104 protein-coding genes, 1 tRNA gene, 1 other RNA gene and 1 pseudogene (1 of these 107 cut by a window edge) are annotated in these 111,085 nt (G+C 65.6%); 62 read left to right on the top strand and 45 right to left on the bottom strand.

Features of this window, described 5'->3' with window-relative positions; all coding sequences use genetic code 11:
- The 5 genes from ftsZ to Q8M85_RS05460 all read left to right on the top strand — a co-directional run.
- A protein-coding gene (gene ftsZ / locus Q8M85_RS05480) for a cell division protein FtsZ (RefSeq protein ID WP_305541312.1) crosses the window boundary here: on the top strand, positions 1–618 show its final stretch. The gene continues 1,044 nt to the left of window position 1, outside the view; the window shows 618 of its 1,662 coding nt (coding positions 1,045–1,662); its start codon lies off the left edge, out of view; its stop codon occupies positions 616–618.
- A 193-nt stretch (positions 619–811) separates the two neighbouring features.
- Positions 812–1,732 (top strand): UDP-3-O-acyl-N-acetylglucosamine deacetylase, encoded by a 921-nt coding sequence (gene lpxC / locus Q8M85_RS05475; RefSeq protein ID WP_305541309.1) that lies wholly within the window; start codon positions 812–814, stop codon positions 1,730–1,732.
- Between the two features lie 139 nt (positions 1,733–1,871).
- On the top strand, positions 1,872–2,714 hold the full coding sequence (locus tag Q8M85_RS05470; RefSeq protein WP_305541306.1) for an outer membrane protein assembly factor BamD: 843 nt from the start codon (positions 1,872–1,874) through the stop codon (positions 2,712–2,714).
- A 39-nt stretch (positions 2,715–2,753) separates the two neighbouring features.
- Complete coding sequence (gene recN, locus Q8M85_RS05465) at positions 2,754–4,397, top strand: DNA repair protein RecN (protein WP_305541303.1); 1,644 nt, start codon at positions 2,754–2,756, stop codon at positions 4,395–4,397.
- Between the two features lie 130 nt (positions 4,398–4,527).
- Positions 4,528–4,689 carry a hypothetical protein gene (locus Q8M85_RS05460; protein ID WP_305541300.1) on the top strand — a complete coding sequence of 54 codons (162 nt, stop codon included), beginning with the start codon at positions 4,528–4,530 and terminating at the stop codon, positions 4,687–4,689.
- On the opposite strand, the gene Q8M85_RS05455 is transcribed toward Q8M85_RS05460, so the two are convergent.
- Positions 4,690–6,066 carry an FAD-binding oxidoreductase gene (locus Q8M85_RS05455; RefSeq protein ID WP_305541297.1) on the bottom strand — a complete coding sequence of 459 codons (1,377 nt, stop codon included), beginning with the start codon at positions 6,064–6,066 and terminating at the stop codon, positions 4,690–4,692.
- A 97-nt stretch (positions 6,067–6,163) separates the two neighbouring features.
- Here Q8M85_RS05455 and purQ point away from each other — a divergent pair, with 97 nt between their 5' ends.
- The 5 genes from purQ to Q8M85_RS05430 all read left to right on the top strand — a co-directional run bounded on the left by purQ (position 6,164) and on the right by Q8M85_RS05430 (position 13,653).
- Positions 6,164–6,832 (top strand): phosphoribosylformylglycinamidine synthase subunit PurQ, encoded by a 669-nt coding sequence (gene purQ, locus Q8M85_RS05450; protein WP_305541296.1) that lies wholly within the window; start codon positions 6,164–6,166, stop codon positions 6,830–6,832.
- A gap of 46 nt (positions 6,833–6,878) precedes the next feature.
- Positions 6,879–8,639, top strand: a complete 1,761-nt coding sequence (locus Q8M85_RS05445; RefSeq protein ID WP_305541294.1) for an ATP-binding protein — start codon at positions 6,879–6,881, stop codon at positions 8,637–8,639.
- A gap of 10 nt (positions 8,640–8,649) precedes the next feature.
- A complete protein-coding gene (locus tag Q8M85_RS05440) occupies positions 8,650–9,978 on the top strand; it encodes a sigma-54 dependent transcriptional regulator (RefSeq protein WP_305541292.1) in 1,329 nt (442 codons plus the stop codon).
- 248 nt (positions 9,979–10,226) lie between these two features.
- Entirely contained in the window at positions 10,227–10,487 is a 261-nt protein-coding gene (locus tag Q8M85_RS05435; RefSeq protein WP_305541289.1) for a hypothetical protein, read from the top strand.
- Between the two features lie 490 nt (positions 10,488–10,977).
- Positions 10,978–13,653, top strand: a complete 2,676-nt coding sequence (locus tag Q8M85_RS05430; protein WP_305541286.1) for a ribonuclease E/G — start codon at positions 10,978–10,980, stop codon at positions 13,651–13,653.
- A 49-nt stretch (positions 13,654–13,702) separates the two neighbouring features.
- On the opposite strand, the gene Q8M85_RS05425 is transcribed toward Q8M85_RS05430, so the two are convergent.
- Positions 13,703–13,933 carry a sulfurtransferase TusA family protein gene (locus Q8M85_RS05425; protein ID WP_305541284.1) on the bottom strand — a complete coding sequence of 77 codons (231 nt, stop codon included), beginning with the start codon at positions 13,931–13,933 and terminating at the stop codon, positions 13,703–13,705.
- Between the two features lie 122 nt (positions 13,934–14,055).
- On the opposite strand from Q8M85_RS05425, the gene Q8M85_RS05420 reads away from it, so the two are divergent.
- The 3 genes from Q8M85_RS05420 to Q8M85_RS05410 are packed head-to-tail and all read left to right on the top strand — an operon-like array spanning position 14,056 to position 17,423.
- The gene (locus Q8M85_RS05420; RefSeq protein WP_305541282.1) at positions 14,056–14,814 is read left to right on the top strand and encodes a cytochrome c biogenesis CcdA family protein; all 759 of its coding nucleotides are present in this window, start codon (positions 14,056–14,058) and stop codon (positions 14,812–14,814) included.
- A gap of 51 nt (positions 14,815–14,865) precedes the next feature.
- Complete coding sequence (locus Q8M85_RS05415; RefSeq protein ID WP_305541279.1) at positions 14,866–16,080, top strand: hypothetical protein; 1,215 nt, start codon at positions 14,866–14,868, stop codon at positions 16,078–16,080.
- The gene (locus Q8M85_RS05410; RefSeq protein ID WP_305541275.1) at positions 16,077–17,423 is read left to right on the top strand and encodes a cytochrome P450; all 1,347 of its coding nucleotides are present in this window, start codon (positions 16,077–16,079) and stop codon (positions 17,421–17,423) included. Before Q8M85_RS05415 ends, Q8M85_RS05410 begins: the two co-directional genes overlap by 4 nt.
- A gap of 6 nt (positions 17,424–17,429) precedes the next feature.
- Here Q8M85_RS05410 and purS read toward each other — a convergent pair whose 3' ends face one another.
- Both purS and Q8M85_RS05400 read right to left on the bottom strand, forming a co-directional pair.
- Positions 17,430–17,669: a phosphoribosylformylglycinamidine synthase subunit PurS gene (gene purS, locus Q8M85_RS05405; protein WP_305541271.1), complete on the bottom strand. Its 240-nt coding sequence runs from the start codon at positions 17,667–17,669 to the stop codon at positions 17,430–17,432.
- Positions 17,670–17,730: 61 nt separating this feature from the next.
- Positions 17,731–18,483, bottom strand: a complete 753-nt coding sequence (locus Q8M85_RS05400; RefSeq protein WP_305541268.1) for a phosphoribosylaminoimidazolesuccinocarboxamide synthase — start codon at positions 18,481–18,483, stop codon at positions 17,731–17,733.
- 176 nt (positions 18,484–18,659) lie between these two features.
- Between Q8M85_RS05400 and Q8M85_RS05395 the strand changes: the two genes are divergently transcribed.
- Together Q8M85_RS05395 and bmt are read left to right on the top strand one after the other, a co-directional pair.
- Positions 18,660–18,974 (top strand): DUF1476 domain-containing protein, encoded by a 315-nt coding sequence (locus Q8M85_RS05395; RefSeq protein WP_305541265.1) that lies wholly within the window; start codon positions 18,660–18,662, stop codon positions 18,972–18,974.
- Positions 18,975–19,248: 274 nt separating this feature from the next.
- Positions 19,249–20,262, top strand: coding sequence for a betaine--homocysteine S-methyltransferase (gene bmt, locus Q8M85_RS05390; protein ID WP_305541262.1), 1,014 nt, complete (start codon positions 19,249–19,251; stop codon positions 20,260–20,262).
- 80 nt (positions 20,263–20,342) lie between these two features.
- Here bmt and Q8M85_RS05385 read toward each other — a convergent pair whose 3' ends face one another.
- Both Q8M85_RS05385 and Q8M85_RS05380 read right to left on the bottom strand, forming a co-directional pair.
- Positions 20,343–21,428 carry a PA0069 family radical SAM protein gene (locus Q8M85_RS05385; protein ID WP_305541259.1) on the bottom strand — a complete coding sequence of 362 codons (1,086 nt, stop codon included), beginning with the start codon at positions 21,426–21,428 and terminating at the stop codon, positions 20,343–20,345.
- Between the two features lie 70 nt (positions 21,429–21,498).
- Positions 21,499–22,011, bottom strand: a complete 513-nt coding sequence (locus tag Q8M85_RS05380) for a hypothetical protein (RefSeq protein WP_305541256.1) — start codon at positions 22,009–22,011, stop codon at positions 21,499–21,501.
- Between the two features lie 169 nt (positions 22,012–22,180).
- Between Q8M85_RS05380 and Q8M85_RS05375 the strand changes: the two genes are divergently transcribed.
- The 3 genes from Q8M85_RS05375 (at position 22,181) to Q8M85_RS05365 (ending at position 23,756) form a co-directional block, all read left to right on the top strand.
- Positions 22,181–22,879 (top strand): B12-binding domain-containing protein, encoded by a 699-nt coding sequence (locus Q8M85_RS05375; protein WP_305541253.1) that lies wholly within the window; start codon positions 22,181–22,183, stop codon positions 22,877–22,879.
- Positions 22,880–22,955: 76 nt separating this feature from the next.
- Positions 22,956–23,114 carry a hypothetical protein gene (locus tag Q8M85_RS05370; RefSeq protein WP_305541250.1) on the top strand — a complete coding sequence of 53 codons (159 nt, stop codon included), beginning with the start codon at positions 22,956–22,958 and terminating at the stop codon, positions 23,112–23,114.
- 9 nt (positions 23,115–23,123) lie between these two features.
- Positions 23,124–23,756, top strand: coding sequence for a DUF1638 domain-containing protein (locus Q8M85_RS05365; protein ID WP_371135206.1), 633 nt, complete (start codon positions 23,124–23,126; stop codon positions 23,754–23,756).
- Here the strand turns inward: Q8M85_RS05365 and Q8M85_RS05360 are convergent.
- From Q8M85_RS05360 to Q8M85_RS05305, 12 genes are all read right to left on the bottom strand, one after another.
- On the bottom strand, positions 23,753–24,790 hold the full coding sequence (locus Q8M85_RS05360) for a zinc-dependent alcohol dehydrogenase family protein (protein WP_305541248.1): 1,038 nt from the start codon (positions 24,788–24,790) through the stop codon (positions 23,753–23,755). The two genes, Q8M85_RS05365 and Q8M85_RS05360, sit on opposite strands and share 4 nt — an antisense overlap.
- On the bottom strand, positions 24,790–25,008 hold the full coding sequence (locus Q8M85_RS05355) for a ribbon-helix-helix domain-containing protein (protein WP_305541246.1): 219 nt from the start codon (positions 25,006–25,008) through the stop codon (positions 24,790–24,792). The genes Q8M85_RS05360 and Q8M85_RS05355 overlap by 1 nt, the downstream gene beginning before the upstream one ends.
- A gap of 91 nt (positions 25,009–25,099) precedes the next feature.
- Positions 25,100–25,294: an N-(5'-phosphoribosyl)anthranilate isomerase gene (locus tag Q8M85_RS05350; RefSeq protein WP_305541243.1), complete on the bottom strand. Its 195-nt coding sequence runs from the start codon at positions 25,292–25,294 to the stop codon at positions 25,100–25,102.
- 81 nt (positions 25,295–25,375) lie between these two features.
- Positions 25,376–25,555 carry a DUF4169 family protein gene (locus tag Q8M85_RS05345; RefSeq protein WP_305541240.1) on the bottom strand — a complete coding sequence of 60 codons (180 nt, stop codon included), beginning with the start codon at positions 25,553–25,555 and terminating at the stop codon, positions 25,376–25,378.
- On the bottom strand, positions 25,555–26,949 hold the full coding sequence (gene fumC, locus Q8M85_RS05340; RefSeq protein WP_305541238.1) for a class II fumarate hydratase: 1,395 nt from the start codon (positions 26,947–26,949) through the stop codon (positions 25,555–25,557). Before fumC ends, Q8M85_RS05345 begins: the two co-directional genes overlap by 1 nt.
- Positions 26,950–27,030: 81 nt before the next feature.
- A complete protein-coding gene (locus tag Q8M85_RS05335) occupies positions 27,031–27,582 on the bottom strand; it encodes a class I SAM-dependent methyltransferase (protein ID WP_305541236.1) in 552 nt (183 codons plus the stop codon).
- A complete protein-coding gene (locus Q8M85_RS05330; protein ID WP_305541233.1) occupies positions 27,582–28,040 on the bottom strand; it encodes an SspB family protein in 459 nt (152 codons plus the stop codon). Before Q8M85_RS05330 ends, Q8M85_RS05335 begins: the two co-directional genes overlap by 1 nt.
- 121 nt (positions 28,041–28,161) lie before the next feature.
- Positions 28,162–28,812: a DUF1194 domain-containing protein gene (locus tag Q8M85_RS05325; protein ID WP_305541230.1), complete on the bottom strand. Its 651-nt coding sequence runs from the start codon at positions 28,810–28,812 to the stop codon at positions 28,162–28,164.
- Positions 28,813–28,927: 115 nt separating this feature from the next.
- Positions 28,928–29,282, bottom strand: a transfer-messenger RNA (tmRNA) gene (gene ssrA, locus Q8M85_RS05320).
- 143 nt (positions 29,283–29,425) lie between these two features.
- A complete protein-coding gene (locus Q8M85_RS05315) occupies positions 29,426–31,000 on the bottom strand; it encodes a cation:proton antiporter family protein (RefSeq protein WP_305541228.1) in 1,575 nt (524 codons plus the stop codon).
- Positions 31,001–31,186: 186 nt separating this feature from the next.
- Positions 31,187–33,070 (bottom strand): hypothetical protein, encoded by a 1,884-nt coding sequence (locus tag Q8M85_RS05310; RefSeq protein WP_305541225.1) that lies wholly within the window; start codon positions 33,068–33,070, stop codon positions 31,187–31,189.
- 426 nt (positions 33,071–33,496) lie between these two features.
- Positions 33,497–34,543, bottom strand: coding sequence for a PotD/PotF family extracellular solute-binding protein (locus Q8M85_RS05305; protein ID WP_305541222.1), 1,047 nt, complete (start codon positions 34,541–34,543; stop codon positions 33,497–33,499).
- A 411-nt stretch (positions 34,544–34,954) separates the two neighbouring features.
- On the opposite strand from Q8M85_RS05305, the gene Q8M85_RS05300 reads away from it, so the two are divergent.
- The 5 genes from Q8M85_RS05300 (at position 34,955) to Q8M85_RS05280 (ending at position 40,386) form a co-directional block, all read left to right on the top strand.
- Positions 34,955–36,211, top strand: coding sequence for an aminotransferase class V-fold PLP-dependent enzyme (locus Q8M85_RS05300; RefSeq protein ID WP_305541220.1), 1,257 nt, complete (start codon positions 34,955–34,957; stop codon positions 36,209–36,211).
- A gap of 183 nt (positions 36,212–36,394) precedes the next feature.
- Positions 36,395–37,807 (top strand): deoxyribodipyrimidine photo-lyase, encoded by a 1,413-nt coding sequence (locus tag Q8M85_RS05295; RefSeq protein WP_305541218.1) that lies wholly within the window; start codon positions 36,395–36,397, stop codon positions 37,805–37,807.
- A 55-nt stretch (positions 37,808–37,862) separates the two neighbouring features.
- A complete protein-coding gene (locus tag Q8M85_RS05290) occupies positions 37,863–39,122 on the top strand; it encodes a cyclopropane-fatty-acyl-phospholipid synthase family protein (RefSeq protein ID WP_305542972.1) in 1,260 nt (419 codons plus the stop codon).
- Positions 39,101–39,541, top strand: coding sequence for a TrgA family protein (locus tag Q8M85_RS05285; RefSeq protein ID WP_305541216.1), 441 nt, complete (start codon positions 39,101–39,103; stop codon positions 39,539–39,541). Before Q8M85_RS05290 ends, Q8M85_RS05285 begins: the two co-directional genes overlap by 22 nt.
- Entirely contained in the window at positions 39,538–40,386 is an 849-nt protein-coding gene (locus Q8M85_RS05280) for an NUDIX domain-containing protein (protein ID WP_305541215.1), read from the top strand. Before Q8M85_RS05285 ends, Q8M85_RS05280 begins: the two co-directional genes overlap by 4 nt.
- A 66-nt stretch (positions 40,387–40,452) precedes the next feature.
- On the opposite strand, the gene Q8M85_RS05275 is transcribed toward Q8M85_RS05280, so the two are convergent.
- Genes Q8M85_RS05275 through Q8M85_RS05265 form a run of 3 tightly spaced genes read right to left on the bottom strand, consistent with a single transcriptional unit; the run spans position 40,453 to position 43,730 of the window.
- Positions 40,453–41,613 (bottom strand): Gfo/Idh/MocA family protein, encoded by a 1,161-nt coding sequence (locus Q8M85_RS05275; RefSeq protein ID WP_305541212.1) that lies wholly within the window; start codon positions 41,611–41,613, stop codon positions 40,453–40,455.
- A gap of 3 nt (positions 41,614–41,616) precedes the next feature.
- Positions 41,617–42,672, bottom strand: a complete 1,056-nt coding sequence (locus Q8M85_RS05270; protein WP_305541209.1) for a sugar phosphate isomerase/epimerase — start codon at positions 42,670–42,672, stop codon at positions 41,617–41,619.
- Entirely contained in the window at positions 42,669–43,730 is a 1,062-nt protein-coding gene (locus tag Q8M85_RS05265; RefSeq protein WP_305541206.1) for a LacI family transcriptional regulator, read from the bottom strand. Before Q8M85_RS05265 ends, Q8M85_RS05270 begins: the two co-directional genes overlap by 4 nt.
- 322 nt (positions 43,731–44,052) lie before the next feature.
- On the opposite strand from Q8M85_RS05265, the gene Q8M85_RS05260 reads away from it, so the two are divergent.
- The 16 genes from Q8M85_RS05260 to Q8M85_RS05185 all read left to right on the top strand — a co-directional run bounded on the left by Q8M85_RS05260 (position 44,053) and on the right by Q8M85_RS05185 (position 63,104).
- On the top strand, positions 44,053–45,276 hold the full coding sequence (locus tag Q8M85_RS05260; RefSeq protein ID WP_305541203.1) for an ABC transporter substrate-binding protein: 1,224 nt from the start codon (positions 44,053–44,055) through the stop codon (positions 45,274–45,276).
- A gap of 79 nt (positions 45,277–45,355) precedes the next feature.
- Positions 45,356–46,288 carry a carbohydrate ABC transporter permease gene (locus Q8M85_RS05255; RefSeq protein WP_371135205.1) on the top strand — a complete coding sequence of 311 codons (933 nt, stop codon included), beginning with the start codon at positions 45,356–45,358 and terminating at the stop codon, positions 46,286–46,288.
- Positions 46,281–47,204: a carbohydrate ABC transporter permease gene (locus Q8M85_RS05250; protein ID WP_305541200.1), complete on the top strand. Its 924-nt coding sequence runs from the start codon at positions 46,281–46,283 to the stop codon at positions 47,202–47,204. Before Q8M85_RS05255 ends, Q8M85_RS05250 begins: the two co-directional genes overlap by 8 nt.
- Before the next feature lie 3 nt (positions 47,205–47,207).
- Positions 47,208–48,287 carry an ABC transporter ATP-binding protein gene (locus Q8M85_RS05245; RefSeq protein WP_305541197.1) on the top strand — a complete coding sequence of 360 codons (1,080 nt, stop codon included), beginning with the start codon at positions 47,208–47,210 and terminating at the stop codon, positions 48,285–48,287.
- Positions 48,288–48,290: 3 nt separating this feature from the next.
- Positions 48,291–50,663, top strand: a complete 2,373-nt coding sequence (locus Q8M85_RS05240) for a glycoside hydrolase family 2 protein (RefSeq protein ID WP_305541194.1) — start codon at positions 48,291–48,293, stop codon at positions 50,661–50,663.
- A 14-nt stretch (positions 50,664–50,677) separates the two neighbouring features.
- On the top strand, positions 50,678–51,427 hold the full coding sequence (locus tag Q8M85_RS05235) for a sugar phosphate isomerase/epimerase (protein ID WP_305541191.1): 750 nt from the start codon (positions 50,678–50,680) through the stop codon (positions 51,425–51,427).
- Positions 51,428–51,439: 12 nt separating this feature from the next.
- Entirely contained in the window at positions 51,440–52,570 is a 1,131-nt protein-coding gene (locus tag Q8M85_RS05230) for a Gfo/Idh/MocA family protein (RefSeq protein ID WP_305541189.1), read from the top strand.
- A gap of 98 nt (positions 52,571–52,668) precedes the next feature.
- Complete coding sequence (locus tag Q8M85_RS05225; RefSeq protein ID WP_305541186.1) at positions 52,669–54,243, top strand: glycoside hydrolase family 43 protein; 1,575 nt, start codon at positions 52,669–52,671, stop codon at positions 54,241–54,243.
- Positions 54,244–54,324: 81 nt separating this feature from the next.
- On the top strand, positions 54,325–54,981 hold the full coding sequence (locus Q8M85_RS05220) for a GntR family transcriptional regulator (RefSeq protein WP_305541183.1): 657 nt from the start codon (positions 54,325–54,327) through the stop codon (positions 54,979–54,981).
- Between the two features lie 227 nt (positions 54,982–55,208).
- Positions 55,209–56,600, top strand: a complete 1,392-nt coding sequence (locus Q8M85_RS05215; protein WP_305541180.1) for an aspartate aminotransferase family protein — start codon at positions 55,209–55,211, stop codon at positions 56,598–56,600.
- Between the two features lie 253 nt (positions 56,601–56,853).
- Complete coding sequence (locus Q8M85_RS05210; RefSeq protein WP_305541177.1) at positions 56,854–57,858, top strand: efflux RND transporter periplasmic adaptor subunit; 1,005 nt, start codon at positions 56,854–56,856, stop codon at positions 57,856–57,858.
- A complete protein-coding gene (locus Q8M85_RS05205) occupies positions 57,851–61,069 on the top strand; it encodes an efflux RND transporter permease subunit (RefSeq protein ID WP_305541174.1) in 3,219 nt (1,072 codons plus the stop codon). Before Q8M85_RS05210 ends, Q8M85_RS05205 begins: the two co-directional genes overlap by 8 nt.
- A gap of 18 nt (positions 61,070–61,087) precedes the next feature.
- Entirely contained in the window at positions 61,088–62,371 is a 1,284-nt protein-coding gene (locus Q8M85_RS05200) for an NAD(P)/FAD-dependent oxidoreductase (protein ID WP_305541171.1), read from the top strand.
- A gap of 4 nt (positions 62,372–62,375) precedes the next feature.
- Positions 62,376–62,579: a DUF2892 domain-containing protein gene (locus tag Q8M85_RS05195; protein WP_305541168.1), complete on the top strand. Its 204-nt coding sequence runs from the start codon at positions 62,376–62,378 to the stop codon at positions 62,577–62,579.
- Positions 62,580–62,616: 37 nt separating this feature from the next.
- Positions 62,617–62,931: a helix-turn-helix transcriptional regulator gene (locus Q8M85_RS05190; protein ID WP_305541165.1), complete on the top strand. Its 315-nt coding sequence runs from the start codon at positions 62,617–62,619 to the stop codon at positions 62,929–62,931.
- A 17-nt stretch (positions 62,932–62,948) separates the two neighbouring features.
- A complete protein-coding gene (locus Q8M85_RS05185) occupies positions 62,949–63,104 on the top strand; it encodes a hypothetical protein (RefSeq protein ID WP_305541162.1) in 156 nt (51 codons plus the stop codon).
- Between the two features lie 22 nt (positions 63,105–63,126).
- Here the strand turns inward: Q8M85_RS05185 and Q8M85_RS05180 are convergent, their stop codons facing one another.
- Positions 63,127–63,873 (bottom strand): Crp/Fnr family transcriptional regulator, encoded by a 747-nt coding sequence (locus Q8M85_RS05180; RefSeq protein ID WP_305541160.1) that lies wholly within the window; start codon positions 63,871–63,873, stop codon positions 63,127–63,129.
- 152 nt (positions 63,874–64,025) lie between these two features.
- Here Q8M85_RS05180 and Q8M85_RS05175 point away from each other — a divergent pair, with 152 nt between their 5' ends.
- A complete protein-coding gene (locus tag Q8M85_RS05175) occupies positions 64,026–64,472 on the top strand; it encodes a hypothetical protein (protein WP_305541158.1) in 447 nt (148 codons plus the stop codon).
- A gap of 34 nt (positions 64,473–64,506) precedes the next feature.
- On the opposite strand, the gene Q8M85_RS05170 is transcribed toward Q8M85_RS05175, so the two are convergent.
- From Q8M85_RS05170 to Q8M85_RS05140, 7 genes are all read right to left on the bottom strand, one after another.
- A complete protein-coding gene (locus Q8M85_RS05170; protein WP_305541155.1) occupies positions 64,507–67,614 on the bottom strand; it encodes an efflux RND transporter permease subunit in 3,108 nt (1,035 codons plus the stop codon).
- 3 nt (positions 67,615–67,617) lie between these two features.
- The gene (locus Q8M85_RS05165) at positions 67,618–68,754 is read right to left on the bottom strand and encodes an efflux RND transporter periplasmic adaptor subunit (RefSeq protein WP_305541152.1); all 1,137 of its coding nucleotides are present in this window, start codon (positions 68,752–68,754) and stop codon (positions 67,618–67,620) included.
- A 249-nt stretch (positions 68,755–69,003) separates the two neighbouring features.
- Positions 69,004–69,936: an HAD-IIA family hydrolase gene (locus Q8M85_RS05160; protein ID WP_371135204.1), complete on the bottom strand. Its 933-nt coding sequence runs from the start codon at positions 69,934–69,936 to the stop codon at positions 69,004–69,006.
- Entirely contained in the window at positions 69,929–70,696 is a 768-nt protein-coding gene (locus Q8M85_RS05155; protein WP_305541149.1) for an SDR family NAD(P)-dependent oxidoreductase, read from the bottom strand. The genes Q8M85_RS05160 and Q8M85_RS05155 overlap by 8 nt, the downstream gene beginning before the upstream one ends.
- A 3-nt stretch (positions 70,697–70,699) precedes the next feature.
- The gene (locus tag Q8M85_RS05150) at positions 70,700–71,260 is read right to left on the bottom strand and encodes an SIS domain-containing protein (protein WP_305541147.1); all 561 of its coding nucleotides are present in this window, start codon (positions 71,258–71,260) and stop codon (positions 70,700–70,702) included.
- The gene (locus Q8M85_RS05145; protein WP_305541145.1) at positions 71,257–72,597 is read right to left on the bottom strand and encodes a sn-glycerol-1-phosphate dehydrogenase; all 1,341 of its coding nucleotides are present in this window, start codon (positions 72,595–72,597) and stop codon (positions 71,257–71,259) included. Before Q8M85_RS05145 ends, Q8M85_RS05150 begins: the two co-directional genes overlap by 4 nt.
- On the bottom strand, positions 72,594–73,655 hold the full coding sequence (locus tag Q8M85_RS05140; protein WP_305541142.1) for an ABC transporter ATP-binding protein: 1,062 nt from the start codon (positions 73,653–73,655) through the stop codon (positions 72,594–72,596). Before Q8M85_RS05140 ends, Q8M85_RS05145 begins: the two co-directional genes overlap by 4 nt.
- 140 nt (positions 73,656–73,795) lie before the next feature.
- Here Q8M85_RS05140 and Q8M85_RS05135 point away from each other — a divergent pair, with 140 nt between their 5' ends.
- The 5 genes from Q8M85_RS05135 (at position 73,796) to xylB (ending at position 79,484) form a co-directional block, all read left to right on the top strand.
- Positions 73,796–75,136 carry a sugar ABC transporter substrate-binding protein gene (locus Q8M85_RS05135; protein ID WP_305541139.1) on the top strand — a complete coding sequence of 447 codons (1,341 nt, stop codon included), beginning with the start codon at positions 73,796–73,798 and terminating at the stop codon, positions 75,134–75,136.
- Between the two features lie 104 nt (positions 75,137–75,240).
- Positions 75,241–76,119: a carbohydrate ABC transporter permease gene (locus tag Q8M85_RS05130; protein WP_305541136.1), complete on the top strand. Its 879-nt coding sequence runs from the start codon at positions 75,241–75,243 to the stop codon at positions 76,117–76,119.
- 116 nt (positions 76,120–76,235) lie between these two features.
- Positions 76,236–77,063, top strand: coding sequence for a carbohydrate ABC transporter permease (locus Q8M85_RS05125; RefSeq protein WP_305541133.1), 828 nt, complete (start codon positions 76,236–76,238; stop codon positions 77,061–77,063).
- Positions 77,064–77,070: 7 nt separating this feature from the next.
- A complete protein-coding gene (locus tag Q8M85_RS05120; protein WP_305541130.1) occupies positions 77,071–78,039 on the top strand; it encodes a sugar-binding transcriptional regulator in 969 nt (322 codons plus the stop codon).
- Positions 78,039–79,484, top strand: a complete 1,446-nt coding sequence (gene xylB, locus Q8M85_RS05115) for a xylulokinase (protein ID WP_305541126.1) — start codon at positions 78,039–78,041, stop codon at positions 79,482–79,484. The genes Q8M85_RS05120 and xylB overlap by 1 nt, the downstream gene beginning before the upstream one ends.
- 22 nt (positions 79,485–79,506) lie before the next feature.
- On the opposite strand, the gene Q8M85_RS05110 is transcribed toward xylB, so the two are convergent.
- Positions 79,507–81,888, bottom strand: a complete 2,382-nt coding sequence (locus Q8M85_RS05110) for a YbcC family protein (RefSeq protein ID WP_305541123.1) — start codon at positions 81,886–81,888, stop codon at positions 79,507–79,509.
- 31 nt (positions 81,889–81,919) lie between these two features.
- Positions 81,920–83,461, bottom strand: coding sequence for a proton-conducting transporter membrane subunit (locus Q8M85_RS05105; protein ID WP_371135203.1), 1,542 nt, complete (start codon positions 83,459–83,461; stop codon positions 81,920–81,922).
- Between the two features lie 100 nt (positions 83,462–83,561).
- On the opposite strand from Q8M85_RS05105, the gene Q8M85_RS05100 reads away from it, so the two are divergent.
- Positions 83,562–84,431 carry a LysR family transcriptional regulator gene (locus Q8M85_RS05100; protein WP_305541117.1) on the top strand — a complete coding sequence of 290 codons (870 nt, stop codon included), beginning with the start codon at positions 83,562–83,564 and terminating at the stop codon, positions 84,429–84,431.
- A gap of 326 nt (positions 84,432–84,757) precedes the next feature.
- Here Q8M85_RS05100 and Q8M85_RS05095 read toward each other — a convergent pair whose 3' ends face one another.
- From Q8M85_RS05095 to Q8M85_RS05080, 4 genes are all read right to left on the bottom strand, one after another.
- Positions 84,758–86,224, bottom strand: a complete 1,467-nt coding sequence (locus Q8M85_RS05095) for a hypothetical protein (protein WP_305541114.1) — start codon at positions 86,222–86,224, stop codon at positions 84,758–84,760.
- 45 nt (positions 86,225–86,269) lie between these two features.
- Entirely contained in the window at positions 86,270–86,827 is a 558-nt protein-coding gene (locus Q8M85_RS05090) for an ankyrin repeat domain-containing protein (RefSeq protein ID WP_305541110.1), read from the bottom strand.
- Positions 86,802–87,974 (bottom strand): hypothetical protein, encoded by a 1,173-nt coding sequence (locus Q8M85_RS05085; protein WP_305541108.1) that lies wholly within the window; start codon positions 87,972–87,974, stop codon positions 86,802–86,804. Before Q8M85_RS05085 ends, Q8M85_RS05090 begins: the two co-directional genes overlap by 26 nt.
- 893 nt (positions 87,975–88,867) lie before the next feature.
- Positions 88,868–88,957, bottom strand: a tRNA-Ser gene (locus Q8M85_RS05080).
- Positions 88,958–89,140: 183 nt separating this feature from the next.
- Between Q8M85_RS05080 and Q8M85_RS05075 the strand changes: the two genes are divergently transcribed.
- From Q8M85_RS05075 to Q8M85_RS05050, 6 genes and pseudogenes are all read left to right on the top strand, one after another.
- Positions 89,141–89,989, top strand: a complete 849-nt coding sequence (locus tag Q8M85_RS05075) for a DUF2059 domain-containing protein (protein WP_305541106.1) — start codon at positions 89,141–89,143, stop codon at positions 89,987–89,989.
- A gap of 188 nt (positions 89,990–90,177) precedes the next feature.
- Positions 90,178–90,615: pseudogene (gene rplU / locus Q8M85_RS05070) on the top strand (50S ribosomal protein L21); the annotation flags it as partial.
- A 15-nt stretch (positions 90,616–90,630) separates the two neighbouring features.
- Positions 90,631–90,900, top strand: a complete 270-nt coding sequence (gene rpmA / locus Q8M85_RS05065; RefSeq protein WP_305541103.1) for a 50S ribosomal protein L27 — start codon at positions 90,631–90,633, stop codon at positions 90,898–90,900.
- 195 nt (positions 90,901–91,095) lie between these two features.
- Entirely contained in the window at positions 91,096–91,635 is a 540-nt protein-coding gene (locus Q8M85_RS05060; RefSeq protein ID WP_305541100.1) for a GNAT family N-acetyltransferase, read from the top strand.
- Positions 91,635–91,895: a hypothetical protein gene (locus Q8M85_RS05055; protein ID WP_305541098.1), complete on the top strand. Its 261-nt coding sequence runs from the start codon at positions 91,635–91,637 to the stop codon at positions 91,893–91,895. Before Q8M85_RS05060 ends, Q8M85_RS05055 begins: the two co-directional genes overlap by 1 nt.
- A complete protein-coding gene (locus tag Q8M85_RS05050; RefSeq protein WP_305541096.1) occupies positions 91,859–92,134 on the top strand; it encodes a GNAT family N-acetyltransferase in 276 nt (91 codons plus the stop codon). The genes Q8M85_RS05055 and Q8M85_RS05050 overlap by 37 nt, the downstream gene beginning before the upstream one ends.
- A 68-nt stretch (positions 92,135–92,202) precedes the next feature.
- Here the strand turns inward: Q8M85_RS05050 and Q8M85_RS05045 are convergent, their stop codons facing one another.
- Positions 92,203–92,823 (bottom strand): thiamine phosphate synthase, encoded by a 621-nt coding sequence (locus tag Q8M85_RS05045; protein ID WP_305541094.1) that lies wholly within the window; start codon positions 92,821–92,823, stop codon positions 92,203–92,205.
- A gap of 32 nt (positions 92,824–92,855) precedes the next feature.
- Positions 92,856–93,203: a TfoX/Sxy family protein gene (locus Q8M85_RS05040; RefSeq protein WP_305541092.1), complete on the bottom strand. Its 348-nt coding sequence runs from the start codon at positions 93,201–93,203 to the stop codon at positions 92,856–92,858.
- 83 nt (positions 93,204–93,286) lie between these two features.
- On the opposite strand from Q8M85_RS05040, the gene Q8M85_RS05035 reads away from it, so the two are divergent.
- The 3 genes from Q8M85_RS05035 to Q8M85_RS05025 all read left to right on the top strand — a co-directional run bounded on the left by Q8M85_RS05035 (position 93,287) and on the right by Q8M85_RS05025 (position 95,914).
- Complete coding sequence (locus tag Q8M85_RS05035) at positions 93,287–94,024, top strand: RNA methyltransferase (protein ID WP_305541089.1); 738 nt, start codon at positions 93,287–93,289, stop codon at positions 94,022–94,024.
- A 216-nt stretch (positions 94,025–94,240) separates the two neighbouring features.
- Entirely contained in the window at positions 94,241–95,509 is a 1,269-nt protein-coding gene (locus Q8M85_RS05030; protein WP_305541086.1) for a lytic murein transglycosylase, read from the top strand.
- Between the two features lie 54 nt (positions 95,510–95,563).
- Positions 95,564–95,914 (top strand): DUF2200 domain-containing protein, encoded by a 351-nt coding sequence (locus tag Q8M85_RS05025; protein WP_305541083.1) that lies wholly within the window; start codon positions 95,564–95,566, stop codon positions 95,912–95,914.
- A gap of 33 nt (positions 95,915–95,947) precedes the next feature.
- On the opposite strand, the gene Q8M85_RS05020 is transcribed toward Q8M85_RS05025, so the two are convergent.
- From Q8M85_RS05020 to Q8M85_RS05010, 3 genes are all read right to left on the bottom strand, one after another.
- Positions 95,948–96,769, bottom strand: coding sequence for a 1-acyl-sn-glycerol-3-phosphate acyltransferase (locus tag Q8M85_RS05020; protein WP_305541081.1), 822 nt, complete (start codon positions 96,767–96,769; stop codon positions 95,948–95,950).
- The gene (locus Q8M85_RS05015; protein ID WP_305542965.1) at positions 96,766–97,545 is read right to left on the bottom strand and encodes a GNAT family N-acetyltransferase; all 780 of its coding nucleotides are present in this window, start codon (positions 97,543–97,545) and stop codon (positions 96,766–96,768) included. The genes Q8M85_RS05020 and Q8M85_RS05015 overlap by 4 nt, the downstream gene beginning before the upstream one ends.
- Positions 97,546–97,664: 119 nt before the next feature.
- On the bottom strand, positions 97,665–97,847 hold the full coding sequence (locus Q8M85_RS05010; protein ID WP_305541078.1) for a DUF3553 domain-containing protein: 183 nt from the start codon (positions 97,845–97,847) through the stop codon (positions 97,665–97,667).
- 26 nt (positions 97,848–97,873) lie between these two features.
- On the opposite strand from Q8M85_RS05010, the gene Q8M85_RS05005 reads away from it, so the two are divergent.
- Positions 97,874–98,470 carry a histidine phosphotransferase family protein gene (locus Q8M85_RS05005; protein WP_305541075.1) on the top strand — a complete coding sequence of 199 codons (597 nt, stop codon included), beginning with the start codon at positions 97,874–97,876 and terminating at the stop codon, positions 98,468–98,470.
- Here the strand turns inward: Q8M85_RS05005 and Q8M85_RS05000 are convergent.
- From Q8M85_RS05000 to obgE, 3 genes are all read right to left on the bottom strand, one after another.
- Positions 98,467–99,726, bottom strand: a complete 1,260-nt coding sequence (locus Q8M85_RS05000; RefSeq protein WP_305541072.1) for a glutamate-5-semialdehyde dehydrogenase — start codon at positions 99,724–99,726, stop codon at positions 98,467–98,469. The two genes, Q8M85_RS05005 and Q8M85_RS05000, sit on opposite strands and share 4 nt — an antisense overlap.
- Before the next feature lie 76 nt (positions 99,727–99,802).
- Positions 99,803–100,933, bottom strand: coding sequence for a glutamate 5-kinase (proB, locus tag Q8M85_RS04995; RefSeq protein ID WP_305541069.1), 1,131 nt, complete (start codon positions 100,931–100,933; stop codon positions 99,803–99,805).
- Positions 100,921–101,943 carry a GTPase ObgE gene (gene obgE / locus Q8M85_RS04990; RefSeq protein WP_305541066.1) on the bottom strand — a complete coding sequence of 341 codons (1,023 nt, stop codon included), beginning with the start codon at positions 101,941–101,943 and terminating at the stop codon, positions 100,921–100,923. Before obgE ends, proB begins: the two co-directional genes overlap by 13 nt.
- Before the next feature lie 233 nt (positions 101,944–102,176).
- On the opposite strand from obgE, the gene ctaA reads away from it, so the two are divergent.
- From ctaA to Q8M85_RS04975, 3 genes are all read left to right on the top strand, one after another.
- Entirely contained in the window at positions 102,177–103,346 is a 1,170-nt protein-coding gene (gene ctaA, locus Q8M85_RS04985; protein ID WP_305541063.1) for a heme A synthase, read from the top strand.
- The gene (locus Q8M85_RS04980) at positions 103,343–104,812 is read left to right on the top strand and encodes a carboxypeptidase M32 (RefSeq protein ID WP_305541061.1); all 1,470 of its coding nucleotides are present in this window, start codon (positions 103,343–103,345) and stop codon (positions 104,810–104,812) included. Before ctaA ends, Q8M85_RS04980 begins: the two co-directional genes overlap by 4 nt.
- Before the next feature lie 201 nt (positions 104,813–105,013).
- Positions 105,014–106,207, top strand: a complete 1,194-nt coding sequence (locus tag Q8M85_RS04975) for an MFS transporter (RefSeq protein WP_305541058.1) — start codon at positions 105,014–105,016, stop codon at positions 106,205–106,207.
- A 6-nt stretch (positions 106,208–106,213) separates the two neighbouring features.
- Here the strand turns inward: Q8M85_RS04975 and Q8M85_RS04970 are convergent, their stop codons facing one another.
- Positions 106,214–106,996 (bottom strand): enoyl-CoA hydratase, encoded by a 783-nt coding sequence (locus Q8M85_RS04970; protein WP_305541056.1) that lies wholly within the window; start codon positions 106,994–106,996, stop codon positions 106,214–106,216.
- Positions 106,997–107,063: 67 nt separating this feature from the next.
- On the opposite strand from Q8M85_RS04970, the gene Q8M85_RS04965 reads away from it, so the two are divergent.
- Positions 107,064–107,483, top strand: coding sequence for a PaaI family thioesterase (locus Q8M85_RS04965; RefSeq protein ID WP_305541053.1), 420 nt, complete (start codon positions 107,064–107,066; stop codon positions 107,481–107,483).
- Here Q8M85_RS04965 and Q8M85_RS04960 read toward each other — a convergent pair.
- Positions 107,480–107,860, bottom strand: coding sequence for a polymer-forming cytoskeletal protein (locus tag Q8M85_RS04960; protein ID WP_305541051.1), 381 nt, complete (start codon positions 107,858–107,860; stop codon positions 107,480–107,482). The two genes, Q8M85_RS04965 and Q8M85_RS04960, sit on opposite strands and share 4 nt — an antisense overlap.
- A 165-nt stretch (positions 107,861–108,025) precedes the next feature.
- Between Q8M85_RS04960 and Q8M85_RS04955 the strand changes: the two genes are divergently transcribed.
- Entirely contained in the window at positions 108,026–108,991 is a 966-nt protein-coding gene (locus Q8M85_RS04955) for an agmatinase (protein ID WP_305541049.1), read from the top strand.
- 57 nt (positions 108,992–109,048) lie between these two features.
- Positions 109,049–110,710: an amidohydrolase gene (locus tag Q8M85_RS04950; RefSeq protein ID WP_305541046.1), complete on the top strand. Its 1,662-nt coding sequence runs from the start codon at positions 109,049–109,051 to the stop codon at positions 110,708–110,710.
- Positions 110,711–111,085 lie beyond the last annotated feature (375 nt).

Here is a 111,085-nt window from a genome sequence, read left to right as displayed (position 1 = left end):
CGCGAAGCAGCGCGCGAAGCGGCCCGGACACCGGCCCCGGTCTACACCCCGGCTGCCGCCCCGATGATGGAAGATCGCGCGCCCTTCCAGGAAGAAGTCGAATCCCTGGCGGATGCCGCCTTTGACGCTGCCGCCTCGAAGGCCGACATGGAAGCCGACGAGTTCTCGATCGCCGACGACTTGCCGCCCCCGGCCTACCGCCCGCAGCCGGCTGCCCAGCCGACCCTGGTGCGGTCAACTCCGGCCGCGATCGAGGCGGATGCCTCGGAATTCGTGGCGCCACGTCCGCGCGCCGCTGGTCAGCCCTCGCCCGAGGCGCTTGCGCGGCTGCAAGCGGCGGTCAGCCGTCCGGGTGCCGCAGCTCCGGCGAAGCTTACACGTCCGGCACCAGCCCCGGTTGCGGCCCCCGCGTCGGCATCGGCTGCAGCGGCAGGCGCGAAGCCCCGCTTCGGGATCGGCTCGCTGATCAACCGGATGGCTGGCCATCTGGAGGCCAACCAGACCGCACCCGCGACCCGCGCCCAGCCACCGGTGACGGCCTACGATGACGACCATGACATGGGCTCGGACCAGGATCGGATCGAGATTCCTGCCTTCCTGCGCCGCCAGGCGAACTGAAAAGAACGCGGTATCAACCTTTCGGAAAGGCTCGGGCAACCGGGCCTTTTCTTTTTGTATCAATGCGTTGCGATCTGTTTCAAAGCTGACACATACCGTCACAAAGAGTGAGTTGAGCTTCAAACCCCTAACGAATAGCTAACATGCAATCGGAACGGGCGTGGAACCCGGTCCACATGAGGTTGAGCGAGACGTGCAGAACACTCTGAAATCCCCAGCCGCCTTCACTGGTGTCGGCCTGCATGGCGGCGCGACAGTGCGGATGGTTGTGCACCCGGCGCCTGCCGATCACGGGGTCTGGTTCTGCCGGACTGACGTGGCTGATCTGGATGCGCTGGTTCCGGCCCGCTGGGACGCGGTGACGCCCTCGCGGCTGTGCACGGTGATCGAGAATGGCGACGGCGTGTCGGTGTCCACCATCGAGCATATCATGGCCGCCCTTGCCGGTTTTGCCATCCACAATGCCCTGATCGAGATCGACGGGCCGGAAGTTCCAATTCTGGACGGCTCTGCTGTGCCCTTCATCGAAGGTTTTCTGGCCGTCGGCCTGGAAGAGCAGGAACTGCCGGTGCGTGCGGTCCGGGTGCTGAAGCCCGTCGAAGTCCGCGACGGAGATGCCGTGGCGCGGTTGGAACCGGCCGAGATGCTGGAGATCGATTTCCGCATCGACTTTGCCGACCAGGCGATCGGGGTGCAGTCGCGCCATCTTAACATGGCCAACGGCGCCTTCGTGCGCGAGTTGTCGGACAGCCGCACCTTCTGCCGCCAGGCGGATGTGGATGCGATGCGCGCAAAGGGTCTGGCATTGGGCGGCTCGCTTGAAAACGCGGTCGTCTTCGATGGCGACCAGGTGCTTTCGCCGGGTGGCCTGCGGCACGCCGATGAACCCGTGCGCCACAAGATGCTGGACGCGGTGGGCGACCTTGCCCTGGCCGGTGGCCCGCTTCTGGGCCGCTATGTTGGGGAACGGGCGGGCCATGCCCTGACGAACCGGCTGCTCCGCAGGCTTTTCGCCGATCCGACCGCCTTCGTGATCGTCGATTGCGGCCCGCGCACCCTGGGCAAACTGCCGGGTGTCGGTGTCCATGCCGGCGATCTTCCCGCGCGCGGCTAAGATCAGCCACCAGATCACAGGACCCTGAAAAGTCACGAAAGGCGTTTTGCGCCCCGGATTTTTCTGTGCTAGGACGGGCACAACGAGATGAGCCGAGGGTGGGGCAAACCGCCCGGGCTGCAGGTTGGATAGGCAAAGCATGTCAGGCAGACAGCCCGGCGCAGGGTTCCTCAAGGCGGCGCTTATGGCGTCGATGCTCGCCGGTTGTGCTGGCTCTGCGCCGAGCGAGCGGGCGCTGGACAGCTATACCGCCGAGGAAATCTACAAGAAGGGTGAGCTGGAGCTTGAGACCGGCAAGAAGCCCAAGGACGCGCTGGTCTATTTCCAGGAAGTCGAGCGGCTGTATCCCTACACCGAATTTGCAAAGCGCGCGCTGATCATGCAGGCCTTCACGCATCACAAGGCCAAGGAATATCCCGAGGCCCGTGATGCCGCGCAACGTTACCTGGACTTCTATCCGGGCGATGAGGATGCCCCCTATGCGCTCTACCTGATGGCGCTGTCCTACTACGATCAGATCGACGATGTGGGCCGCGACCAGGGCATCACTTTCCAGGCGCTTTCGGGCATGCGCGACGTGATCGAGACCTATCCTGACAGCGAATATGCACGGTCCGCGATCCTGAAGTTCGATCTAGCCTTCGACCAGCTGGCAGCGAAGGAGATGGAGGTCGGGCGCTATTACCTGAAGCGCGGGCATTATGCGGCGGCGATCAACCGCTTCCGCGTCGTGGTGGCGGATTTCCAGACCACCACCCACACCGCCGAGGCGCTGCACCGTCTGGTGGAGTCCTACCTGGCACTTGGTCTGACGGACGAGGCGCAGACGGCAGGCGCGATCCTTGGCTACAACTACCAGGCCTCGCCGTTCTACGACGACACGTTCCGCCTGCTGAAGGGCAAGGGCCTGTCGCCAGAAGCCAAGGGCGAAGGCTGGCTGCGCACGATCTACCGCCAGATGGTAAAGGGCGAGTGGCTGTAAGGATGGTGGGTGGTAGAACCCACCCTACGCGTGCGCCCTATGCTGCGTAGCCTGGATATCCGCGATGTGTTGATCATCGACCGGCTAAGCCTTGAGCTTGAGCCGGGCCTCAACGTGTTGACCGGCGAGACGGGGGCCGGGAAGTCTATTCTGCTGGATGCGCTTGGCTTCGTCCTGGGCTGGCGCGGTCGCGCTGAACTGGTGCGCCAGGGGGCGGCGCAGGGCGAGGTGACGGCGGTCTTCGACGTGGCCCCCGGTCACGCTGCGCGGACTGTGCTGCAGGAGGCGGGGATCGAGGCGGAGGACGAATTGATCCTGCGCCGGGTCAATGCGGCGGACGGGAGGAAGACGGCTTTCGTCAACGACCGTCGCGTCAGTGGCGAGGTATTGCGGGACCTGTCGGATACCCTGGTGGAGCTGCATGGGCAGCATGACGACCGGGGGCTCCTGAACCCTCGGGGGCATCGGGCGCTGCTGGATGTATTCGCGGGGCTGGACCTTGCCGGTTTGCGTGCGGCCTGGTCGGCGCAGCGCGAGGCGCGCGCGCGCCTGGCCGAGGCGGAAGGGGCTCTGGCGCGGGCGGCGGCCGAGGAAGAGTTCCTGCGTCACGCGGTTGCCGAACTCGACAAGCTGAACCCCTTGCCGGGCGAGGACGAGGCGCTGGATGCGCGGCGTCGGCTGATGCAGGGGGCCGGGCGCATCCGCGAGGATGTGGCGAAGGCGCTGATGGCGCTGTCGGACGAGGGTGCCGAGGGCCGGATGCGCGATGCACTGCGCTGGCTGGATGGCGCGGCCGAGAAGGCCGAGGGGCGGCTGGACGCGCCGATGGAGGCATTGAACCGCGCGCTGATCGAGTTGGGCGAGGCGGAAGCCGGGGTGGAACGTGCGCTGGAGGCGCTGGACTTCGATCCCGGAGAATTGGACCGGGTCGAGGAGCGGCTTTTCGCGATTCGGGCGCTGGCGCGGAAGCATGGAGTGCTGGCCGACGACCTGGGCGGGTTCGCGGACGGGTTACGCGCACGGCTGGCGGCGATCGACGGGGGGGCTGTCGGGCTCGCCAAGCTGGGCAAGACGGTCGCCGAGGCCGAAATAGCCTTTGCCGCCGAGGCAGCGCGGGTGACCAAGGCACGGGTCGCCGCGGCCAAGCGGCTGGATGCGGCGATGGCGGCAGAACTTGCGCCGTTGAAGATGGAGCGCGCAGTCTTTGCGACCGAGGTAAGCGCAGGCGAACCGGGACCCGAGGGTTTGGACGTGGTGACCTTCACCGTTGCGACCAACCCTGGTGCACCTTCGGGGCCTTTGAACCGGATCGCCTCGGGTGGGGAACTCAGCCGGTTTCTCTTGGCGCTGAAGGTTTGCCTGACGGGGGACAGCCCCGGCCTGACCTTGATCTTCGACGAGATCGACCGCGGCGTCGGTGGGGCGACGGCGGACGCGGTGGGGCGACGGCTGAAGGCCCTGGCCGAGGGCGCTCAGGTGCTGGTCGTGACCCATTCGCCGCAGGTTGCGGCCTTCGGCGCACGGCACTGGCGGGTGGAAAAGCGGGTGGCAAAGGGGCAGACGCTGTCCACGGTCACTGGCCTTGGGGCTGAAGAGCGCGTTGAAGAGATCGCCCGGATGCTCGCGGGCGATACGGTGACCGAGGCCGCACGTGCGGCGGCGCGGGCCTTGCTGCAGGGCTGACCACACTGCCCAAAGCTACGGCAAAAGTGTGGCGACCTATGCATTCAGCGCATGGCGGCACTTCAGCCTTGCCTCTACAATGCTGCACTGCAGCGCCCTATCTTCCCATCAAGAAGAAAGGACAATCATCATGTTCAACCTGTTCAAATCCTTGATCAACGGCACGGCCTTCCCCCGCATCGCGGATCTGGAGCGTGCCTATCTGAACGCATCGGCTTCGCGGTTCGACCTGGAGCGCCGTCAGCGCGAAGTTGAGAACGGCCTTTTTCGTCGGTCGAGCTTTGACGTCTGATCAACCCTGACCTGGGACCAGTTTTCCCGGGTTCATCAGGCCAAGCGGGTCAAGTGTTGCCTTGACTGCGCCCATGACCTGCCAGCCTGCGCCATGCTCGGCCGCCATCAGGCCAAGCTTTCCGAACCCCACCCCATGCTCGCCCGTGATGGTCCCGCCCAACCGCAAGGATCGCTGTGCCATCTCCTGCGCCAAGGCCTTGGCAATCGCGATTTCATCGGGACGCGACGGGTCGACTAGCAGGATTGCGTGGAAATTGCCGTCGCCCACATGACCCAGGATCGGCCCCGGAATGCCCGAGGCCGCGATGTCGGCGCGCGTTTCCTCGACCGCTTGCGCCAGCTTTGAAATCGGCACGCAGACATCCGTCACCACCGCCTTCGCACCGGGCCGTGAGGCAAGGATCGCCCGATAGGCGGCATGGCGGGCGGCCCAGAGGCGGGTGCGGTCCTCTTGCCGTTCGGCCCAGTCCAGACCCCTTGCGCCGAAGTCATCAGCCAAGGCACGGAACCGGCTGACGTCTTCGGCAAGGCCCTGAGGGTGGCCGTGGAATTCGACCAGAAGCTGCGGGGCAGGCAGAAGGGTCAAGCGGGAATAGGCGTTGCAGGCGGCCACGGTGTCCTGGTCCAGAAACTCGATCCGAGCGGGGGTCAGGCCCATCTGCATCGTCGCGATGACGCAGTCGACGGCTGCCGCGACAGAGGGGAAGGCGGCGACGGCGGTCATCACCGCTTCGGGCTGGCCGTGCAGCTTCAGCGTCAGTTCGGTGATGAGGCCCAACGTGCCCTCGGACCCGACGAAAAGCGCCGTCAGGTCATAGCCAGCCGCCGATTTCGGCGCCGCGGTGCCAGTGCGGATCACCTGACCGCCCGCAAGCACCACCTCCAGCCCCCGGACATTGTCGCGCATCGTGCCGTAGCGGACCGCCGTGGTGCCCGAGGCGCGCGTAGCGGCCATCCCGCCGAGCGAGGCATTGGCACCAGGATCGACAGGGAACATCAGGCCCGTCGTTCGCAGCGCCTGGTTGAGAGCCTCACGCGTGATGCCGGGCTGGACGCGGACGAGACGGTCGCTGGGCCGGATCTCCACGACGGCGGCCATCTCGCGGAAGTCGACCACGACGCCGCCCGTTAGGGCGAGGGCGTGTCCCTCCAGTGAGGTGCCTGCCCCCCAACCGATCAGGGGGACCCGATGCGCGGCGGACCAGACGGCCAGGGCCGCGACTTCGGCTGTCGTGCGGGGGAAGACGATCGCATCTGGCAGGCCGCCCGAGACCAGACTTTCGCTTTGCGAATGTTCGGACAGGGCGGCGGCGGCGACCGAGGCCCGGTCGCCGAAAATCGCGCGGAGGGCGGTGAGAGCGGAATCGGTGAGCATCCGGGCAGCGTAACGCCTGCGGGGCGTGGTGCAAGCACTGGCCCTTCCTCTCGCTTTCGGCTATCAGCCGCGCATCCAGTCCAAGGGAGTCGCCCCGATGAAAGCCGCTGTCGTCACCTTCCCGGGTTCGAACTGCGACCGCGACCTGGCCGTCGCCTTTGAAGGCGCGGGGTTCCAGGTCGAACGGGTCTGGCACAAGGACAGCACATTGCCAGCGGGCGTGGACGTCGTAGGCGTCCCCGGAGGGTTCAGCTTCGGCGACTATCTGCGCTGTGGCGCCATCGCGGCGCAATCGCCGATCAGCAGCGCGATCCGCGCCCATGCGGATAAGGGCGGCTATGTCCTGGGCATCTGCAACGGTTTTCAGGTCATCACCGAGATGGGCCTCTTGCCTGGGGTCCTGATGCGCAACGCGACGCTGAGATTCGTCTGTCGCACGGTGACGCTGAAGGTGGCCACGACGCAATCCGACTTCACGAGCGCCTATCGGTCCGGGCAAGAGATCCACATCCCGATCGCCCACCATGACGGCAACTACACCATCGACGCCGCTGGGCTGGCGCGGTTGAAGGCGGAAGATCGCATCGCCTTCACCTATGCCCAGAACCCCAATGGCAGCATGGCCGACATCGCGGGCGTGCTGTCGGAAAACCGCCGTGTTCTCGGGATGATGCCGCATCCAGAGCGCGCGACCGAGGCGGCGCTGGGCTCGCAGGACGGCAAGGGTCTCTTCGCCTCGCTGATGCGCGGGATGGCGCTGGCCTGAACCCCTTCGGCTTGAGGCCACCCCGGCGCGGGCCTAGTCTCCGGCCATGACCGCCAGCGACCTCAGCGAAGCTTCCGCAACGACACCGGGCCTGCCCTGGCGCGCCAAGCTTGCCGTGGTGCTGCTGGTGATTCTGGCGGTCGTCGTGGTGCTGGTGTCGAACCGCCTTCTGACGGATCGCTACACCGCAGACACCCGCAGCAGGGCCGAAGTGCGGCTGGCGCTGTACACCGGCAACTTGATGGCGGAACTGCAGCGGACCTCGGTGGTGCCTTTGCTTCTGGCCGGCGACCCCGGCCTGATCACGGCACTGAAGGACGGCAACTTCTCCAGCACCTCGGCCAAGCTCATCTCGCTGCAAAGCCAGCTGGGCGTGGCCTCGATACGGCTGGTCGATGCCGACGGCCGCGTCGTCGGTGCGACGAACCGCAACGTGTTGGGGACCAGCCACCGCAACGAGACCTACTTTGTCGACGCACAGCGCGCAAAAGAGACTGTTTTCACGCCGGTCAAGCGGGACGCGGGTGGCTTCGACTTCGTGTATTCCCGCGCAGTGCTGGCCGAGTCCAAGGTCATGGGCGTCATCATCGTCTCGGTCGATCTGATGAAGTATGAACGCGCCTGGGCCGGGTTGCAGGACGCGATCATGGTGACCGACAGCGCGGGGATCGTCATGCTCTCGACCGAGCCGCGCTGGCGCGGTTTGCCGCGAGATGAAGCGCTGGCCCTGCGCGATCCCCCCTCGGCGATTTCGCGGGCGTTGCAAGCCACGACCGAATGGGCGCAAGAGCCGCCCGATGCCTATGTCCGGGGCGAGGCCGTGATGCGGACCGAGGCGCGTATTCCCTTCCGCGGCTGGAAGATCGCGACCTTCACCGCCTATGGCTCGGTCCGCGAGCAGGTGAACGGAATTCTCGCACTGGAGATCATGGGGTTCGCGATCCTGATGGCTTTCACCTTCTATCTTCTGTCCCGCAGGGCCTGGTCGCGGTCGGTCTCGTTCCAGCGGGAATCGGCGGAACTGCGGCTCTTGAACGCGCGACTGCAACGGGCGATTGCGGAACGCGAGAAGGTGAAGAAAGACCTTGAAGTTGCCGAGCTGACGCTGGCCCAATCGTCGAAACTGGCTGCCTTGGGCGAGATGTCGGCAGCGGTGAGCCACGAATTGAACCAGCCGCTTGCGGCCATGAAGACCTATCTCGCAGGCGCCCGCCTTCTGTTGCAACGGAAGCGGCTGGATGAGGCTCTGTCGTCCTTCCAGCGCGTTGATGACCTGATCGAGCGGATGGGTGCCATCACGCGGCAGTTGAAGTCCTACGCAAGGAAGGGCGGCGAAGCCTTTGAAGAGGTTGATCTTCGGGCCTGCGTGTCGTCTGCTTTGGCGATGATGGAGCCGCAGCTGAAGGCCCGCGTCGTCAAGATCAGCCGGGGGATGCCGCGCCAGGCGGTGATGGTCATGGCCGACCGTCTCCGGCTGGAGCAGGTGATCATCAACCTGCTGCGCAACGCGCTGGACGCCACGAAAGACACCAAGGACCCGCAGATCGACATCCTTCTGTCGGCGGGCGAAACCGCGACCCTTACGGTGCGCGACAATGGCCACGGGATCACAGATCTCGAGAACCTGTTCGAACCCTTCTACACGACGAAAAAGCCCGGAGAGGGCGTGGGGCTTGGCCTTGCGATTTCCTCCGGCATCGTCACCGATCTGGGCGGCCGTCTGACCGCGCGGAACGGCGAAGGGGGTGGCGCCGTTTTCGAGATGCAGTTGCCGATCCTTGGCAACAAACAGGAAGCAGCAGAATGAAGAGGTCCACATGGCCCGGGCAATGAAAGTCGCGATCGTCGATGACGAAGCGGACATGCGGCAGTCGATCAGTCAGTGGCTGGCGCTGTCGGGGTTCGATACCGAGACATATTCCTCGGCCGAAGAGGCGCTGAAGGTGATCGGCCCGGACTTCCAGGGTGTCGTGGTCAGCGACATCAAGATGCCGGGGATGGACGGGATGGCCTTCCTCAAGCGGCTGATGGGCCAGGACTCGGGCCTGCCTGTCATCATGATCACCGGCCATGGCGACGTGCCGATGGCGGTCGAGGCGATGCGGGTCGGGGCGTTCGATTTCCTGGAGAAGCCCTTCAACCCCGACCGGATGACCGAACTTGCCAAGCGCGCCACCCAGGCGCGGCGGATGACGCTGGACAACCGGGCCTTGCGGAAAGAGCTGTCGGACGGGTCGACGATCATCAAGAAGCTGATCGGGACCAGCCCGGCAATGGAGCGGCTGCGCGAGGATATCCTCGATCTGGGGCAGGCAGACAGCCATGTCCTGATCGACGGCGAGACGGGGACGGGCAAGACTCTGGTCGCCCACGCCCTGCATGCTGTGGGGCCACGGGCATCGAAGAAGTTCGTCGCGATCTCTTGCGCGGCCTGGTCCGAGGACAAGCTTGCGGCGCGGCTGTTCGGCCCGGCCGAGGATGGAGCATTGCCCTTGGTTGAGGAGGCGCGGGGCGGGACGCTGTGCCTTGAGGACATCGAGGCGATGCCAGGCGCCCTGCAGGCGCGGCTTCTGACTTTCATCAACGACCAGGGTCTGCCGCCGGAAACCCGGATCATCGCGATCTGCAACAGCCACGCGCCGGATACGACGCTGGAGCAGACCTTGCGGCCGGACCTGTTCTACCGTCTCGGGGCAATGACGATTGTTCTGCCGCCCTTGCGGACGCGGGGCGAGGATATCCTGCAGCTTTTCACCCGGTTGTCGGAGCAGTTCGCCGAGGAATACGGCTGCGACGCGCCGCAGGTGACGGCTCAGGAAGCGGCGCAGCTGTTGCAGGCCCCCTGGCCGGGGAACGTGCGGCAGCTGGTCAACATCGCCGAGCGGGCGGTGTTGCAGAACCGGCGGGGGTCGGGGTCGATTGCGTCGCTTCTGATGGCCGAGAATGAGGCGTCGGGACCGGCGCTGACCACCGAGGGCAAGCCCTTGAAAGACTATGTCGAGGCCTTCGAACGGATGCTGATCGACAATACGATGCGGCGGCACAAGGGGTCGATCGTGGCGGTGATGGAAGAGCTTTGCCTGCCCCGGCGGACCCTGAACGAGAAGATGGCCAAGTATGGGCTGAGCCGTGGGGACTATGTCTGAGGCAAGGTGTCCACGGTGGACAAAACCTGTAACCCAAGCAAAAACAATGCCTTGCTCGCGGACGTTAGGGATTTGTTAGGATTTGCCCGCGCCGGACAAAACCGCTCGCGGATGACTTCGTCTTGCCTCGACGGGCGCGGCCCGACGAGGAGACGAAGTCGAACGCGGAGGCGTCCCGCAGACCGGACTTGCCACAAGGCCAAAGCCGTGCCTTTTTGCCCCGGCGAGGGCGGCAGAGTGGGCTGGTCATGCAGAGCGGACGGATCGGCCTGGGTCTGGTGATGGTGTTGGCAGGGCCGGCGCGGGCGGAATGTCTGGGCAGCTGCTATGACGGGCTGGTGACGGCTTTTCTGTCTCTGGTCGTCTATGTGCTGATCGGGGTCGTCCTTCTGGTCATGCTGGCCCGGCGCAAGTGGCGGCGGGCCGGGCTGCGCGGGCTGGCATTGGTGGTGGCACTGGCTGTCGGCGTGCCGCTGGTCAGCCAGGTCTGGCAGCGCGTCCAGCTGTAGCAGGTGGAACGGAGCGAAGTCCTTGCATGGTTGCGCGGTCGCTGTGTGGGAACGGTCAGGCAGAGCCGGATTGGTACTGTCTTAACGCGACCTGGCGCTAGACAGGCCCGCGAAATTCGCCATTGCCCTTGGCCCGCCTTTGCCGATAGGGTCGCCGGAAGGCAGTCCGACTGCCCGAAGAATTCTCTCCCTTGGGGCCTGGGCGCGTCAATCCGTGTCGCCCCGGGGGAGCCGGATCGGCCGCAAGGCCGTGCACATTGCCCGCAAGTCCTTGGATTTGTTGGCTTGATTAGGTGAGGGGCCCGAAAGGCCCTTCAATTGTAACCGCGATGAGGCGTGTGAGCATTTTGCGCAGCGATCCATTCGGCCCCCTGGGTCGAGGACCGTTGCATGTGCCCGCTGCCCGCGCTCAGACAAGCCGCCCCGACCGTTTCGATCAACCCGCTGGTCCGCCAGGGGGCCTGTTGCGCCCGGGGCGCAATGGACCAACATGTCAAAGAAGATGCTTATTGATGCCACCCATCCCGAGGAAACCCGGGTGGTTGTGGTCGACGGAAACAAGGTCGAAGAATTCGACTTCGAGACCGTAAACAAGCGCCAGCTGGCCGGAAACATCTACCTGGCCAAGGTGACGCGGGTCGAACCCTCGCTGCAGGCGGCCTTTGTGGAATATGGCGGCAACCGCCACGGGTTCTTGGCCTTCGCCGAAATCCACCCCGATTATTACCAGATCCCCGTCGCCGACCGTAAGGCGCTGATCGAGGAAGAGCGGGCGATGGCCCGTGCCGAGGAAGAGGAAGACAACCGCCGCTCGCGGCGCCGGGGGCCGCGCCCGCAGGGCAAGGCCGAAGCGGTGAGGTCGGACGACGCCGTCGCCGAAGGCCCGGCCGGGATGGATGTGGTCGACCTCGGCGACGATGAGACCCAGGACGGTCCTCTGGTCGAGGCGGCAGCCGACGCGCCGGACACCGATCAGGACCATGATCACGGGCACGATCACGATCATCACAACGAATCGGTCGAGAACGGCGACAACGGTCATTACCGCGCCGTGGACCATGCCAGCGACACCGACGAGGAAATCGAATCCATCGCCGAAGAAGATGTGGCCGAGGAAATCGCCCAGCCGAGGCGTCCGCGCGCCCGGCGCTACAAGATCCAGGAAGTCGTCAAGGTCCGGCAGATCATGCTGGTCCAGGTCGTCAAGGAAGAGCGTGGCAACAAGGGTGCGGCGCTGACCACCTATCTGTCGCTGGCGGGCCGCTATTGCGTGCTGATGCCGAACACCGCGCGGGGCGGCGGGATTTCCCGCAAGATCACCAATGCCGTTGATAGGAAGAAGCTGAAGGAAATCGCGGGCGAGCTGGAGGTGCCGGAAGGTGCCGGCCTGATCGTGCGCACGGCGGGGGCCAAGCGGACCAAGCCCGAGATCAAGCGCGACTACGAATACCTGATGCGGCTGTGGGAGCAGATCCGCGAATTGACGATGAAGTCGATCGCTCCGGCCAAGATCTACGAGGAAGGCGACCTGATCAAGCGGTCGATCCGCGATCTGTACAGCCGCGAGATCGACGAGGTTCTGGTCGAGGGCGAGGGCGGCTACCGCACCGCCAAGGACTTCATGCGGATGATCATGCCGAGCCATGCCAAGCAGGTGATCCGCTACACCGAGCCGACGCCGCTGTTCGCCAAGTTCCAGGTGGAGGGGTATCTCGCCGGGATGTTCAACCCGACGGTGCAGCTGAAATCGGGCGGTTACATCGTGATCGGTGTGACCGAGGCTTTGGTCGCCATCGACGTGAACTCCGGTCGGGCGACGAAGGAAGGCTCCATCGAGGAAACCGCGCTGAAGACCAACGTCGAGGCCGCCGAAGAGATCGCGCGGCAGCTGCGTCTGCGTGACCTTGCGGGCCTGATCGTCATCGACTTCATCGACATGGAAGAGCGTCGGAACAACGCCACGGTCGAGAAGCGGTTGAAGGACAAGCTGAAAACCGACCGGGCGCGCATCCAGATCGGGCGCATCAGTGGCTTCGGTCTTCTGGAGATGAGCCGTCAGCGGTTGCGGCCGGGGATGCTGGAATCGACGACCCAGCCCTGCCCGCACTGCCACGGCACCGGGCTGATCCGTTCGGACGACTCGATGGCACTGCAGGTCCTGCGCGCGCTGGAGGAAGAGGGCACGCGGAAGCGGTCGCGCGAGGTGCTGTTGAAGGCGCCGATCGGGATCGTGAACTACCTCTTCAACCAGAAGCGCGAGCATGTCGCCATGATCGAGGCGCGCTACGGGATGTCCGTGCGGCTTGAGGCGGACCCGCTGATGGTCTCGCCCGACTATTCCATCGAGAAGTTCAAGACCGCGCTGCGGGTGGTCCCGGAAACTCCGGTCGTGTCGGGACATGCGGGCCTGATGGGTGCGCCGGTGGCTGAGGAAGAGGAAGACGAGGAGTTCGTCGATGATCTGGTCGAAGAGGACGTCGAGGAAGAGATAGAGGTGGCTGCTCCGTCCACTTCGTCCACTCCGTCCGCGCCTGCGGCCGAGGGTGATGGCCAGCCGGGTCGGAAGAAGCGCCGGCGTCGGCGGCGTCGGCGGGGGGGCCAGAAGGACGGCGCATCCGAGAACGGCGCGACCGACGACCAGGGCGCTGACGACGATGGCGAAGAGGATGGCGACGACGAGGGCGCCGAGCCGGTTTCGGGCGAGATTGCGGTCGTAAGCGACGCGCCCGTGGCCGAGGACGCGGTGGCCGCCAAGCCGAAGCGGACACGCAAGCCGCGGGGCGCCAAAGCAGAGGCCGCAGCGGTGGTTGCCGAGGTTGCGCCGGAGGTCGAAGTGGCTCCCGAGCCGGTTGGCGAGGAGAAACCTGCACCGAAGAAGCGGGCAAGCCGGGCGAAGGCTGTTGCCCAAGAGCCGGAAGCGCCTGTGGCGGAGGCGGCAGTGGTCGAAGCTCCGAAGCCGAAGGGCCGCGGATCGCGGGCCAAGGCGGCTGCGCCGGAAGCTGTGGCAGAACCGGTGGCAGAGCCCGCGCCGAAGCTGGCGGTCGATCCGGGACTGGCTGTGGCCGAGACGGTCGTGGCCGATCCGGCCGAAGCGGAGGCCACCGCACCGGACGCTGACGACGCTGCGAAACCGAAGCGCAAGGGCTGGTGGTCGCTGGGCCGCTGACGCGTTCCAAAGGCAGAACGGCGGGCGGCTTCGGCCGCCCGTTTCCGTTTCAGCCCCGGCGGATGTGGTGAAGGGTCACTGTGCCCTCGGTCCGTGCGCCAAGGTAGTGGTGTCCCGCTTCGGCGCAGAAATGCGGCAAGTCGATCAGGGCCATCGCATCAGTCGCGCGGACACAGACCACGGTGCCCGACGCTAGGGCCATCAGCCGCTTTCGGGCCCGAAGAACGGGCAGGGGGCAAAGCAGCCCCTCGCAGTCGATTTCGATGTCCCAGTCCGCCATGCGAAGGGTTTAGCGGTCGTGCAGCCTTGCGGCAAGGTTACAGCCGCCCAACGCGGATGTGACGCGGTGTCCGGGTGACGCGAGATGCGAAAGCGGCTATCTGGGTCGGGACGGGGAGCCATATGTTCGGAATCGAGATCATCGACGCAGCCCTACTGCCCGCGATGCTGGTCGCGCTTCTGGCAGGAGTCCTGTCCTTTCTAAGCCCCTGCGTCCTGCCGATCGTGCCGCCCTACCTGGCCTACATGGGCGGTATCAGCATGGGCGAGATGACCGCGCAAGGGGTGCAGCGTCGCCGGGTCATCCTGCCCGCGCTGTTCTTCGTCATGGGCCTGTCGACGATCTTCCTGCTGCTTGGGTTCACCGCCTCGGCCTTTGGCAGTTTCGTCTTGGAAAACCAGGTTCTGCTGGCCCGGATCTCGGGCGTGGTCATCATCATCTTCGGCCTGCACTTCCTGAGCGTCTTCCGCATTCCGTTGCTGGACCGCGAGATGCGGCTGGACGCAGGTGACCGGGGCGGCAGCGCCTTTGGGGCCTACCTTCTGGGGCTGGCCTTCGCTTTCGGCTGGACCCCCTGCATCGGCCCGCAGCTGGGCGCGATCCTGTCGCTGGCGGCGCAAGAGGGCAGCACCCAGCGCGGCACGCTGCTTCTGGGCGTCTATGCCCTTGGCCTGGGTCTTCCCTTCCTGTTGGCAGCCATTTTTATCGAAAGATCAATGCATCTGATGGCGAAGCTCAAGCGTCACATGAAGCTGATCGAACGGCTGATGGGCGGTCTTCTGATCGTCGTGGGCCTTGCCCTGGTGACCGGGGCCTTCACCGATTTCAGTTACTGGATGCTGGAGACCTACGAGGTCCTGGGCCTGCCCTTGCCGGGTTGATGCTTCACTCTTCCTAACCGTCAGGTAAGGTATGTCGGGCAGAATGGCGGCATGGTGGAACGCGTGACACGACTGGCACAAGGGGTTGAGAGGGGCACTTACCGGCGTCATGTCCTCTACATCCCCGGCTATGATCCGTTTCCGCCCCGCCGCTACAGGGAGCTTTACCGCACCGAGGGCGCTGCGCAGGCGGCGATTTCCGGCTACGATCTCACGCTGAAATCGCGCCCGGGCGAGACTTACGGCTGGCATGTCCAGGCCCACATCGACGGACGGGACATCGAGGCCGAGGTCGAGGTGCTGGTCTGGTCCGATCTGGTCAAAAGCTCGATGACGCGCGGCATTGCCGGGACCTATGTGCTGCTGGCGCGGACGGCCTGGGTCTACATCGCCTCGGGCGCGCTGTTCCGGCTGGTCCGGCTGCGCAAGGGACCGATGATTGCGGCGCTGTATCCGGCGGTGCTGCTGCTGCTGCAGGGGCTGCTGGCGCTTTTGGCCGGGGCGCTGACGGTCTGGCTTGCGCCTTGGACCGGGATCGACTGGGCGCTGGGGGCCGGGGTGGTCTGGGCCGTGCTGGCGGGGTTCCGGCGGCTGGACCGGCGGTTGTACGTCTACTACCTGATGCATGATTTTGCGTTCACCGCGCTGGGGGGCGGGGTCTATCCGGCGGCGCTGGAAGAGCGGCTGGCTGACTTTCGCGCAAGGGTGCGGACGGCGCTGGCCAGTGGCGTCAAGGAAGTGCTGCTGGTCGGCCATTCCTCGGGTGTGCATATCGGCGTCTCGGTGCTGGCCGATCTGATCCGCGAAGGCCTGCCGGCAGGACCATCGCTGTCGTTCCTGAGCCTGGGGCAGGCGGTGCCTATGGCGTCCTTCCTGCCCGGGGCGCAACGGTTGCGGGCGGACCTGCGCTGCCTGTCGGAATGTGCCGAGGTAACATGGGTCGACGTGACGGCGCCCAGTGACGGCTGCAGCTTTGCGCTGTGCGATCCGGTTGCGGTCAGCGGGGTTGCAACCGAGGCGCAGCGTTGGCCGCTGGTGATTTCCGCGTCCTTCACCCAGACGCTAAGCCCCGAACGCTGGCGCGAACTGAAGCGCCGGTTCTTCCGGCTGCATTTCCAGTACATGTGCGCCTTTGACCGGCCTGGGGACTACGACTATTTCCAGATCACGGCGGGACCGATGTCCTTGCGCAAGCGTTACCGCCGCCGCAACCCCTCGGCCAGCCGGATCACCAAGCCGTTCAGCCCCTACCGGGACGCGGCATGACCCCGCCGAAGCCGGAGCCGCGGGCGGACAAGGTCTCTCTTCTGGGTCACCTGCGGGCATTTCGGCACGACATCCTGTCGGCGCAACCGGCGCGGCTCTACCGGGCCTGGATGGCCGAGTTCCGAACGCCGTTCTTCCAGAGCTATCTCTGCAATGATCCGGCGCTGGTGCGGCTGGTGCTGGACGAACGGCCGGCGGATTTCCCGAAGTCGGACAGGGTGACCGAGGGGCTGCGCCCCTTGCTGGGCCGGGCGGTCTTTGTGACCAACGGCGAGGAGTGGCTGCGGCAACGGCGGATCATCGACCCGGCCTTCGAGGGCGGGCGACTGAAGGAGGCGTTTCCGGCGATCTGGGCGGCCTCCGAAGCGGCGGTTGCGCGCATGACGGCAGGCGACGTCGAGGTGGAACTGGCAGCAAGTCACGCGGCGGCGGATGTGATCTTTCGGACGCTGTTCTCGATCCCGATCGAGGACAGGGTGGCGCAGGCGGTGTTCCACGAGTTTCGCGCCTATCAGCGGTCCGCGCCGATCGTGAATCTGGGGGCGTTCCTGCGCCTGCCTCGCTGGTTTCCCCGCTTGCACCGGCGGGCGACGAAGCGGTCGGCGGGGGTGATCCGGGGGCTGATCAAGGGCCTGACGGATGAGCGGGCGGCGGCGATTGCGGCCGGCGAGGCGCCGGCCGACCTTGCGACGAAGATCATGACGACGCCCGACCCGGTGACCGGCGCGCGGTTCGGGACGGCAGAGATGGCCGACCAGGTGGCGATCTTCTTCCTGGCGGGGCACGAGACCAGCGCCTCGGCCCTGGCCTGGGCGCTCTATCTGCTGGCGACGCATCCCGAAGCGCAGGAGCGCGTGGCGGCCGAGGCAACGGCGCTGAGGCCGGAGTTCGCGGTGGTGGGCGGCCTGCGCTTCACGCGCGACGTCTTCCGCGAGGCGCTGCGGCTTTATCCTCCGGTGCCGATGCTGGTGCGCGAGGCCGTGCGGCCGGAGGAGTTCCGGGGACGCAAGGTCAGGCCGGGGGCGCAGGTGGTGATCAGCCCCTGGCACCTGCACCGGCATGAACGCCTGTGGGAAAGGCCGGACGCCTTTGACCCGGACCGCTGGGCGGGCGAAGTGCCGCAGGGCGGCTACCTGCCGTTCTCGCGCGGGCCAAGGGTCTGTCCGGGGGCGGGGTTCGCGATGCTGGAGGGCACGCTGATGCTGGCGCATCTGGTGCGGGCGTTCCGGTTTCAGGCGATGGAGGGAAGGGTGCCGGTGCCGGTCGCGCATCTGACAGTGCGGGCGCGGGACGGGATCTGGCTGCGGGTGTCGCGGCGGGCCGAAAGTGACGCGCCCGCCTGACCGGGGTCAGAGAAGCTCGACCCGGTAGCTTTCGATGACCGTGTTTGCCAGAAGCTTTTCGCACATCGCCTTGACATCGGCCTCGGCCTTCGCGCGGTCGGTTTCGGCCAGGTCCAGTTCGATCACCTTGCCCTGACGCACGCCGCCGACGCCCTGAAACCCGAGCGATCCCAGTGCGTGCCGCACCGCCTCGCCCTGCGGATCAAGGACGCCAGTCTTCAGCATGACGGTGACGCGGGCTTTCATCGGGGCCTCCAGAGTTGCTGTGGCCCGTCCATAGCGAAGGGTCGGGCGGGCGACAAGCCGGTCAGTTGATCAGCGTCGGCTTCGTCGTGTGGGTTATGTTGGTCGGCAGGACGCCCAGCCGCCGGGCAAGTTCGGTGTAGACGTCGTTCATCGGCTGCGGGTCCGGGATCGTGCCGTCAGGGCGTTCCGGCTGGCGCATGTCCCACAGGCGGCAGCTGTCGGGGCTGATCTCGTCGGCGACGATCAGGCGCATGAAGTCGCCCTCCCAGATCCGGCCGACCTCGATGCGGAAATCGGCAAGGCGGATGCCGACGCCCATCATTACGCCCGAGAGGAAGTCGTTGACCCGCAAGGACAGCGCCACGATGTCGTCCAGGTCCTGCTGGTTGGCCCAGCCGAAGGCGACGATATGTTCCTCGGCCACCAACGGGGACTGCAGCTTGTCGTCCTTGTAGTAGTATTCGACGATCGGGCGTGGCAGCTGCGTGCCCTCGGGGATTCCCAGGCGCGTGGTCATCGGGCCGGCCGAAAAGTTGCGCACCACCACTTCCAGCGGGATGATCTCGGCCATCCGCACCAGTTGCTCGCGCATGTTGATGCGGCGGATGAAGTGCGTCGGAACCCCGATCTGATTGAGACCCGCCATGAAGAATTCGGACAGACGGTTGTTCAGCACGCCCTTGCCTTCGCGTGAGGCGGGGGCGGCGACGGACGGCGCGTCGTCGTCCTTGAAATACTGGATCAGCGTGCCCGGCTCGGGTCCTTCGTACAGGATCTTGGCCTTGCCTTCGTAGACCTTCTTGCGCCGTGCCATGCTTCACTCGATCAGGGGGGCGGTGACAGGGGGTGCCTTCAAACCGCTTTCCTTGGGCTATAGTCCAAGGGGGCCATACCCGCAAGGCGCGAGCGCCGGGCGATGGCCAAGGGGGCTTGCGGTGTTGGGTGTGGATAGGCATATGGATGGAAACAACCGCACTTCCGGGGGAGCCCATGACCACGTTCGACGACCGCGAGAATGCCTTCGAGGCCAAGTTCGCCCATGACAGCGAGATGCAGTTCCGGGCCGAGGCGCGGCGCAACAAGCTGGTCGGGCTTTGGGCCGCTGACCTGATGGGCAAGTCGGGTGAAGCAGCGGCAGCCTATGCGCTGGAAGTGGTCAGCGCCGACTTCGAGGAAGCGGGCGACGAGGATGTGGTCCGCAAGGTCGTGGCCGACCTCGCCGGCAAGGCCAGCGCCGATGATGTGCGGGCCAAGATGCGCGAACTGCTGCCCGTCGCAAAGGCGCAGCTGATGTCCGAGCTTTGAGCCGCTGAATTGTCAGGACAGCGCGGTCCCGCACCGGGGCTGCGCTTTTTTTATTGCGCATTTGACACGTCAACCGGATCGCCATGCCTTTGCGTCATCCTGGCTGGCCCTGGCCCTGGCGCTGGTGGGCTGGGAGATCTGGCGCGAGGTGCGACGTCCGGTACCTTTGGCAGAGATGAAACCCATCGCGACGCGACTTGCGGATAATGAAATTGCCTCTGGCCGCAACCCGTGGCAGAGGGGAGGGGACTGGACCACCTGAAGGAACCCCGCAATGACCGATGCCCTGAGCCGTATGCTTGCAACACGCGATTGGCTGATGGCCGATGGGGCGACGGGGACGAACCTGTTCAACATGGGCCTGTCGTCGGGCGAACCGCCAGAGTTCTGGAACGTCGAGCAGCCGAAGAACATCCTTAAGCTTTACGGCGACGCCGTGGCGGCAGGATCCGATCTGTTCCTGACCAACACCTTCGGCGGCAACGCCTCGCGGTTGAAGCTGCACCAGGCGCAGGGCCGGGTGCGCGAACTGAACCGGGTTGGTGCCGAACTAGGGCGCGAGATCGCCGACAAGGCGGGCCGGGCGGTCGTTGTGGCGGGCTCGATGGGTCCGACAGGCGAAATCTTCGAGCCGATGGGCACGCTGACGCATGAGTTGGCAGTCGAGATGTTCCACGAACAGGCCGAAGCTCTGAAAGAGGGCGGCGCAGATGTCCTTTGGATCGAGACGATCTCGGCCCCCGAGGAATACCGCGCGGCGGCGGATGCTGCGCTGCGGGCCGACATGCCCTGGTGCGGCACTATGAGCTTTGACACGGCGGGGCGGACGATGATGGGCACGACCTCGGCCACGATGGCCGACATGGTCGAGCGGCTGGTGAACCCGCCCATCGCCTTTGGTGCGAACTGTGGCGTCGGTGCCTCGGACCTGATGCGGACGGTGCTGGGCTTTGCGGCGACGGGGACCGAGCGTCCGATCATCGCCAAGGGCAATGCGGGGATACCGAAATACCACGACGGTCACATCCACTATGACGGGACGCCGGAGCTGATGGCGGAATACGCCGTGCTGGCGCGGGATGCGGGTGTCAGGATTATCGGCGGCTGCTGCGGCACGATGCCGGAACACCTGCGCGCGATGCGGGTCGCGCTGGAAAGCCGTCCAAAGGGCAACCGCCCGTCGCTGGAGGTAATTCAAGCGAAACTTGGTGGGTTCTCATCGGCGTCGGACGGGACCGGGGATGATGCGGGCGCTGGTCGTCGCGAACGCCGCGGCCGTCGGGGCTGAACAGTCGGGGCGGAAGGCAAAATCCTTCGAAGGATTTTGACAAATCTTTTCGAAAAGATTTGGCCCCCGGTCGAAACCTGTCAGAACAGCGACAACTGGTCGCCTGACGTGGGCGGCGGGGCGAAAAGGTCGGTGCGCAAAGCGGGCAGGCCTTCTTCCAGCCCCAGCCGCTTGCGCGCCACGGCGGCCCGCAGGTGGATCAGGTCGGCCCAGGGCCCTTCGCCCCGCATCCGCTTGCCGAACTCCGGGTCGTAATCGCGCCCGCCGTGCAACTCGCGCACGCGGCCCATCACCCTCTCGGCCCGGTCGGGCACGGTCGCGGCCAACCAGTTGCGAAACAGGCCCGAAACCTCCATCGGCAGGCGCAGCGGGATGGTGTTCGCGGCCCGCGCCCCCGCGTCGCGACCTGCCTCCATCACCGCCTCCAGCTCATGATCAGTCAGCGCCGGGATCAGCGGCGAGACCTGGACGCGGACCGGGACCCCGGCCTCGGCCAGCCGCCGGATCATCTGCAGGCGGCGTTTGGGCGCGGGCGCGCGGGGTTCCATCTTGCGGGCCAACCCCTCGTCCAGAGTGGTGACCGAGATCGAGACCGAGGCGAGCCCCTCGGCCGCCATGCCGGAGATCAGGTCGATGTCGCGTTCGATCGTAGTGCCGCGCGTGGTGATCCAGACCGGGTGGCGAAAGGCGGCCAGCACCTGCAGCACCTGGCGCATCAGCCCGTGGTCCCGCTCGATCGGCTGGTAGGGGTCGGTGTTGGTGCCGATGGCGACCGGGGCGACCTTGTAGGACGGGCGGCGCAATTCGACCTCCAACACTTCGGCGATGCCAGGCCGGGCGATCAGCCGGGTTTCGAAATCAAGGCCGGGGGACAGGTTCAGAAAGGCATGGCTGGGCCGGGCGAAGCAGTAGATGCAGCCATGCTCGCATCCCCGGTACGGGTTGATCGACCGGTCGAAGGGCACATCCGGCGAGCGGTTGAAGGTCAGGGCCGAGCGTGGGCGTTCCAGCCGCACTTCGGTGGCAACCAGACGGTCCTCTTCGGGCAGGTCCCAGCCGTCATCGAAAGCCTCGCGCGCGGTGGCCTCATACCGGCCGGCCCGGTTGCTGTCGGCCCCTCGCGCGCGCAGGCGTTGGCCGGGCAGGATCGATGAGTTGTCCGTCATCCGGGAAGTCTAGAACAAAGAAAGAACGTCGCCAACCCCGCGCAGGCCGACATGAAGTGAACGTGGACGGTCAGGACAGGAGGGGGAAGCAGAGCCCCTCGTCATCAAGCCCCACGATGACGAAGTCATAGGCGATCAGCAGCGTGTCGCCGTCCAGAATCGACAGGACATATCGCCCCTCGGGCAGGGCTTGTCCGGGCGGCGGCAGGCGGCCTACCTCCATCGTGCCGGTTTCGGGCACCTTGATGTCCCAGATGCTGACATCCTTGTTCGGCGCCTTGATGCGGATCGTCATCACGTGACCGGGACCGTAGCCGGGCAGCTTTAGCCGCAGCCCGAACCCAAGCCCGATAGCCGGCGGCAGGATGTCGCCTTCGGTGACAAAGTCGAATCCGCGGAAGTTGTGGTCGATGGTCCCGGTCTCGGTCCCCGGCGCGGGCAGGACTTCGTCCGGTTTCCGGTCGCAGTGGCCGCCCGCGAAGATCGACACCGGCAGAAGCGTGCGGTCGACGATCCGGGCGTAGGCCGCAGTGGCGCAAACGGCGCCAAGCGTGCTGACGATCAAGAGCAGGAAGACGCGCACAATCACAAACCTTTCGCTGGGGACAGGCCCTTTATCGCACACCCCGGGCGACGGGCGCCAGATTCGCGCTTGCTGTCGGCTTTCATCCCGGGCATGTCGCTTGTCGCATAGTGACTTGGTCGGTTTGCGCCCATCACCGTGCCAGAACCTTCCGCTTGGAGCACGCCAGATGGCTGACGAAGACGAGATCATCCTTTCCGACCTGTCGGATGACGAGCTTGTGCTGCAGATGCATGACGACCTTTACGACGGTCTCAAGGAAGAGATCGAGGAAGGCGTCAACCTGCTGATCGCGCGCGGCTGGACCCCTTACGACGTGCTGACCAAGGCACTGGTGGCGGGCATGACCATCGTCGGCGCCGACTTCCGCGACGGGATCCTGTTCGTGCCCGAGGTTCTCTTGGCCGCCAACGCGATGAAGGCCGGGATGTTCATCCTGAAGCCGCTCTTGGTCGAAACCGGCGCGCCGCGGATGGGCAAGATGGTGATCGGTACCGTCAAGGGCGACATCCACGACATCGGCAAGAACCTCGTCGCCATGATGATGGAAGGCGCTGGGTTCGAGGTGAAGGACCTTGGGATCAACAACTCGGTCGAGAAGTATCTCGAAGCGCTGGAATCGGAAAAGCCCGACATTCTGGGCATGTCCGCGCTGCTGACCACGACGATGCCCTACATGAAGGTCGTGATCGACACCATGAAGGAAAAGGGGCTGCGCGACGACTATATCGTGCTGGTCGGTGGCGCTCCGCTGAACGAAGAGTTCGGGCGTGCGATCGGTGCCGACGCCTATTGCCGCGATGCCGCCGTGGCGGTGGAGACCGCCAAGCAGTTCGTTGCGCGCAAGCACAACCAGCCGAACGGCTGAAGCACGCCTCTGTGATTCGGGAGGGGGTTGTGTAAGCCTCTCCCGAAGCGCAGATTGAAAGTCAGGGAGAAGCAGAATGCCCTTGACCCATTTCCTTGGACTTATCGCGCTGGTGATCGTTGCGGCCGGATTGACCATCTGGCTTGCGCTCTGGACCGGCGTGCCTTTCGCGGCCCTGGCCTTTGCCGCCCTGTCGGCCAGCGTGATCCTGACCTGGACCCGCGTCAGCCGGTAAGGCATCCCGATGGACGACATCACCCTTTCCGAGACCGGGCTGCCTGCAGCCCAGACAGGTCGCATCCTGCTGATCGCCTGCGGAGCGCTGGCGCATGAGATTCTTGCACTGAAGGCGGCAAATGGCTGGTCGCACATGGACCTGCAGTGCCTGCCGGCAAAGCTGCACCTCTGGCCCGAGAAGATCATCCCCGCCGTGGAAGACGCCGTTGCTGCTGCGCGGGGGGCCTACGAGACGGTGTTTGTCGTCTATGCCGATTGCGGGACGGGGGGCTTGTTGAAAGCCGCCTGCGACCGGCTGGGGGTCGAGATGGTCGAAGGCCCGCACTGCTATGCCTTCTTCGAGGGCAACGCCGCCTTTGCCGCCAAGGCGGAAGAAGAATTCACCGCCTTCTACCTGACCGATTTCCTGGTCCGGCAGTTCGATGCCTTCGTGTGGAAGCCGATGGGCCTGGACCGGCACCCCGAGCTTCGGGACTTGTATTTCGGGAATTACACCAAGCTTGTCTATCAGGCGCAGAAGGACGACCCTGCGCTTGACGCGAAGGCCGAGGACTGCGCGCGTCGGCTGGGTCTGAATTATGAGCGCCGGTTCACCGGCTATGGCGACCTGGCAACAACCCTGGAGCGGGTTGCAGGTTAGCCGGCGAAATCCGTTATGACGGCGACGCCTGGGGCGGTTGGGCCATCGAAGGCGCGAAGTTCGTCGGTCGCCTGGCTCAGGGCGACCGTGCGGGCGACGATGGGGCTGACGTCGACCCTTCCGGTTTCAATCAGGCTCAGCAAGGTCGGGTAGCGCCAGGCGGGCATGCCGCGGGTGCCGAAGACGGAAAGCTGCCGCATGTAAAGCGTGTTCATGTCGATCTGCATCTGCGCGGTATGGCCGGTGGGCAGGCCGACCTGGACATGGCGTCCAAGGGGACGCAGGCAGCGCAGCGAGGCATTGGCGGTAGTCTCGATCCCAAGCGCCTCGACGCTGACATGGGCGCCGCCTTGTGTCAGGTCGACGATCCGCCCGGCGACGTCGCCTTCGCGGGCGTCAAGCGCGGCTTCGGCGCCAAGGCTCAGGGCATGGGCCAGCTTCTGGGGCACCACGTCGACGACAATGACCCTGGCACCAAGTGCCCTGCCGATCAGGAGAAGCGATAGTCCGACGCCGCCGGTGCCGTGGACGGCGAGCCATTCCCCGGCCTGAAGCGCCGCGCGCCCGGTGAGGGCGTGAAACGCCGTGGTGACACGGCAACCAAGGCCAGCGGCAAGCGCCGGGGACAGGCTTTCCGGCAGGCGGGTCAGGTTGTGCGCGTGGGGTACCGAGACATATTCGGCATAGGCGCCCCGGTCGCCGAAGCCCGGCACGCGCTGGCTGCGGCAGGTGGTGGTCTGGCCGGACCGACATTCGGGGCAGTCACCGCAGGCGAGGATGAAGGGGGCGATCACCCGGTCGCCGGTGCGCCACTTCGCCAGCGGACCCGCTTCCACGACCTCGCCGCAGTATTCGTGGCCGGGGATGTCGCCCGGTTTGACTTTGGGGTGCTCGCCCACCCAACCGTGCCAGTCGCTGCGGCAGATGCCGCAGGCAAGGGTGTTCAGGACGACGCCGTCGGGTTCGCAGGTGGGGTCGGGGACCGACTGCAGGCTCAGGGGCTCACGGTAGGCTTGAAGGACAGCGGCGCGCATCAGGACCTCTGGTAATGGTTCAGGCAGTAGACCCGGATCGCCGAGGCGAGGCCCTCCTCTCCGCGACGTGCGGCGTCGATTTCTGCGGCAAGGGCGTTGAGGGGGGTGTCCTTCTCGGCCGCAATGGCGCGGAAGGCCTCCCAGAACTCGGGTTCGAGGGAGACGCTGGTGCGGTGGCCGTGGAGGGTGAGGGAGTGTTTGGCGGGGCGGGTGGTCATGGGGGGACCGTAGCGCAACGGTTGGGCGGGGACAAAATCCTTCGAAGGATTTTGCAAATCTTTTCGAAAAGATTTGCGCCCGGCCGCGCTGTCAGTTCAGGACGTAGACCGGCTCTCGGTTGCAAAAGACGATGAACTGTCCGGCATTTTCGACCACGCGGAAGCCGCGTCGGCGGACCTCGTGCAGGAAACGTTCGCGGCCGATCAGACGCTCGACGTCGGCGACTTTGCGGCGGACGGTTCCGCCTTCGGCCACGCTTTGGCAGAGAACAGGTGGACGATCCACTTCTCTGGCGAGATCACGGCCGGCAGTTCGGACATTCGGCACCTCCTGCCGTCATCCTGCCAAAGCAGGGTTAACGGCGGGTTACTCCGTCTCGCGCTTATGTCCGTCCAGCGCGCGCGCCGTCTTTTCGGCCCGCGCCTTCTCCAGATCACGCTCGGCCTTGGTGCGCCCGTGCTTCGCGGCATTGGCGTCCGCCGCCGAGCGGGCGGCCTTGCGGGCCACCTGCTTTTTCACCATGCGGAGGTTGACGACCTCGGCCATCAGCCTTTCGGGCCGACCATGTCTTCGGGTCGCACCACGCGGTCGAAGGTTTCGCCGTCGACGAAGCCAAGCGCGATCGCCTCTTCCCGCAGCGTCGTGCCGTTCTTGTGCGCGGTCTTGGCCACCTTGGTCGCATTGTCATAGCCGATGGTCGGGGCCAGCGCCGTCACCAGCATCAGCGATTCCTTCATCAGCTTTTCGATCCGGGGCAGGTTGGCCTGCGTGCCGATGACCATGTTATCGGTGAAGCTGCCGGCCGCATCGCCCAGCAGTTGGATCGATTGCAGCACGTTGTAGGACATCATCGGGTTGTAGACGTTCAGCTCGAAATGGCCCTGCGACCCGGCAAATCCCACGGCGGCGTCGTTGCCCATCACCTGCGCGCAGACCATTGTCAGCGCCTCGGCCTGCGTCGGGTTGACCTTGCCGGGCATGATGGAACTGCCGGGTTCGTTTTCCGGCAGGATCAGCTCCCCAAGCCCCGAGCGGGGGCCAGAGCCGAGGAGACGGAGGTCGTTGGCGATCTTGAACAGCGACCCGGCCACCGTCTTCAAGGCACCCGAGAACATGACCATCGCGTCATGCGCGGCGAGGGCCTCGAACTTGTTCGGGGCGGTGACGAAGGGCAGGCCGGTGATCCTGGCGATTTCGGTGGCGACGCGGGTATCGAAGCCGACCTTGGTGTTCAGCCCGGTGCCGACGGCGGTGCCCCCCTGCGCCAGTTCGTAGATGTCGGGCAGGCACATCTTCACGCGGGCGATGCCCTTGTCGACTTGCGTCGCATAGCCCGAAAACTCCTGCCCCAGGGTCAAGGGCGTCGCGTCCTGGGTGTGCGTGCGACCGATCTTGATGATATCCTTGAATTCATTGGACTTCGCCCAGAGCGCCTTTGCCAGCTTTTCCAGCCCGGGGATCAGCACGTCGCGTGTGTGCATGCCGATGGCGACGTGCATCGCGGTGGGGAAGGTGTCGTTCGAGGACTGGCCCATGTTCACATGGTCGTTCGGGTGGACGGGCTTCTTCGAGCCCATGACGCCGCCCAGCATCTGGATCGCACGGTTCGAGATCACCTCGTTCGCGTTCATGTTCGACTGGGTGCCGGACCCGGTCTGCCAGACGACCAGCGGGAAGTTGTCGTCGAACTTGCCGTCGATCACTTCGGTCGCCGCCGCGACGATGGCGGTGCCCAGCGTGGCGTCCAGATCGCCCTGTGCCATGTTCACCACGGCACAGGCTTTCTTGATGACCCCAAGCGCACGGATGATCGGGACCGGCTGACGCTCCCAGCCGATCGGGAAGTTGATGATCGACCGCTGGGTCTGCGCGCCCCAGTACTTGTCGGACGGCACTTCAAGGGGGCCGAAGCTGTCGGTTTCGGTACGGGTCGCGGTCATGGCAAACTCCTCAAGCTCTCGCGGACCCATAGCGCCGGGAGCGCGCGAAATCAATCCGGCATGCAATGGTATACCGAAAACTCAGGCGCGGCGGAAGCGGTAGACGGTGGCGGGGGGCAGGTTGGCCCAGACCTTGTGGCCCTTGTTCACCTTCAAGCCAAGCGTCGTGATGGTTTCCGGCGGCAGCGGCGGACGCGGGCCGTAGGTGAACTGAACGTAGTGGCCGCGCGGAGCAAGGATCGAGAAGGCGGCGCTTACGATGCCTTCGCGCACCTCGGGCGGCATTGAAAGGAGCGGCAGGCCCGAAATCACCGTGTTCACCCCTGCTGGAACCAGCCGGGTGGCCTCTTGCGCCGGAAGCCGATGCACGGTCACGCCAGGAAACTTCTGGCGCAGATAGGCGACGAATTCCTCGTCCAGTTCAAACAGCGTCACATTCTCGGGCGGGACACCGCGCGCGAGGATCGCCTCGGTGAAGCGGCCAGTTCCGGGACCGAATTCCACAACCGGGCCACTATTGGGACCAAGGCCCAAAGTCATCGCCCGTGCGAGGGTCCGCGATGATGGCGCAATCGCCGAGACCTGCCGGGGGTTCTTCAGTAGCCGCCGACGGAACAGCGCAAGGTCGGACATCAATGCTTCCGGAACTGGTCAAGCGAGACGATTTCGGCGTCTTGCCGGACGGGATCTTCCTCGACCTCGATCTCCACGTCCTCGTCATCCTCGTCGTCGTCCTGCTCTTGCGTCTCGAACCGCAGGCCGAACTCGACCGACGGGTCGACAAAAGTGCGCAGCGCGTCGAAGGGGATCACCATCGGTTCGGGATTGTTGCCGAAATTGAGGGTAATACTGAAGCCTTCGTCGGTCACCACAAGGTTTTCGTACCAGTGCTGGATCACCACGGTCATTTCCGTAGGGTAGCGTTCCTTCAGCCAGTCGGCCATCTGCACGTCAGGGTGCGTGGTGTCGAAGGTGATGAAGAAATGATGTGCGCCGGGCAGGCCGTTCTCGGCCACTTCGGCGAGGACCGACTGGATCAGACCCCGCATCGCGCGGTGCATGAGATTGCCGTAGTCGATGCTGCGCGCCATGTCGCCGTCCTTTCCCGGTTGGCAATCAGCATAGGGGATTCGGGGGCCAAGGGAAGGGGGGCTCGCGTGCGTCTGCGACCCGGGGATCAGACAGCCTCCAAGCCGCTGAAATCTGGACGGGTCAGCCGACGGGCTTGGTGAGTTCGCGCAAGAGCTTGATGCGCAAGGTCCCGGCATAGTCCTGCAAGCCGCGGGCCGTGACGACAAAACCGCCGGGAGTGATGATCCAGTTGCGGTAGTAGCTGGTGATGGGAAAGGCCGGACCCGGCTCTTCGATCGCAATCGCGTTGATCATCACGCCCGCGGCGATGGCTTCGTGGCGCGCCTTTGCATCGGTAAAGCCCGCGTTCTCCTGCCCGTCGCCGGACACGTCGATCACCTTGTTCCGGCAGTCGGAGACAGCGGCGAACTGGGAGGTGGCGAAGCGAAGGCCTTGGCCGACGGCCGTGTCCGAGCCGGTGAACGCGCGGGGGATGGCGGCGGCGCGGGCCGCGAACTGCGTGACATCCTCGGGCCCGAGCATCCGCTTCCAGGAAAGCACAAGGGCCTGCTCATCCACGCCCGACCACTGGATGACGGCGAGGGCGACCTGCCCACGCACGAGGGCGTCGGTCACCTCGGGGTCGGAAAGCGCCGAGGCAAGGCCTTCGGTTTGCAGGCGGTAGTCGCTCGCGTCGATCGAGCCTGAAACGTCGATCGCAAGAAGCAGCGCCGTCTCGCAGGCGAGGACGGGCTGGGCGGTTAGGCAGACCAGGAGGGCTGCGCGGAGCATGGGTCAGGATGGGGCAGGGCCGGACCGCTGGCAAGCTGCTCGTCGATGACCTCGTCACTCCTTGCAGCGCCGGGGCGACGAGAAGCCGAAGGCGAACGAGGAGCGGTCTGGAAAAGGTGCAGGTTTCTGTTGCCAGGTACCTGCGAACCCCGCCTTACGGGGCTAACCGCAAGGGCTTAGTTTTGGTCTTGCGAGCCGCTTACGCGGCCAGCGCCACCGGAGCACGGTTGTCGTTGGCAACTGTGATCATGGACCGATAACGGTGGTACCTCACCGAGCGAAAGCTGGCCTCTTTGGTCGTTCGTCGATCCTATTTCGGCCCCTTGCCCCCGCAACGAACGGGAATTTGGTGGAGCCGCCGGGTACCGCCCCCGGGTCCGAGCCGATTATTACAGGTGCGTTTATCGCCATAGTCGGGGTTGCCCCCGACAGGGGTGAATATAGGGGGTGGGGAGGGGGGCCGCAAGGGCCGTATCAAGGCAGGTGGGCGGCGGCGGCAGTGAGGGCAGCCTTGGGGCCGTTGTCTGTCCACAGTGGACAGTTTTCGATGACGCAGGAAAATCAACAAGTTGGCCGTGGGCGTTAAGGATCTGGAAAGGCCTGTCCCGCGCCCCTAGACCTCGATGAAACTGGCGGGCTCGCGGTCGACCTCGATGGCGCGACTGGCCTGGTCCGCGAGCCCGATTCCAGCCTGGTTCATCGTCTGGTAGATGTGGTCCGCCCCCGCCGACTTCAGGCGCAACACGTGGTCCTCGTACAAGGCGTGGGCGATGATCGGGCCGTGAAAGCCCTTGGCCCGCAGGGCGCGGGCAGCGCTTTCCTTGGCCTCGACGCTGTCCATCGCCAGGATCACGCCCTCGACATGAGCCATCTTCAGCCCGCGCCAGAACGCCGCGTCCTCGACGTCGGCGAAAAGGACGTTGCGGCCGGCGGCCGTGTGGCCGGCGACACGGTAGGTGTCGGCGTCGATCCCGACCGTGCGGAACGGCCCGGAAATCTGGTCATAGGCGGCAGTGCCGGTGCGGCCCATCCCGAGGATCAGCACCGAGGCACGTCCAAGGTCGGTCGGCAGTTCGTCGCGGTGGACCCGGCGCGGCTCGAACCCCTGAAGTCGAGGCTCAAGCCTTTCGAAGATGCGGTCGACCAGCCGGTCGAGCGGGGCGGCCATAAGGAAGGAAAGGCTGACCGCCAGCGCGAGCGGCACCAGCCATTCGGGCAGGACGCCGGCGGCGACGATCAGGCTGAACTCGCTGTAGGCCGTCAGGTTGGCGGCGGACAGGAAGGCGGTCCGCGCCCGCAGGCCGAAGATCAGCAGAAGCGCGAAGAACAGGAAGCCCTTCAGCGGAAGCAGCAGGACCAAAACCAGCGCGATGGCCAATTCACCCATGCTGGGCAGGCCGGACATGCCGATCTGCAGGAAGAAGCCGACGAGGAAGATCTCTTTCAGGCCCCAGAGCGCGTCGGAAAGCTCTTTCGCGCGGGGATGGGTGGACAGCAGGAGGCCCATGACCAGCGCCCCGATCTCGGAACCAAGGCCAACGGCCTGGAAGCCGGCCCCACCGGCGACCACGGCCAGCAGCATCCCGGCCAGGACCAGGAGCTCGTCATGGCCGGAGATGTCGAGAAGCCAATGCAGGACCGGACGGAGCAGGGGCAGGGCGGCCAGCAGGGCCAGCGCCCAGGGCGAGGGGGCCTGGCCGCTGTACAGCGCGAGGACGGCGAGCGCGATGATGTCCTGCACGATCAGGATGCCGATGGCGGTGCGGCCGTAGAAGGCTCCGATGTCGCGCTTGGCCTCAAGCACCTTGGCCGAGAAGACGGTGGAGGAGAAGGACAGGACCACGCCAAGCAGAATGGCGGTGGACCAGTCAAGTCGCAGGAACACGACCAGGCCCGTACTGAAGACTGCGGTGGTGATGGCCGAATGGATCAGCGCGCCGCCGAAGACCTGGGGTTGGGCAAGCTGGCCGAGACGCAGCTTCAGGCCGACCGCGAACAGGAGAAGGAGGACCCCAAGGTGCGCGATGTGGTCAAGGATCGCACCGGTCTCTCTTGGCAGTCCAAGGGAGGGGCCGACGGTATGGATCGCGAAGCCCGCGGCGAGGAACCCCACCAGAGGGGGCAGCCCCACGCGGCGGACGGCGAGGCCGAAGAAGAAGGCGAAGCTGAGGGAAATGACTTCGAACATGAGAAACCGGGTTGGGGTTGCTCTGGATTAGACGGGGCGGGCAGGGGGCGCAACAGGCGGTTGGAGCCTGGGCGAGAGTCTCCACGGTGGACAGTTTCCGTTCGTCTAGACATTTCAATAAGTTCGTCGCGGACGTTAGGGATTTGGAAAGGTTTCGTCCCGGGCTATTGACGGGCCCGCGACCTGTCACGCCGCGAGGAGCCAGTCGAAGGGAGAAGGGCCTGTGTCACCCGGCAGCGTGCCTGTGAGATCACCGTTGCCGGACAGGGCGGCCCCGCTGAAGGTGCCACCGACGACGAAGATCGGCCCGTTCCAAGGCGCATAATCAGGATGCGTGTCCGGTTGCACGACGATGCTGATCAGATTTTCGTTGTAATAGGCGACGTCTTCCCTCGCGCGCCGTTGATCGGCCGCTTCGAACGGGTCATACTCGGTGATGTGCATGTCGGGTTCGCCCGACGCGTTCCACGTTCCGGCAAACCAACCGATCGACAGCACGTTCTCCATGTCGTCCCATTCGACGCCCGCCATGACCTGAGTTTCGTAAGCGGACGCATAATGGCCCTGGACGGAAACGGGCCGACCCATCCACGCTGAAATGAAGTCAGAGCTGTGCGACCTGAACACGCTGCCTTCCAGATCGAGAGCGGTGTTGTATTGCGCGCCTTGCACCTCGAACCGATCCAGGGCGTCGGGATTAATGATGATGGCGCGGAATTCGTTGAGGGGCAGGCCAGCCAGGTCGAGATCGGCAAGGGTGAGCTTGGCGAACGCCGCTTCGGTCAGGCCTGGGATGCTGACCACGGCGATGCCGCCGGTCATGGCAAAACCGCTCGTCGCGCCGCCGTCAAAGATGAAGGTATCTGCACCCGCACCGCCCCAGAGAACCCTTGGGCTTTCTTCGTCTCCAAAGGCGAGGTGGAAGGTATCTGCACCGGCACCTCCGGCAGCAAAGAGGCTTTCGCTGGCACCCGACACGATGATCGTATCATCCCCGTCGCAGCCGGCGTCGAAGAAGATGAAGTCGTCACCCCCGCCGCCGAAGAGACGGTCGGCACCAGAGTTGCCGAGCAGGTATTCTGCGCGGTCACTGCCCAGCATGACATCAGAGCCGTCACCACCTTGTGCGGCCTCAAAATTCGCGATTGTGAATTGAGCGTTCACACCACCATGATAGCGAAGCGCACCAACGTTAAAATCAATCTCGGTATTGAAGCCGTCGCTGGCGATTACGACAGTGTCGATCCCCGATCCGCCATCGATTGCGACCCGGCGCGGTCCAGCGCCACCTTCGTTGAGCAGCAACGCAACGTCGTCCCCGGCCCCGGCCTCGATGGTTTCGATATGTCCGCCGCCAGCAATGTTGGCTCCGTAGTTGCCCAATACGAACGCATCCGCGCCCGCAGTTGCGATGATATGCTCGACTTCCGTCACTATATCGGTGTCGCTATGGTGATGAACGACGAATGAGCCGTCGCCAGCAGTTGCGTCAACGATGATTCCGCCGGTAGAAGCGAACGTCATTGTGCTGTAGTCGAGTGTGTCTACCCCTAGTCCGCCGAACACAGCATCTGAACCACCGCAGTTGACTATATAGTCATTCCCGCTGAAGCCAAAGACTCGATCATCATGCATTGAGGACGTAAGCGTGTCTCCCAATGGGGCGTAACCGTATAGTGTAACTCCCTGCGTCGCCATCGACGCGTCTTGTACGGATGGGAAGAAAGAAATCCTGTTGGTCTCCAACCATTGACCAAGAAATTCACCCGCGCCAACGGTTGCAATGGCAATAGCAATTACGCCGGCCCCTGGGGCCAACAGTGTCGTAGTGCCCGCTACCAAGACCAACCCGGCCATCTCAGCTGCGGCCAGATCGATCAGAGATCGAACAACTTGCCGATCATTGTCATCGTATCGATTATTTCCATAGTTTTCGACTGTCGCCTCAATCGCTGAAACCAGAAGGACGAGAGCGTCCGCAGTACGGTCAGGATCTTCTGCAAGAGCGTCCACAGCTTTATATAGAACTTCAACGAATTCCAATAGGGCCCGAGCGATATCGTCATTCATCTTCTTGACGTTCCTCTTTTACTCTTGCCTACACGTTAGTTACTCTGCCAAGGCATCGGTTCCATTCCTACGAATGTGTAGATCTGATCCAAGACATCGCCTCCCAAGAATCTAATGGCCGCGCCGAGCATAAGGCAGACTACTAGGATACGCCAAGGATGTTCCTGTAGCTTCAAGAGTAGCTCCCTGGATGAAATTGCCAGCGAAGCAACGTGATTGAAGTATACTGAATTGACCATTCAGCGCATGTGAGCTTCATTTGGGGCATCTAATTAGAGCCTAAAGTGCCTGTACTTGGTATAGCGGGCGCAACCGGGGGGGGTAAGTCAAGAGGAAAATGCAGGTCAAGCGTGTAAGATGCGCTCGATGCACAAAGCTAAACGCCCGGGGCTTCCCCCGAGCGTTCCGTCGTTCCGGGCGTCAGGATCAGAAGCCCGACTTGATCAGCTCGAATTCCTCGATCATGCGGTCGCGCAGTTCGGTCGTGGGCGGAGACTGCACGAAGAGCGGCGTCGTGATCGGGTCGACATAGGCAGCCTGAAGCGCCTCGGCCGGGATTTCGGCCATCGCGGCGTCGTTGGCCAGCGCGTAGCCGATCGCGTCCAAAAGCGGCTGGGCCGACGAGTGTGCCAGAAGCGAGTTGATGTGGTCGTAGGCCTTGTCCTCGACGCCGGGGCCGTCCTTCATGTTGACAAAGCCGCAGTACCAGGTCGCCGCCCCTTCCGCCGGGGCGCGGTTGAAGCCGACGGGAAAGTTTTCCGCCTGCAGGATCGCGACCGGGTCGTTCCAGGACCAGGCGACCTGCACCTCGCCCGAGGCCATGAGCTGCGACAGTTCGGACGGGTCGGACCAGTAGGCGCGCACGTTCGGGTGGACCTTGCGCAGCCAGTCTGCGGCGGCGGTGAACTGCTCGTCCGTCACGTTGTCCCAGGAGGTTACGCCGGTGGCCATGAAGGCCAGCGACCAGACGTCGTCGGTATTGTCGGGCATCGCGATGCGACCGGCATATTTCTCGTCCGCGAAGACCTGGATGCTTGCGACATCTTCGACCGGGACCGTCTCGGCGTTGTAGGCGATGGCGGTGTAGGCGTAGTCCGTCGGGATGAACCAGACGCCCTGTTCGTTGGTGAAGGGTTCCACCATCCGGGCCGGGACATTGGCGATTTCCGGGATCTTCGAGGTGTCCCAAGGCTCGATCAGGCCGGCGTCGATGTAGCGGGGAACGGCGGCGGCGCAGGGATGGACCACGTCGGCCTTGAAGCCGGACGACACCTTCTGGAACGCCTCGTCATCGTCGGCGAAGAAGACATAGGTCGGCTTCTGGCCATGCTTGTCGACATAGGGCTGGAGCATGCCGTCGATTTCCCAGCCGGCCCAGTCGAGAACAGTGAACTCGGGATCGGCGGCATGGGCAGCGACGGCGAGCGACAGCACCGAGGCTGCGCCCAGCAGGGCAAGGGATTTGCGGCTCATATGTGCTCCTCTGCATGCCAAGCGGACAGCACCAGCGGCTGCCAGTTGTGCATTAAGTTTTGTTAAGGCGGGGCCCCCTCGGCACACCTCCGTGGTTCAGAATTGGTTTGGGTTGCCGGAAAGGACAAGAGAAAACTGCGGGAATTTGCAGCCGTTGCTGCAGAAATGGACGGGAATAAGGATGACCTTGCGTCAGGATGCCTGATTGGCGGGCGGGGTGCGGCTTTCTCGGCAAGGTTGCGGGGGGGCGGGCGGGGGGTTGCGGGGCGTGGGATGGGGCGCTAATCCTTGACACGAAGCCGGGAGCGACCCGGCTCTGGCCTTTGGGGAGACATCCCTTGGGTCTGGCTGGAAGACCTGCCGCGGACCGGGACATGCCCGCCTCGCGCAGGTATCCCGGACCGCGGCCCGATGGAGGAGCCGCAGGTGGCGCTTGATCTAGATTTCGTCCGTTCGCAGTTTCCGGCGTTTCAGTCGCCGGTATTGTCGTCGCATGCGTTCTTCGAGAATGCGGGCGGGAGTTACCCTTGTGTGCAGGTGGTGGACCGGCTGACCCGGTTCTACCGCGACCGCAAGGTGCAGCCCTATGGACCCTATCCGGGGGCGCAGGCGGGGGGTGCCGAGATGGACGAGGCGCGCACCCGGCTGGCCGCGATGATGGGGGTGGCGCGGCAGGAGGTGTCGTTCGGGCCATCGACCAGCGCGAATACCTACGTTCTGGCCCAGGCGGTGCGGACGTGGCTGGCGGGGGGCCCAGGAAAGTCTTCTGGCGGCGCGGTGGTGGTGACGAACCAGGACCACGAGGCGAACTCGGGCGTATGGCGGCGTCTGGCCGACGAGGGGATCGAGGTCCGCGAATGGAAGCTGGACCGGGCGACGGGGTCGCTGGACCTTGAGACGCTGGATTCGCTGCTGGCGGATGGCAAGGTCAAGTTGGTCTGTTTCCCGCATTGTTCCAACGTGATCGCCGAGATCAACGACGTGACGGCGATCTGCGCGATGGCAAAGGCTGCCGGGGCGCGGACGGTGGTGGACGGGGTGAGTTACGCGCCGCACGGGTTCCCCGACGTGGCGGCGTTGGGCTGCGATGTGTATCTGTTTTCCGCCTACAAGACCTTTGGGCCGCATCAGGGGATCATGGTGCTGCGCGAGGGCTTCGGGATGGAACTGCCGGGGCAGGCGCATTTCTTCAATCATGGGGTGCTGTACAAGCGGCACACGCCTGCGGGGCCGGACCATGCGCAGATCGCGGCCTGTGCGGGGATGGCGGATTACATCGACGCGCTGGCCGCGCGGCATGGGATTACCGGCGATCCGGCGGCGCGGAACCGGGGGGTGCATGATCTGATGCGGGCGCAGGAGGTGGCGGTGATCCAGCCGCTGCTGGATTACCTGGGCCAGCGGAACGATGTCCGGCTCTTGGGGCCGCGCGACGCAGGGCGGCGAGCGCCGACGGTAGCGGTGGAACTGGACCGGGTGGCCGAGCCGGTGTCCGAGGAACTGGGCCGCAACGGGATTGCCTGCTGGGCAGGGGACTTCTATGCCGTGCGGCCGCTGGAGGCCTTGGGGATCGACCTGGAGAAGGGGGTGCTGCGGATGTCGGCGGTGCACTATACCAGCGCCGAGGAAGTGGCGCGACTGATCGCGGCGCTGGATCTGGTGCTGTGAGGTCAGTCTAGCGGAGCGCTGACGCGCAAGCCTTTGCATTTGTCCCTGCGCGAAGAGTGCGCAGGGACGGCGTTGGGGGTTTTCCACCCCCAAGCCCCCGAGGATATTTGACGCAAGGTGAAAGGGTTAAGTGATCCGACCTTGGATGGCGGGCGTAATGACCGCAAGTGAGAAGGCTGGGGAATGTCCGAGACACCGTTGATCCTGTGGTTCCGCCGCGACTTGCGGTTGGGGGACCAGCCGATGCTGTCGGCTGCGGTGGCCTCGGGGCGACCTTTGATTCCCGTTTTCATCCTGGACCCGGAGACCGAAGCGATCGGGGCGGCTTCGAAGTGGCGGTTGGGGCTTGGCGTGGCGGCGTTTGCGACGTCGCTGGAGCGGCTGGGCTTGCGATTGGTCCTGCGGCGCGGGCCTGCGCTGGAGGTGCTGCGTGCGCTGGTCGCAGAGGTTGGTGCGGGCGGGGTCTGGTGGTCCAGGCTGTATGATCCGGCCAGCGTGGCGCGCGATACGCTGGTCAAGTCGGCGCTGAAGGGCGAGGGTCAGGAAGCGCGGAGTTTTGGCGGGCATCTCCTGCACGAGCCCTGGGGGGTCGAGACCGGGCAGGGCGGGTTCTACCGGGTGTTCACTCCGTACTGGAAGGCGACGCGGGGCATGGGGGTTGCCGCCCCGGAGCCTGCGCCGAACCGGCTGCGGGGGGGGGAGGTCCGGCCAGCGTCCGACCGGCTGGAGGACTGGCGTCTGGGGGCAGCGATGCACCGGGGGGCGGAGGTCGTGGCCCGGTATCAGGCCGTGGGCGAGGCGGCGGCGCGGGCCAAACTGGGGGCGTTCCTGGACGGCCCGGTCGCGCGTTACGGCGAGATGCGCGATCATCCGGGGGTTGCGGGGACCTCGCGGCTGTCGGAGAACCTGACCTATGGCGAGATCGGCATCCGCGAGGTCTGGCACGCGGGCCTGCGGGCGCGGGACGAGGGCCGCGCGGGGGCGGAAAGCTTCCTGCGCGAGCTTGCCTGGCGGGAATTCAGCTATCACCTGATGCACCATACTCCACAAATCACCAGCGGGAACTGGAAGCCGGAGTGGGACCGTTTCCCCTGGCGTGGCGACAGTTCCGAGGCCGAGCGCTGGCGGCGGGGAATGACGGGCGAGCCCTTCGTCGATGCGGGGCTGCGCGAGATGTATGTGACGGGCACGATGCACAACCGGGTACGGATGATCGCGGGAAGCTACCTGACGAAGCATCTTCTGACGCACTGGAAAGTGGGACTGGACTGGTTCTCCGACTGTCTGACCGACTGGGATCCGGCGGCGAATGCGATGGGCTGGCAATGGGTTGCGGGATCAGGGCCGGATTCGGCGCCGTTCTTCCGCGTGTTCAACCCGGCGGGCCAGGCCGAGAAGTTCGACGCCGACGCGCGCTATCGGCGACGGTTCGTCGCGGAACTTTCGAAGGCCCCCGGACCCGAGGCGCTGGCCTTCTTCGATGCCGTGCCGCGGTCCTGGGGGCTGAGCCCGGACCAGGCCTATCCGAAACCCGTGGTCGATCTTGCCGCTGGTCGCTCCGCTGCCCTTGCGGCATATGGGGCACGAAATGCTTGAGCAACGCATCGCCTTTGGTGAAAGTGTTGCCGACAAAGACCCAGGGGGTGGGCCGATGGACGTGTTGACGACGGTGAAGGGGCAGACGGGATTGCCGCGCTACTTCGCCACGGCTTTCGAGACAGCCGCTCGGCTGGGCGAAGGTCGGCTGGACTTTGTCCTGCCCGACGGCCGGCGGTTCCGCATCGAGGGCAAGGCCCCGGGCATCGCGGCGGAAGTGCGGGTGGTGAACCCGGACCTTTTCGCCCGCCTGGTGCGCGAGGGGGATCTGGGGTTCTGCGACGGCTATCTGGATGGCTGGTGGACGACGCCCGACCTGCAGGCCTTCCTGGACCTGATCCAGCGTCCGGCGAACAACGTGGTGGGCGACAGCTACCCCGGGCTTAGCCTCTTGCGCGCCTATGAGCGGCTGCGCTTCTGGCTTCAGTCGAACAGCAAGCGGCAGGCCAAGAAGAACATCAGCTACCACTACGACCTTGGCAACGAGTTCTACCGGCTGTGGCTGGACGAGACGATGACCTATTCCTCGGCGCTGTTCCAGAACCCGCAGGAAAGCCTGGAGACGGCGCAGACCCGGAAATATGCCAGCATGGTCGATCAGATGGGCGCCCAGCCCGGCGAACATGTGCTGGAGATCGGCTGCGGCTGGGGCGGCTTCGCCGAATACGCCGCGAAGGAGCGGGGCCTGCGCGTCACTGGCCTGACGATCAGCCAGGCGCAGCATGATTACGCGGTGGCGCGGATCGCGAAGGCGGGGCTGTCGGACCGGGTGGAGATCAAGCTGCAGGACTACCGAGACGAACGCGGGACCTACGACGGCATCGCCAGCATCGAGATGTTCGAGGCGGTGGGCGAACGTTACTGGCCGGTCTACTTCGGCGCGCTGCGCGACCGGCTGAAGCCGGGGCGGCATGCGACGTTGCAGATCATCACCGTGGCGGACGCACGCTGGGAACTGTACCGCAAGGGCGTCGACTTCATCCAGAAATACATCTTCCCGGGGGGCATGCTGCCCGCGCCGGCCGTGCTGCGGGCCGAGGTCGAGAAGGCGGGGCTCCGGGTCAAGGGGTCCATCGAGTTCGGTGAAAGCTACAGCCTGACACTGCGGCGCTGGCACGAGACGTTCAATGACCGCTGGGGCGAGGTGCGGAAACTGGGGTTCGACGACCGATTCAAGCGGATGTGGGACTTCTACCTCGCCTCTTGCGCGGGCGCGTTTCAGGGTGGAAACTGCGACGTGACGCAGATCACGGTGACGCGTCCAGCTGAGGGCTCTTCCGAATGGCGCAACCGATGCCGACTGCAGCAAAGCTGATGGCCGCGATCTCGTTCGCGGTGGTAGGCTGGGTGCTTGCGAACTACTACGCCTTGAACATGCCGGATGCCGCTGCGGCCGGGCCGATCCGCGAGGGTGCGGCCTTGGTTGGAGTGGTCATCGGCTGGTCGGTGATGGGCAACTCGGTCGGCAAGGGCTACGTCGAAGCGGCGGGGTCAGGGATCAAGACGGCGGTGATCCTGGCGGTCGTGGCCCTGTTCCTGCTGGCAATGACCGAGATGCTCGAGAACTCGGTGCGGATGCGCTATGAGGACGCGATGGAGGCGATCCTGGCCGTGATCGACACGATGGCGAAACGGTCGCAGGCACTTCTGTCGCTGGGGGTTTTCGGAACCATCCTGCTGGGCGGGATCGTCGGAGGCCTCTTGTCCGAGAACGTCGGTCGGCGCTGGAAGTGACAGGGCTTTCGCGGGTCGACTGGCCCTCTGCGCTGCACGCGGCCGTGGCCGCCTGCGGGGATGGGTGCGCGGCATTTCTGGAAGCGGTGCTGGGGGACGAGGCGGAGGCCAAGCCCGAACTGGTCTGGCTGGTGCTGCGCTATTTCGGGGTTCTGACCGCTGACCGTGTGCGCAAGCGACTGCCCGCGCTTCGGGTGGAGGCGGAAAGCCGGATGCGGGCCTCTGCGGCCACCGCGCGGGGGATGCGGGCGGGCTCGGGAGAGGTTGCGGTGGGGGCCGTGGCGCCGTCACACGCGGGGTTCTTCGCGCTGGACCTGTGGCAGGTGCAGCATCGGCGGTTCGATGGCGGGATGAGCCCCTTGCTGACGCGCGAGGTCTTCATTGCCGGGGATGCGGTGACGGTGCTGCCCTACGACCCGGTGCGTGACCGGGTTTTGCTGGTGGAACAGGTGCGGATGGGGCCTCTGGGGCGGGGCGATCCCTTGCCCTGGCAGCTGGAGGCCATCGCGGGCCGGATTGATCCGGGCGAGACCCCGGAAGACGCCGCGCGGCGCGAGGCGGTCGAGGAGGCCGGGCTGGTGCTGGGCTGCCTGGAGAAGGTGGCGGAGTATTATCCGACGCCAGGGGCGGTGACGGAGTATCTTTATTCCTACGTGGCGCTGTGTGACCTGCCCGACGGAGTTGCGGGTGTGTTTGGCGCGGCGGCAGAGGCCGAGGATATCAAGGGCCACCTTGTGGGCTTCGACCGGCTGGTCGAGGTCATGGCGGCCGGGGAAATCGGAAATGCTCCGCTGCTCCTGACAGTGCTGTGGCTGCAACGGGAGCGCGACCGCTTGCGCGGGTAGGGAAGGTGGGCGGATCGCCCACTCTACGCGTGCGCTTCGTAGGGTGGGCGATCCGCCCACCGTCCGTCAGAGGTTCAGGCTGACCCAGGCGCCGTTGCGGGCTGAGGAGCGGACGCAGGCATCGACGAAAGCCACGCCTTCCAGCCCCTCCTTCAGGCCGGGGAAGGTGGTGCCCTTAGGAACGGGCGTTCCGGTCTTGGCGGCGCGGATCGCGCGGGCGGCTTCGGTATAGATGGTGGCGAAGCCTTCCAGATAGCCCTCGGGGTGGCCCGGGGGGATGCGGGTCACGCGGGCGGCGTCGGGGCCTGCGCCTGCGCCGCCGCGGGTGATCTTGCGCTTCGCCTCACCGAAGGGGGTGAACCAGAGGTAGTTCGGGTCCTCTTGCGCCCATTCGAGCCCGCCCTTGGTGCCGTAGATCCGCAGGCGAAGGCCGTTCTCGTTGCCCGGCGCCACCTGGCTGCACCACAGCATCCCCCGCGCGCCACCCTGGTAGCGCATCAGGACATGGCCGTTGTCGTCGACGCGGCGGCCGGGGACAAAGGCGGTGAGGTCGGCGGCAAGCGTGTCGAGCGTCAGGCCGGTGACGAAGTTCGCCAGGTTGAAGGCATGGGTGCCGATGTCGCCGGTCGATCCCCCCGCGCCCGAGCGTGCCGGGTCGGTGCGCCAGTCGGCCTGCTTGTTGTCGACGGGTTCGGTCAGCCAGTCCTGGACGTATTCGACGTTCACCAGCCGCAGGTCGCCCAGCTCTCCGCCCGCGATCATCGCCTTCATCTGCCGGATCATCGGGTAGCCGGTGTAGTTGTGGGTGAGGGCAAAGACGACGCCCGAGGCCTCGGCGGCTTTGGCCAGCTTCTTGGCCTCGGACAGGGTCGCGGTCAGCGGCTTGTCGCAGATGACATGGATGCCGCGTTTCAGGAACTGCATCGCCACGGGGGCGTGCATGTGGTTCGGGGTCACGATGGCGACGGCGTCGATGCCGTCCTTGCGGCGGGCTTCCTTGGCCGCCATCTCGGCGAACGAGGTGTAGGCGCGGGGCACGCCGAGGTCTTGCGCCGAAGCCAAGGCCTTCTCGGGGTTGGATGAGAAAGCGCCTGCAACCAGTTCATATTGATCGTCAATCCGCGCGGCGATGCGGTGGACGGCGCCAATGAAGGCGTCGCGTCCTCCCCCCACCATGCCAAGGCGGAGACGTTCGGGGCGGGCGGTGTGGGCGGCGTCGATGGGCATCTGTTACTCCAGTCCAAGCATGCGGCGGTTGGCGGCACGGTCGGTGCCTGAGTCGGCGAAATCGTCGAAGGCTTTCTCGGTCACGCGGATGATGTGGGCGTCGACGAAGGCCGCGCCTTCGCGGGCGCCGTCCTCGGGGTGTTTCAGGCAACATTCCCATTCGACCACGGCCCAGCCATCAAAGTCGTATTGCGTGAGCTTGGAGAAGATGCCGCCGAAATCGACCTGCCCGTCCCCCGGAGACCGGAAGCGGCCGGCGCGGTTGACCCAGGACTGGAAGCCGCCATAGACGCCCTGGCGACCCGTCGGGTTCAACTCGGCGTCCTTGACGTGGAACATCTTGATCCGGTCGTGGTAGATGTCGATATGCTCAAGGTAATCAAGGTGTTGCAGCACGTAGTGCGAGGGGTCGTAGAGCATGTTCGCGCGGGCGTGGCCCTTCACGCGATCAAGGAACATCTCGAAGGTGGCACCGTCGTGCAGGTCCTCGCCGGGGTGGATTTCGTAAGCGACGTCGACGCCGCAGTCTTCGGCGTGGTTCAGAAGCGGGGTCCAGCGGCGGGCAAGTTCGTCGAAGGCCTCCTCGACCAGGCCCGCGGGCCGCTGCGGCCAGGGGTAGAGGTAGGGCCAGGCCAGCGCGCCAGAGAAGGTGGCGTGGGCAGTCAGCCCGAGGTTCTTCGAGGCGGTGAGGGCCTTCTTGACCTGGTCCACAGCCCATTCCTGCCGCGCCTTCGGGTTGCCGCGCACGGATGGGGCGGCGAAGCCGTCGAACTGGGTGTCATAGGCGGGGTGGACGGCGACGAGCTGGCCTTGCAGGTGGGTGGAAAGCTCGGTCACCTCGATCCCGGCTTCCTTCGCAATTCCCTTGAACTCATCGCAATAGGCCTTTGAGCTGGCAGCTTTTTCCAGGTCGAACAAGCGGCCGTCCCAGGAAGGGACCTGAACGCCGACATAACCGCAGTCGGCGGCCCATTTTGTGATCTCGCCCCAGGAATTGAACGGCGCGGCATCGCCCGCGAATTGTGCCAGGAACAGGGCCGGGCCCTTGATCGTCTTCATGTCTGTCCTCCACTTCGGGCCTGGGGGCCCTGTTCAACCTTGACCGGAACTTCCAGGCCCTGCCGGTCGGTCCAGTCGCGTTTCTCGATCTCGGCCAGAAGCGCCCGGGCGAGAAATTCGCCGGCGCGCCCCACATCCTCGCGCACGATGAGGATATCCTGCCGGAATCTGCGCAGGACGGCGATGGCTTCCTTGGCGACCACGTCGAAATCCCGGCCCAGCACGCGGCCCGAGCTTTCGGCCCCGGCAATGGTCGCCATCGCCGCGGTGGTCGAGCCGACGAGGATGCCGTCGGGCGAATTCGGCTGATGGAAGCGGGCGGCGATGGCAGCTTCGACCGCCTCGCCGCCGCTGTCGGAGGTGACGTCCTGCGAGACTTCGAAGGGCAGGCCCAGAAGGGCGGATTCGTCGGAAAAGCCGAAGGTCATGTGACGGGCATACATATGCGCGCGGGGCGGCGGGACAATCAGCAGACGCTTGCGACCGCGCTCGGCCAGTGTGCGGGCACCAAGGCGGCCATAAGCTTCGTTGTCAAAGTCGAAGAAGGCATGGTCGATGCCCATCGAGGTCCGGCCGTGTGCTGCGAAGGGGAAGCCGTGGTCGTGCATGTAGCGGATGCGGGGGTCGTCTTCCTTGGTCTGGTTCAGGATGATCCCGTCGGCGCTTTCGGTCTCAACAATATAGCGGATCGGCTCCATCGGGTCCTGATCGGGGAAGAAGGGGGTGACGACAAGGTGGTAGGCGGTGCCGCGGAGCGCGTTCGCGATCGAGTAGATCAGCCGCGAGGTGTGGTTCATCACGTCGGTCTCGGTCGACAGCACCAGAGCGATGACATTGGTCTTGCCGGTGCGCAGGCGGACGCCCGCGCGATTGGGGCGGTAACCAAGCTGTTCCGCGGTCTCACGGACGAGGCGCTTGGTGTCCTCGCCGATGTCGGGGGCATCCTTCAGGGCGCGGCTGACCGTGGCGATGGCAAAGCCCGTGGCGGCGGCGATGGTCTTCAGCGTCGGCCGCGCGGTGTCCGAATCAGGGGTGGGCGGATCAGTGACGGTGGCCATGATCCCCCCTGTTTGTATGCAAACGGACCGAACCCCAAGTGCGAATCCCCTGGACTGATTCGCAGGCCGAAGCGGCTTTTGCATCCGCAGCGACCGTCACCAGGCCGAGGGCGGGATAATCCCGTCCGGCAAGGCATTCGGTGCGATTTTTGCGGTGCAGCATGGGGTCGGTTTTCCGGGCGTTTTCAGCGCGAACGAGCGCGAACCATCCCTTCATGAAAACTTGGAGAGCGGGCAGGAACAAGCGAAAAGATGTGTTGATTGGCAAAACTATAACGTTATAGGCTATTTCTATAACGTTTTAGAAACCGGGAGGAACGGTATGAAACTTTCGAAAATGACAGCGCTTCTTGCGATGTCCGTGGCGATGCCCGCTGCGGCAACCGAGCTTGAGGTCACGCACTGGTGGACTTCGGGCGGGGAAGCTGCGGCGGTGGCCGAGCTTGCCAAAGCCTTCGACGCCTCGGGCGACAAGTGGGTCGACGGCGCCATTGCCGGCGGTGGCGGCACCGCCCGTCCGATCATGATTTCGCGCATCACCGGGGGCGACCCGATGGGGGCCACCCAGTTCAACCACGGCCAACAGGCGCTGGAACTGGTGGAAGCCGGTCTGATGCTGGACCTGACCGACGTGGCCGAGGCGAACAACTGGAAAGAGGTCGTCTATCCGCCAAGCCTCCTGGATGCCTGCACCGTCGACGGAAAGATCTTCTGCGCCCCGGTCAACATCCACTCGCCGGAATGGCTGTGGCTGTCGAACAAGGTCTATGAGGATCTGGGCCTGCCGGTCCCGACCAACTGGGACGAATTCGTGGCGTCCGCTCCGGCTGTCCGCGATGCCGGCAAGCTGCCGCTGGCGCTGGGCGACCAGCCCTGGCAGTCGAACCTTGCCTTCGGCGCGATGCAGATCGCCGTCGCCGGGCTTGACGCGTGGAAGGCCGTGAACGTCGACAAGAACATGGACGTCGCCGCCGGCCCGGAATACGCAAAGGTTTTTGAGGCTGCCGCCGCAGCACGCGAACTGGCCAAGGGTTCGGCCGTTCAGGACTGGAACCAGGCGACCAACCTTGTCATCACCGATCAGGCCGCCGGTCAGATCATGGGTGACTGGGCGCAGGGTGAATTCCAGGTTGCGAACGAAGTGGCCGGCACCGACTACACCTGCCTGCCGGGTCTGGGCCTGAACGAGTACATCTCGACTGGCGGCGATGCCTTCTACTTCCCGAAGTTGAACGACCCTGACAAGGAAGCCGCGCAGAAGCGTCTGGCCGCCCAACTGGTCAGCCCGGACGTGCAGGTTGCGTTCAACCTGAAGAAAGGCTCCTTGCCGATCCGGGGCGACATCGACCTTTCGGCCGCCAACGACTGCATGAAGAAGGGCCTCGAGATCCTGGCCGGTGGCAATATCGTCCCCTCGGGCGACATGGTCTGGTCGCCGGACGTCCAGAAGCAGAACGAAGACCTGATGGTCGAATTCTGGAAGTCCGACATGCCGGCTGCCGACGCCCATGCCAAGTGGGTCGCGAACCTGAAGACCGGTCTCTGAGCCTGGCTTGACGATCTGGGGCTGTCCGTCCGCGGGCAGCCCCTTTCGCACCTGAAAGACGCAAGGGGGGCAGGGGCCGATGTCGGTGACCAGCGAAGCGGAGGCAATCCGCACGACTTCCGCGGCACGACCGCGCGCGCGGTGGACCCGCAACATCAGTGCCAAGATCGCCGCCTTGCCGATGATCGCCACTGCGCTGGTGATCTTTGTCGGCGGCACGATCTGGACCGTCGTCTATTCCTTCACCGATTCAAAGCTGTTGCCCCGCACCCGCTGGGTCGGCCTGGATCAGTACGAGCGGCTTTGGGACACGAACCGCTGGGTCGTCTCGATCGAGAACCTGTTCTTCTATGGCGTGATGTCGCTGATCTTCACCGTGGTCATGGGCTTCATTCTGGCCGTGCTGATGGACCAGAAGATCCGCTATGAGGACACGTTCCGCACCATCATGCTGTATCCCTTCGCGCTGTCGTTCATCGTGACGGGTCTGGTGTGGCAGTGGATCCTGAACCCGCAGTTCGGCATCCAGGGTGTCGTGCGCGACATGGGCTGGACGAGTTTTACCTTCGATCCGCTGAACAACCCGCAGACCGTGCTTTATGGCCTGCTGATCGCAGGGCTTTGGCAGGGCACGGGGTTCGTGATGTGCCTGATGCTGGCGGGTCTGCGCGGCATCGACGAGGATATCTGGAAGGCCACCCGCGTCGACGGTATTCCGACCTGGAAGACCTATGTGGTGGTCATCATCCCGATGATGCGGCCGGTCTTCATCACCACGCTGGTGATCGTCGCCAGTGGCATCATCCGGCTTTACGACCTGGTGGTCGCAATGACCTCGGGCGGGCCGGGAGGCAACGCAAGTCAGGTGCCGGCGATGTATGTCTACGACTACATGTTCCAGGCGCAGAACCTGGGTCAGGGCTTTGCGGCCTCGACCATGATGCTGCTGTCGGTGCTGATCGTGCTGATCCCCTGGGCCTATCTGGAATTCGGAGGCAAGAAGCATGGCTGACGTCTCAGTGGTTTCGTCGGCGTCGTCGGCCGCAATGACCGGCCCTCGGGGCGCCAAGCCCAAGCGGGCGATGAACCCCCGCAACATCATGCTTTACGGCATCCTGATCGTGGTCTGCGTCTACTACCTGCTGCCCCTGTGGGTGATGGTGATGACCAGCCTGAAGGGTATGCCCGAAGTGCGGCTGGGCAACATCTTTTCCCCGCCGGTCGAGATCACCTTCCAGCCCTGGGTCAAGGCCTGGTCCGAGGCCTGCACCGGCCTGAACTGCGACGGGCTTTCGCGGGGTTTCTGGAACTCGGTGATGATCACGGTGCCGTCGGTGATCGTGTCGATCGCCATCGCGTCGGTGAACGGTTACGCTCTGATCAACTGGAAGTTCAAGGGATCGGACATCTTCTTCACCATCCTGATCTTCGGGTCGTTCATCCCCTACCAGATCATGCTGTATCCCATCGTGATCCTGCTGCGCGAGGCGGGGATTTACGGCACGCTTTGGGGGCTGATCGTCGTGCACACGATCTTCGGGATGCCGATCCTGACGCTCTTGTTCCGCAACTACTTCAGTTCGATCCCGGAGGAGCTGTTCAAGGCCGCCCGCGTCGATGGCGCCGGGTTCTGGGGCATCTACTTCCGCATCATGTTGCCGATGAGCCTGCCGATCTTCGTCGTGGCGCTGATCCTGCAGGTGACGGGGATCTGGAACGACTTCCTGTTCGGGGTCGTGTTCACCAAGCCGGACATCTACCCGATGACGGTGCAGCTGAACAACATCGTCAACTCGGTCCAGGGGGTGAAGGAATACAACGTCAATATGGCTGCCACGGTGCTGACCGGGCTGGTGCCGCTGATCGTCTACTTCGTCTCTGGCAAACTCTTCGTGCGCGGTATCGCCGCCGGTGCCGTGAAAGGCTGACACATGGTTAACTCGATTGAAGTCAAGGACCTGACGCTGAACTTCGGCTCGGTGTCCGTCTTGAAGAACATGAATATCGATGTGGCGGAGGGGGAGTTCGTCGTGCTTCTGGGCCCGTCGGGCTGCGGGAAGTCGACGCTGCTGAACTGCCTTGCGGGGCTGCTGGACATCACCGACGGGCAGATCTGGATCAAGGGGAAGAACGTCACCTGGTCCGAACCGTCGGAGCGGGGCATCGGGATGGTGTTCCAGAGCTATGCTTTGTACCCGCAGATGACGGTGCGGGGGAACCTGTCCTTCGGCTTGAAGAACGCCAAGGTCCCGCAGGCCGAGATCGACAAGCGTATCGCCCGGGCGGCAGAAATCCTGCAGATCCAGCCGCTTCTGGACCGCAAACCCGCGGCCCTGTCGGGCGGGCAGCGGCAGCGCGTCGCCATCGGTCGCGCGCTGGTGCGGGATGTGGACGTGTTCCTGTTCGACGAACCCTTGTCGAACCTGGACGCCAAGTTGCGCAGCGAGTTGCGGGTCGAGATCAAGCGTCTGCACAACGCGCTGGGCAACACGATGGTCTATGTGACCCACGACCAGATCGAGGCGCTGACGCTTGCCGACCGGATCGCGGTGATGAAGGGCGGGGTGATCCAGCAGCTTGCGGCCCCGTTGGAGATCTACAACCGCCCGTCGAACCTGTTTGTGGCCGGGTTCCTGGGCAGCCCGTCGATGAACTTTCTGAAAGGGCGGACGGTGGACGGGGGCCGTGCCTTCCAGTTCGGGTCGATGAAGATTGACCTTGCCGGATATCAGGGCGGGGCGGTGCTGGAGCGCGACGATGCGATCCTGGGCGTCCGGCCGGAGCATATCGCGGTGTCGACCAGCCCGATTGCGGGGCCGTCCATCCCCGCCGAAGTGGAAATCGACGAGCATCTGGGGGCCGACAGTCTTTTGTGGCTGAAGGCGGAAGGCGCGAACATGAGCGTGCGGGTGCCGGTCGAAGGCCGGTTGCCCGCGGGGACGAAGGTCCACCTTGGGCTGGATATCGCCAAGGCCTCGCTCTTTGACGCGAAGACGGAACAAAGGATCTAAGCAATGCTCGATCTGGCGGGGTGCTGGACGCTTTCGGATGAAAGCGGCGCCCATGTCGTGCCGTTCGACCTGCCGGGCGATGGCGTCTCGGCGCTGGCGAAGGCGGGGGTGATCCCGGAGCCGTATTGGGGCCGGAACGAATATGACTGCCGCTGGGTGTCTGAACGCGACTGGGTGGCGCGGCGCAGTTTCGTGCACGACGGATTGGCGGCGGAGCTGGTGGTCGAAGGGCTGGACACCGTGGCCGAGGTGCGGCTGAACGGGGTGCCGGTCCTGTCGGCGGCGAACGTGCATCGGCGGTGGCGGGTGGATGTATCGGCGGCCCTGAGGACTGGCGAGAACGCGATTGAGATCCTCTTCCGCTCGCCCGTCCGCGAGGCGCTGGCGCGGGCGGCACGGATGCCGTTTCCGATCCCCTATCAGCAGGTGAACGGGGCGATTGCCTTCAACAACATGCTGCGAAAACAGCAGTGCGATTTCGGCTGGGACTGGAACATCGCGCTGGGGATTTTTGGGGTGTCCGGTTGTGTCCGCCTGGAACCCGTGGGAGCGCGGATCGCGGATGTACTGGTGGAGCAAGTGCACTCGCCCGGTCAGGTCGAGGTGCGGTTGCGGGTTCATGCGACGTCTGAGGATGTGGCGGCAAGCCTTTGTGGTGTATCGCAAACCTCTCCAGTGGTGGGTGGCGTGGCTGAACTGGCCTTGATCATTCAGGACCCGGTGCTGTGGTGGCCTGCGGGTCAGGGCGCGCAGGTGCTGCATGACTTGGTGCTGACGGGCAGCGGGGCGCATGTCGTCAAGCGGATCGGCTTGCGGGACATGAAGCTGGTCAGCGAGCCAGATGCGGCGGGGCGGTCCTTCGGCGTGCGGGTCAACGGGCGGGCAGTTTTCGCCAAGGGGGCGAACTGGATTCCGGCGGATGCCTTGTTCGGACGGATCACGGTCGAGGGCGTGCGGCAGCTTTTGCAGTCGGCGCTCGATGCCAACATGAACATGCTGCGCATCTGGGGCGGCGGGCGATATGAGCCGGACTGGTTCTACGACCTGTGCGATGAAATGGGGCTGATGGTCTGGCAGGACTTCATGTTCGCCTGCCACCTCTATCCCTCGACGCCGGAGTTTCTGGCCGAGGTGGACGCCGAAGTGCGCGATGTGGTCGGGCGGATCAACCACCACGCCTGCATCGCGCTTTGGTGCGGCGACAATGAGCTGATCGGGGCGCTGACCTGGTTCCCGGAAAGCCGCAGGGACCGGGACCGCTATCTGGTGAACTATGACCGGCTGAACCGGACGGTGGAGGCGGCTTTGCTTGGCGACCTGCCGGGGGCGAACTGGTGGCCGTCTTCGCCCAGCCCCGGGCCGATGGCGTTCGGGGATGCGTGGCATGATGATTCATCAGGTGACATGCACTTCTGGTCTGTGTGGCACGAGGGGAAGGATTTCGATCATTATCGCGACGTAAGCCCCCGGTTCTGTTCGGAATTCGGGTTCCAGTCCTATCCGTCGCTGTCCGCCATCGCGCGGTTTGCCGACCCGGAGGACTGGAACATCGCCGCCCCGGTGATGGAGAGCCACCAGAAGAACCCCGGCGGCAACGCGCGGATTGCCGAGACGATGTTCCGGTATTTCCGCTTCCCGGTGGATTTCCCGAACTTCGTCTATGTCAGCCAAGTCCAGCAGGGGCTGGCGATCAAGACGGCGGTGACGCATTGGCGCAGCCTGAAGCCGCATTGCCAGGGGACGCTCTACTGGCAGCTGAACGACACCTGGCCAGTCTGTTCCTGGGCGAGCCTGGATCACGGCGGGAACTGGAAGCTGCTGCATCACATGGCCGCGCGGTTCTATGCGCCGGTGATGGTGGCGGCGGTGCCGAAGGACGGGGGCATCGAGTTGCGGGCGGTGAATGACCGGGCCGAGGCTGTGACAATCACGGTCACGGCGAACGCGGCGGCGATGGATGGGACCACGCGCAAGCTGGCGGAGGCGACGGTCACGGTCTCACCCGATGCCGCGATGCAGGTGGTTCAGCTTGCGCCCGATGCCTTAAGGGCGGAGGAGGTGCTGGCCTTTGTCTGGAGCGGCGAGGCGCAGGGCGGGGACGTCCATGCGCCGAGGCCGTGGAAGGCTTACGACCTTCTGCCTTCGGGTCTGACGGCGGACATCAAGCGTGACGGTGACGTCTGGAAATTGACGTTGCAGGTCAACGCACTCGCCCCATTTGTTGCAGTGGAATCTGAAGTCCCCGGTCGCTTCTCGACCAACGCCGTCACCCTGTTCCCGGGGTATGCGGCCACGATAACCTTCACCCCCGAGGATCCCTCGGTGGTGCCCAGCTTCACCCTAAGAGATCTCCATTCCGCCACCTACGGCGGCTGACGAAAGGTAGACCCATGTTCAGCTATCAACTCTATTCCTCGCGCAACTTCCCGCCCATGTCGCGGACCTTCGAGCTGGTCTCGAAAGCGGGCTACACCGGCGTGGAAGGCTACGGCGCGCTTTATGCCGACGATGCGGCGGTGGCGGCGACGCAGGCCGGGCTGGCGGCGACCGGGCTGACGATGCCGACGGGACACTTCGGGCTGGGGCAGCTGGAGACCGAGGTCGACAAGGTCCTTGGCATCGCCAAGGCGCTGAAGATGGAGCGGCTGTATTGCCCCTATGTCATGCCCGATGACCGGCCAACGGATGCGGCTGGCTGGAAGGCGTTCGGCGAGCGGCTGCAGAAGGCCGGCGCGCCCTACAAGGCGGCGGGCTACGGGTTCGGCTGGCACAACCACGACTTCGAGTTCAAGGCGCTGTCCGATGGCAGCCTGCCGCAGGACCGCATCTTCGAGGGTGGGCCGGGGCTGGAATGGGAGATGGACGTGGCCTGGGTGATCCGTGGTGGTGCGGACCCGCTGGCCTGGATCGAGAAATACAAGGACCGGATCACTGCAGCCCACGTCAAGGACATCGCGCCGGCAGGCGAGAACACCGATGAGGACGGCTGGGCCGACGTCGGCCAGGGGACGGTCGACTGGCCGACCATCATGGCCGCGCTGCGCAAGGTCGGGGTCAAGCACTTCGTCATGGAACACGACAACCCGAAGGATGACGCGCGGTTCGCAACGCGTTCGATCGCTTCGGCCAAAGCTTTCTGAGGAATAGAGAAAATGGCAAATCTTGGTATCGGTATCATCGGAGCGGGCAACATCTCGACCAGCTATCTGCGGCTGGCGCCCCTGTTCAAAGGACTTGAGGTGCGGGCCGTCGCCGACCTGAACATGGAGGCAGCGACAGCGCGGGCGGCGGAGTTCAACGTCAAGGCGCAGTCGGTCGATGACCTGCTGGCGAACAAGGACGTGGATGTGGTCATCAACCTGACCATCCCCGACGCGCATTATGCGGTGACGAAGCGCATCCTGGAGGCGGGCAAGCACGCCTATTCCGAAAAGCCGCTGGTCCTGACGCTGGACGAGGGCAAGACGCTGCGCGATCTGGCGGCGTCGAAGGGCTTGGCGGTCGGCTGTGCCCCCGACACGTTCCTGGGCGGCGCGCACCAGCAGGCGCGGGCGATCCTTGATGAGGGGCGGATCGGCACGATCACCTCGGCGGTGGCCTGCGTGCAGAACCACGGGCCGGAAGGCTGGCACCCGAGCCCGGAGTTCTTCTTCCTGCCGGGCGCGGGGCCGATGCTGGACCTGGGGCCGTATTATGTGGCGAACCTGATCAACTTCCTGGGCCCGGTGCGCCGCGTGGGCGCGATCACTTCGTCCCAGACGCCGACGCGGACCATCGGATCGGGCGCGCGGGCGGGGCAGGAGATCCCGGTCAAGACGCCGACGAACATCCATGCGCTCTTGGAGTTCCATTCCGGCGCGGTGGTGAACCTGACGACGTCTTGGGACGTCTGGCACCACAAGCGCAACCACTTCGAGTTCTACGGGACCGAAGGCACGATGTATATGCCGGACCCGAACTTCTTTGGCGGCACGGTCGAAGTGGCGGACAAGGCGGGCACGCTGACCACGGTTGAGCCCTGGGATCACCCGTTCGGCGTCATCAACCAGCACCACAATGGCCGCGATCTGGCGAACTACCGCACGGCGGGGCTGGCCGACATGGTCGCGGCGCTGCAGGGCGGGCGCGATGCGCGGTGTTCGCTGGAGCGGACGCTGCATGGGGTGGACGTGATGACCGCCTGCCTGACCTCGGGCGAGACGGGGGGCTTTGTCACGCTGACCACCACTTGCACCCGGCCAGCGGCGTTGTCGCCGGATGAGGCGCGGGCGCTGTTGCGTTAAGGGTTGGCCGAGACCTGGCACCTCCCTGTCAGGTTGGCCGCGGGCGGGCGGAGGGATTGAGGGATCCTTCCGCCCGCATCAATGACAGGAGGTTGATGATGCTGGAAAATCCCGTGATCCGTGGCTTTAACGCTGACCCCAGCTTTTGCCGGGTGGGCGAGGATTACTATATCGCGACCTCGACCTTTGAATGGTATCCCGGTGTGCAGATCCACCACAGCCGCGATCTGGTGAACTGGCGGCTGGTCAGCCGTCCCTTGCGGCGGGCAAGCCAGCTGGACATGCGCGGGAACCCGGACAGCTGCGGGATCTGGGCGCCCTGTCTGAGCCACGCGGACGGGCGGTTCTGGCTGGTCTACACCGACGTCAAGCGGCTGGATGGGGCCTTCAAGGACGCGCACAACTATATTGTCACCTGCGCGACCATCGACGGGGACTGGTCGAACCCGAAATATGTGACGTCCTCGGGCTTCGACCCGTCGCTGTTCCATGACCGGGACGGGCGCAAGTGGTTCGTCAACATGCGCTGGAACCATCGCGGCAAGGGGACCGGGTTGAACCCGGCCAATGACCTGTTCGACGGGATCGAGTTGCAGGAATGGCACCCGGAGGAGGGGCTGCTGGGCGAGGTGACGACGATCTATGTCGGGACTGATCTGGGGCTGACCGAGGCACCGCATCTGTTCTGGCATGACGGGTATTACTACCTGACGACAGCCGAGGGCGGCACGGGCTATGACCATGCCGTCACCCTTGCGCGGTCGCGGGACATCCGGGGGCCGTATGAGACTCACCCCCAGAAGCACGTCATCACGGCGCGGTTCGATCCGCAGAACCCGATTCAGCGGATGGGGCATGGGCAGTATGTCGAGGGGCATGACGGGCGGTTCTGGCACTCGTTCCTCTGCGGGCGGCCGCAGCAGGGGCCGCGCGGGCTGTTCTGTGCCACGGGGCGCGAGACGGGGCTGGCCGAGGTGGTCTGGCGCGACGGGTGGCTTTGGCTGAAGGACGGAGGGATGCTGCCGCCCACGACGGTCGATCTGCCGGTGGATCGAGTGGTGCCGGGTGCGGTGGAGTATGATTTCCGGGGACCGTCGCTGCCGATGGACTTCCAGTGGCTGCGGACACCAGAGCCGGAGCGCATCTTCACGATGACGGGGAGCGCCTTGCGACTGATCGGGCGGGAGAGCCTGGGGTCGTGGTTTGAGCAATCGCTGGTGGCGCGGCGTCAGGATGAGCCGTCCTATCAGGCGGAGTGTGAAGTCGTGGCCGACCCGCCGAACTGGCAGCGGGCGGCTGGGCTGATCACCTATTACAACCGGCACAAGTTCCATGCGGCGCTGGTGACGCGGGAAGGTGGCGAGCGGGTGGTGACGCTGGTGTCGTGTCTGGGCGACTGGCCGGGTGAGGCGCTGACCTTCCACGGGCGGTTCCCGGTGGCAGAGGGCAAGGTGACGCTTGGCGTGACCGTGGATCGGGCGGTGCAGCGGTTCAGCGTCAATGGCGTGGCGGTCGGGCCGGAGCTTGATGCCTCCATCGTCTCGGACGAAGGCGGGCGGGGCGAGCATGCAAGCTTTACCGGGGCCTTCGTGGGCGTCGTGGCGCATGACCTGACGGGGCAGGGCTGGACGGCGGATGTGACGCGGTTCCGCTATGCGCCCAAAGCGGATTGAGGATTTGATCAGATGGATTTGATCAACTCTTGATTGCCGGGCGTATGCGGTCATAAAGGGCGTGAGCCGAAGGGAGCCCCGATGGACGCCGACACCCGCAAGATCCCCAGCCACGAGGTCACCTACGCGCGGCTGCGCGACATGATCCTGTATGGGCATCTGGCACCGGGTGCCCCGGTCACGATCCAGGGCCTGATCACGGAACTGGACGCCGGAATGACCCCGGTCCGCGAGGCGATCCGGCGGCTGACGGCCGAGGGGGCGCTTCTGCCGCAGGGCAACCGGCGCGTGGCGGTGCCGGAACTGTCGTCCGAGATGCTGGAGCAGGTGGCGTTTGCCCGGCTGGCAATCGAACCGAAGCTGGCGGAACTTGCGGCACTGAGGCTGACGGCGGGGCAGATCGACCGGCTGGAGGCGATCGACGGCGCGGTGAACCGGGCGATCGAGGCGGGGAAGCTGCCGGATTACCTTGCGGCCAACCACGCCTTCCACTTTGCGCTTTACGAGGCGGCGGAGGCCCCGGTGCTCTTGGACCTTGCGCGGTCGTTGTGGCTGCGGGCCGGGCCAAGCTTGCGCGCGGTGATCGACCGCTATGGCCGCGAGGCGGCACCCGACCTGCACCGCGAGGCGCTGGCGGCGATGCGGGCGGGGGATGCGAAGGGCCTGGCCCGCGCCATCGAGCAGGACATCCAGCAGGGCATCGATCATGTCCGGCAGGCGCTTGCCGAGGGTCACTGACGGTTTCCAAATCGAGCGCCTTTCGGCGCGAGGCTTTTTGTCTCGCCGCTTTGCGTGAAGGACGCAAAGCGGCTCGGATGAGCCTCCGGCGGGGATATTAGGGCAAAGATGAATGGGGCGTCGGCGTTTCGGGAATTTGATCAAATTTCTTGAACAGCGGCGCGTTTGATCATATCCTGCAGTCAAGACGGGGCATTCGGCCCTGCTGATTCCGCGAGGTCACCCCCATGAACATGATCACCAACCACATGCCGACGGCCGAGTTGCAGCGTCTGGACGCGGCACACCATTTCCATCCCTTCACCGACAAGGCGGGGCTTGCGGCCAAGGGGGCTCGGGTCATCACGCGGGGGGAAGGCGTCTGGCTGACCGACAGCGAGGGTCACCGGATCATCGACGGCATGGCGGGGCTTTGGTGCGTGAACATCGGTTATGGGCGGAAGGAACTTGCCCAGGTTGCGGCGCGGCAGATGGAGGAGTTGGCCTATTACAACACCTTCTTCCAGACGACCCATGTGCCGGCCATCGCGCTGGCGGCGGAGATTGCCAAGCTTGCCCCCGGTGATCTGAACCACGTCTTCTTTGCCGGCTCGGGGTCGGAAGCGAACGACACCAACATCCGTCTGGTGCGGCGGTACTGGGACGTGAAGGGCATGCCCTGGCGCAAGACCATCATCGCGCGCTGGAACGGGTATCATGGCTCGACGATGGGCGGCGGCTCGCTTGGGGGGATGAAGCCGATCCATGCGCATGGTGGCAAGATCGACGGGATCGAGCATATCGACCAACCCTACTGGTGGGGCGAAGGCGGCGACATGTCGGAGGACGAGTTCGGCCTGGCGCGCGCGCGGCAGCTGGAGGAGAAGATCCTGCAGCTTGGGCCGGACAATGTGGCCGCGTTCATCGGTGAGCCGGTGCAGGGTGCGGGTGGGGTGATCATTCCGCCGAAGACCTACTGGCCGGAGATCCAGCGGATCTGCGACAAGTACGGGATTCTGCTGATCGCGGACGAGGTGATCACGGGGTTCGGGCGGACGGGGAACTGGTTCGGGTCCGAGACCTTCGGGATCAAGCCGCATATCATGACCATCGCGAAGGGGTTGTCCTCGGGCTACCAGCCGATCGGCGGCAGTATCGTCTGCGACGAAGTGGCCGAGGTTGTCGGCGGGGCGGGGGAGTTCTTCCACGGCTACACCTACTCGGGCCATCCGGTCGCGGCGGCAGTGGCGCTGGAGAATCTGCGGATCATGCAGGACGAGCGGATCGTGGAGCATGTCAGGGACGTGGCGCATCCCTATCTGAAGGAACGCTGGGACGCGCTGGCGGATCATCCGATGGTGGGCGAGGCAAAGCTGGTGGGCCTTATGGGGTCCATTGCGCTGACCCCGAACAAGGCCAAGCGGGCGAAGTTCCCCGAGGACGCGAATGTCGGCTACCGGACGCGGGAGCGGTGTTTTGCCAACGATCTGATCATGCGGGCGGTGGGAGACCGGATGATCATCGCGCCTCCGCTGGTGATCACGACGGACGAGATCGACATCCTGATCAGCCGTGCGAAGACGTCGCTGGACGAGGCCTACAAGATCGTCAAAGACGAGGGGCTTTGGGTCGAGGCCTGAAATCTGTCCGCGGTGGACAATCGCGACTAGCCTTGCAAATCCAACAACTTGGTCGCGGGCGTTCAGGAATTGTTAAGGTTTGGGCGGCGCGTCGGTTGGGTCCGGCGCGCCGTTCTGCATCAGCACGGGGCAAGGATCGGGCCGCCGGTTCAGACGCCTTCGACCAGGAGACGACGCGCCGGAAATCTGAAACGTAACCATTGCAAAGCTAGTAAGCTTTATATATGTATTGGCCAATCCAGGAGGCCATTGCATGATCCGCCCATCATCCTTTCTGCTTGCCGCAAGTCTGCTTGCCCTTTCCACGCCGCTTCAGGCCGAGCCGCTGACCCTTGCCCCGGTCACCGTGACCGAGTGGAAGGCCGTCTATGGCACGGTCGAGGCGCGGGACCGGATCCCGGCGCGGGCGCGGATCGGGGGCACGCTTGTCGAGCTTTCGGTTGTCGAGGGCGACATCGTGGCGGCAGGGCAGGAACTGGCGCGGATCGTCGATGACAAGCTGGACTTCCAGTTGGCGGCGCTTGCGGCACAGCGTGAGGCTTTGGGCGCGCAGCTGGCCAATGCCGAGGCCGATCTGCAGCGTGGCGAGGATCTCTTGAAGAACGGGGTCACCACGATGCAGCGCGTCGATGCTCTGCGGACGCAGGTGGATGTGCTGAAGGGGCAGATCGCCTCGCTGACGGCACAGGCGGATGTGATCGCGCAGCAGGCGAAGGAGGGCGTCGTTCTGGCCCCCGGCGCGGGTCGGGTGCTGGATGTGCCGCAGACCCTGGGCGCGGTGCTGATGCCGGGCGAAGTGGTGGCGGTGGTCGGCGGCGGCGGGACCTTCCTGCGCATCGCGGTGCCCGAACGCCATGCCAGCGCGCTTGAGGCGGGCGACAAGATCCTGATTTCCGAAACCGGCGAGGACCGCGAAGGAACGCTGGCCCGGGTCTACCCGCTGATCGAAGGCGGCCGGGTGGTTGCGGATGTCGAGATCGAGGGACTGCCCGACACCTATGTCGGCGCGCGGATGCTGGTGCGTCTGCCGGTGGGCGAACGGCCTGCGCTGCTGGTTCCGAAGGCCGACGTGGTGACGCGGGCCGGGCTGGATTTCGTGGGCGTCGCGGGCGCCGAAGGTGCGGTGCTGCGGTCCATCGTGCCGGGGCAGGCGCATCTGGTGGACGGGGTCGAGATGGTCGAGGTGATCAGCGGCCTTGCGGCGGGCGATGTGGTGGTTCCTGCCGCCGAAGTGACGGGCGAGGTGGGCCATGAGTGAGCGCGGCAAGCATCCGCTGGGCATCGCCGGGGGGCTTACCAAGGCCTTCATCAACTCGGCGCTGACGCCCCTGTTCATTCTGGCCGCGCTGGCGGCGGGTCTGGTGGCGCTGGTCTCGCTGCCCCGCGAGGAAGAGCCGCAGATCTCGGTCCCGTTGGTCGACATTCACGTGATGGCGCAGGGGCTGAAGGCCGAGGATGCGGTCAAGCTGGTGACGGAACCGCTGGAGGTCATCGTCAAGGGCATCAACGACGTCGAGCATGTCTATTCCTCGACCCGCGACGATGCGGCGATGGTGACGGCGCGGTTCGAGGTTGGCACGCGGTCCGAGGACGCGATCCTGCGGGTGCATGACAAGGTGCGCGCGAACATCGGGGCGATCCCGGTGGGCATCCCCGAGCCGCTGATTGTCGGTCGCGGCATCGACGACGTGGCGATCCTGACGCTGACCCTGTCGGCCGAGGACATGAGCGCCAACGACCTGACGCGGATCGCGCGGACGTTGCAGACCGAGGTGGCCAAGACCGAGGATGTGGGGCTGACCTATCTGGTCGGCGACGCGCAGGACGCGATCCGCATCGAGCCGGACCCCGACCGGCTGGCCCTGTATGGCGTGACCTTGCAGCAGTTGGCCGGGAAGGTTTCCCAGGCGAACCGGACGCTGAACACCGGCAAGCTGCGCGACCAGGGCCAGATGGTCGATCTGGTGGCGGGCGAGACGCTGACGGCGCCGGCCGAGGTGGCGAACCTTCTCTTGACCACGCGGGACGGGCGGCCGGTCTATGTCTCGGACGTGGCGACGGTCCGGTATGTCGAGAACACGAAGGACGCCATCGTCTCGCATCTGGCGAAGGGTGAGAACGGGCTGACGGGCGGTCCCGCGGTGACGCTGGCGATTGCCAAGCGGGCGGGGGCCAACGCGGTCGTCGTGGCCGAGGACGTCCTGCACCGGGTTCATGCGCTGGAAGCGAAGCTGATCCCCGAGGGTGTGGAGATCACCATCACCCGCGACTATGGCGAGACGGCGAACGAGAAGGCGAACGAGCTTCTGTTCCACCTGGGCCTTGCCACGGTGTCGATCATCGCGCTGGTCTTCTTTGCGATCGGCTGGCGTGAATCGCTGGTGGTCGCCATCGTGATCCCGGTGACGATCCTGCTGACGCTGTTCGCGGCCTGGATCATGGGCTTCACGCTGAACCGGGTGTCGCTGTTCGCGCTCATCTTCTCCATCGGCATCCTGGTCGACGATGCCATCGTGGTGATCGAGAACATCGACCGCCACTGGGGCATGGACCGCCGCAAGCCGCGCATCCAGGCCGCCATCGAGGCGGTGGCAGAGGTCGGCAACCCGACCATCGTGGCGACGCTGACGGTGGTGGTGGCCCTTTTGCCGATGCTGTTCGTGAGCGGGCTGATGGGGCCGTACATGTCCCCGATCCCGGCCAATGCGAGCGCCGCGATGATCTTTTCCTTCTTCGTGGCGGTGATCATCACCCCCTGGCTGATGGTCAAGGTCGCCGGTCGGGCGGACATGAAGGAACACGCCCAGGACGATATCCACGGCGGCCACCACGGCGGCTGGCTGGAACGCTCTTACATGGCGGTGGCACGGCCCTTGCTGGCAACGAAGGGGCGCAGCCTGACGTTCCTGCTGGTCACGGCGGTGCTGTCCTTCGGGTCGCTGGCGGCGCTTTATACCCGCGACGTGACGGTCAAGCTGCTGCCCTTTGACAACAAGTCCGAGCTTTCGGTGGTGATCGACCTGCCGGAAGGATCGTCGATCGAAGCCACCGACCGGGTGGCGCGCGATGTCGCCGATGTGGTGATGGGGCTGGAAGAGGTGACTTCGGTCCAGACCTACGCCGGGACGCCTGCGCCGTTCAACTTCAACGGGTTGGTGCGGCACTATTACCTGCGGTCGGAACCGCAACTGGGCGAGGTGGCGATCAACCTGGCGCCGAAGACCGACCGCGACCGGGCGAGCCATGACATCGCCTTGGACCTGCGGACGCGGCTTGCCGCGCTGGCCGTGCCCGAAGGGACGAGCCTGAAGGTGGTGGAACCCCCGCCGGGTCCGCCGGTGATCTCGACCCTCTTGGCCGAGGTCTATGGCCCCGATGCCGAAACGCGGCGGGCGGCGGCGACGAAGATCCGCGAGGCCTTCGAGGCGGTGCCGTTCATCGTGGACGTGGACGACAGTTTCGGGACCCAGGCGCGGCGGCTGCGGGCGACGATTTCCTCGGACGATCTGGATTTCTACGCAGTGCAGGAGCAGGACGTGTTCGACACGCTGGCGCTGCTGAACAGCGGACAGACGGTCGGCTATTCCCACCGGGGCGAGGGCCGCCTGCCGATCCCGCTGGTCGTGGGCCGCGACAAGGCGGACCGGGTGCTGGACGAACGCTTCCTGACGACTCCCATCCCCGCCAATGCCCTGCCGGGCGCGCGGGGCGTGGTGGAACTGGGCGACGTAATCCGGGTGAAGGAGGAGGCCGCCAGCTTCCCGATCTTCCGCCACAACGGCCGCGATGCCGAGATGGTGACGGCGGAACTTGCCGGGGCTTTCGAGGCGCCGCTTTACGGGATGCTGGCGGTCGCCGACCAGATCGAGGCGATGGACTGGCCGGAAGGCACCAAGCCCGAGATTTCGCTGCACGGCCAGCCCGAGGACGAGGACAAGGTGACCCTGCTGTGGGACGGCGAATGGGAAGTGACCTTTGTCACCTTCCGCGACATGGGGGCGGCGTTCGGGATTGCGCTTCTGGGCATCTACATCCTGGTCGTGGCGCAGTTCGGGTCGTTCAAGCTGCCGCTGGTGATCCTGACGCCGATCCCGCTGACGTTCCTGGGAATCATGCTGGGTCACTGGCTGTTCGCAGCCCCGTTTTCGGCCACGTCAATGATCGGCTTCATTGCGCTGGCCGGGATCATCGTGCGCAACTCGATCCTCCTGGTGGACTTCATCCGCCACGGGAAGGGGGACACGGTGACCGTGGACCTGTTGATCGAGGCCGGGGCGATCCGGTTCAAGCCGATCCTTCTGACCGCCATCGCCGCCATGATCGGCGCGGTGGTGATCCTGGCGGACCCGATCTTCCAGGGTCTCGCAATCTCGCTGCTGTTCGGTCTGCTGAGTTCGACCCTGCTGACCGTCCTTGTCATCCCGGCGATCTATCGCGTGTTCCGAACCGGGTCGGAAGCCATCGCCTGATCAGAAGAGGAGACTGAAATGGCACATGTCGTTGTATTGGGGGCCGGTCTTGGCGGCGCCATCATGGCTTACGAGTTGAAGGACCAGCTTCGTCCCGAGGACAAGGTGACGGTGGTCACCAAGGACCCGAAGTATCACTTCGTGCCCTCGAACCCCTGGATTGCGGTGGGCTGGCGGGATCGCGAAGACATCACGGTCGACCTCGCCCCGACCATGCAGAAGAAGGGGATCGAGTTCATCCCGGTGGCGGCGGAAAAGCTGGTGCCCGAGGAGAACCGGATTGCCTTGGTCGACGGGAAGTCGGTTTCATACGACTACCTTGTGATTGCCACTGGGCCGGAACTGGCCTTCGACGAGGTGCCGGGTCTGGGGCCGCAGGGCTTCACCCAGTCGATCTGCCATATCGACCACGCCGAGGCGGCCAAGGCTGTCTTCGAAAAGCTTGTGGCGAACCCCGGCCCGGTGGTGATTGGGGCGGCGCAGGGGGCGAGTTGTTTCGGTCCGGCCTATGAGTTCCTGTTCATCCTGGAGACGGCTTTGCGCCGGGCCAAGGTGCGGGACCGGGTGCCGATGACCTTTGTCACGCCCGAACCTTATGTCGGCCATCTGGGGCTGGACGGGGTGGGGGACACCAAGGGCTTGCTGGAAAGCCAGATGCGCGAGAAGCACATCAAGTGGATGACCAACACCCGGATCAAGCGGGTGGAAGAGGGCCACATGTTCGTGGAGGAAGTCGGCGAGGACGGATCGGTCAAGGCCGAGAAGGACCTGCCGTTCGCGTTTTCGATGATGCTGCCCGCGTTCCGGGGGATCAAGCCGGTCTCGGGCATCGAGGGACTGAGCAACCCGCGCGGCTTTACCATCGTCGACAAGCACCAGCGGAACCCGAAGTACAAGAACGTCTTTGCCGTGGGTGTCTGCGTGGCGATCCCGCCGATGGGGCCGACCCCCGTGCCCTGCGGCGTGCCGAAGACCGGGTTCATGATTGAATCGATGGTCACCGCGACGGCGCACAACATCGGCAACATCGTGCGCGGCAAGGAGCCGGACAGTGTCGGCACCTGGAACGCGGTCTGCCTGGCGGACTTCGGCGACGGGGGCATCGCCTTTGTGGCGCAACCGCAGATCCCGCCGCGCAACGTCAACTGGTCATCCTCGGGCAAGTGGGTTCATCTGGCCAAGGCGGGGTTCGAGAAATACTTCATCCGCAAGCTGCGGAAGGGGACATCCGAGCCGTTCTACGAAAGCCTGGCGCTGAAGGTGCTGGGGATCGACAAGCTTAAAGAAACCACGAAAGGGTAACGAAATGTCACTTGATGCTGCAGTTCTGCGTTTTGCCGGGGTCATGGTCCTTCTCAGCGTCGTGCTGACGGCCTATGTCTCGCCTCTGTTCGTCTGGTTCACCGTCTTTATCGGGCTGAACCTGCTGCAATCGTCGTTCACCGGCTTCTGTCCGGCGGCGCGGGTGTTCCGGGCGATGGGAGTCAAGAAGGGGTGCGCGTTCGAGTAAGGACGGGCGATCAAGAGCGGACGAATAGGAGCGGGTGATGGCTGAGATGCTGGAAGGCTTCGGTGGCACGGCCGAGCAGGCGTCGAAGGCGGTGGCGCTGTTGAAGTCGCTGTCTCACGAAGGGCGGCTGCAGATTCTGTGCTGCCTGGTCGAGGGCGAGTTGAACGTCACTCAGCTTGCCGAATCGCTGGGGTCAAGCCCCGTGACGGTGTCGCAGCAGCTGATGCGGCTGCGCGCCGAGGGGATCGTGCAGACCCGCCGCGAAGGGAAAAGCGTGATCTACAGTCTGGCGCGGGCCGAGGTGGCGATGGTCGTTTCGGCCCTGAAGGATGCCTTCTGCAAGCCGGTCTAGGCTGACGCGCGGATCCGTTGCGACAGCGCCTCCTGCCGGTCGGCAAGGAGGCGCTGGCAGCCTGCGGTCTTGCGCAATCTGCGCGGGTGCCGTTTTCGGATGTGGGCCCGATCGTGGTGCCCGAAGCGAGCGACAACCAGAACGAATGGACCAAGGTGGTCCTGACGCCGTGACCCCGATGGCGTATTCTTCCGGCTAGTCGGCGGGACCTTCGCAAAGGTCGGTCAGCGCAGCCACGTCGCAAAGATACGCATCGCCGTCGCGACGGATTGCCCCGACGGCGATAAGCGCCTGGAAAGCCTGGCTGATCTTCGGCCGCGAGGCGCCAAGGATCGCGGAAACATCGGTCTGGTTGACGCCAAGGGTCAGCCGCCGCTGGTTGCCCTGGCCGGTGTCGGGCGTGTGGGCAAGGCTGTGCAACAGGAAACGGACCAACCGGGTCTGCAGGTCGTAAAGCGCGATTGATTCCATCTGGAAATTGGTCCGGCGCAGATGGCTGGAGAGATGCCGCGCCATTGCCATGCCTATGTCGGGACGCCGCTCTGCCACCGCCTCGAACCGGGCGCGGGGCAGGACGAGGCAGGTGGTCGCCTCGGCTGCTGTCGCGTCGGCCGAGCGCGGCTCGCCGTCGATCAGCGCCATCTCGCCCAGGATGTCGGAGGGGCCCAACGTGCGCAGCACGATTTCGCGTCCCCTGGCGCTGGACAGGACCAGACGGACGCGGCCCGCCAGGATGGCGAGCATATGGTCACCGGCGTCACCGCGCGAGAAGATCAGCTGCCCCGGTCCCCAATGCTGCTCGCGCATGCCCTGGGCAAGTTCGGCAAGGCTTTCCGCGGACAGGGCCGAGAAGATCGGAAAGGACTGCAGGCGCGAGGGCAGCCCCGGCAGCGGGCCGCCAGGTCGTGCTTCAGCCGAAAGCGAATTGCCTCCCGTGCCCATCGCCGTCTCCCCATCCCGGGCGGAATGGTAGGGCCGACGCGGTCTTCCGACAACAGCCAAGTGTTCCCCAGGGAACAGACTGCGGGCGGGTTCGGTGGCAGTCTCTGCACATACGGCGCGGCCATGCGGCGCCCAGGGAGGAGAAAACGACCATGACCATGACCCATAGCGCCATCGCACAGATCTTCACGCACCGGCTGGAGCCGGCAGAATTCCACGAAGAGGAAAGCTCGGTCGAGCGCGGTCGCCGCGCCGAGATGGAGGCCTTCTCGCTGACCCGGCTGGCTGGCCGGATGCTGCGGTGGCGGTGGGCCCCTGCGGCGATGGACCCGCAGGTCGAGCTGCAGGCCGCCGTCAAGCGCCTGTCCGAGCTTTCGCCGCATCTGTTGATTGACGTCGGGATCGATCCTGCGACGGGAGAAGTCGCGGAGGATGGCGTGGCCCTGATTTCGTCGCGCCCGATCCGCAGCGTCGACCTGGAGCGGGAAGCGGTGGCGCTGCCGACCCCGGCTGTCCGGGCAGACCGTCTGTCCCGCCTGCGCCTGCAGATCAAGGTCCTGCCCGCCGCGGGCGAGACTGCCGCCGCCTCGGTGGTCTGACGCGGGTCAGGTCCGGGTGGTCAGGTCCGGGTGGTCAGGTTCGGGTGGTAAGGCGGGCCGCCGTATCAAGCTCGCGTTCCAGCATCGCGGTTTCCGCCGACCGGGGCCGGGCCAGGCCTGCGAGCAGCAGGTAGGCCACGGGGGTGACATAGAGTGTCGCCAGGGTGGCTAGGCCAAGCCCGCCGACGATGACCCAGCCCAGGACCGCGCGCGCCTCGGCCCCGGCGCCTTGCGCCAGCACCAGGGGCACGCCCCCGAGGACGGTGGCGACCATCGTCATCATCACTGGTCGCAGGCGAACAACCGAGGCTTCCTCGATGGCCTGGCGGACGGTGTGACCGCGTTCGCGAAGCTGGTCGGCGAATTCCACGATCAGGATGCCGTTCTTGGCCATGATCCCCACCAGCAGCACCAGTCCGATCTGGGAATAGACGTTCACGCTGCCGCCGGTCAGCAATAGCGCGAAGACCGCGCAGGCCAGGCCCAGGGGCACGGTGGCCATGACGATCACGGCGGAGACGAAGCTTTCGAACTGGGCGGCCAGCACCAGGAAGACCACGGCAAGCGCGATGCCAAAGGTCACCAGAAGGCCCGACGAGGTTTCGCCCAAGGTGGCAGCCTCGGCCATCGGAACGAGGCGCATGTTTTCGGACAGAAGGTCACCGGACAGCGCCTGCACTTCGTCCAGTGCGGCGCCAAGGGGGAAGTCGGGGGTCAGCGAGGCCGTGATCGGCACGGACCGGCTTTGCGATTCGCGCCCAAGTTCGGGTGCGACCGGGCGTTCCGTCAGCGTCGCGAAGGACGAGAGCGGCACCAGTTGCCCGTTGTCCGAGGGCACGAAGGTCCGCTCCAGGTCGCCGGGATCGTCTACCGGAGTTTCGGTGGAGACAAGGCGGATGTCGTAGCTTTCATCCCGCAGGAAGATCGTGCCCACGGTGCGGCCGTCGAGGACCGCTTGCAGTGCTTCGCCCAGGCCATCGACGCGGACGCCAAGGTCTTCGGCGCGGGCGCGGTCGATCTGGACGAATAGCTGGGGCTGGGTGGTGTCGTAGCCCAGGCGCACCTGCCCGAAGCGGGGGTTCTCTTCCATCTTCTCGACAAGGCTGCGCGCGACCTCTGCCAGGTCGCCGTAATCGTCGCCGAGGAGCGCGAAGGACAGGCCCTGACCCGCGCCCCGGATGCCCAGCGAGTTCGGCTGGATCGCGAAGGCGCGGATGCCGACGATGCCGCGCATGCCAGCGGTCAGCTCGTCGCTGATCGCTTGCTGGGTGCGGTCGCGGGCCGCCCAGTCCGCCAATGTCAGCACCATGAAGCCACGGCTGCCGCCCCCGGTCCCGGCGATGGCGAAGACGCTGGTGACCTCGCCCGAGGCGCGCAGGGGTTCGACCAGCGCCTCGATCTCGCGCATCTTGCCGTCGGTGTAGTCCAGCGCCACGCCCTGCGGGGCCGAGACGGAAAGGAGGATCACCGAGCGGTCCTCGGTCGGGGTCAGTTCCTGGCGCAGGGTGGTGAAGGTTGCAAAGCCAAGGGCGGCGAACAGAAGGGCGACGGCGACCGCGACCAGGGGCGCGTTGAGGCAGCGGCGCAGGGTCCAGGCATAGGCTCCCGAAAGCACATTCCCGACCTTGTCCAGCCAGCCGCGCTTTTCCGGGTGGGGCCGCAAAAGCCGCGCGGCCAGCACCGGGCACAGCGTCAATGCGGTGACCGAGGACAACAGGACCGCGATCGCCAGCGTGAAGCCGAATTCCCGGAACAGTCCCCCGGTCTGGCCGGGCAGGAATGAGAGCGGGATGAAGACCGCTGCCAGTGTGACGGTGGTGGCGAGGACCGCGAAGAACATCTGTTCGGCGCCAAGGACGGCGGCGGCGCGGGCACCCATGCCTTCCGACCGCCGGCGGACGATGTTTTCCAGGACGACGATAGCGTCATCGACCACAATGCCCGTGGCAAGGACGAGCGCAAGCAAGGTCATGATGTTGATGGAAAACCCGACCAGCCAGATCGCGGCCAGGGTGCCGATCATCGCGACGGGGATCGCCACGACCGGGATCAGCGTCGCCCGCGCGTCGCGCAGGAACAGATAGATCACCGCCGTCACGATCAGGACCGAGAGGGCCAGGGCCACCTCGACCTCATGGATCGCGCCCTGGATGAAATCGGCGCTGTCCGAGGTGACATACATCTGCACATCCTCGGGCAGGAGGGGCTGGAGGTCAGCCACCACCTTGCGCACGGCGGCCGAGATCGCGAGAGAGTTGCCATTGGCCTGCCGGATGATGCCAAGGCCGATCCCCGTTTCACCATTGGCCCGCAGGACCGAAGCGCCGGGTTCGGGGCCAAGCGTCACTTGCGCCACGTCGCCCAGCCTGACGTCGCCGGCAATGGTCAGGGCCTCGATCTCTTCGGCGGTAGCTATTGCCGCCGTGGTGCGGACCTGAAGGGTCTGACGGTCGGAACTGAGCGTGCCGGCAGGCGCTTCCTGCGCGACATTGGCCAGGACGGCGCGCAGGTCGGCCACGGTCAGCCCGCGCGCGGCGAGCTGCATCAGGTCGATGTCCACCCGGAAGGCCAGTTCGCGGTCGCCGAAGATCTGCAGGTCGGCGACGCCGGGGGCGGCCAGCAGGCGCGCCTCGGCCAGGTCGCTGACCAGTGCGGTCAATTCGTCGGCGGTGCGCCGGGATGAGGTGACAGCGATGCGCAGGATGGCATCGGAATCGGCATCGGACTTCACCACCCGGGGGGCATCGGCCCCGTCGGGCAAGGACCCCGACAGCCGCGCCACGGCATCGCGCAGGTCGGTGGCCGCGATATCGAGGTCGACGCCGTCCTGGAATTCGACCGTCACCCGGCTGGAGCCGAACCGCGAGGAGGAGGAGATCGTCTTGACCCCCGGGATGCGGCTGGCGGCACCTTCGATCACCGCTGTGACCTCGCGGTCGATGGCTTCGGGGGCTGCGCCGGAATAGTTGGTCGAGATCGAAACGACCGGCCTTTCGACTGCCGGAAGCTCGCGCACGTCGACGCCAAGCAGGGCGGCCAGGCCCGCAATCACGATGAGGGCATTCAGCACGAAGGCCAGCACGGGGCGGCGGACGAACAGTGCGACGCGGTGGGATTGGGGGAAGGGGGTGGGGCGGGCCATCGGTCAGCTTCGTGGCGGGGTGACAGCGACGGAGGCCCCGGGACGCAAGAGGTTCACCCCTTCGGTCACCACCAGGTCTTCGGGCAGGAACGCCCCTTCGACCAGCACGAAGTCGGCGTTGCGCTGCACGATGCCGATCGGCAGCCGTGTCGCCTTTGCCTCGCGCACGACCCAGACATAGGCCCCGTCCGTGCCCCATTGGATCGAGAGCGGGTCGACCGCGGAATAGCTGGCTCCGGTGAAGGCAAGGTCGATGCGGAACGCCATGCCTGCGCGCAGACGATCCTTGGGATTGGCGATGCTGGCCTTGACGCGCAGGGTGCGGCTGGCCTCGTCCACGCGGTTGTCGAGGGCGGTGATCCGGCCTTCGACCGTGCTGTCGGGCAGGGAAATCGCGGTGGCGCTGACCGTATCTTCAAGCCGCATCAAGGATGCCAGGCGTTCGGGAACGCGGAAATCAAGCGCAAGGGTGGACCTGTCCTCGATCCGGGTGATGACCGTGGAGGGGGTGACAAGATCCCCCGGCTGCGGCCCGATCAGGCCCACGAAGCCGGGGATCGGCGCAAGAAGCTGATGGTCGGCCAGCGTGCGCTCGGCGATCTGCAGTTCAAGTTCGGCGGTGCGCAGGGCCAGTTCGGCTTCCTGGCGTTGCAGCGAGGTGGCGGTGCCGGACTGCGCCAGCTGGTCCAGCCGGGTGACAGTGCGTTGTGCGTCCTCCAGCACCAGGCGGGCGCGATCGACGGACAGCTGCGCGCCCGCCGCATCCAGTCGCGCGATCACGGTCCCGGCCTTGACCTGGTCGCTGGGTGCGACAGGAATTTCGACAATCCGGCCCGTGACCCCAAAGGCCAGGTCGGCCGCTTGCGCCCCCTGACCGGAGCCGATGACCGACAGGACGTCCTGCAGCGCCCGGGTTTCAACCGGGACGGCCATGACCGGCACGTCGCCCGCCCCCCGCGCCCCCTGGCCGGGGCGGCCATTGTCCGCATCCGCGACCTGGACCAGCCCGGCAGTGGTCAGCGGACCGAGAAGGCCGATCCGGTCCAGCCAGGGATGGGTGCCGGGGACAAAGCGGGCCGACACCGGCACAGCCACCGCGCCAAGCAGTGCGATGACGACAAGCTGGACGCCGAGCTTCATCCAAGGGCCTTTCCTGATCGGCGGCGGCCCAAGCGGCGGGGACCGGACATCCGTTGTTTCTGCGAGGCGGACCAAGGCCCTGCAGGGGACTTAAGTCGGCAGGGGACAAGGCAAGGCCTTATTCGGTTCAACAGCTGCACAATCGAGGTGCGCGGCCGGTTCTGCAAGTCACCTTCGGTTGAGCCTGATCCTGTCCTGACCGCTTTTTGCGCGTCAGGTGCGGCGACCGGGTGATCCAAGCCTTGCGTTCTAGATGCTGCCGATGATGAAGTCCGGGGTCATGCGGGAGGCGGCGATGAAGGGGCGGACGTCCAGTCCGGCGAAGAGGCCGTGGTCGGTGACGAGGACGCTGCGACAGCCCGCCGCCGCCCCGCCGAGGACGTCGGTGTGCAACGTGTCGCCAACCATCGCCAGACGTCCGGCAGGCAGGCCGGTGCGCGCGATGCCTTCGGCAAAGGCCTCGGGAAAGGGCTTACCGAACCAATGGGTCCTGACCGGCACCTGATCCAGAAGGTCGTGGCCGAAAAGGCCCGGCTCCAGTGTCAGTCCGCCTTCGCGCGGCGCGACGAGGTCAGGGTTGGCGATGACCAGCGGACGGGGTCGCTGCTTCAGGGCGGCGACCAGTGCCGCCTGCAGGGCCGGGGTCCAGCGGGCGGTGGAGAGAAACAGTACTCCGTCCGCGTTCAGCAGGGCGGAAGGGTCGGCCACGGCATCCACCAGCCGCGCGGGGATGTCGGCGAAGCTGTCGCCTTCCGCCGCGATCACGGCCCAGGTGGCGCCGGGGGCGATCAGTTCCAGCCGGGCGACGGCGACATCGCGTGAGGCGACGACCTCGTCGGCGGTGAAGTCGAAGCCCAGGCGGTGATACTTGGCCAGAAGCTGCGCGCGGGTGTAGCTGGCGGCGTTGGTCAGGACCGCCAGCCGCTTGCCCCGCGCCCGCAGGGATCGCAGCCGTTGCACAGCACCGGGGATTGCGGTGTCGCCGACGTTCAGCACGCCGAAGGCATCAAGAAGGAAACCATCGACATGATCGGCCACGTCTTCCAGCGAGGGCAGGTGCAACGACTGCGCCGGGAAGCTTGCCTGGGGCAGGCGGGGGCGGATCGCCTCGTAACGGGCAAAGGCCGAAGGCGCGTCCGAGAGCATGTCGCCCGCGCCGGCATCAAGAGAGACATCAGACACTGGTGAACCCGCCTTCGACCATCAAAAGCGCGCCGTTGACCATGCTGGAGGCGTCCGAGGCAAGATAGAGGGCGGCATCCGCGACCTCGACAGGTTCGGCAAACCGACGGGCGGGGGTGGCGTTGCGGAACGGGTCGCCCTTTTCCGGCTTGCCCCAGACTTCGATGCCCATCGGGGTCATCACCACCGTGGGGCAGATCGCGTTCACCTGCACATTGTGCCGTGCCCATTCGGCGCAGAGCGATTTCGTCAGCGCGTTGAGGCCTCCCTTGGACGCGGCATAAGCCGCATGGTCATCAAGCGCGATGACTCCGGTCTGGGAGGAAATGTTGATCACCTTCCCCCACCGTTGCGCGATCATCGGGGGGGCCAGCGTCCGAGCGGTCAGGAAGGGCGCGCGAAGGTTTACGGCCATCATCCGGTCCCAGTCTTCAGTCGAGAAGTCGACCGCCGGGGCGACATTGGCGATCCCGGCCGAGTTCACCAGGATGTCGATGGTGCCCCATTCCCGCAACGCCCGTTCGCAAGCGGCGACGGGTTCGGTCGGGCTGGCCATTTCGGCCACCAGCGTCAGGCAGCGGCGGCCCTGGGCGCGGACGGCCGTTGCCGTGGTGGCAAGGTCGGCCTCATCCCGACCAAGGGCGACGATGTCCGCCCCGGCGTCGGCGAAGACGCGGGCGATCTCGGCCCCAATCCCCTTCGAGGCCCCGGTAATCAGCGCCTTGCGGCCTGTCAGTGAAAAGCGGTCCTGCCAGGGCATGCCCTACTCCAGATTGGTATGGCGGGCGCGCATCGCCTGCGGGTTCACGGCAAGGCGGTCGCGGAGCGCCAGGACCAAGAGCTCGAACGCAAGATACTGCGCGCCTTCAAAGAGCGAGCCCATCGGCAGGACCGAGGCGGCCGCAGCCCCCTGGTCGTTCGCCATCGTCTGGGCGGGGATCAGGAACACGCGGTCGGCGGCCTGCGGGGCGCTGCCCTGGGGTTGGGCGGTGACGCAGGCGATGCGGGCACCGGCCTTGCGGGCGACGCCGATCAGGCCGTCGACGGTGGAAAAACCGCCCGGTCCGGCGCTGACGACAAGAAGGTCTCCCGGGCCGACGGGCGGGCAGGACATGTCGCCCACCACATGCGCATCGAGGCCCATGTGGTAAAGCCGCATGGCCAGAGCGCGCATCATCAGCCCCTCGCGCCCGACGCCGTAGCAGACGACGCGTTTGGCCTGGGCGAGTTCGGTGATCAGCCCGTCCAGCGCGGTGGGGTCGATGGCGGCGACGGCATCGCGGATTTCCGCCGCAGCGCGGTTGGCGAGGTCGGAAAGCGTCATGTGCCCACCTTTGACTGCGTGGCCCCCGGCAGGGCGGCGGTGGCAGCCTGATCCAGAAGCCCGATTTCGTCCAGCAGGTCCAGAATCGTATAGCGGCTGCGCAGGAAGCGGGCCTTCAGGATCGTGCGGAGAAGGTAGTCAGGATCGACGCCGATGTCCGCCGCCTCAACCGGAGCGCCCGCGCGCGCAAGATGCTGCGCCATACGGTCGGCAGTCCAGAGCCGGGCGCGGAGCCGGGCGGAAAGGTGGGGCCAGGCGTCGCGCAACTGTTGCAGGCGCGCGTGCAGCTCAGCCCCCTGAACATGCTTGGCGCGGGTTTCGACGATGGCGCGGTCGGCGATCTCACCGGGGCCGAAACGGTCGCGGATGTCTGCTTCCTTCGCGGCAAGGTCGGGGGCTTCGGCGGCGCGGCGGGCCGGTTCGAGGGTGGTCAGGTCTTGCTTCAACAGCCAGTCGTACATCCGCAGCGAGGCCATTGTGCCAACCGCAACGCAGGCCCCGTGGCTTACCCGTTCGCCACCAAAGTGCAGGTCATCCATCTCCCACAGATGAGCGATCTGATGGTCTGCGCCACTGGCGGGGCGTGACGACCCATGCGCCTCCATCGCAAGGCCGACCAGCGTCAGGCCCAGGAACAGGCCCTCGACCGCATCCCGGTCGCCCGCCGCGATGCGGTCGGGCTGCGAGAGCCAGCCGTCAAGGCCGCCCTGCACCATCGGCCAGGCAACATCGTCGATGCCTTCGATCCCCAGCGCGTCGGCGATGATCCAGTCGCCCCCTGCCGGAACCTTGCCCGCCAGGTCGCCGTAGCCCCAGCCGGTCATCTCGGGCGGGGCGGCGGCGATGACGTCGAGGTCGGCGAGCAGGACCTTGGCCGGGCGGCAGGGGATGGTCTTCTTGAACCCCTTCTCGGACAGAGGGGCACCCGCCGAAGTGTAGCCGTCCATGCTGGCCGCCGTCGCCACGCACATGTAGGAGATACCTGCCGTGAAGGCCGCGTGCTTGACCACGTCATTCATCACGCCCGAGCCGATGGCGATGGGGGTCTCGCCCGGTTTCAGGACAGCGCGCAGTGAATCGGCGAGGTCCACTGTGGGTTTCGGGCGTGGGGTGGCGGGGATCACATGGCGGCGCGAGGCGATGCCCGCGCCTGTGAGCGCCGCCTCCACAGCCGCACCCGCTGCGCCCCAGCCGCGCTCGTCGGCCATCAGCACCACCGGCCCGGCGAAGTGTCGGGCATATAGCGTTCCGGCATCGGCCAGAACGCCCCGACCGATCATCACCTCGGCCACGCTGGCCGACCGTGCCACGGCGTCGCGGATCAGGTCCCCGCTCATCTTGCGACCCCACCCGAAGCCAGGGTTCGCCCGTCCGCCGCAAAGTGGTGCAGGCGTGCTGGTGGAAAGTCGAGGCCGATGACCGCCCCGTGGTCCAACGTGGTGTCCCCTTCGGCACGGACGACAAGTATCTCGCCTCCGGCAAGGCGGACGTAAAGATAGGCGTCGCCGCCCAGCGTTTCGCAGATGGTCACCGTGGCCTGCAACTGGCCCTGTCCAGCGGGGCGCAAGGCAACATGCTCGGGCCGGATGCCCAGTTTGACCGCGCCGACCGGGGCGGACCCCAGGGCGACGCCTTCGACCATCGCCTGCCCACCCTCCACCTGCAGCCCGAGGAAGTTCATCGCCGGCGCCCCGATGAAGCCCGCGACGAATTCGCTGGCGGGGCGGTTGTAAAGCTCCATCGGCGGGCCGACCTGCTCGATGCGGCCTGCGTTCAGGACAACGATCTTGTCGGCCATCGTCATCGCCTCGACCTGGTCGTGGGTGACGTAGATCATCGTGGCCTTGAGGTCGCGGTGCAGCGCCTCAAGTTCCACCCGCATCTGCACCCGCAGCTTGGCGTCGAGGTTCGACAGCGGCTCGTCGAAGAGGAAGACCTTCGGCTCTTTCACGATGGCCCGGCCGATAGCAACGCGCTGGCGCTGACCGCCGGACAGCTGGCCCGGCTTGCGGTCAAGATAGGGTTCCAGCTGCAGGATGCGGGCTGCCTCGGCGATGCGGCGCTTGCGGTCGTCGGGGGGGAAGCTGTTGACCTTCATCCCGAAATCCATGTTCTCGCGCACCGTCATGTGTGGGTAAAGCGCGTAGGACTGGAACACCATCGCCACGTCGCGGTCGGATGGGGCAATGCGGGTCACGTCGCGGTCGCCAATATGGACCGTGCCATGACTGATCTCCTCCAACCCAGCGATCGAGCGCAGCAGCGTGGACTTGCCGCAGCCCGACGGCCCCACGAAGACCGCAAACTCGCCGTCCTCGATGGACAGCGAGATCTCATGCAGCGCCTGAGCGCCGCCATAGAACTTGTTCACGCCCGACAGCCTGACCTCGGCCATGCCGACCCCTTCCCCTTGCGCCGCCCTTGGCCGCGCGTCTGCGATTTTTCCGGTTGACTCATCCCGGTTTCGATACATTTATATGTGCAGCGTTACAAATGGAAGTCAACTCTGCAACGCTGAACCTTAGGGAGGTTACAATGAAACTCAAGTCGCATGTCAGCGCGCTTGCGCTGGCGTCCGCGTCGCTTGCTGGCCTTGCCGGCGCGGCGCAGGCCTGGTCGCTGGAAGAGGCCGCAAAGCCCTATGCCGGGACCGAGCTGGAAGTGCTGTTCCTGGATCGTCCGGGCTACAACGCCGCGATCAAGATGTTGCCGGAATTCGAGGCGGCGACCGGGATCAAGGTCAACTACACCACCGTTCCATATGAGAACGCGCTGGGCGAACAGGTGCGCGACTTCGTGGCCGGAGGGGACCTCGACATCGCACTTATCGACCTGGTGTGGATGGGCAACTTCGCCGAAAACGGCTGGGTCGTCCCGTCCGAGACCTTTATCAGCAACCCGGAACTCGCCGATCCCGAGCTGGACATGGCCGACTTCTTCCCGCTGGTGCTGGACGCCTTCGGGTCGTGGAACGGGGTGAACTACGGGCTGCCCTTTGACAACTATTCGGGCCTGCTGTTCTACAACAAGTGCATGTTGAAGGACGCCGGTTTCGACGCTCCGCCCGCGACTTGGGCTGACGTCATGGACACCTACGGCCCGGCGCTGACCAAGGACGGCAAGTACGCCTACGCGCTGCAGTCCAAGCGCAACGAGACGCAGTCGGCCGACAGCTTCGCGCGCTTCCTGTGGCCCTTTGGTGGCTCGTTCCTGAACGCGGAGTTCAAGTCGAATTTGCTGTCGGCGGAATCCCAGGCCGGCCTGCAGTTCCGCCAGGACCTGATGAAGTTCATGCCCGAAGGCATCGTCGCCTATGACCATGCCGAGACGGTGAACGCCTTCGCGCAAGGCGATGTCGCGATGATCACCGAATGGTCGGCCTTCTATTCGACCGTCGTCAGCCCCGAGACCTCGAAAGTCGCGGACTGCGTTGAAATCGCACCGGAACCGACCGGACCGGCAGGCCGCAAACCGGCACTTGGCGGCTTCTCGCTGGCCGTCGCTTCCCAGGCGGACGAAGCCGAGCAGGCGGCGGGGTGGCTTTTCATCCAGTGGGTGACCTCGAAGGCCAATGCCGGCAAGTACCTGGAGATGGGTGGCGTCCCGGCACGGCAGTCCGCCTATGCCGATCCGGCCCTGGCCGCGACCTACAAGTTCATCCCGGCACTGGTCGAAAGCTGGCAGGAAGGCGTGCCGGAGTTCCGTCCGCGCTTTGCCGAATGGCCCGCGATCACCGAGATCGTGCAGGAATGGGGCACCAAGATCATGCTGGGTGAAGTCAGCATCGAGGAAGGCTCCAAGATGATCGGCGAGAAGATGGAAGCGGTCCTTGCCGAGGCCGGCTACTACGACGGCAAGAAGCCTCTGGCCCAGTGATCGGGCCGCTGTAATCTCCTCCCAGGAGACGTGCCGAAAGGCATGACCAGGCCTCCGTCCCCGTGGCGGGGGCCTGACTGACCGCAGACCGAAGCGAGGTGTCCATGTCGTTCCGCGTGCCCCGGCGCACGATCGCCGCCTTCCTTGGCCCCGCCGTCGCGGCGCTGGCCATCGTGGGCATCGCGCCGCTGCTTTATGCGGTCTGGAAAAGCCTGCACTACTTCAACCTGACGAAACTGGCCCAGCAACGCTTTGTGGGGCTGGAGAATTACGGGGCCGTTCTGACCGACCCGGTCTTCTGGCAGGCGATGGGGCGCACCGGGCTTTTGTTCATCATCGCGGTGCCGATCCAGATCGCGTTGGGCCTCTTGATCGCACTGGTCCTGCACCGGCCGGGGCTGACGTTCTGGAAGACCCTGGCGCGGTTGTCGCTGGTGCTGCCGATGGCGACGACCTATGCCGTCGTCGGCCTTCTGGCGCAGGTGATGCTGAACCAGAAATACGGTGTCATCAATCAGATGCTGGGCTGGATCGGCGTGGATGCAATCAATTTCATCGGTGATCCGACAAATGCATTCATCGCCGTGGTGATGTGGGATATCTGGCAGTGGACGCCCTTCGTGGCGCTGGTCCTCCTCGCGGGCCTGTCGACCGTCCCACCCGAAATCGAAGAAGCCGCGAAGCTGGAGACGAAATCGAACTGGACGGTGCTGCGCTATGTGCAGCTGCCGTTCCTGATCCCCAGTCTGGTCGCCGTCCTGATCCTGCGCACCGCCGATACGCTGAAGCTGTTCGACATGCCCTTCACCATGACCCGCGGCGGGCCGGGGTCCGCAACGGAGTTCATTGCCGTCCTGATCGAGCGTGTGGGCAACCGCCAGTTCGACATCGGCATGGCCGCGGCGCAGTCGATCATCATGCTGGCGATCACGATCGTTCTCGCCCGCCTTTACATCCGCCTCTTCTACCGCGAGGTCCGCTGACATGGCCGCCTGTCTGAACCGCCGCTCATCGCTTCCCTCCGGTCGCTCTTCGCTGAGCCGCCCCTGCGAAGAGCGACCGCAAGGAAGCGATGAGCCCCGCTTGGAGGTCCGCTGACATGGCCGCCCCCATCCAACGCCGCAGCCTTTGGGGTGAAGGCGTGCTCCTTCTGCTTATCGGCCTCTTCTGCGTATTTCCCTTCTACTGGATGGTCACGACCAGCCTGAAGACCCAGGTTGTCGCGCTCGAATCCCCGCCGGTCTGGTGGTTCACGCCGACGCTGGCGAACTACTGGGAGGTGCTGTTCGTCGACAAGGTCGGCCCCGCATTGATCAACTCGATCATCGTCGCCGTCTGCACCACGGCGCTGGCCGTGGGTCTGGGCACCCCGGCCGCCTACGCGTTGGCCCGGTTCGAGTTTCGCGGCAAGACCGACCTGTGGTTCTGGTTCATCACCAACCGTTTCGTCAGCCCCGTCGTGCTGGCCTTCCCGGTCTTCCTGATCAGCCGCGAGTTGGGCCTGCGCGACACCCATCTTGCGCTGATCCTGATGTATCTGACCTTCACCCTTCCCATCGTGATCTGGATCTGCACCGATCAGTTCCGGTCGATCCCGCGGGAACTGGACGAGGCGGCGATGCTGGAGGGCGCGAGCCAGTGGCGGATCTTCCGGTCAATCTGCCTGCCTCTGGCAATGCCCGGCGTCGCCGTCAGCAGCATCCTGTCGTTCATCTTCAGCTGGAATGAACTGCTCTTCGCCTACATCCTGGCCCCCAAGGCCGCCAAGACCGCACCCGCGATGGCCGTGACCTTCATGGAAGGCTACGACGTGCCGTATGGAAAGATCATGGCGACCTCGACGCTGATCGTGGTTCCGGTCTTGATTTTCGCGCTTCTTGCGTCGAAGCACCTGGTCCGGGGCCTGACGATGGGGGCCGTGAAGTAGGGTCCAGATGGCGCGCGCACCGAAGCTTCCGCAGATCGACACCGAGGAGAGGTTTCTGGCGCAGGTCGCCTGGGCCTATCATGTCGAGGGCCTGACGCAGGAGAAGGTGGCCGAGAAGCTGGGCGCGACCCGCCTTCGGGTCAACAAGGCTCTGTCGGAAGCGACAGCGCGGGGCCTGGTCCGCATCACCTTCAACACCGCCTTCGCCGCCTGCGCCGAGCTGGAAGCCGCCCTTCGCGCCCGGTTCGGGTTGCGGCAGGCCTATGTCGCGCCGGCGCCGATGGACGCGCGCGATGTGCAGATGATCGTCGGCGCGGCGCTGGGGAACCTTCTGTCCGAAGTGCTGGTCGACCCGCGCGTGCGCCTGTTCGGCATGTCCTGGGGCGGCACGCTGAACATCGCCACGCGCTTTGTCGCGGCGATGGAGCGGCCGGACCTGGAGGTGATCAGCGTCATGGGCGGCCTCACGCGCGGGTCGGACCTGAACTCTTTCGAGATCACCACGCGACTGGCCGACCTTCTGGGGGCGCAGCACAGCTATTTCACCGCGCCGCTATATGCGGGCAGCCGCGAAAGCCGCGACACGATCATGCAGCTCGACGTCTTCCGCGAGGTGCTGGAGAAGCTGCGGGGGGTGGATGCCCTGGCCATGGCGGCGGGGGATATCTCGAAGAACTCGCTTCTGATGCGCGACGGGTTGCCGGGCGATGTCACGATGGAGGACCTGCGCGCGTTGGGCGCGGTGGGGGACGTGCTGGGCGTGGTGATCGACGCCGAGGGCCATCCCATCGCGCATCCGATCAACGAGCGGGTCATCGGCATCGGGCTGGACGATCTTGGGCCAATCCCGAACGTCATCCTTGCCGCCGGAGGGCCGCACAAGGTTGCGGTGGTGCGGGCCGTGCTGAAGCGGGGGGTCGTCAACACGCTGGTCACCGACGAGGCCACGTCCCGCGCCCTGCTGGGAAGCGGCTGATGACATTGCATATCGGGATCGACCTTGGAACCTCGGGCATCAAGGCGGTGCTGATCGAGGACCTTTCGCGGGTCGTCGCCGTGGCGGCCGAGCCGGTGGCGGTCAGTCGCCCGAAGGTGGGATACTCCGAGCAGCAGGCCGATCTTTGGGTCTGGACGGTCTTTGCCTGCCTTGACCGGCTTGCCGCCAGCGCCCCAAGGGAGATGGCTGCGGTCCGGGGTATCGGGCTGTCGGGGCAGATGCTGGCGGCACTGATCCTGGATAGGGACCTGCGGCCCCTGCGCCCGGCGATGCTGTGGAACGACCAGCGTGCGCTGGCGGAATGCGCCGAATTGCTGGCGGCGGTCCCCGATATCGGACGGCGGACGAACGGCACGCCCGATCCCGGCATCACTGCGCCAAAGCTGATGTGGCTGCGGAAACATGAGCCCGCGCTCATGGACCGGGCGCGGATGCTGATGCTGACCAAGGATTATGTCCGCCTCGCGCTGACGGGAGAGATCGCGACCGAACCTTCGGACGCGGGCGGCACGCAACTGCTGGACGTCGCATCGGGGCAGTGGGACCCTTCCTTGTGTGCGGCAGTGGGCTGGGACCCTGCCCATCTGCCTGCGGTCCTGCCAAGCTGGGCCGAGGCGGGTCGGCTGAAGCCAGAACTTCTGGCGCGCTGGGGGATGGCTGGCCCGGTCGCTGTCGCGGCAGGGGCGGGGGACAACATGGGCTCGACGCTGGGGGCAGGGGGCGCGCGGCCGGGTGATGCGGTTCTGACCATCGGCACCTCGGGCGTCGCCTGCATCGTCGACGCGGCCTTTCACCCTGGGCCGGAGCGGGCGATCCTGACCTCGGCCCATGTGGTACCCGACGTGTATCTCTCGATGGGGGTCGTGATGTCCGCGACGGCGAGCCTCGACTGGGTCGCCCAGCTGACCGGGCGGACGGTCCCCGACCTGGACGCCGAAGCGACGGCCCTGGTGGCGGCTGAAGGGCCTGCCGCCGCGCCGATCTTCTTGCCCTGCCTGACCGGCATCCGCACACCGCTGAACCGGCCGGACATGACCGGACGCATCACCGGGCTGCATCCCGGCGTCACCCCTGCCATGTTGGCCTACGCGACGATGGAGGGCGTGGCTTTCCAGTTTGCCGACTGCATCGCCGCGCAAAAGGAGGTCGGCGTTCGTCCCGAACGCTTCACCGTGGTCGGCGGCGGGACCCGCAGCGCGCTGTGGCTGTCGCTTCTGGCCACCGCGCTTGACCGTCCGGTCAGCCTGATCGAGGGGGCCGACATGGCCGGCCCCCGAGGCGCAAGCCGCCTTGCCGCTGTCGCCGCGGGTGCGCCGCTGGCCTGTCTGCGGAAACCCGCAGTCCTGACCGGCGTCATCGAGCCCGACCCCGGCCTGAAGGACCTGCTTGCCGACCGCCGCGCGATGATGTGGGCACCGCATTAGCGGGGACCTCCGATGGGCAAGCTCAGGCTACCAGACTGGTGACTGCCTCGCCAGCATCCCAAGTCAGTCCGCGCTGGTAGCGCGCCGCGACACGGCCATCCTTCAGCGCAAAGAGGTGGAGCCAGCCGTTGTCGAAGAGCCGCCGGACGCCGTCATGCTTGCGCAGGATCTCGGTCATGGCGTCGAGTGGGGCCTCGACCATCACAGAGAGCCGCAACGGGTCATGCGCCGGGGCTTCGCCGTCGTGGATGGTCTGGATCGGAAGGCCGGGGCGCAAGAGGCCGCCGTTGCCTTCGACGACGCCGATCCCACCGACGACATTGTGGATCAGCTTGTTGCCGCCGCCGAACACTTGCGGCGCGACGGTCGAGCCGAAGTATTGCAGGCTGATCCAGGAGGCGACAACGACGGGCGCTGTCAGGATCAACTCAAGTGTGCCGAAACCCTGGTCCGCCTGCCAGTCGTAGCTGTGCAGGAAGGCGCGGCCCTGCAGGTCGCGGCCTGCCGTGGCGCTGCGCGGGGCGGCGATGAAGGCAGCACATCCGGCAAGGCCCCATTCGGGCCGCACCTCGGACCAGTCGGCGGCGCGGCTGGCAAGGGTTTCACCCGTGGCTCCCGGCAGCCGCAGGGCGCGCTCGGCCCGGGCAATGGTGCCAGCGGCGGTCAGCCAGACTTGGGCCTGGCTCAGGTCTGAAGCATGGTCCGGGTCGGGCGTGTCGCGGTAAAGTGTGACATGGTCCGTCACCGTATCATGCAGGCCCGCGACGAAAACCGTGTCCTCGGGCAGCGTCAGCCCCAGGGCGGGTAACCCCGCGCGGGTTGCTGGGTCGTTCAGCAGGGCGGCAAGCAGTCGGGACGAGACCTCGCCCGTCTGGCCGCAGCAGGCGCCGCAGTGATAGGCGCTTTCGTGCGGGTTGTTCGTCACCTGCGCGCCGTGGCCGATCAGCAGGACCAGCCGGGCATGACCCCCGGTCAGGCTCATCGCCCGCAGGACAGCGGCGGCGGTTTGCGCCTTGGCTTCGGCGGAAAGCCCGCCTTCGATCTGCGGCATCGGGCCGGGGGCCATGCCGTCGCCGCCAAGACCCAGGGCGTCACGCACCAGCTTGCCGCCATAGGCCGGACCTGCCGCTTCGACAAAGGCGAAGGACGAGACCGCCGCCTGCCGGAACCGGCCCCAGGCGCGCTTGGCGCGGGCCTTGATGCGGGTTTCGGCCTCCATCGCGTCGCTGCCGTGGCTGGTCGAGGTCAGCGCGGGGTTCAGAAGCGCGGGCAGATGGGCCTGCAATTCATCCGTCCCCTCGGGCAGGTGGGCGACGGGCAGGCCGAAGAAGCCTGCAAAGCCGATGGTCTCGATCTGATCCGACTGACCCTCCAGCGCCCGGCGCAGGACTTCGGAGCGGACGTCGATGCAGAAGGCGGCTTGCAGGGCAGGGCGACCAGAGCGGGTGGCCGGGCCGGAGAGGAGGGTGACAATGGAGCGCTGGTGGGCACGCTCGGCCGCGTCCTGCAGGACGGCATCCAGCGCCTGGTCGGGCGTGGGAAGCAGGGGTTCGGCATGGGCGGCGACCGTGGCCTGCCAGTCGGTTGCGATGGCGGGGTGGCGCGCCAGCAGCGCCTCTTCCCAGATCAGCCGGATCGCCAGAAGGTCGGTCAGCGTGGCATCGGTGCCGCCTTTAAGTTCGGCCTGCCACAGCAGCCAGCGTGCATGCATCGGCCAGCCGCCAAGGTCGACTAGCAGCCGGTGGAAGGCGGTCTCGGCTGCCTCGGCCGTGAGGCCAAGCCGGTCGCCCGCCCGCAGGATGGCGCGCTCGGCGGTGTCGGGGGCCTGAGCCACATGGGCGCAGAAGCCGGTCAGCCCGGCGATCTCTGGCGTGAGGTCATGCGTCGCCCATTCCCGCCAGGCGGCATAGGCGTCCTGTCCGGGCCGCGGCGTCCAAAGCGCCTGGCCCCGGTCGAAGTAGCCCCCGGCCCAAAGGCCGAAGCTGCGGTCGATCACGGCGGGCCAGTCGGTTCCCGTCGCCCGTGCGGAAAGTTGCGCCACAGTGGGCAGGGCCTGCGGGGCAGGGGCAGGCGTCAGCATCCGGGTCTTCACCCAGGCCAGGTCGCGCGGCTTGACCGGCGAGCGCGAGGCGATCAGGGCGGCGGCAAGGTCGTCATCGGTGATTCTGCCCACCGCGACCTTGTCGGCAAGGACCGCGCGCGGCGGGGTCAGGGCGACCCCCGCCACCCGCGCCAGCCGGGCTGAGGCCTGAGCCAGATCCTCGTGCGTCTGACCGAGGAAGGGGTTCACGGCCACGGTCGCGTCCAGCGGGAAGGCGGGCGGGATGGCGCGGGCGGCGGCCTCGGCGGCCTGCAGAAGTTGCGAGGCAAGTGCGGGGGCGATCTGGCTGTGCTTGAGGAACATCGGGGTCTCCATCGGATCAGGATTTCGCGGGTCAGGATTTCGGGCCGGTCCGGTAGCCGCCGATCAGGCGGTCGAGGAGCGCGTTGAGATAAAGGCCGTTCGCAAGGTGCACGCGCAACCCGGCAGTCGAGGGGTGGTGCGCCCAAAGCGGGATCAGCGCCTGGGCAAAGGCGACCAGGCCAAAGGACAGGACCGCCAGCACGATCAGCGCCCATTCCAGCGGCCCTGCGATGGGGGCGGCGGGTAGGAAGGGGCCCCAGATGGCCTGGGCGAGGACCTGAAAGGTGAAGTAGGCCAGCGCCGCACCCAGCGAGGCGGCGACCGTGCGGCGGGTGAGGGCTCTGGGTGCCGTATCGGCCAGGCCCTGCGCGATCAGGTACGAGACGCCGAAGATCAGCATTGTGCCAAGCGCCAGCGCCTGCGGGGATTTTTCCCCCACCAGGGCCGAGAATCCTGCGGCGACGGCCAGATACAGCACCAGCGCCAGCGCGAAGGACCGCGCCACTGCCCCAAGGCCGGGTGCCGCCACGGGGCCGGGCTTGCGAACGGCATTGACCGCCCGCACCGCCCCGCCCGAGGCCAGGAAGGCATGCGCCTTGTACAGCGAGTGCGCGACGATGTGCAAAAGCGCCAGCGCCCACAGGCCAAGCCCGCATTGCAGCAGCATGAAGCCCATCTGCGCCACCGTGGACCAGGCCAGTGCCGTCTTCACCGCACTTTGCGTCAGCATCACAAGCGCCCCGAAGATCGCCGTGAAGCCTCCGATCACCACCAGCGCCGCCATCGCGCCCGCGCTGTGCTGCACCAGCCCTGAAAGCGTGATCAGAAGTACCCCGCCCGAATTGATGATGCCGGCATGAAGCAGCGCCGAGACGGGGGTCGGGGCCTCCATCACCTCGGTCAGCCAGCCGTGCAGCGGGAAGGCGGCGGTCTTAAGTGCGGCGGCCAGGACCAGAAGTGCGACGGCCAGCTGCGCCAGTCCGGGCAGGGTCGGGGTGGCGGTCAGCGCGGCAATGTCGACTGTGCCCGGGCCGAGCCACAGAAGGACCGAGGCCGCGATCAGCGCCACATCGCCAGCAGCCCAGACCCGAATGAACTTTGCGGCGGCCCGCTGCGCCTGGGGCCGGTCGGGGTAGAACAGCAGAAGCTGTCGCAGGACCAGCCCCGTTGCCACGAAGGACAGGACCAGGACCGGCAGGCTGGCCGCCTGAACCAGCAGCAGGACCGAGGCGATAGCGGCCAGCGACAGTCCGTGGAACCGACCCTCCCGCGCTTCGCCGTCCAGGTGACGGCACGCGAAACGGATGACAGCCCAGCCGACGAAAGCCACAAGCAGCGCAAGTGTCACGCTGATGGCATCCAGCCGCAAGAGCGCCAGGCCACCAAAGGACAGGACCTGCGGGCCGGACAGCCAGAGCTGGAGCAGACCGGCAGGCCCTAGAGCAAGGGCGACAAGCGCGGCTGCCTCGGCGACACGCGGTAGGCGGCCAGGGCGACGGCCGGGATGCAGGACGAAGGGACCAGCAGCGGCCAGCAAGACAAGCGGCGCGAGAGCGATCAGGGGAAGGGACAAGATGGCAAGCTCCATAACGGGATCCGCCGTGGGGTGTAGCTCTTGAAAAACCTTCAGAAAATTACATATATTAAGGGTAATCATTCTTTCTGATAGAAGAATGGCCCAGCTGAACCTTCACCATCTTCGCCTGTTCCGGGCGGTTGCCAGCGATGGCACCCTGACTGGCGCCGCGCGCGGCCTGAACCTGTCGCAATCGGCATTGTCCACCCAGATCAAGGCGTTGGAAGCCTCGCTTGGCCAGGATCTCTTCGAGCGCCGGGGCAGGGGCCTGGTCCTGACCGAGGCGGGGCGCATCGCACTTGACCATGCCGAGGCAATTTTCCGCACCGCCGACGACCTGACCGCCACCTTGCGCGAAACCGGACGGGCGCGCCGTGCGCTAAGGGTAGGCGCGCTGGCCACGTTGTCGCGCAATTTCCAGATGCAGTTCCTGCGGCCCCTGATTGCACGGTCGGATGTCGAGGTGGTGCTCCGCTCCGGCTCGCAGAAGGAACTTCTTCGGGGCCTCGAAACGTTGGCGCTGGACGTGATCCTGACCAATGTCGCGCCAGCGCGGGATGCGACGACGCACTGGTTGGTGCACCGGCTGGACGAACAGCCTGTCAGCCTGATCGGCACACCGGCCCGGGTCGGCCACGCAGCGTCCTTGCGCGACCTGATTGCCCGGCAGCCGTTGATCGTGCCCACAAGGGAAACCGCCCTGCGCGCTGCTTTCGAAGCGCTGGCCGTGCAGTTGCAGGTCAGCCCGATCTACGCCGCCGAGGTCGACGACATGGCGATGATCCGCCTTTTGGCCCGCGCCGATGCGGGCCTGGCGGTGATCCCTGCGATCGTCGTGCGCGACGAGCTTCAGTCCGGTGCCCTGGTCGAGGCCAGCCGACTGCACGGGATCGGCGAGACCTTCTTCGCCGTCACCCGCGAACGGCGATTTCCCAATCCGCTGCTGGCTGATGTTCTGCCTCTTTGACGTTCCCCGGACAGCAGAACGATCTGCGTTCCCGACGCGGGGCGCATGAAAAGCCCCAGACAGAGTCCCGGTTGCTCGGCGGCATAAAAGCGTCCCGGGCGACATTTGCCGGGCACCGCAAGGGTGTCAACCCGACGCACTGAGCGGAGACCCTCAAGGAACTTCTGCTCGCCTCAGGTGTTCGCGGCTGCGTGCGGAGGCCGGTAATCCGACATTACGCTGTCCGGCTTGATGTCGCGGATACGCCCGCCGCTTTACGCGCCCGATGCCGATTTCTGCCGGAAATGATACACTTCAGGATCGAGACGTCCGCCGCAGTCGGAGCATTACTGGATGCCGACCCGACTAAGCAGGATGGCGCTGGGATAGGCGGTGTCGCCGACGTTGGCGACCTCGATCTGGAGAGTGACAGTGCTGCCCGCCGCGAGGTTCAGGTTGCTGATCGTCACCTGGCGGAAACCGGTCTGGCCGCCGCCGTCGTTAGGGTTGTTGCCCGCAAGGGGTTCGGGAAGACCATCGACCGGGATGAAGACGTCGCGGTTCACCGAGGCGAACAGAAAGTCTACCGGGACTACAGTGGTTCTACCGGATTGGGTGATGATGCGGATCGTGGCCGTGTCGTTGAACTGCGTGCCCACGAATTCTGGGAATTCGGTCGTAACAAAGTTCGCCAGGCCCGAGATGGAAATTCGCGCATTGCGATCGCCGACGACGAACTGCTTTTCGATCGCCGTAACGACCTGCCCCGCGTTGTTGAGTGAGTAGATCACTTCCCGGTCTGACCGGGTGATCGAGCCGAAGGATCGGCCCTGGCCAAGGTTCTCGGGGCCACCGGCGGTCAAAGTCCATTCGGTTTCCGCGACCGCCTGCCCACGCGAGAAGAGGCCGTTGACCGTCGTCTGCGACCGGGCTCCGTTGACCACCGAGCCGCTTGCGGCCCCGGTCGCCGAGACGTTGCCGGATACCACCGCTGCCATGTTGTCCTGCGCCAGGCGGACGGCGGCCCAGTTCACCGCGACGCCTTTCTTTCCCCCGTTTGCCGCTTCCTTCAGCAGGGGCAGCATGGTCGACATCAGGTGCCCGGTGACGATCCCGGACACCGTGCCGGACCTGGTGTCGTCAAAGGTGTATTCGGTGCCGATCTGGTAGGAACCGGGAATGGACGACACGATGTCGCGGCTGCCGTTGATGTTGATCACCCGCTTCCCAAGCTGCAGGTCCGCACCTGACGCGAACGACAGTCCGGCGGCGTTGAAGGTTACGGCGTTCACGTTGAAGTTCGCCGCGACGAACTGTGCGAGCCCCCCACCCAGCGAGTGTCCGGTCACCGTCAGGTCAGACCCATAGCGTTCGACGGCGCGCTGGGCGACGATCAGGGCGAGTTCGTACTGAGGGGTGGGGAGGCCCGTGTATTGCGTCGCGTTGTTGACCCAATCGGTCGTCGATGTCGGATTCGTCCCCTGGAAGGCGAGGGCGATCTCTCCGGTCGCGGCGTTCTGGTAGACCTGTGCATTGAAGCCGAAGGTGCTGCCGACGATCTTGCTGTAGGTCCCGCTGATGCCGCCGCCGACCAGGTCCTTCCAGCCTGCAACCACTTTCCAGTCTCCGGCATTTTCGGTGCCGTACACGGCGTTGGAGATTTCGGCAAAGGGTAGCGCTTCGCGTGCGACCGAGCTGGGTGCAAGGACGCTGCTGCCGCTTTTGCGCAATTCGATCGTTGTCTGGCCCTGCACAGGGATGGCAATGGCAAAGGCGATGGCGGCGACGGCGGCGAGCAGGCGGTTGGACGACACGGAAAACTCCATACGGTACGGGAGGGCGGAAGGCGCCCGCGATGGTTAAAGGATGCCGGCCGACCGGCAGCGGGAAAGTCTCTTCGCGGTCTGCTTGCAGGTGGCGGGTGGCGTCTGTCCAAGCCAGTTCTTTGCAGTCAGGCTGGCTCCGCCGCGAACGAGGGCGCGCAGTCCGCTCGCCTTGACGAAGGTGCTGATCGCCATGTGCAGGGCAGTCGAGCGCGACTGCTCATCGGCCAGATTGATTGTCGCCTGTGCGCAGTCTTGCTTTGCCAGGAGTGCGACAAGCTCGGTCTGTGACCCGGCCGCAGCGATCCACAGTGCGGTGCGGTCGAGCTTGTCGGACAGGCCGCAGTCGGCCCGGGCCTGCAACAGGGCTTTCGCCACCTTTATGTTGCCGTGCAATGCGGCGGCCATGAGCGGCGTCTCGCCCTGGGCGCCTCGGCCGTTGGGATCGGCACCTGCGTCAAGCAGCGCCAGCACTGACCTGGTGTCGTTTGCCTTGGCTGCCTTGAGAAGCGCGCGCTCATCAGCCAACGCAGGCTGGAAGAAGAGGCTGCCGAGAAGGCAGATCAGTCTAAAAGCCGATATCGATCGACGCATGGACATTGGCCCCGGTGTAAGTATTGGCGCCAAGATATGGCGTCGCATCCTGCTGCAGCCGGAAAGCTTCGAACCCGGCGACCGCAGAAATTTCATCGCTGATCCGGTAGGCAGCACCAAGGCCGAAAGAGATCTTTTCCTTGGCCGGGGTATAGAAATCGCTTTCGGGCGCGTAATCGTTGCGGGTCCGATGCAGATATCCGAGTTCACCGTTCAGGGTCAGGGAATCGGAAAGACTGATCACATGACCAACTGATCCCTGATAGACCGTGCTGTTGCTGTTCTGGCTTTCCTCGGTGAAGCCCCCAGCGAAGAAGTCCGAAAACTCGTTGCGTTTTGTGGAATTGACCGAGAAGCTTAGCCGCGTCTGGTGGCGGGCGGCCCAAGACCGCGCAAACTGCAGGCTCACGACAGTACTGGCGCCGGGCCTGAAGTAGTCCTCGTCATCCAGCGTACTTGCGCCTTCCGTACTGTGGATGCTGGTCAGACTGAAGAGGGTCCGGTCGTCCGTAAATGTCAGCCCAGCGCTGGCAATCAGCTGGTTGCCCGGATCAAAGGTGCGGCTCGTGTCACCGTTCGGCACGTAAGAGCCACGCAGGTTGTAGCCAAGCCCGCCGGATGCAATCCATTTATCCGACAGCGGAATGGTGACGCCCACCCCCGGGTTCGCGTTGAACCCCTCGCCAAGTCGATCCTGTGGAACGAGATCCCGATCCATGATGGCATACTGCTGGTCGCCGTAAAGGGTCGCCTTGCCGGTTGGCAGGTTGACGTCGAAGGTCAGGAAGGGCTGGTAGCGAGGGTCGTCAAGGAGGCTCAATTTGGCATGGAGCGTCGTATCGATTAGAGCCCCGACTGTACCGCTGCCAGACTCGGTCGTGCTGGAAGATGTGACGTAGCCCGTCCTGAGGGCAAGGTCGAGCGCCGCGCCGTTCTGGAAGGCCCGTGCAATTCCGACAGAGGCCGTGGAGAACCACTGGCTGCCCGAACTGCCAGCGTCGCCATCCCAACTATGAAAGGAGCTTGCGACAGATGTCGCAATTCCGATAGGCCGCGTCACACCGTCCTGAGCGGCTATCGGCACTACACCTGCAGCAAGACAGAAAGCAAACCCTACGCCAAAGCCCGCAATCCGATCATGCCGCAATCGCATCTTCCCCACACTCCAACCATTTGTCGTCGCACTCCGCGCTGACTTAGCCTGTGAGAGGCAATTGTAGGTCAAGAGCTTTCGATTTCACATAATTCGTAAGGTCCTGAAGTGGACGAACTGTTGCAGCCGGGCCACGCAATAGCCTGCAAACGAAGGCATCGTCGTAGCCGGACACCGCAGGGTCAGGACTCTTCCGGTCTTTCAGGGCCAGAACGTGCCGATTGCGGCAAGAGCGAAGACAGAGAGGACGGCCCTTGGGCACCTGTCGTAGTGGGGATGCAGGGCTTTCTGCTTTTGTCTTTCACGCAGCTCTTAACCAGTCAGGATGAGAGCCCCGGTCGGTCGGATCGGCAGAGACATCGGCAACCAAGCATCTGCGATTGTTCGGCAAGAAATGCTTGCTCAAGCCCTTGTCTTATTGCGGCATGTCCAGTGGATTCGGACCATTGCTGAACGCCCAGATTGGGAATATCCCAAGCTTATTGTCTCACAGGTCTGGCGAAATTTCATCTTTCAAATGCCGTGGTTGCGACGTGGCATCATATCATGGAGTTGTGGCATGGATATTCTGGTGCCAGCATTGATAAGCTCGCGCCCTCTGTCCATTTGGCAGCCGTGTTTCACCCTGGCACACTAGTCTGCCTGGTAGCCTACCGGAAACTTCTTGCCGAAGTCGAAGACATGGTTGGGTTGGTGCGTGTGCATTGAACCGCCCAAAATGCTATGAGTGAGCACGGCACATTCTTCTGGCCTTGCACTCGCGTTTCTACGGGAAACTGCAAACGCTTATAGGAAGGATGAACCCATCCCCAACTCTTAATCTGTGCAGTGTGCTTTATGGTTGATCTTCAAACCTGAAGATTTTTCCCAACAGGATCAATGGAAAATGGCGGAGAGGGTGGGATTCGAACCCACGGTAGGCGCAAACCTACAACGGTTTTCGAGACCGCCACGATCGACCACTCCGTCACCTCTCCGCGCTTCAGGGGTCATCTATGTGGCGCGGTGGATAGCCGGGCCTCCGATGATGCGCAAGGGGCAATCGGCAGAAATCCGTCCGGGCGGGGCTGGTCGATCACGGCCAGTTGCGGTGCTTTGGCTTGGCAAGAGCGGCTGGAGGCACTAGCTCTCGGACGTTGTACTGTCGGAAGGGTCCGCCCATGCTGCTGCCTCGTGTCGCTCTTGCTGCGTTTCTGGCCCTGGGCCAGCCTGCGCTGGCCGAAACGCCGGATGCAGTTCCCGCTGCCGAGGTCTCGGTCGACCGGGTAGCCGAGGTGATGCGGTTGGGGGATCTCTTTCAGGTTCTGCGCGACGAGGGGATGTCGCATGGCGCTGAGCTGCAGGCCGACATGTTCCCCTCGGGCGGCGGATCGGACTGGACGACCGAGGTTTCGGGCATCTACGACGCCACCCGGCTGCAATCTGCCTTCATCGATGCGCTGCGTCTTCAGTTGTCCTACCAGCCCGAGGACATGGAGGCGATCATCGCTTTCTTCGGTTCTGACCTTGGCCAGAAGATCGTCGGACTTGAGATCGAGGCGCGGCGGGCTTTCATCGACACGGCCACCGAAGAGGCGGCGCGCGTTGCTGCGGAAGATGCGGCGGCCAGTCGGGACCCCAAGGTCGCACTGATCCGCCGGATGATCGAGGCGGGCGATCTGCTGGAAATGAACGTTGCCGGGGCCCTGTCGGGAAGCCTGGCCTTCATGACCGGCATGTCGGAGACGGGTGCCTATGGAGCGATTCCGCAGGACCAGCTTCTGTCGGACGTCTGGGGCCAGGAAGAGCAGGTCCGCGCCGACACCTCGACCTGGCTTTACGCCTATCTCGGTCTTGCCTACCATCCCCTGACCGAGGCCGAGATCCGAAGCTATGTCGAGTTCTGGGAAAGCCGGCCGGGACAAGCGCTGAACGCGGCGCTGTTCGGCGCTTTCGACACGGTTTTCCGCCAGGTTTCTCTGGACCTTGGCCGCGCGGCCGGACGGGCGATGCTGGGGCGCGATATCTGACCCGGCCCGCTTGACACCGCCTGGGCTTCGACGCATAAGCGCGCATCTCGGGCCAAGGGGCGACTCTCGGCCCGAGAAGTTTTTTGCAATGACGCCCTTCAGGGGCGCGCTGTCCGAAGGCGGGGAAACCCCGTGAACGCCCGAGATGTCGGGGGCCAAAGGGCGCGGAGAGATGGAAGGAAAGACCCATGTTTGCGGTCCTCAAGACCGGCGGCAAGCAGTACAAGGTGCAGGCGGGTGACGTCCTGCGCGTTGAAAAGCTTGATGCCGTCGCTGGCGAAAAGATCCAGTTCAACGACATCCTGATGGTCGGCACCACGATCGGTGTGCCGATGGTTGCAGGCGCGGCCGTGCAGGCCGAGGTCATCGACCAGATCAAGGGTGAGAAGGTCATTCACTTCGTGAAGCGCCGCCGGAAGCACTCTTCCCAGCGCACCAAGGGCCACCGCCAGCACCTGACGCTGGTGCGCGTGACCGAGGTCCTGGAAAAGGGCGCCGACAAGTCGGGCGTCAAGGCCGCCGTCGGCACCGTTGCCGCGCGCCGTGTCGCTCACGAAGCCCCCGGTGCGGCCAAGCCCGCCGAAAAGGCCGAGAAACCGAAGCGTGCCGCCAAGGCCGCTGCAGCGCAGGAGTAACACCGCATGGCACACAAGAAAGCAGGCGGTTCGTCCCGCAACGGTCGCGACAGCGCCGGTCGTCGCCTGGGCATCAAGCTCTTTGGCGGTCAGGCTGCCATTCCCGGCAACATCATCTGCCGCCAGCGCGGGACCACCTGGTTCCCCGGCGAAGGCGTCGGCATGGGCACTGACCACACGATCTTCGCCAAGGTCGAGGGCCGCGTGACCTTCAAGAAAGGTCTGAAAGGCCGCACCTTCATTTCGGTTCTCCCCGCCCAGGAGGCAGCCGAGTAAGCCGAACCTTTACAATCGCATTGTAGACGGGGGATCGGTCGGAAGGCCGGTCCCCCGTCTCGTTTTCGGGCCGTTGCAGGCAGTGGGGGCGGGGAATGTGGCAGGTTGCCATGCCACGACCCTGAAACGGCCAAACATTGGGGCGATTGCACGGGTAACCGACAATCCCTACATGCGCTTCGAAGGAGGGAAGCCATGATCCTGGAGAAGTTCGCCACTCCGGTGGAAATCACGACCGACCGCTTCACGCTTCGCCCCGTGCGCAAGTCCGATGCCGGGCTTTTCGCGCTATATGCCGGGGACAAACGGGTGGCCGATGCGACCCAGGGCATCCCGCATCCGCTGCCGCCAGGCGCGGCCGAAGCCTTCTGCTCCCGCGCCATGACCGCCGGCTCGGACGAGGACATCTGGGTCATGGATGGCACCCGCTCGGGCCTGCCGGAAGTGCTGGGAGTGATCTCGTTGAAGACGATGGACCGCAACCAGTCCGAAGTCGCCTTCTGGGTTGCCCCGGCTTTCTGGAACCACGGAATTGCGTCCGAGGCCGTACAGGCGCTGGTCAACGCGAACCCGCAGAAAAACTGCACGATGTTTGCCGAAGCGTTTCAGGACAACCCGGGCTCGGCCCGTGTTCTGACCAATGCGGGCTTCCAGTACCTGGGCGACGCCGAAAGCTTTTCCGTCGCGCGGGGCGAGAACGTGCCGACCTGGACCTACATCCGCAAGCTGGACTGATGGCGCTGGCGACGCACCACCAGACGGCGCGGCTGGCCTTGCGGCCGGTCGCGGCGTCGGATGAGGCAGCCGTCCTTGACGGCATCGATGACCTTGCGGTGTCGGGGTGGCTTGCGGTCGTGCCGCATCCCTACACCGCGGCGGATTTCCGGCACTTCCTCACAAAGATCGCCGTTCCGGGTGAACCTTTGCCATCGAGCATGGATCAGGTTTTGCGGGGATCATGTCGATCGTGGATGGCGAACTTGGCTACTGGCTAGCCCCGCGTGCCCAGGGGTTTGGCTATGCCACCGAGGCCGGGCGCTGTCTGGTGGCAGCGCATTTCGCCGCAAGCGCGGCACCGCTGACGTCGGGCTACTTTGAGAGCAACGAGCGGTCGGCCAATGTGCTGGGCAAGTTGGGGTTCGTGGAAACCAGGCGCGACGTCAGGCATTGTCGGGCCCGACGTGCGGACTTGCCGCATGTGACCGTCGCGCTGACCTCCGCCCCTTCCCCCTAAACTCTGCTCCTCGTGCGACTTCGTCTTCTCGTCGCCTAGCGAGGAGTGACGAAGTCATCGACGAGCGGTCAGCCAAGGGGCGCGAGCAGGGCCTTCAGCGCGGCCAGCGGCTCCTCGGCCCCCCAGATTTCCTCGCCCACGGCGAAGAAGTCGGTGACGGGGCCGAACTTCGCCACCAGGTCGGCGGTCAGCGCCCCTTCGGCGATGATCGGGACCTCGATCACCTGGGACCACCATTCGAAAAGGTCGAACTCGGCGCGGCTGCCGTCGCCGAGGGTCGTCGCACCGATCGGGCCGAAGCTGGCATAGTCGGCCCCCGCTTCACCGGCGGTCATCCCGTCATGCCGCGAGGTGCCGCAGAAGGCCCCGACGATCGCATCGGCGCCAAGGTCCTTGCGCGCTTTCCTGACGTTGCGCGACCCGTCGGTCATGTGGACGCCGTCCAGGCCCAGCCGCTCGGCCAGGATCAGGTGGTTGTCGATCACAACCGCCACGTCGCGGGCATGCGCCGCCTCACGCGCGGCATCGGCGGCGCGCATCAGTGTGTCCTCATCCCGTGTGGCAAGCGAAAGCCGCAGGCAGGCGATCTCGGCCCCGTCGAGGATCAGGCCGATCTTGTCCGGGAAGGTGTCGGGGTCAAAGGTCGGGGGGGTGATCAGGGTGATCTGCGGGCGGTCTTCAGCGGCCATGGCGGGCTCCGGCAAGGGTTCGCGCCGATCTATCAGCCTTTCTTCGGCTTGGCTACCTTGGGCGGCAGCGCCCGGACGGTGGCCAATGCCAGGGCCAGAACCGGCGCGCGCCGGGCATCGTCGGCGCTGTCGTCCGGCGACAGCTGCACCATCGCGGCCATCAGGCGCTGTCCCATCAGCATCGGTCGGACGCCGGGCAGGGCAAGCGCCGCGCTGTAGCTGTCCTTGCCGACCCGGTACATCGTGCCGCCCTTGTGCAACCCGCAGATCATGTGGCCGCCGGACAGGAAGCAGAGGCCGCCGAACATTTTCTGTTCGGTGACAGGCTCCCTCGCAAGATCGTCGCGAAGGGTCTGGGCAAGACCGGGGTCGAAGGCCATCCGGGGCTCTCCTCGGCAGGGGATGCTTGCTTGCGGCTGGGGCCTAGCCTATCTGGCGCGGAAGCTTTCGCAAAGGTCCTGGCATGATCCCTCCTGTCTTCATCCTCGTCCGGCCCCAGATGGGCGAGAACATCGGTGCGGCGGCGCGGGCGATGCTGAACTTCGGGCTGGAGCGGATGCGGGTCGTGGGGCCGCGCGACGGCTGGCCGAACCCGAAGGCGGTGGCGATGGCCTCCGGGGCGGGGCGGCTGCTGGACCAGGCGGGGCTGTTCCCTGATCTGCCGGCCGCGATTGCCGACTGCGATTTCGTCTTTGCCACCACCGCGCGGGGGCGGGAGCTGGTGAAGGAGGTCGTGACCCCGGAGCGGGCGATGGAGATGGCCCGCGCGATGGGGGCCGAGGGCAAGCGGGTCGGCGTGCTATTCGGGCCAGAGCGGGCGGGGCTGGAGAACGACGACATCGTCCGGGCCAATGCGATCGTGACGGTGCCGGTGAACCCGGAGTTTCCGTCGCTGAACCTGGCCCAGTGTGTCCTGCTGATGGGCTATGAATGGCAGCGGCAGGGGGCTACGGTTCCGGCGTCAGTCATGGAACTGGCCCGGACCGAATTCGCCAACCGCGAGGAGGTGGACCGGCTGGCCGACCATTTCGAGGAACGGCTGGATGCGGCGGGGTTCTTCTTTCCCGAAACGAAGGTCGAGGGGATGAAGGCCAACCTGCGCAACATGTGGGGGCGGCTGGGGCTGACCCGGGCCGAGGTGCAGACCTTTCACGGGATGCTGCGGCAGATCGCGTTCAAGCTGAAGAAGCAAGGCGACTGAGCGCAGGCTGTCCACGCAGGACAGCCCTGGCAATGTCAATGATGCCAAGGGCTTGTGCGTGGACGTTCAGGATCGGTTAGCCACGATCGCGCCCGTTGGCCGCGCCGGTTGCACGGTTGGGGTGGGCAATGTTGCCCAGCCTGCGCCTGCGCTCTTGGCCTTGGGTCCTGTGCCTGTATCATGGCGGAACAACAAGAACAGAAGGCAGGCAGGACCATGCAGCAGGCGACAGTTTCACACTCTCTCACCCGGCGCGGGGCGCTTTGCCTGGGCGGGGCGGCACTTCTGTCGGCCTGTGTCGGCGGTGGTGGGCGCTCTGGGGGCGGTGGCGGCGGCTATCGCGCACCGGACCCGGCGCCGCGCGCCGTGCCGAATTCCGGCTGGGATGCCTGGGTCGACGGATTCAAGGGCCGCGCGGTGTCACGCGGGATTTCCCCGGCCACGGTCGACGCGGCGTTTCGTGGCGCGGGTTTCTTGCCCGAGGTGATCGAGAAGGACCGCAACCAGACCGAATTCAAGCGTAGTCTGGAGGACTATCTGAACATTGCCGCCTCGGACGAACGGGTTTCGCTGGGCCGCCAGAAGTTCGCGCAATACGGCAGCACCCTTCAGGCCATCGAAAGCCGCTATGGCGTCGAGGGCCATGTGGTCGCGGCGGTCTGGGGGCTGGAAAGCTTTTTCGGCACCCGGCGCGGCAATGTGCCGGTGATCTCGGCCCTGTCGACGCTGGCCTATGACGGGCGGCGGGGCGAGTTCTTTGAAAGCCAGCTTGTCGCGGCGCTGAAGATCCTGCAGGCGGGCGATGTCTCGGCCGGTGGGATGGTCGGAAGCTGGGCCGGTGCGATGGGGCACACCCAGTTCATCCCGACGTCGTATCTTGCCTATGCGGTGGATTTCACCGGCGACGGGCGACGTGACATCTGGGGCGAGGACCCGACGGATTCGCTTGCCTCCACGGCGGCCTACCTGAATCGGTCGGGCTGGACGCGCGGTCTGCCCTGGGGGATGGAGGTTGTCCTGCCCGCAGGGTTCAACGCCGGACTACTGGGTCGTGGCAAGGGACGCTCGGCGGCGGACTGGCAGGGCCTGGGCGTGCGGTCGGCCGATGGGCGGGCATTGGCGGACGGGTCGATCATCGCGGGCGGTAACGCGGGCGGCGCGCCGCATTTCCTGCTGACGCAGAACTTCGCCACCATTCTGCGCTATAACAATGCGCAAAACTATGCGATCGGCGTCGGGCATCTGTCGGACCGCATCCTCGGCCGGGGGCCGGTACAGGCCAGTTTCGGGCCGGATGCAAGCGGCATGACCAAGGCCGACCGGCAGGAGTTGCAGCGCCTTCTGACGGCGCGGGGCTTCGATACCGAGGGGTCTGACGGGGTGATCGGGTCCAAGTCCAAGGCGGCAATCAGTGCGTATCAGGCCAGCGTCGGAGTCCCGGTGACCGGGGAGCCGTCTCTGGAGCTGCTGCGTCGTCTGCGCTGAAGCGGGGTGGGCGGATCGCCCAATCTACTCAATGGAGGGCGGGAGGACGACAAGATGGTGCACCGGATCTATTCGATGAGCCTTGCCAGCGTTTACCCGCTGTATCTTGCCAAGCTGGAGCGGAAGGGCCGGACAAAGGCGGACCTTGACCAAGTGATCGGCTGGCTCACTGGACATGGGGAGACGAGCCTTGCCCGTGTATTGGCCGAGGGTCACGATTTCCAGCGCGTTTTTGCCGAAGCGCCAGCGCTTAACCCGGCGCGGGAGAAGGTGACGGGGGTGATCTGCGGTGTACGGATCGAAGAGATCGAGGAGCCCCTGATGCGCGAGATCCGCATCCTGGACAAGCTGGTGGACGAGCTTGCGAAGGGTCGCCCGCTGGCGAAGGTGCTGCGGCAGGTCTGACGCGCGCGAGTAGGGTGGGCGATAGCGCCCACCCTACGCTTCCGCTTTGACATGCGCCGTGCGGATCACGCGCTCGCAATGCTGGGCCAGCACCTTGCGGTTCTCGAACGCGTCCACCGGAACTTCGGGGTGGAAGATCACCTCGACCCGCCCATGCTGCGGGGTGACAAGCATTTTCAGCAGGTGGCCTGCGAACTCCATGTCGCCCCACCAGCCGTAGTGCCGGGGATCTTCGCCCTGGGGCGCATGGAAGATCACGGTCACCGGCTGGATGTGCATCGTGCGTTCCAGGGCGGGGGAAAAGAACGCCTCGAAGAGCGTCGACTTGAAGGGCAGAACGCGGATCGCGTCCGTGCTGGTGCCCTCGGGGAAGAACAAAAGCCGGTGACCGGCCTGCAGGCGGGATTCGAAGATTTCCTGATGTTTCTTCGCTTCGGTTCCCTTGCGGGCGATGAAGACGGTTCCCGTCGCACGGGCCAGCCAGCCGATGCCGGGCCACCCCGCGACTTCGGACTTGGCGACGAAGTATACGGTCTGGGCAGCATTCAGGACGAAGATGTCAAGCCAGGAGGAATGGTTGGCGACGATCGCCCCGGGCCGGGTCATCGGGCGGCCGTGGATGGTGAGCGGCAGCCGCAAAAGGAAAAGCGCCAGACGGCAGACCGCCTTGGTGATATGCGGCGTCACCGGCCTGGCCTGACCAAAGAGCGGCCATTCGACTAGGCGCACGGCGAGGAGCACCAGAAGCCCACCATAGGTCACCGAGCCGACCAGCGCGCCGCGCCAGAGCACCCGAAGCCAGCCAAGCGGGGTGATGCGCAAGGGTGGCGGCGGGATGTCTTTCCAGGCGGTCATGCGCCCGCCCTTCGGACCAGGAATTCGCGGTGGCGGGCCGACATCTGGCCGGTGTCCATCACCAGGCAGACATCGGTCGTGTTGAAGTCGCGGTCGATCCAGGCGCCGTCGCCGACAAAGCCGCCGAGCCTGAGGTAGGCCTTGATCAGCGCCGGGGTGGCCGCCATCGCGGCGCGACGGTCCAGGCGGTCGGCGGGGATCAGGTCCATCTCCTGCCGGCCCGGGGGGAGGGCGCGGACCCGCATCGAAGAGGGCGCCAAGTGGTGACGATAGAGCCACGACAGCGGTTCGGCCAGGGCGGCGATGTCGGTGCCGTGGAAGCTTGCCGCACCGAAGAGGATCTCGATCCCGCGGTCCAGGACGTATTCGGCCAGCCCGTTCCACAGGTGGAACATCGCCGTTCCGCCGCGATGGTCGGCATGGACGCAGGACCGGCCGAGTTCAAGAAGCTTGCGACCCGAGGCGAGGAGGGGGGTCAGGTCGTATTCGGTCTCGGAATAGAAGCGCCCGGCGGCGGGGCGGCGGTCGCAGGGCAGCACCCGGTAGGCACCGATGACATGGGCATGGCTGGCGGGGTCGATGCGGCGGTCGACGAGGATCAGGTGGTCGAAGAACGGGTCGAAGGCGTCGCGTTCAAGGCCCCGGTCATGGTCCACCATCGGGCCATTGCCGCCAAGCTCCTGCACAAAGACCTGGTAGCGCAGCGCCTGCGCCGCGGTCAGGTCCTCGGGCGTGGTGGCCAGCCGGACGGCGTAGGGGGGCGCTTCGATGGTCATCGGCATCGCTGAGGCTTCGGCTGACCTGACTTAGACATGGGCTGGCGGCATTGCAACCATTTGGCCCTGCGTGCAAAAGGCGCAGCAATTCCCGGTTGAGTTTCGGCCGGAGATTCGCACTATGGGTGATCAGAGCCCGCCACCGGCAAAAGGAAGACGCGCTTGCTGTCGATCACGACCTTCCCGGCATGTTCGAAGTTCACTGTCACCTTGTTGTCGATGTTCGACTGTACCTGACCCAGACCCCAGTCCGGCTGATCCGGGTGGCGCACCAGCATGCCCGGTTCCAGAATTGCCGTCATTTCCCGTCCTTTGCCCCGGTTTGAAGATGCAAGAGAAGCCTGACCTAGCTGCCCTGATCGCCTCGCGCATTTGCCACGACCTTATCAGCCCGATCGGGGCGATAGGCAACGGCGTGGAGCTTCTGGCCATGGAACCGGGCGCCACGCGCCCCGAGATGGCGCTGATCTCGGAAAGCGTGGCGAATGCCAACGCGCGGATCCGGTTCTTCCGCATCTGCTTCGGTCAGGCGTCCAGTGACCAGCGGATCGCGCGATCCGAAGTGGCCTCGATCCTGGGCGACCTGTCGCGCGGGGGGCGGGTTGCATACGGCTGGACCAGCCCCACCGACCTGTCGCGGCGCGAGGTGCGGCTGGTGTTCCTGCTTCTGCAATGCCTGGAAAGTGCGCTGGCCTATGGCGGCAAGGTCAGCGTGTTCCGTGGCGATGCGGGCTGGTCGATCCAAGCCGAGGCGCCAAGACTGAAGGTGGACCCCGCGCTGTGGGAAGTGTTGACCGAACCGCGCGCACCGGCCGAGATCGGGGCGGCGCAGGTGCATTTCGCGCTGGTCCCGGACGAGCTGGCGCGGCAGGGCCGCAGGCTGATCACCGAAATCGGCGAGACGACGATCCGGCTGACCTTCTAGCTGCGGATCGTCCCGTCGCCGGTCACCAGATACTTGAAGCTGCACAGCTGCTCGGCCCCGACGGGACCGCGGGCATGCATCTTTCCGGTGGCGATGCCGATCTCTGCGCCCATCCCGAACTCGCCGCCATCGGCAAACTGGGTGCTGGCATTGCGCATCAGGATCGCCGAATCCAGACGGTCGAAGAAACGCTGCGCGGCGGCGTCGTTCTCGGTCAGGATCGCCTCGGTATGGCTGGAGCCATATTTGCGGATATGGGCGATGGCTTCGTCCACGCCGTCAACCAGCTTGGCCGCGATGATCATGTCCAGGAATTCGCGCCCGAAATCATCCGGCGCAGCTTTCTTCGTGCCCGGGATCTTCAGCAACTCGCCCTCGGTGCGAACCTCGACGCCAGCTTTCAGCAAGTCTTCGATCAGCACGGCACCATGCTTGGTGTAGAACTGCCAGTCGATCAGCAGGCACTCGGCCGAGCCGCAGATGCCGGTGCGGCGGGTCTTGGCGTTCAGGACCACGCGGCGGGCTTTCTCAAGGTCGGCGTCGCGGTCGGCGTAGACGTGGCAGATCCCTTCAAGGTGGGCGAAAACCGGGACACGCGCCTCGCGCTGGACAAGGCCGACAAGGCCCTTGCCACCACGGGGGACGATGACATCAATATAGTTGGTGGCCTGCAGCATGGCCGTCACCATCTCGCGGTCGCGGGTCGGGATGAACTGGATCGAGGTCAGGGGCAGGTTCGCGGATTTCAGGCCGTCGACCATGCAGGAATGGATCGCCTCGGAAGTCTCGAAGCTTTCCGACCCGCCGCGCAGGATCACGGCATTGCCGGATTTCAGGCACAGGGCACCTGCGTCGGCGGTGACGTTGGGGCGGGATTCGTAGATCACGCCGACGACGCCCAGGGGCGTGGCAACGCGCTGGATGTGCAACCCGTTCGGGCGGTCCCATTCGGCGAGGATGCGGCCCACCGGGTCTTTCTGTTCGGCGATCTGGCGCAGCGCATCGACGATGCCGCGCAGGCGGGTGTCGTCGAGGCGCAGGCGGTCGCGCATGGCAGGGGTGATGCCCCGCTGATCGGCGGCGTCGAGGTCGAGCGTGTTGGCGTCGAAGATTTCCTGCCGCCGGTTCCAGACGGCATCGGCGGCGGCGATCAGGGCGGCCGCTTTCCGTTCCGAGGAGGCACAGGCAAGCTCTGCTGCAGCCGCGCGGGCCTTCTGGCCGATATCGGTCATCAGATCGGTGAACTGGCCGTCCATTCTGTCGCTCCGTTTCATGTGGGGCGCAAAAGTTTTCGAAAACTTTTGCAAATTCCTTCGAAGGAATTTGGGGCCCTCAAACCACCATGTCGTCCCGATGCACCAGCGCCGCGCGGCCCTGATAGCCAAGGATCGCCTCGATCTCGCCCGACCGGTGCCCGGCGATCTTGCGGGCCTCAGTCGAGGTATAGCGCACCAGACCCTTGCCGAGAACCACTCCTTCGGGCGACAGGATCGCCACCGGCTCACCGCGTCCGAAGCTGCCGGCGACTTTCGTAACCCCTGCTGGCAGAAGGCTTTTCCCGGCGCGCAACGCCGCCACCGCGCCTGCGTCCAGCACGAGTTCGCCCTTCGGCTTCATCGCATTGATCCAGCGTTTCCGCGCGACATGCGGGTCGGCGGACGGGACGAACCAGGTACGGGTCGCGCCCTCGGCCAGCGCCTTGAGCGGCCGCAGGGTGGACCCTTCCATGATCGCCATCGCGCAACCGCCCGCGATGGCGGTCTTGGCGGCCAGAAGCTTGGTCTTCATCCCGCCCTTGGACAACCCGCTGATCGGATCGCCCGCCATCGCCTCGATCTCGGGGGTGATCGTATCCACCACGTCAAAGCGGGCGGCGCTGGCATCTTCCTTCGGGTTGGCGGTGTAGAAGCCGTCGACGTCTGACAGGAGGACCAGCTGGTCCGCACCCACGGTCACCGCGATCTGTGCTGCGAGGCGGTCATTGTCGCCGAAGCGGATCTCGTCGGTTGCCACGGTGTCGTTCTCGTTCACGATCGGCACAACGCCCAGCCCCAGCAGTGTCTCCATCGTCGCGCGTGAGTTCAGGTAACGGCGGCGGTCCTCGGTATCCTCCAGCGTCACCAGCACCTGCGCGGTGGTGATGCCGTGCGGGGCCAGGACTTCCTCATAGGCGCGGGCCAGACGGATCTGCCCGACTGCGGCCGCTGCCTGGGATTGTTCCAGCGTCAGGACCCCGGTGCCGAGGTTCAGCACCTTGCGACCCAGCGCAATCGAGCCGGAGGAGACGAGGACGACGTCGGTGCCGCGCGCCTTGGCCTCGACCACATCCAGCGCCAGCGCGGAGAGCCAGTCGTGCTTGAGCCCGGTCTTGCGGTCGACGAGGAGGGCTGACCCTATCTTCACCACCAACCGCTTCGCGTGGCGAATATCCGGGGCCGTCAGACTGGCGGTCAGGGTTGCCACGGGCCTGTCTCCTTGACCGGGGCGGCGGCGGTGATGGTGGCGTAAAGCGCGCGCAGCACCTCGGGCAGACCCTTGCCGGAGACGCCGGAAATCACGTGGACCGGGCCGCCGGACGCCTTCTCCAACGCGCGGCGCCGGTCGCTGATCTGCTTGGCGTCCATCGCGTCGGTCTTGTTCAATGCCACGATCCGCGACTTGTCGCCGAGAAGGTCGGAATAGGCCTCAAGCTCGGTCACGATGGTGCGGTAGTCGGCGGTGATGGTCGAGGATGTGCCATCGACGAGGTGCAACAGGACCTTGCAGCGTTCGACGTGCGCCAGGAACTGGGTTCCAAGACCACGGCCTTCCGATGCGCCCTCGATCAGGCCGGGAATGTCGGCCATGACGAATTCATGCCCGTCGATGCCGACGACGCCCAGGTTCGGGACCAGTGTGGTGAAGGGGTAGTCCGCGATCTTCGGCCGGGCGTTCGACACGGCCGCAAGGAATGTGGATTTCCCCGCGTTCGGCAAACCGACAAGGCCGGCATCGGCGATCAGTTTCAGCCGCAGCCAGATCGTACGCTCGATGCCGTCCTGACCGGGGTTGGCGCGGGCGGGCGCGCGGTTGGTCGAGGATTTGAACCGCAGGTTGCCCCAGCCGCCGTTGCCACCCTGGGCCAAGAGCACGCGCTGCCCGACGCGGGTCAGGTCGGCGAGAACGGTTTCCTCGTCCTCGTCCAGGATTTCGGTGCCCAGGGGGACCTTCAAGGTGATGTCGTCGCCAGTCTTGCCGGTCTTCTGGCTGCCCATGCCGGGCTGGCCGGACTTGGCGAAGAAATGCTGCTGGTAGCGGTAGTCGATCAGCGTGTTCAGCCCCTCGACAGCCTCCGCCCAGACTGACCCGCCGTGGCCGCCGTCGCCGCCGTCTGGCCCGCCGAATTCTACGAACTTCTCGCGCCGGAACGACACGCAGCCGGCCCCGCCGCCGCCAGAGCGGATGTAGACGCGTGCGAGGTCGAGGAACTTCATGGGTCGGGCTTTCGGGCAGGGATCAAAACGCGGGGATACAGGAAGCGGGGCGGATGCTCAAGCGGCGGGCGTGGGGGAGGCTCCTCGTTCGACTTCGTCTTCTCGTCGCAAGACCTGGGCCGCAGCGACGAGAGACGAAGTTGTCGAGAAGCGGTCCCGCAGCATTGCCGCAGGGCCTTGAAGGCGAGGGAGGGCGGGCCTAGTGTCCGGCCCAAGACGGAAAGGTTCATCGGATGGCCACGAAGCGCAGCATTTTCGAAGAGGTCGGGGCGGATGAGAAGGCCCCTGTGGTGCCCTCGGGCGGGGGGATCGACGCGCGGCCCAAGGGGGCTCGGCGCGGCATACGGCTTTGGCTGGTGGCGCTTTTCCTGATGGTTGCAACCATGATCGCGGTGGGCGGGCTGACGCGGCTGACGGACAGCGGGTTGTCGATCACAGAGTGGCGGCCCGTGACCGGGGCCCTGCCACCGATGGACGAGGCAACCTGGGATTCGGAGTTCGAGAAGTACCGGGCGATCCCGGAATATCAATTGCAGAACAAGGGCATGAGCCTTGAAGAGTTCAAGTTCATCTACTGGTGGGAATGGGGTCACCGACAGCTTGGCCGGTTGATCGGGCTGGTCTGGGCCGTGGGTTTTCTGGGCTTTGCCGTCGCACGCCAGATACCGCCAGGCTGGACCGGACGGCTTTTGCTGCTTGGCGCGCTTGGCGGTGCGCAGGGGGCGATCGGGTGGTGGATGGTTGCATCCGGCTTGTCAGGAGACAGAGTGGACGTGGCCTCGTATCGCCTGGCAACCCATCTGGGCCTGGCCTTCGTGATCCTGGGGTTCCTGGCCTGGTATGTCTTCCTGCTTGGGCGGACCGAGGCAGAGTTGATGACCGCACGGCGTGGGCGGGAGGCGAAGCTTTACTCGCTTTCGACCGGCCTGATGCACTTCACCTTCCTGCAGATCCTCTTGGGCGCGCTTGTGGCCGGGATCGACGCGGGCCGCGCCTTCCCGACCTGGCCCCTGATGAACGGGCAGTTCTTCCCGGCGGACGCTTTTTATGTGCCGGACGGGCAGGGCGGCAGTCTGGCCGTCTGGCATGCGTTCTTCGAGAACCCCGGCCTCGTGCAGTTCATCCACCGGATGTCGGGCTATCTTCTGTTCGTCTTCGGCATCGTGGTCTGGCTTCGCGGACGGCGGTCGGCCTATCAGGCCACGCAGTCCGCGTTCCATCAGGTCATGGCGATGCTGGTGGTGCAGATGGCGCTGGGAATCGCAACGGTCTTGACCGTGGCGCATGTCCATGTCGCGATCACCCACCAGATCGGCGCGGTGATCCTTTGGGTGCTGATCCTGCGGGCGCGGCACTTGTCTCAATTCCCCGTGGCGGGGTCGATCCGGGAAGGCACGGCATGAACGCGTATGATGATCTGATGGCGTTCCAGCGCCAGACCGAGGCTTTGACGCAGGTCGCCGGCCGTCTGGGCTGGGACCAGGAGACGGTGATGCCCGAAGGCAGCGCGGGTCAGCGGGCCGAGGAGATCGGGGCGCTGGAAGGGGTATTGCACGCGCGGCGGACCGATCCGCGGCTGGCGGAGTGGCTGGCGGCGGCGAAGGCTCCCAGTCCGGTGGGCGAGGCGCAGCTGCGGCAGATTCGGCGCTCCTACGCGCGAACGATGAAGGTTCCGGCGAAGCTGGCCGAAGAGATCGCGAAGACGATGTCACTGGCGCAAGGTGTCTGGGCGGAGTGCCGGGGACGCGAGGATGTGGCGGGGTTCCTGCCGACGCTGCGGAAGGTGGTTGAGCTGAAGCGGGCGGAAGGCGCTGCGCTGGCGGCAGGGGGAGACCCCTATGACGCCTTGGTCGACGACTACGAGCCGGGGATGACCGGGGCGACGATAGCGGCGATGTTCGATGCGATGCGGCCCCGGCTTGTGGCGCTGCGGGGCAAGGTGCTGGGTGCCGAGGCTCCGAAGGGTATCGTCGGGACATTCGGGCAGGACGACCAGATGGCACTGAGCCGGGAACTGGCAACGGTCTTCGGCTATGACTGGTCGCGGGGCCGGGTCGATCTGGCGGTGCATCCGTTCTCCTCCGGGTCGGGCCATGACGTGCGGATCACGACGCGGGTGGCCGAGACGGACCCGTTCAACTGTTTCTATTCGACGATCCACGAGGTCGGGCATGCCGCTTATGAGCAGGGGATCGATCCGGCCTATGCGCTGACCCCGATCGGGCAGGGCGTGTCGATGGGGGTGCATGAAAGCCAGAGTCGGTCGTACGAAAATCAGCTGGGGCGGAGCCGGGCGTTCACGGGATGGCTCTACGGGCGCATGCGCGAGGTGTTCGGCGACTTCGGGATCGGGGATGCGGACGGGTTCTACAAGGCGGTGAACCGGGTGCATCCGGGGTACATCCGAACCGAGGCGGACGAGATCCACTACAACCTGCATGTGATGATGCGGTTCGATCTGGAGCGGGCGCTGATCAAGGGGGAGTTGCAGGTCGAAGACCTTGAGGCCGCCTGGAACGACCGGTTCCGCGCCGATTTCGGGGTGGCGGTGGATCGACCGTCGAACGGGATGCTGCAGGACGTGCACTGGTCCTGTGGGCTGTTCGGATACTTCCCGACCTACACGCTGGGGAATGTCTATGCGGGGTGCCTGGTGAAGGCGCTGCGGGCTGATATTCCGGGGCTGGACGGGATGATGGCGAAGGGTGACGTCAGTGCTGCGACGGGCTGGCTGCGGGAGCGGCTGCAGCGGCATGGAGGCTTGTATGAACCTCGGGATGTCGTGCGGCGGGCCTGCGGGTTCGAACCGTCGGAGGCGCCGCTTCTGGACTATCTGGAGGCCAAGTTCGGCGAGATCTACGGGGTCTGAGGCCGGAGTGTCCACAGTGGACAAATGCGGGACATGATTGGATTTCAAGGGCTTGGCCGTGGGCGTTAAGGAAATCGCAAGATTTGGCCAGCTCCCCCGCATGGGGCTGCTCGTCGATGACTTCGTCACTCCTCGCGGCGGTTGCTCCGACGAGGAGACGAAGTCGAGCGGGGACGGGCTCTGGCAGATTGCGACAGGCAGATGGCCGTGATCGAGTCGGGCGGCATGGCGGTCTGGCTGCTGGCAGTGGGGCAGACGCTGATCTATGCGGGCTGCTATTATTCCTTCCCGGCGCTCTTGCCCGACCTTGTGGCGGCTACGGGCTGGACCAAGGGTGAGCTGGCGCTGGGGCCGACGCTGGCCTTCCTGATCATGGCGGCGCTGACGCCCTTCACCGGACGGCTGGTGGACCGGGGTCTGGGTGGCGAGATGCTGATCTGGCTGCCGGGGCTGTGCGCGCTGGGCGTGGCGGGCCTGGGGCTGGCGGGCAGCCTGGCCGGATGGCTGGCACTTTGGGCGCTGATCGGGGTCGCGCAGGCGGGCAGCCTGTACGAGACCTGTTTCGCCTTCCTGACCCGGCGCCTGGGGGATGGAGCGCGGGCCGCGATCACCAGCGTCACTCTGGTCGCCGGGTTTGCGGGCACGCTGGCCTTTCCGTTGGGGCACTGGCTGGGCAGCGCCCTGGGCGGGCAGGGCGCGCTGATCGTCTTTGCGGGTCTGGTCCTGCTGGCGATGCCGCTGAACGCCCTGGCGGTCCGGCAGTTGCGCCAGCGCGAGCGGGCAGATCAGGCCGTGCCGCCCAACCCGCCCGGAGTTCTGCAGGCCGCGTTGCGCAAACCCGCCTTCTGGATCATTGCCGTGGGCTTCCTGGCGGTCTACCTGAACCACGGCATCCTGATCACCTATGCGCTGATCCTGTTTGCCGACCGGGGCGCCGCACCGGGGCTTGCGGCGCTGGCGGCGGCCTGTATCGGCCCCGCGCAAGTGGCCGGGCGGCTGGTTCTGCTGGCGGCTGGGGCGCGGGTGACGACGACGCAGGCGACGATGGCCTCGCTGGGCGGGATTGTCGTGGCCGGGGTGCTGCTATGGCTTGCCGGGGCCGCGCCGCTGTTGATCTTCGGTTTCGCCGTGGCACAGGGTGCGGGGCTCGGGCTGACGTCGATCCTGCGGCCGGTGCTGATCGCCGAGACCCTGGGCCGTCAGGGCTTTGGCGCGATTTCGGGGGCGGCGGCAGTGGCGCCGATCCTGGCCTCGGCCGCAGCGCCGTCGGTCGGGGCGGGGCTTCTTGCGCTGGGAGGGCCGGGGCTGGTCTATGCCGTGTGCCTTGCGCTGGCGGTCACGGGGCTGGCGCTGATGGCGCTTCTGCTGCTGCGGCGCGAGAGGTTTGACGGCTGAACCGGATCAGGCCTTTGGACGCCGCTCGATGAAGGCCTGGATGCCCTCGGCGGTGTCGGGGAGCATGACGTTTTCCACCATGAGGCTGCCCGCGACGGCGTAGGCGTCGCGCAGGGGCTGGCCCAGCTGGGCCTGGAAGGCGCGTTTGCCAAGCCGGATTGCGGCGGGGTCTTTCGACGCGATGGTCTGGGCAAGTTTGAGGGTTTCGGCTTCCAGCTGGTCGGGCGGGGCAAGGCGGTTGACGACGCCCATCGCATAAGCGCGCTCGGCCGAAAGGAACTCGCCGGTGGTGAGAAGCTCGAAGGCGGCACCGGGGGCCAGGCGGCGGGTCAGGGCGACGGCGGGGGTCGCGCAGAAGAGGCCAAGGTTGATGCCGTTCACCCCGAAGCGCACGGTTTGCGAGGCAACGATCAGGTCGCAGGTGCAAGCCAGCTGGCAGCCGGCGGCAGTGGCGACGCCCTGGACCTGGGCGATCACCGGCTGTGGCAGGGCGGCGATCTGCTGCATGACATCTGCGCAGCGGTCGAAAAGCGCATGGAACTGCGCCTCGCCCCCGTCCGGCGCGGTGCGGAAGGACTGCATCTCTTTCAGGTCGTGGCCGGCAGAGAAAGCCTTGCCCTCGGCCGCCAGGATCACGACGCGGACGCGGTCGTCGATGGCACAGGCGGCGAAGGTCTCGGCCAGGGCCATCAGCATGGGCGTGGAGAGCGCGTTCAGCGTCTGCGGCGATGCGAGGGTCAGGGTGGCGATGCCATCCTGGTCGTGGCGCCGGATCAGGCTGTCGGTCATTGCATCCCCCTCATTGCATCCCGCTTTGGCTGACGCCAGTCTAGGTCGGGCAGCGCATGAGGGGAAGATGCAGCTTAGGATGGATCAGGCGGCTTTGAGCGCCTTTCTGGTGCGGGACTTCGGCCAGTTGGCGGCGGATTTCGCGGTGGAGCGCGTCGGGCCGGAGGGGTTGGTGCTGCGTCTGAAGGTGGCAGAGCGGCACCTGCGGCCGGGCGGCACGGTGAGCGGGCCGTCGATCTTTTCGCTGGCGGATGTGGCGATGTACCTGGCCATCCTGGCGCGGATCGGGCCGGTGGCGCTGGCGGTGACGACGAACTGTGCGGTGGATTTCATGCGCAAGCCCGCCGCAGGTCGTGACCTGCTGGGCGAGGCGCGGGTGCTGAAGCTGGGCCGGACCCTGGCGGTGGGCGATGTCATGGTCTTCAGCGAGGGCGCGCCCGAGCCGGTCGCCCGGGCGAGCCTGACCTATTCGATCCCGCCGGCCTAGACCTTGGGTTTGGTGAAGCGTCCCTCGATCCGGGCGCCGCTTTCAATGACCAGGGCGGTCGCGTTCACGTCGGCCTTCACTTCGGACGAGGCGCGCAGCGTGAAGCTTTCGCACGAGACCTTGCCGTCGAACTTGCCCTTCACCTCGACCGTGTGGGCGGTGATCGAGCCTTTTACCCGGCCCTCCTGCCCGATGATGAGGCCATTGGCCGTGATGTTGCCTTCGATCTCGCCCAGAATCTCGACCGAGCCTGAGGAGGTGATCTCGCCGGTGATGCGCAGGTCTGCGCCGAGGACCGAGCGGGCCGAGTTGGTGCCGGGCGCAGAAGGGCGCGGCACAGGCGGGGCTGAGGTCGGGTCGGAGGTCTTGGAGAACATCGGCATATCCTGAAGGAATGGGTTCCTTGGATAAGGGGGGATCGGCGGGGTCGGGTCAAGGCCCGCGATGCCCAGGCGGCAGCTTTCCCCGTCCGCGATGTCGCAAGCGGGGCTGACAAGGCGGGGCCCGTTTGATCAGATGGCGGGGGAATCAGGGGGTCACGCATGACGGATACGTTCTTCCAGCCGGTCTCGGGCTTTGATCTGCCACGCTTTGCCGGGGTGCCGACCTTCATGCGGTTGCCGCATGTGCCGTTCGACCATCCCCGTTTTTCCGAGGTTCAGATCGGCCTGATCGGAGCGCCCTGGGACGGCGGGACGACCAACCGGCCGGGGCCGCGCCACGGGCCGCGCCAGTTGCGGGACCTGTCGACGATGATCCGGGCGATGAACGGGGCGACCTGGGTGGCTCCGTTCGAACTGGCGCGCTGCGCGGACCTGGGGGACGTGGCGCCGAACCCTGCCGACCTGATGGATTCGATGGCGCGGATGGAGGCGTTCTATTCCCGCGTGGTTGCGGCGGGGATCAGGCCGTTGACGGGGGGCGGGGACCATCTGTGCTCGCTTCCCATCCTGCGGGCCGTCGCGAAGGCGCGGCCGGTAGGGATGATCCAGTTCGACAGCCATACCGACCTGAATGACGTCTATTTCGGGACGTCCCGGTACAATCACGGGACTCCGTTCCGGCGGGCGGTGGAGGAGGGGCTGATCGACCCCAAGCGCTATTGCCTGATCGGCATCCGCGGCACGGCCTACGGGCGCGAGGACTGGGACTTTGCCGCCGCCAACGGCATCAGGATCATCCCGATCGCCGAGTTCCATGCGCGGGGGGCCGAGGACGTGATGGTCGAGGCACGGGAGATCGTGGGGCAAGGGCCGGTCTATGTCACCTATGACATCGACTTTGTGGACCCGACGTTTGCTCCCGGCACGGGAACGCCGGAGGTGGGCGGGCCGACGTCTTGGCAGGCGTTGCAGGTGGCGCGGGGGCTGCGCGGGCTGGATGTCGTGGGCGCGGATCTGGTCGAGGTCTCGCCGCCCTTCGACCAGTCGGGCGGGACGGCCTGGCTGGGGATTTCGCTGATGTTCGAGATGCTGTGTGTCATGGCCGAACGGGTCGCGCGGGGCTGAGCGCCGGGGCGCTGCCCCGGACCCCGGGATACTTATGCAAAGATGAAAGGTGGGGCGATGCAGCCTGAGATGATCATCACCAATGCCAAGGTCCTGACGATGGACGAGGGGCGCTCTCGGGCGGAGGCGGTGGCCTTTGCGGGCGGGCACATCCTGGCGGTCGGAGACCGGGCCGAAGTGGAGGCTCTGGCGGGGCCGGGGACGCGGGTCGTGGATGCGGCGGGGCGGACGTTGTTGCCTGGGTTCGTGGAGAGCCACCTCCATCTGGTGTTGGGCGGCAACGAGCTGTCGCAGTTGCAGTTGGGCGGTGTGTCCGGGTTCGACGAGTTGGCGAGGCTCTTTCGGGCTTATGCAGCGAAGAACCCAGGTTTGCCCCTGTTGATGGCGCAGGGGGCAGCCTATGAGATCCTGGAGCATCCGGTCACCAGGCATGATCTGGACAAGGTGATCGCGGACCGCCCCATCGCAATGATGGCGCCGGACCACCATACGGTCTGGGCGAATACGGCGGCCTTGCAGGCTGCCGGCCTGTTGCAGGGTGCGGCGATGCCCAAAGGACACGTCATTGTCATGGGGGCGGATGGCAAGGCGACGGGGGAGCTTCTGGAATTCGAGGCGTTCAGCCCGGTGCTGGCGCTGACCGGGGACCTGCATCTGCAGCTGGGCATCGCGACCGGGGGCGAGCCGGAGCCCTGGCCCGATGCCGCTCAGCGCGCCAAGGACAAGGAGAAGGTGGCGGCGGGTCTGGCGCATTGTGCGATGCACGGGATCACCAGCATGGTGAACATGGATGGCAACCGCTACACCTGCGTGCTGCTGAAAGAGATGGAGGCGGAGGGGCGGCTGACCGCGCGGGTCAAGGTGCCGTTCCACTTCAAGCCGCATATGGAGCTGTCCGAGCTGGACCGGGCCTCCGCGATGGCGGCGGAGTTCACCGGGGAGTGGGTGACGAGCGGATTCGTGAAGATGTTCATGGACGGCGTGGTGGACAGCCGCACCGCCTATATGCTGCATCCCTATCCCGGCACGACCGAGACCGGAGCACCTCTGTTCGAGCCTGATCGATTTGAAGCTGTCTGCCGGGAAATCTCGGCCCGGGACCTGCAGATCGCGGTCCATGCCATCGGCGATGGCGCAGTGCGGCAGACCATCGACGGGTATGAGGCGGCCGGTCGGCCCGACCTGCGCCACCGGATCGAACATATCGAACTGATCGATCGCGCGGACGTGCCAAGGCTGGGGGCGCTGGGGATCACGGCAAGCGTGCAGCCGCCGCATCCGCCGGGGGCGATGGACTTTCCGATGTCGACTATGGCCCATGTGTTCCATCGCGAGCGGTGGCGGGACGCCTACCTTACCAGGACGTTGGCCGATCACGGTGCACATCTGGCCTTTGCGTCGGATTGGCCGGTGACGGACGTCAGCGTGATGCGCGGCATCCAGGCGGCGCTGACGCGCGCGCCCTACGACGGCTGCCAGGACGAACGAGTCGGACTGATGGAGGTGCTGCGGGCCTACACGTCCGGGGGTGCCTGGGCGGCGCATATGGAGGGCTTGACCGGGACACTGCGGGCAGGAATGGCGGCCGACCTTGTGCTGATCGACGGGGATATCGAGGCGATTCCGGCCGAACAGCTGGGAAAGACGGGAATCGCGCTGACGATTGCCGGGGGCAGGGTGACGCACGACCCCCTGACACTGGCGGGCGTACGGTCATAACGCCTTGAAACTATGCAGGAAGATGGGTGTTCCGAAAAAATCGTCATCTTCCCGTCATTTTCTGCTTGCGGGTCCCGAGGTCGGGACGTAAAAGCCCCCTCACCGAAGCGGAAGAGAAGCGGAAACGCGGAACGGAAGGGACGGGAAGCGGCGGCGAAGACCACCGCAAGACAATCTGGAGGCAAGACGGCAGGTACGCCAGAAGTTCTGGTGTGCTGCGTGTTTTGTGTCCGCGCTCTTTGAATCTTGTTGGTTAATGAAGGGATATGCGGGCGGTTTGGGCGCATCGGCGTCTGATCGCAGCATATCGGCCTAGTAGGGGAAACCCGATGATCTAGGTGTCAGCTTCACTACTTGTGGGTCACGTTACTTCGG

The organism is Tabrizicola sp., from assembly GCF_030694085.1.
GTDB lineage: Bacteria > Pseudomonadota > Alphaproteobacteria > Rhodobacterales > Rhodobacteraceae > Tabrizicola.
This window is presented reverse-complemented; position numbering and strand designations above follow the sequence as displayed.

Excerpts from the sequence above, each read along its gene's own strand:
- Q8M85_RS05315 (WP_305541228.1), bottom strand. The coding sequence starts at position 31,000 with ATGTTCGAAGTCATTTCCCTCAGCTTCGCCTTCTTCTTCGGCCTCGCC.
- bmt (WP_305541262.1), top strand. The coding sequence starts at position 19,249 with ATGACCGATGCCCTGAGCCGTATGCTTGCAACACGCGATTGGCTGATG.
- Q8M85_RS05100 (WP_305541117.1), top strand. The coding sequence starts at position 83,562 with ATGGCCCAGCTGAACCTTCACCATCTTCGCCTGTTCCGGGCGGTTGCC.
- Q8M85_RS04960 (WP_305541051.1), bottom strand. The coding sequence starts at position 107,860 with ATGTTCTCCAAGACCTCCGACCCGACCTCAGCCCCGCCTGTGCCGCGC.
- purS (WP_305541271.1), bottom strand. The coding sequence starts at position 17,669 with ATGAAAGCCCGCGTCACCGTCATGCTGAAGACTGGCGTCCTTGATCCG.
- Q8M85_RS05060 (WP_305541100.1), top strand. The coding sequence starts at position 91,096 with ATGATCCTGGAGAAGTTCGCCACTCCGGTGGAAATCACGACCGACCGC.
- rpmA (WP_305541103.1), top strand. The coding sequence starts at position 90,631 with ATGGCACACAAGAAAGCAGGCGGTTCGTCCCGCAACGGTCGCGACAGC.
- Q8M85_RS05020 (WP_305541081.1), bottom strand. The coding sequence starts at position 96,769 with ATGACCGCCTGGAAAGACATCCCGCCGCCACCCTTGCGCATCACCCCG.
- Q8M85_RS05420 (WP_305541282.1), top strand. The coding sequence starts at position 14,056 with ATGTTCGGAATCGAGATCATCGACGCAGCCCTACTGCCCGCGATGCTG.
- Q8M85_RS05410 (WP_305541275.1), top strand. The coding sequence starts at position 16,077 with ATGACCCCGCCGAAGCCGGAGCCGCGGGCGGACAAGGTCTCTCTTCTG.
- Q8M85_RS05050 (WP_305541096.1), top strand. The coding sequence starts at position 91,859 with ATGTCGATCGTGGATGGCGAACTTGGCTACTGGCTAGCCCCGCGTGCC.
- Q8M85_RS05365 (WP_371135206.1), top strand. The coding sequence starts at position 23,124 with ATGGACGACATCACCCTTTCCGAGACCGGGCTGCCTGCAGCCCAGACA.
- Q8M85_RS05460 (WP_305541300.1), top strand. The coding sequence starts at position 4,528 with ATGTTCAACCTGTTCAAATCCTTGATCAACGGCACGGCCTTCCCCCGC.
- Q8M85_RS05285 (WP_305541216.1), top strand. The coding sequence starts at position 39,101 with ATGCCGACTGCAGCAAAGCTGATGGCCGCGATCTCGTTCGCGGTGGTA.
- Q8M85_RS05335 (WP_305541236.1), bottom strand. The coding sequence starts at position 27,582 with ATGTCCGACCTTGCGCTGTTCCGTCGGCGGCTACTGAAGAACCCCCGG.
- Q8M85_RS05370 (WP_305541250.1), top strand. The coding sequence starts at position 22,956 with ATGCCCTTGACCCATTTCCTTGGACTTATCGCGCTGGTGATCGTTGCG.
- Q8M85_RS05055 (WP_305541098.1), top strand. The coding sequence starts at position 91,635 with ATGGCGCTGGCGACGCACCACCAGACGGCGCGGCTGGCCTTGCGGCCG.
- Q8M85_RS05040 (WP_305541092.1), bottom strand. The coding sequence starts at position 93,203 with ATGGCCTTCGACCCCGGTCTTGCCCAGACCCTTCGCGACGATCTTGCG.
- Q8M85_RS05005 (WP_305541075.1), top strand. The coding sequence starts at position 97,874 with ATGCAAGAGAAGCCTGACCTAGCTGCCCTGATCGCCTCGCGCATTTGC.
- Q8M85_RS05295 (WP_305541218.1), top strand. The coding sequence starts at position 36,395 with ATGTCCGAGACACCGTTGATCCTGTGGTTCCGCCGCGACTTGCGGTTG.
- Q8M85_RS04965 (WP_305541053.1), top strand. The coding sequence starts at position 107,064 with ATGCAGCTTAGGATGGATCAGGCGGCTTTGAGCGCCTTTCTGGTGCGG.
- Q8M85_RS05215 (WP_305541180.1), top strand. The coding sequence starts at position 55,209 with ATGAACATGATCACCAACCACATGCCGACGGCCGAGTTGCAGCGTCTG.
- Q8M85_RS04970 (WP_305541056.1), bottom strand. The coding sequence starts at position 106,996 with ATGACCGACAGCCTGATCCGGCGCCACGACCAGGATGGCATCGCCACC.
- Q8M85_RS05275 (WP_305541212.1), bottom strand. The coding sequence starts at position 41,613 with ATGCCCATCGACGCCGCCCACACCGCCCGCCCCGAACGTCTCCGCCTT.
- Q8M85_RS05135 (WP_305541139.1), top strand. The coding sequence starts at position 73,796 with ATGAAACTCAAGTCGCATGTCAGCGCGCTTGCGCTGGCGTCCGCGTCG.
- Q8M85_RS05145 (WP_305541145.1), bottom strand. The coding sequence starts at position 72,597 with ATGAGCGGGGACCTGATCCGCGACGCCGTGGCACGGTCGGCCAGCGTG.
- Q8M85_RS05025 (WP_305541083.1), top strand. The coding sequence starts at position 95,564 with ATGGTGCACCGGATCTATTCGATGAGCCTTGCCAGCGTTTACCCGCTG.
- Q8M85_RS05250 (WP_305541200.1), top strand. The coding sequence starts at position 46,281 with ATGGCTGACGTCTCAGTGGTTTCGTCGGCGTCGTCGGCCGCAATGACC.
- Q8M85_RS05010 (WP_305541078.1), bottom strand. The coding sequence starts at position 97,847 with ATGACGGCAATTCTGGAACCGGGCATGCTGGTGCGCCACCCGGATCAG.
- purQ (WP_305541296.1), top strand. The coding sequence starts at position 6,164 with ATGAAAGCCGCTGTCGTCACCTTCCCGGGTTCGAACTGCGACCGCGAC.
- Q8M85_RS05385 (WP_305541259.1), bottom strand. The coding sequence starts at position 21,428 with ATGACGGACAACTCATCGATCCTGCCCGGCCAACGCCTGCGCGCGCGA.
- Q8M85_RS05165 (WP_305541152.1), bottom strand. The coding sequence starts at position 68,754 with ATGAAGCTCGGCGTCCAGCTTGTCGTCATCGCACTGCTTGGCGCGGTG.
- Q8M85_RS05015 (WP_305542965.1), bottom strand. The coding sequence starts at position 97,545 with ATGACCATCGAAGCGCCCCCCTACGCCGTCCGGCTGGCCACCACGCCC.
- Q8M85_RS05240 (WP_305541194.1), top strand. The coding sequence starts at position 48,291 with ATGCTCGATCTGGCGGGGTGCTGGACGCTTTCGGATGAAAGCGGCGCC.
- Q8M85_RS05140 (WP_305541142.1), bottom strand. The coding sequence starts at position 73,655 with ATGGCCGAGGTCAGGCTGTCGGGCGTGAACAAGTTCTATGGCGGCGCT.
- Q8M85_RS05245 (WP_305541197.1), top strand. The coding sequence starts at position 47,208 with ATGGTTAACTCGATTGAAGTCAAGGACCTGACGCTGAACTTCGGCTCG.
- Q8M85_RS05355 (WP_305541246.1), bottom strand. The coding sequence starts at position 25,008 with ATGACCACCCGCCCCGCCAAACACTCCCTCACCCTCCACGGCCACCGC.
- Q8M85_RS05030 (WP_305541086.1), top strand. The coding sequence starts at position 94,241 with ATGCAGCAGGCGACAGTTTCACACTCTCTCACCCGGCGCGGGGCGCTT.
- Q8M85_RS05190 (WP_305541165.1), top strand. The coding sequence starts at position 62,617 with ATGGCTGAGATGCTGGAAGGCTTCGGTGGCACGGCCGAGCAGGCGTCG.
- Q8M85_RS05090 (WP_305541110.1), bottom strand. The coding sequence starts at position 86,827 with ATGCGTCGATCGATATCGGCTTTTAGACTGATCTGCCTTCTCGGCAGC.
- Q8M85_RS05290 (WP_305542972.1), top strand. The coding sequence starts at position 37,863 with ATGGACGTGTTGACGACGGTGAAGGGGCAGACGGGATTGCCGCGCTAC.
- Q8M85_RS05170 (WP_305541155.1), bottom strand. The coding sequence starts at position 67,614 with ATGGCCCGCCCCACCCCCTTCCCCCAATCCCACCGCGTCGCACTGTTC.
- Q8M85_RS05125 (WP_305541133.1), top strand. The coding sequence starts at position 76,236 with ATGGCCGCCCCCATCCAACGCCGCAGCCTTTGGGGTGAAGGCGTGCTC.
- Q8M85_RS04975 (WP_305541058.1), top strand. The coding sequence starts at position 105,014 with ATGGCCGTGATCGAGTCGGGCGGCATGGCGGTCTGGCTGCTGGCAGTG.
- Q8M85_RS05110 (WP_305541123.1), bottom strand. The coding sequence starts at position 81,888 with ATGTTCCTCAAGCACAGCCAGATCGCCCCCGCACTTGCCTCGCAACTT.
- Q8M85_RS05000 (WP_305541072.1), bottom strand. The coding sequence starts at position 99,726 with ATGGACGGCCAGTTCACCGATCTGATGACCGATATCGGCCAGAAGGCC.
- Q8M85_RS04980 (WP_305541061.1), top strand. The coding sequence starts at position 103,343 with ATGAACGCGTATGATGATCTGATGGCGTTCCAGCGCCAGACCGAGGCT.
- Q8M85_RS05220 (WP_305541183.1), top strand. The coding sequence starts at position 54,325 with ATGGACGCCGACACCCGCAAGATCCCCAGCCACGAGGTCACCTACGCG.
- Q8M85_RS05150 (WP_305541147.1), bottom strand. The coding sequence starts at position 71,260 with ATGACGCTTTCCGACCTCGCCAACCGCGCTGCGGCGGAAATCCGCGAT.
- Q8M85_RS05310 (WP_305541225.1), bottom strand. The coding sequence starts at position 33,070 with ATGAATGACGATATCGCTCGGGCCCTATTGGAATTCGTTGAAGTTCTA.
- Q8M85_RS05075 (WP_305541106.1), top strand. The coding sequence starts at position 89,141 with ATGCTGCTGCCTCGTGTCGCTCTTGCTGCGTTTCTGGCCCTGGGCCAG.
- fumC (WP_305541238.1), bottom strand. The coding sequence starts at position 26,949 with ATGACCGCGACCCGTACCGAAACCGACAGCTTCGGCCCCCTTGAAGTG.
- Q8M85_RS05300 (WP_305541220.1), top strand. The coding sequence starts at position 34,955 with ATGGAGGAGCCGCAGGTGGCGCTTGATCTAGATTTCGTCCGTTCGCAG.
- Q8M85_RS05045 (WP_305541094.1), bottom strand. The coding sequence starts at position 92,823 with ATGGCCGCTGAAGACCGCCCGCAGATCACCCTGATCACCCCCCCGACC.
- Q8M85_RS05425 (WP_305541284.1), bottom strand. The coding sequence starts at position 13,933 with ATGGCGGACTGGGACATCGAAATCGACTGCGAGGGGCTGCTTTGCCCC.
- Q8M85_RS05305 (WP_305541222.1), bottom strand. The coding sequence starts at position 34,543 with ATGAGCCGCAAATCCCTTGCCCTGCTGGGCGCAGCCTCGGTGCTGTCG.
- Q8M85_RS05445 (WP_305541294.1), top strand. The coding sequence starts at position 6,879 with ATGACCGCCAGCGACCTCAGCGAAGCTTCCGCAACGACACCGGGCCTG.
- Q8M85_RS04950 (WP_305541046.1), top strand. The coding sequence starts at position 109,049 with ATGCAGCCTGAGATGATCATCACCAATGCCAAGGTCCTGACGATGGAC.
- Q8M85_RS05395 (WP_305541265.1), top strand. The coding sequence starts at position 18,660 with ATGACCACGTTCGACGACCGCGAGAATGCCTTCGAGGCCAAGTTCGCC.
- Q8M85_RS05180 (WP_305541160.1), bottom strand. The coding sequence starts at position 63,873 with ATGGGCACGGGAGGCAATTCGCTTTCGGCTGAAGCACGACCTGGCGGC.
- recN (WP_305541303.1), top strand. The coding sequence starts at position 2,754 with ATGCTGCGTAGCCTGGATATCCGCGATGTGTTGATCATCGACCGGCTA.
- Q8M85_RS05440 (WP_305541292.1), top strand. The coding sequence starts at position 8,650 with ATGGCCCGGGCAATGAAAGTCGCGATCGTCGATGACGAAGCGGACATG.
- Q8M85_RS05260 (WP_305541203.1), top strand. The coding sequence starts at position 44,053 with ATGAAACTTTCGAAAATGACAGCGCTTCTTGCGATGTCCGTGGCGATG.
- Q8M85_RS05470 (WP_305541306.1), top strand. The coding sequence starts at position 1,872 with ATGTCAGGCAGACAGCCCGGCGCAGGGTTCCTCAAGGCGGCGCTTATG.
- Q8M85_RS05210 (WP_305541177.1), top strand. The coding sequence starts at position 56,854 with ATGATCCGCCCATCATCCTTTCTGCTTGCCGCAAGTCTGCTTGCCCTT.
- Q8M85_RS05195 (WP_305541168.1), top strand. The coding sequence starts at position 62,376 with ATGTCACTTGATGCTGCAGTTCTGCGTTTTGCCGGGGTCATGGTCCTT.
- Q8M85_RS05130 (WP_305541136.1), top strand. The coding sequence starts at position 75,241 with ATGTCGTTCCGCGTGCCCCGGCGCACGATCGCCGCCTTCCTTGGCCCC.
- Q8M85_RS05375 (WP_305541253.1), top strand. The coding sequence starts at position 22,181 with ATGGCTGACGAAGACGAGATCATCCTTTCCGACCTGTCGGATGACGAG.
- Q8M85_RS05035 (WP_305541089.1), top strand. The coding sequence starts at position 93,287 with ATGATCCCTCCTGTCTTCATCCTCGTCCGGCCCCAGATGGGCGAGAAC.
- Q8M85_RS05435 (WP_305541289.1), top strand. The coding sequence starts at position 10,227 with ATGCAGAGCGGACGGATCGGCCTGGGTCTGGTGATGGTGTTGGCAGGG.
- Q8M85_RS05345 (WP_305541240.1), bottom strand. The coding sequence starts at position 25,555 with ATGGCCGAGGTCGTCAACCTCCGCATGGTGAAAAAGCAGGTGGCCCGC.
- Q8M85_RS05455 (WP_305541297.1), bottom strand. The coding sequence starts at position 6,066 with ATGCTCACCGATTCCGCTCTCACCGCCCTCCGCGCGATTTTCGGCGAC.
- Q8M85_RS05430 (WP_305541286.1), top strand. The coding sequence starts at position 10,978 with ATGTCAAAGAAGATGCTTATTGATGCCACCCATCCCGAGGAAACCCGG.
- Q8M85_RS05330 (WP_305541233.1), bottom strand. The coding sequence starts at position 28,040 with ATGGCGCGCAGCATCGACTACGGCAATCTCATGCACCGCGCGATGCGG.
- Q8M85_RS05270 (WP_305541209.1), bottom strand. The coding sequence starts at position 42,672 with ATGAAGACGATCAAGGGCCCGGCCCTGTTCCTGGCACAATTCGCGGGC.
- Q8M85_RS05155 (WP_305541149.1), bottom strand. The coding sequence starts at position 70,696 with ATGCCCTGGCAGGACCGCTTTTCACTGACAGGCCGCAAGGCGCTGATT.
- Q8M85_RS05265 (WP_305541206.1), bottom strand. The coding sequence starts at position 43,730 with ATGGCCACCGTCACTGATCCGCCCACCCCTGATTCGGACACCGCGCGG.
- Q8M85_RS05120 (WP_305541130.1), top strand. The coding sequence starts at position 77,071 with ATGGCGCGCGCACCGAAGCTTCCGCAGATCGACACCGAGGAGAGGTTT.
- Q8M85_RS05200 (WP_305541171.1), top strand. The coding sequence starts at position 61,088 with ATGGCACATGTCGTTGTATTGGGGGCCGGTCTTGGCGGCGCCATCATG.
- Q8M85_RS05175 (WP_305541158.1), top strand. The coding sequence starts at position 64,026 with ATGACCATGACCCATAGCGCCATCGCACAGATCTTCACGCACCGGCTG.
- ctaA (WP_305541063.1), top strand. The coding sequence starts at position 102,177 with ATGGCCACGAAGCGCAGCATTTTCGAAGAGGTCGGGGCGGATGAGAAG.
- xylB (WP_305541126.1), top strand. The coding sequence starts at position 78,039 with ATGACATTGCATATCGGGATCGACCTTGGAACCTCGGGCATCAAGGCG.
- Q8M85_RS05235 (WP_305541191.1), top strand. The coding sequence starts at position 50,678 with ATGTTCAGCTATCAACTCTATTCCTCGCGCAACTTCCCGCCCATGTCG.
- Q8M85_RS04955 (WP_305541049.1), top strand. The coding sequence starts at position 108,026 with ATGACGGATACGTTCTTCCAGCCGGTCTCGGGCTTTGATCTGCCACGC.
- Q8M85_RS05205 (WP_305541174.1), top strand. The coding sequence starts at position 57,851 with ATGAGTGAGCGCGGCAAGCATCCGCTGGGCATCGCCGGGGGGCTTACC.
- Q8M85_RS05400 (WP_305541268.1), bottom strand. The coding sequence starts at position 18,483 with ATGGCACGGCGCAAGAAGGTCTACGAAGGCAAGGCCAAGATCCTGTAC.
- Q8M85_RS05325 (WP_305541230.1), bottom strand. The coding sequence starts at position 28,812 with ATGCTCCGCGCAGCCCTCCTGGTCTGCCTAACCGCCCAGCCCGTCCTC.
- Q8M85_RS05230 (WP_305541189.1), top strand. The coding sequence starts at position 51,440 with ATGGCAAATCTTGGTATCGGTATCATCGGAGCGGGCAACATCTCGACC.
- obgE (WP_305541066.1), bottom strand. The coding sequence starts at position 101,943 with ATGAAGTTCCTCGACCTCGCACGCGTCTACATCCGCTCTGGCGGCGGC.
- Q8M85_RS05415 (WP_305541279.1), top strand. The coding sequence starts at position 14,866 with ATGGTGGAACGCGTGACACGACTGGCACAAGGGGTTGAGAGGGGCACT.
- Q8M85_RS05255 (WP_371135205.1), top strand. The coding sequence starts at position 45,356 with ATGTCGGTGACCAGCGAAGCGGAGGCAATCCGCACGACTTCCGCGGCA.
- Q8M85_RS05225 (WP_305541186.1), top strand. The coding sequence starts at position 52,669 with ATGCTGGAAAATCCCGTGATCCGTGGCTTTAACGCTGACCCCAGCTTT.
- Q8M85_RS05360 (WP_305541248.1), bottom strand. The coding sequence starts at position 24,790 with ATGCGCGCCGCTGTCCTTCAAGCCTACCGTGAGCCCCTGAGCCTGCAG.